Annotated in this window: 99 protein-coding genes and 1 pseudogene (2 of these 100 only partly in view); 40 read left to right on the forward strand and 60 right to left on the reverse strand. The window is 69.7% G+C overall.

The annotated features are described in order from the left end of the window. The 3 genes from J5226_RS13065 to J5226_RS13075 all read right to left on the reverse strand — a co-directional run. Positions 1-40, reverse strand: the 5' portion of a protein-coding gene (locus J5226_RS13065; RefSeq protein ID WP_215834945.1) for an energy transducer TonB. The gene continues 647 nt to the left of window position 1, outside the view; the window shows 40 of its 687 coding nt (coding positions 1-40); its start codon is at positions 38-40; its stop codon lies off the left edge, out of view. A 440-nt stretch (positions 41-480) separates the two neighbouring features. Continuing rightward, positions 481-654: a hypothetical protein gene (locus tag J5226_RS13070; protein ID WP_215834946.1), complete on the reverse strand. Its 174-nt coding sequence runs from the start codon at positions 652-654 to the stop codon at positions 481-483. 1 nt (position 655) lies between these two features. After that, complete coding sequence (locus J5226_RS13075; protein ID WP_215834947.1) at positions 656-1,444, reverse strand: SIMPL domain-containing protein; 789 nt, start codon at positions 1,442-1,444, stop codon at positions 656-658. A gap of 124 nt (positions 1,445-1,568) precedes the next feature. Here J5226_RS13075 and J5226_RS13080 point away from each other — a divergent pair, with 124 nt between their 5' ends. The 4 genes from J5226_RS13080 to tldD all read left to right on the forward strand — a co-directional run bounded on the left by J5226_RS13080 (position 1,569) and on the right by tldD (position 10,064). After that, positions 1,569-2,138, forward strand: a complete 570-nt coding sequence (locus J5226_RS13080; RefSeq protein ID WP_215834948.1) for a Maf family protein — start codon at positions 1,569-1,571, stop codon at positions 2,136-2,138. Positions 2,139-2,288: 150 nt separating this feature from the next. Beyond that, on the forward strand, positions 2,289-3,776 hold the full coding sequence (gene rng / locus J5226_RS13085; protein WP_215834949.1) for a ribonuclease G: 1,488 nt from the start codon (positions 2,289-2,291) through the stop codon (positions 3,774-3,776). Positions 3,777-3,923: 147 nt separating this feature from the next. Then, positions 3,924-8,183, forward strand: coding sequence for a YhdP family protein (locus J5226_RS13090; RefSeq protein WP_215834950.1), 4,260 nt, complete (start codon positions 3,924-3,926; stop codon positions 8,181-8,183). 438 nt (positions 8,184-8,621) lie between these two features. Then, positions 8,622-10,064: a metalloprotease TldD gene (tldD, locus tag J5226_RS13095; protein WP_215834951.1), complete on the forward strand. Its 1,443-nt coding sequence runs from the start codon at positions 8,622-8,624 to the stop codon at positions 10,062-10,064. Between the two features lie 83 nt (positions 10,065-10,147). Here tldD and yjgA read toward each other — a convergent pair whose 3' ends face one another. Continuing rightward, a complete protein-coding gene (gene yjgA, locus J5226_RS13100) occupies positions 10,148-10,717 on the reverse strand; it encodes a ribosome biogenesis factor YjgA (protein ID WP_215834952.1) in 570 nt (189 codons plus the stop codon). A gap of 71 nt (positions 10,718-10,788) precedes the next feature. Between yjgA and pmbA the strand changes: the two genes are divergently transcribed. From pmbA to J5226_RS13120, 4 genes are all read left to right on the forward strand, one after another. After that, positions 10,789-12,162, forward strand: coding sequence for a metalloprotease PmbA (gene pmbA, locus J5226_RS13105; protein ID WP_215834953.1), 1,374 nt, complete (start codon positions 10,789-10,791; stop codon positions 12,160-12,162). Positions 12,163-12,619: 457 nt separating this feature from the next. Next, on the forward strand, positions 12,620-14,164 hold the full coding sequence (locus tag J5226_RS13110; protein ID WP_215834954.1) for a DUF1800 domain-containing protein: 1,545 nt from the start codon (positions 12,620-12,622) through the stop codon (positions 14,162-14,164). A gap of 1 nt (position 14,165) precedes the next feature. After that, on the forward strand, positions 14,166-15,329 hold the full coding sequence (locus J5226_RS13115) for a DUF1501 domain-containing protein (protein ID WP_255322783.1): 1,164 nt from the start codon (positions 14,166-14,168) through the stop codon (positions 15,327-15,329). Positions 15,330-15,647: 318 nt separating this feature from the next. Continuing rightward, positions 15,648-15,995 (forward strand): DUF4870 domain-containing protein, encoded by a 348-nt coding sequence (locus J5226_RS13120; RefSeq protein WP_255322784.1) that lies wholly within the window; start codon positions 15,648-15,650, stop codon positions 15,993-15,995. 147 nt (positions 15,996-16,142) lie between these two features. Here J5226_RS13120 and J5226_RS13125 read toward each other — a convergent pair whose 3' ends face one another. From J5226_RS13125 to tilS, 4 genes are all read right to left on the reverse strand, one after another. Next, positions 16,143-16,568, reverse strand: a complete 426-nt coding sequence (locus J5226_RS13125; protein ID WP_215834955.1) for a hypothetical protein — start codon at positions 16,566-16,568, stop codon at positions 16,143-16,145. Between the two features lie 27 nt (positions 16,569-16,595). Beyond that, positions 16,596-17,534, reverse strand: coding sequence for a (2E,6E)-farnesyl diphosphate synthase (gene ispA, locus J5226_RS13130; RefSeq protein ID WP_215834956.1), 939 nt, complete (start codon positions 17,532-17,534; stop codon positions 16,596-16,598). Continuing rightward, positions 17,527-17,802: an exodeoxyribonuclease VII small subunit gene (locus J5226_RS13135; RefSeq protein ID WP_215834957.1), complete on the reverse strand. Its 276-nt coding sequence runs from the start codon at positions 17,800-17,802 to the stop codon at positions 17,527-17,529. The genes ispA and J5226_RS13135 overlap by 8 nt, the downstream gene beginning before the upstream one ends. Positions 17,803-18,040: 238 nt before the next feature. Beyond that, positions 18,041-19,342, reverse strand: coding sequence for a tRNA lysidine(34) synthetase TilS (gene tilS / locus J5226_RS13140; protein WP_215834958.1), 1,302 nt, complete (start codon positions 19,340-19,342; stop codon positions 18,041-18,043). Between the two features lie 107 nt (positions 19,343-19,449). On the opposite strand from tilS, the gene J5226_RS13145 reads away from it, so the two are divergent. Together J5226_RS13145 and J5226_RS13150 are read left to right on the forward strand one after the other, a co-directional pair. Then, positions 19,450-20,517 carry an NADH:flavin oxidoreductase/NADH oxidase gene (locus tag J5226_RS13145; protein WP_255322785.1) on the forward strand — a complete coding sequence of 356 codons (1,068 nt, stop codon included), beginning with the start codon at positions 19,450-19,452 and terminating at the stop codon, positions 20,515-20,517. A 543-nt stretch (positions 20,518-21,060) separates the two neighbouring features. Next, positions 21,061-22,569: a discoidin domain-containing protein gene (locus tag J5226_RS13150; RefSeq protein WP_215834959.1), complete on the forward strand. Its 1,509-nt coding sequence runs from the start codon at positions 21,061-21,063 to the stop codon at positions 22,567-22,569. 115 nt (positions 22,570-22,684) lie between these two features. Here J5226_RS13150 and J5226_RS13155 read toward each other — a convergent pair whose 3' ends face one another. The 19 genes from J5226_RS13155 to J5226_RS13245 all read right to left on the reverse strand — a co-directional run bounded on the left by J5226_RS13155 (position 22,685) and on the right by J5226_RS13245 (position 45,055). After that, a complete protein-coding gene (locus J5226_RS13155) occupies positions 22,685-23,380 on the reverse strand; it encodes a transglycosylase domain-containing protein (RefSeq protein ID WP_215834960.1) in 696 nt (231 codons plus the stop codon). Between the two features lie 62 nt (positions 23,381-23,442). Beyond that, positions 23,443-24,228 (reverse strand): transglycosylase domain-containing protein, encoded by a 786-nt coding sequence (locus J5226_RS13160; protein ID WP_215834961.1) that lies wholly within the window; start codon positions 24,226-24,228, stop codon positions 23,443-23,445. A gap of 29 nt (positions 24,229-24,257) precedes the next feature. After that, positions 24,258-25,217 (reverse strand): acetyl-CoA carboxylase carboxyltransferase subunit alpha, encoded by a 960-nt coding sequence (locus J5226_RS13165; protein WP_215834962.1) that lies wholly within the window; start codon positions 25,215-25,217, stop codon positions 24,258-24,260. A gap of 234 nt (positions 25,218-25,451) precedes the next feature. Beyond that, positions 25,452-28,985, reverse strand: a complete 3,534-nt coding sequence (dnaE, locus tag J5226_RS13170; protein WP_215834963.1) for a DNA polymerase III subunit alpha — start codon at positions 28,983-28,985, stop codon at positions 25,452-25,454. A gap of 634 nt (positions 28,986-29,619) precedes the next feature. Then, on the reverse strand, positions 29,620-30,246 hold the full coding sequence (locus tag J5226_RS13175; RefSeq protein ID WP_215834964.1) for a hypothetical protein: 627 nt from the start codon (positions 30,244-30,246) through the stop codon (positions 29,620-29,622). Positions 30,247-30,434: 188 nt separating this feature from the next. Further along, positions 30,435-31,001, reverse strand: coding sequence for a DUF4166 domain-containing protein (locus J5226_RS13180; RefSeq protein ID WP_215834965.1), 567 nt, complete (start codon positions 30,999-31,001; stop codon positions 30,435-30,437). A 2-nt stretch (positions 31,002-31,003) separates the two neighbouring features. Next, positions 31,004-31,618, reverse strand: a complete 615-nt coding sequence (gene rnhB, locus J5226_RS13185) for a ribonuclease HII (RefSeq protein WP_215834966.1) — start codon at positions 31,616-31,618, stop codon at positions 31,004-31,006. Positions 31,619-31,739: 121 nt separating this feature from the next. Next, entirely contained in the window at positions 31,740-32,990 is a 1,251-nt protein-coding gene (gene lpxB / locus J5226_RS13190; protein WP_215834967.1) for a lipid-A-disaccharide synthase, read from the reverse strand. Then, a complete protein-coding gene (locus J5226_RS13195; RefSeq protein WP_215834968.1) occupies positions 32,987-33,514 on the reverse strand; it encodes a hypothetical protein in 528 nt (175 codons plus the stop codon). Before J5226_RS13195 ends, lpxB begins: the two co-directional genes overlap by 4 nt. Before the next feature lie 7 nt (positions 33,515-33,521). Next, positions 33,522-34,304 carry an acyl-ACP--UDP-N-acetylglucosamine O-acyltransferase gene (gene lpxA / locus J5226_RS13200; protein WP_215834969.1) on the reverse strand — a complete coding sequence of 261 codons (783 nt, stop codon included), beginning with the start codon at positions 34,302-34,304 and terminating at the stop codon, positions 33,522-33,524. A gap of 4 nt (positions 34,305-34,308) precedes the next feature. Further along, entirely contained in the window at positions 34,309-34,764 is a 456-nt protein-coding gene (fabZ, locus tag J5226_RS13205; RefSeq protein WP_215834970.1) for a 3-hydroxyacyl-ACP dehydratase FabZ, read from the reverse strand. A gap of 149 nt (positions 34,765-34,913) precedes the next feature. Then, on the reverse strand, positions 34,914-35,939 hold the full coding sequence (gene lpxD, locus J5226_RS13210) for a UDP-3-O-(3-hydroxymyristoyl)glucosamine N-acyltransferase (RefSeq protein WP_215834971.1): 1,026 nt from the start codon (positions 35,937-35,939) through the stop codon (positions 34,914-34,916). Positions 35,940-35,965: 26 nt separating this feature from the next. After that, a complete protein-coding gene (gene bamA, locus J5226_RS13215) occupies positions 35,966-38,428 on the reverse strand; it encodes an outer membrane protein assembly factor BamA (protein ID WP_215834972.1) in 2,463 nt (820 codons plus the stop codon). A gap of 115 nt (positions 38,429-38,543) precedes the next feature. Further along, positions 38,544-39,902, reverse strand: coding sequence for an RIP metalloprotease RseP (rseP, locus tag J5226_RS13220; protein ID WP_215834973.1), 1,359 nt, complete (start codon positions 39,900-39,902; stop codon positions 38,544-38,546). A 12-nt stretch (positions 39,903-39,914) separates the two neighbouring features. Next, entirely contained in the window at positions 39,915-41,099 is a 1,185-nt protein-coding gene (gene dxr / locus J5226_RS13225) for a 1-deoxy-D-xylulose-5-phosphate reductoisomerase (RefSeq protein ID WP_215834974.1), read from the reverse strand. A gap of 4 nt (positions 41,100-41,103) precedes the next feature. Next, positions 41,104-41,958 (reverse strand): phosphatidate cytidylyltransferase, encoded by an 855-nt coding sequence (locus tag J5226_RS13230; RefSeq protein WP_215834975.1) that lies wholly within the window; start codon positions 41,956-41,958, stop codon positions 41,104-41,106. Beyond that, positions 41,955-42,722, reverse strand: coding sequence for a polyprenyl diphosphate synthase (gene uppS, locus J5226_RS13235; RefSeq protein ID WP_215834976.1), 768 nt, complete (start codon positions 42,720-42,722; stop codon positions 41,955-41,957). Before uppS ends, J5226_RS13230 begins: the two co-directional genes overlap by 4 nt. 149 nt (positions 42,723-42,871) lie before the next feature. Continuing rightward, entirely contained in the window at positions 42,872-43,429 is a 558-nt protein-coding gene (gene frr, locus J5226_RS13240) for a ribosome recycling factor (protein WP_215834977.1), read from the reverse strand. Between the two features lie 408 nt (positions 43,430-43,837). Then, positions 43,838-45,055: a cation diffusion facilitator family transporter gene (locus tag J5226_RS13245; protein WP_215834978.1), complete on the reverse strand. Its 1,218-nt coding sequence runs from the start codon at positions 45,053-45,055 to the stop codon at positions 43,838-43,840. Between the two features lie 204 nt (positions 45,056-45,259). Between J5226_RS13245 and J5226_RS13250 the strand changes: the two genes are divergently transcribed. Next, positions 45,260-45,646 carry a BlaI/MecI/CopY family transcriptional regulator gene (locus tag J5226_RS13250; RefSeq protein ID WP_215834979.1) on the forward strand — a complete coding sequence of 129 codons (387 nt, stop codon included), beginning with the start codon at positions 45,260-45,262 and terminating at the stop codon, positions 45,644-45,646. Position 45,647: 1 nt separating this feature from the next. Further along, on the forward strand, positions 45,648-47,882 hold the full coding sequence (locus J5226_RS13255) for a M56 family metallopeptidase (protein ID WP_215834980.1): 2,235 nt from the start codon (positions 45,648-45,650) through the stop codon (positions 47,880-47,882). 225 nt (positions 47,883-48,107) lie between these two features. On the opposite strand, the gene pyrH is transcribed toward J5226_RS13255, so the two are convergent. Further along, positions 48,108-48,833: a UMP kinase gene (gene pyrH / locus J5226_RS13260; protein WP_215834981.1), complete on the reverse strand. Its 726-nt coding sequence runs from the start codon at positions 48,831-48,833 to the stop codon at positions 48,108-48,110. A gap of 229 nt (positions 48,834-49,062) precedes the next feature. On the opposite strand from pyrH, the gene J5226_RS13265 reads away from it, so the two are divergent. Genes J5226_RS13265 through J5226_RS13275 form a run of 3 tightly spaced genes read left to right on the forward strand, consistent with a single transcriptional unit; the run spans position 49,063 to position 50,629 of the window. Continuing rightward, positions 49,063-49,755 (forward strand): AIM24 family protein, encoded by a 693-nt coding sequence (locus J5226_RS13265; RefSeq protein ID WP_215834982.1) that lies wholly within the window; start codon positions 49,063-49,065, stop codon positions 49,753-49,755. Between the two features lie 51 nt (positions 49,756-49,806). After that, positions 49,807-50,208, forward strand: coding sequence for a hypothetical protein (locus J5226_RS13270; RefSeq protein WP_215834983.1), 402 nt, complete (start codon positions 49,807-49,809; stop codon positions 50,206-50,208). 19 nt (positions 50,209-50,227) lie between these two features. Further along, on the forward strand, positions 50,228-50,629 hold the full coding sequence (locus J5226_RS13275; protein WP_215834984.1) for a hypothetical protein: 402 nt from the start codon (positions 50,228-50,230) through the stop codon (positions 50,627-50,629). A gap of 144 nt (positions 50,630-50,773) precedes the next feature. On the opposite strand, the gene tsf is transcribed toward J5226_RS13275, so the two are convergent. After that, entirely contained in the window at positions 50,774-51,655 is an 882-nt protein-coding gene (gene tsf, locus J5226_RS13280; protein ID WP_215834985.1) for a translation elongation factor Ts, read from the reverse strand. 278 nt (positions 51,656-51,933) lie between these two features. Continuing rightward, complete coding sequence (rpsB, locus tag J5226_RS13285) at positions 51,934-52,773, reverse strand: 30S ribosomal protein S2 (RefSeq protein ID WP_215834986.1); 840 nt, start codon at positions 52,771-52,773, stop codon at positions 51,934-51,936. 502 nt (positions 52,774-53,275) lie between these two features. On the opposite strand from rpsB, the gene map reads away from it, so the two are divergent. The 7 genes from map (at position 53,276) to dapE (ending at position 60,267) form a co-directional block, all read left to right on the forward strand. After that, positions 53,276-54,052 carry a type I methionyl aminopeptidase gene (gene map / locus J5226_RS13290; RefSeq protein WP_215840419.1) on the forward strand — a complete coding sequence of 259 codons (777 nt, stop codon included), beginning with the start codon at positions 53,276-53,278 and terminating at the stop codon, positions 54,050-54,052. Beyond that, on the forward strand, positions 54,049-56,721 hold the full coding sequence (glnD, locus tag J5226_RS13295) for a [protein-PII] uridylyltransferase (RefSeq protein WP_215834987.1): 2,673 nt from the start codon (positions 54,049-54,051) through the stop codon (positions 56,719-56,721). The genes map and glnD overlap by 4 nt, the downstream gene beginning before the upstream one ends. Then, on the forward strand, positions 56,718-57,644 hold the full coding sequence (gene dapD, locus J5226_RS13300) for a 2,3,4,5-tetrahydropyridine-2,6-dicarboxylate N-succinyltransferase (RefSeq protein WP_215834988.1): 927 nt from the start codon (positions 56,718-56,720) through the stop codon (positions 57,642-57,644). The genes glnD and dapD overlap by 4 nt, the downstream gene beginning before the upstream one ends. 5 nt (positions 57,645-57,649) lie before the next feature. Beyond that, positions 57,650-58,111, forward strand: a complete 462-nt coding sequence (locus J5226_RS13305) for a hypothetical protein (RefSeq protein WP_215834989.1) — start codon at positions 57,650-57,652, stop codon at positions 58,109-58,111. A gap of 172 nt (positions 58,112-58,283) precedes the next feature. Continuing rightward, positions 58,284-58,766: a hypothetical protein gene (locus J5226_RS13310; RefSeq protein WP_215834990.1), complete on the forward strand. Its 483-nt coding sequence runs from the start codon at positions 58,284-58,286 to the stop codon at positions 58,764-58,766. After that, entirely contained in the window at positions 58,763-59,122 is a 360-nt protein-coding gene (locus J5226_RS13315; protein ID WP_215834991.1) for an arsenate reductase, read from the forward strand. The genes J5226_RS13310 and J5226_RS13315 overlap by 4 nt, the downstream gene beginning before the upstream one ends. Next, a complete protein-coding gene (dapE, locus tag J5226_RS13320) occupies positions 59,119-60,267 on the forward strand; it encodes a succinyl-diaminopimelate desuccinylase (RefSeq protein WP_255322786.1) in 1,149 nt (382 codons plus the stop codon). Before J5226_RS13315 ends, dapE begins: the two co-directional genes overlap by 4 nt. A gap of 146 nt (positions 60,268-60,413) precedes the next feature. On the opposite strand, the gene J5226_RS13325 is transcribed toward dapE, so the two are convergent. Further along, positions 60,414-62,831, reverse strand: coding sequence for a penicillin acylase family protein (locus tag J5226_RS13325; protein WP_215834992.1), 2,418 nt, complete (start codon positions 62,829-62,831; stop codon positions 60,414-60,416). Positions 62,832-62,991: 160 nt separating this feature from the next. On the opposite strand from J5226_RS13325, the gene J5226_RS13330 reads away from it, so the two are divergent. Then, complete coding sequence (locus J5226_RS13330; RefSeq protein WP_215834993.1) at positions 62,992-63,147, forward strand: hypothetical protein; 156 nt, start codon at positions 62,992-62,994, stop codon at positions 63,145-63,147. Positions 63,148-63,263: 116 nt separating this feature from the next. Next, positions 63,264-64,949 (forward strand): asparagine synthase B, encoded by a 1,686-nt coding sequence (gene asnB, locus J5226_RS13335; RefSeq protein ID WP_215834994.1) that lies wholly within the window; start codon positions 63,264-63,266, stop codon positions 64,947-64,949. A gap of 51 nt (positions 64,950-65,000) precedes the next feature. Here the strand turns inward: asnB and J5226_RS13340 are convergent, their stop codons facing one another. The 3 genes from J5226_RS13340 to J5226_RS13350 form a co-directional block, all read right to left on the reverse strand. Then, positions 65,001-65,474, reverse strand: coding sequence for a hypothetical protein (locus J5226_RS13340; RefSeq protein ID WP_215834995.1), 474 nt, complete (start codon positions 65,472-65,474; stop codon positions 65,001-65,003). 147 nt (positions 65,475-65,621) lie between these two features. Continuing rightward, positions 65,622-66,854: a polysaccharide deacetylase family protein gene (locus J5226_RS13345; protein ID WP_215834996.1), complete on the reverse strand. Its 1,233-nt coding sequence runs from the start codon at positions 66,852-66,854 to the stop codon at positions 65,622-65,624. A 138-nt stretch (positions 66,855-66,992) separates the two neighbouring features. Next, complete coding sequence (locus J5226_RS13350; RefSeq protein WP_215834997.1) at positions 66,993-68,204, reverse strand: tetratricopeptide repeat protein; 1,212 nt, start codon at positions 68,202-68,204, stop codon at positions 66,993-66,995. A gap of 133 nt (positions 68,205-68,337) precedes the next feature. Between J5226_RS13350 and J5226_RS13355 the strand changes: the two genes are divergently transcribed. Next, positions 68,338-70,167, forward strand: coding sequence for a monovalent cation:proton antiporter-2 (CPA2) family protein (locus tag J5226_RS13355; protein WP_215834998.1), 1,830 nt, complete (start codon positions 68,338-68,340; stop codon positions 70,165-70,167). A 28-nt stretch (positions 70,168-70,195) separates the two neighbouring features. After that, positions 70,196-70,714, forward strand: a complete 519-nt coding sequence (locus J5226_RS13360) for a hypothetical protein (protein ID WP_215834999.1) — start codon at positions 70,196-70,198, stop codon at positions 70,712-70,714. Here the strand turns inward: J5226_RS13360 and J5226_RS13365 are convergent. From J5226_RS13365 to J5226_RS13375, 3 genes are all read right to left on the reverse strand, one after another. Beyond that, on the reverse strand, positions 70,707-71,654 hold the full coding sequence (locus J5226_RS13365; RefSeq protein ID WP_215835000.1) for a hypothetical protein: 948 nt from the start codon (positions 71,652-71,654) through the stop codon (positions 70,707-70,709). The genes J5226_RS13360 and J5226_RS13365 overlap by 8 nt on opposite strands. Positions 71,655-71,718: 64 nt before the next feature. Then, entirely contained in the window at positions 71,719-72,336 is a 618-nt protein-coding gene (locus J5226_RS13370) for a CGNR zinc finger domain-containing protein (protein ID WP_215835001.1), read from the reverse strand. A gap of 247 nt (positions 72,337-72,583) precedes the next feature. Next, complete coding sequence (locus J5226_RS13375; protein WP_215835002.1) at positions 72,584-73,960, reverse strand: serine protease; 1,377 nt, start codon at positions 73,958-73,960, stop codon at positions 72,584-72,586. Between the two features lie 491 nt (positions 73,961-74,451). Here J5226_RS13375 and rnr point away from each other — a divergent pair, with 491 nt between their 5' ends. The 4 genes from rnr to J5226_RS13395 all read left to right on the forward strand — a co-directional run bounded on the left by rnr (position 74,452) and on the right by J5226_RS13395 (position 79,147). Then, positions 74,452-76,941 (forward strand): ribonuclease R, encoded by a 2,490-nt coding sequence (gene rnr, locus J5226_RS13380; protein WP_215835003.1) that lies wholly within the window; start codon positions 74,452-74,454, stop codon positions 76,939-76,941. Between the two features lie 257 nt (positions 76,942-77,198). Further along, positions 77,199-77,954, forward strand: a complete 756-nt coding sequence (rlmB, locus tag J5226_RS13385) for a 23S rRNA (guanosine(2251)-2'-O)-methyltransferase RlmB (protein ID WP_215835004.1) — start codon at positions 77,199-77,201, stop codon at positions 77,952-77,954. Positions 77,955-78,290: 336 nt separating this feature from the next. Next, positions 78,291-78,602 carry a quaternary ammonium compound efflux SMR transporter SugE gene (gene sugE / locus J5226_RS13390; protein WP_215835005.1) on the forward strand — a complete coding sequence of 104 codons (312 nt, stop codon included), beginning with the start codon at positions 78,291-78,293 and terminating at the stop codon, positions 78,600-78,602. A 98-nt stretch (positions 78,603-78,700) separates the two neighbouring features. Continuing rightward, positions 78,701-79,147 (forward strand): acetyltransferase, encoded by a 447-nt coding sequence (locus J5226_RS13395; protein ID WP_215835006.1) that lies wholly within the window; start codon positions 78,701-78,703, stop codon positions 79,145-79,147. A gap of 28 nt (positions 79,148-79,175) precedes the next feature. Here J5226_RS13395 and J5226_RS13400 read toward each other — a convergent pair whose 3' ends face one another. From J5226_RS13400 to pstS (J5226_RS13455), 12 genes are all read right to left on the reverse strand, one after another. Beyond that, entirely contained in the window at positions 79,176-79,787 is a 612-nt protein-coding gene (locus J5226_RS13400; protein ID WP_215835007.1) for a glycoside hydrolase family 19 protein, read from the reverse strand. A 287-nt stretch (positions 79,788-80,074) separates the two neighbouring features. Beyond that, positions 80,075-80,725, reverse strand: coding sequence for a ribonuclease T (rnt, locus tag J5226_RS13405; protein WP_215835008.1), 651 nt, complete (start codon positions 80,723-80,725; stop codon positions 80,075-80,077). A gap of 183 nt (positions 80,726-80,908) precedes the next feature. Continuing rightward, positions 80,909-81,661 (reverse strand): putative DNA-binding domain-containing protein, encoded by a 753-nt coding sequence (locus J5226_RS13410; protein ID WP_215835009.1) that lies wholly within the window; start codon positions 81,659-81,661, stop codon positions 80,909-80,911. Positions 81,662-81,665: 4 nt separating this feature from the next. Then, positions 81,666-82,556: a DUF692 domain-containing protein gene (locus tag J5226_RS13415; RefSeq protein WP_215835010.1), complete on the reverse strand. Its 891-nt coding sequence runs from the start codon at positions 82,554-82,556 to the stop codon at positions 81,666-81,668. 27 nt (positions 82,557-82,583) lie between these two features. Continuing rightward, positions 82,584-83,012, reverse strand: coding sequence for a hypothetical protein (locus J5226_RS13420; protein ID WP_215835011.1), 429 nt, complete (start codon positions 83,010-83,012; stop codon positions 82,584-82,586). Between the two features lie 214 nt (positions 83,013-83,226). Continuing rightward, positions 83,227-83,742, reverse strand: a complete 516-nt coding sequence (locus tag J5226_RS13425; protein ID WP_215835012.1) for a sigma-70 family RNA polymerase sigma factor — start codon at positions 83,740-83,742, stop codon at positions 83,227-83,229. A gap of 373 nt (positions 83,743-84,115) precedes the next feature. Further along, positions 84,116-84,826, reverse strand: a complete 711-nt coding sequence (gene phoU, locus J5226_RS13430; protein ID WP_215835013.1) for a phosphate signaling complex protein PhoU — start codon at positions 84,824-84,826, stop codon at positions 84,116-84,118. Between the two features lie 158 nt (positions 84,827-84,984). After that, a complete protein-coding gene (gene pstB, locus J5226_RS13435) occupies positions 84,985-85,809 on the reverse strand; it encodes a phosphate ABC transporter ATP-binding protein PstB (protein ID WP_232518454.1) in 825 nt (274 codons plus the stop codon). A 37-nt stretch (positions 85,810-85,846) separates the two neighbouring features. Next, complete coding sequence (gene pstA, locus J5226_RS13440) at positions 85,847-86,752, reverse strand: phosphate ABC transporter permease PstA (protein ID WP_215835014.1); 906 nt, start codon at positions 86,750-86,752, stop codon at positions 85,847-85,849. Continuing rightward, positions 86,752-87,723 carry a phosphate ABC transporter permease subunit PstC gene (gene pstC / locus J5226_RS13445; protein WP_215835015.1) on the reverse strand — a complete coding sequence of 324 codons (972 nt, stop codon included), beginning with the start codon at positions 87,721-87,723 and terminating at the stop codon, positions 86,752-86,754. The genes pstA and pstC overlap by 1 nt, the downstream gene beginning before the upstream one ends. A 291-nt stretch (positions 87,724-88,014) precedes the next feature. Further along, positions 88,015-89,100, reverse strand: coding sequence for a phosphate ABC transporter substrate-binding protein PstS (gene pstS, locus J5226_RS13450; RefSeq protein ID WP_215835016.1), 1,086 nt, complete (start codon positions 89,098-89,100; stop codon positions 88,015-88,017). Between the two features lie 410 nt (positions 89,101-89,510). Further along, a complete protein-coding gene (gene pstS / locus J5226_RS13455) occupies positions 89,511-90,530 on the reverse strand; it encodes a phosphate ABC transporter substrate-binding protein PstS (protein ID WP_215835017.1) in 1,020 nt (339 codons plus the stop codon). A gap of 274 nt (positions 90,531-90,804) precedes the next feature. Here pstS (J5226_RS13455) and J5226_RS13460 point away from each other — a divergent pair, with 274 nt between their 5' ends. Beyond that, positions 90,805-91,416 (forward strand): LysM domain-containing protein, encoded by a 612-nt coding sequence (locus tag J5226_RS13460; RefSeq protein ID WP_215835018.1) that lies wholly within the window; start codon positions 90,805-90,807, stop codon positions 91,414-91,416. Positions 91,417-91,920: 504 nt separating this feature from the next. Here J5226_RS13460 and J5226_RS13465 read toward each other — a convergent pair. The 4 genes from J5226_RS13465 to J5226_RS13480 form a co-directional block, all read right to left on the reverse strand. Further along, a complete protein-coding gene (locus J5226_RS13465) occupies positions 91,921-93,213 on the reverse strand; it encodes an OprO/OprP family phosphate-selective porin (protein WP_215835019.1) in 1,293 nt (430 codons plus the stop codon). Between the two features lie 146 nt (positions 93,214-93,359). After that, positions 93,360-94,016 (reverse strand): endonuclease III, encoded by a 657-nt coding sequence (nth, locus tag J5226_RS13470; protein ID WP_215840421.1) that lies wholly within the window; start codon positions 94,014-94,016, stop codon positions 93,360-93,362. Positions 94,017-94,357: 341 nt separating this feature from the next. Continuing rightward, positions 94,358-94,801 carry a hypothetical protein gene (locus J5226_RS25585; protein ID WP_345778186.1) on the reverse strand — a complete coding sequence of 148 codons (444 nt, stop codon included), beginning with the start codon at positions 94,799-94,801 and terminating at the stop codon, positions 94,358-94,360. A gap of 4 nt (positions 94,802-94,805) precedes the next feature. Next, positions 94,806-95,588, reverse strand: coding sequence for an enoyl-CoA hydratase-related protein (locus tag J5226_RS13480; RefSeq protein WP_215835020.1), 783 nt, complete (start codon positions 95,586-95,588; stop codon positions 94,806-94,808). Between the two features lie 238 nt (positions 95,589-95,826). On the opposite strand from J5226_RS13480, the gene J5226_RS13485 reads away from it, so the two are divergent. From J5226_RS13485 to J5226_RS13505, 4 genes and pseudogenes are all read left to right on the forward strand, one after another. Continuing rightward, the gene (locus tag J5226_RS13485; RefSeq protein ID WP_215835021.1) at positions 95,827-96,513 is read left to right on the forward strand and encodes an FKBP-type peptidyl-prolyl cis-trans isomerase N-terminal domain-containing protein; all 687 of its coding nucleotides are present in this window, start codon (positions 95,827-95,829) and stop codon (positions 96,511-96,513) included. A gap of 174 nt (positions 96,514-96,687) precedes the next feature. Further along, positions 96,688-97,550 (forward strand): annotated as a pseudogene (locus tag J5226_RS13495) (DUF1289 domain-containing protein). Further along, positions 97,547-98,398, forward strand: coding sequence for a sulfurtransferase (locus J5226_RS13500; protein WP_215835023.1), 852 nt, complete (start codon positions 97,547-97,549; stop codon positions 98,396-98,398). Before J5226_RS13495 ends, J5226_RS13500 begins: the two are co-directional and overlap by 4 nt. A 313-nt stretch (positions 98,399-98,711) precedes the next feature. Continuing rightward, positions 98,712-100,052: a substrate-binding domain-containing protein gene (locus J5226_RS13505; protein WP_215835024.1), complete on the forward strand. Its 1,341-nt coding sequence runs from the start codon at positions 98,712-98,714 to the stop codon at positions 100,050-100,052. Positions 100,053-100,134: 82 nt separating this feature from the next. On the opposite strand, the gene J5226_RS13510 is transcribed toward J5226_RS13505, so the two are convergent. Together J5226_RS13510 and J5226_RS13515 are read right to left on the reverse strand one after the other, a co-directional pair. Then, positions 100,135-100,893, reverse strand: a complete 759-nt coding sequence (locus J5226_RS13510; protein ID WP_215835025.1) for an enoyl-CoA hydratase/isomerase family protein — start codon at positions 100,891-100,893, stop codon at positions 100,135-100,137. Then, positions 100,890-102,464: a DUF4139 domain-containing protein gene (locus J5226_RS13515; protein ID WP_215835026.1), complete on the reverse strand. Its 1,575-nt coding sequence runs from the start codon at positions 102,462-102,464 to the stop codon at positions 100,890-100,892. The genes J5226_RS13510 and J5226_RS13515 overlap by 4 nt, the downstream gene beginning before the upstream one ends. A 126-nt stretch (positions 102,465-102,590) precedes the next feature. On the opposite strand from J5226_RS13515, the gene J5226_RS13520 reads away from it, so the two are divergent. Then, positions 102,591-102,989, forward strand: coding sequence for a copper chaperone PCu(A)C (locus tag J5226_RS13520; RefSeq protein WP_255322788.1), 399 nt, complete (start codon positions 102,591-102,593; stop codon positions 102,987-102,989). A gap of 129 nt (positions 102,990-103,118) precedes the next feature. Here the strand turns inward: J5226_RS13520 and J5226_RS25425 are convergent, their stop codons facing one another. The 4 genes from J5226_RS25425 to J5226_RS13540 all read right to left on the reverse strand — a co-directional run bounded on the left by J5226_RS25425 (position 103,119) and on the right by J5226_RS13540 (position 110,550). Beyond that, positions 103,119-103,511 (reverse strand): thioesterase family protein, encoded by a 393-nt coding sequence (locus J5226_RS25425; RefSeq protein ID WP_255323113.1) that lies wholly within the window; start codon positions 103,509-103,511, stop codon positions 103,119-103,121. 338 nt (positions 103,512-103,849) lie between these two features. Next, positions 103,850-106,798: an excinuclease ABC subunit UvrA gene (gene uvrA / locus J5226_RS13530; protein ID WP_215835028.1), complete on the reverse strand. Its 2,949-nt coding sequence runs from the start codon at positions 106,796-106,798 to the stop codon at positions 103,850-103,852. A gap of 400 nt (positions 106,799-107,198) precedes the next feature. Then, positions 107,199-108,116 (reverse strand): OmpA family protein, encoded by a 918-nt coding sequence (locus J5226_RS13535; protein WP_215835029.1) that lies wholly within the window; start codon positions 108,114-108,116, stop codon positions 107,199-107,201. A 340-nt stretch (positions 108,117-108,456) separates the two neighbouring features. After that, complete coding sequence (locus J5226_RS13540; protein ID WP_215835030.1) at positions 108,457-110,550, reverse strand: S8 family peptidase; 2,094 nt, start codon at positions 110,548-110,550, stop codon at positions 108,457-108,459. A 621-nt stretch (positions 110,551-111,171) separates the two neighbouring features. On the opposite strand from J5226_RS13540, the gene J5226_RS13545 reads away from it, so the two are divergent. The 4 genes from J5226_RS13545 (at position 111,172) to cgtA (ending at position 113,695) form a co-directional block, all read left to right on the forward strand. After that, positions 111,172-111,603: a hypothetical protein gene (locus J5226_RS13545; RefSeq protein ID WP_215835031.1), complete on the forward strand. Its 432-nt coding sequence runs from the start codon at positions 111,172-111,174 to the stop codon at positions 111,601-111,603. 204 nt (positions 111,604-111,807) lie between these two features. Continuing rightward, positions 111,808-112,128 (forward strand): 50S ribosomal protein L21, encoded by a 321-nt coding sequence (gene rplU, locus J5226_RS13550; RefSeq protein WP_215835032.1) that lies wholly within the window; start codon positions 111,808-111,810, stop codon positions 112,126-112,128. 12 nt (positions 112,129-112,140) lie between these two features. Further along, positions 112,141-112,401 (forward strand): 50S ribosomal protein L27, encoded by a 261-nt coding sequence (rpmA, locus tag J5226_RS13555; RefSeq protein WP_096377447.1) that lies wholly within the window; start codon positions 112,141-112,143, stop codon positions 112,399-112,401. Between the two features lie 226 nt (positions 112,402-112,627). Next, entirely contained in the window at positions 112,628-113,695 is a 1,068-nt protein-coding gene (gene cgtA, locus J5226_RS13560) for an Obg family GTPase CgtA (RefSeq protein ID WP_215835033.1), read from the forward strand. Between the two features lie 18 nt (positions 113,696-113,713). Here the strand turns inward: cgtA and J5226_RS13565 are convergent, their stop codons facing one another. Then, positions 113,714-113,932, reverse strand: partial view of a hypothetical protein gene (locus J5226_RS13565; protein WP_215835034.1) — the 3' portion only. 15 nt of this gene lie beyond the right edge of the window; only the last 219 of its 234 coding nucleotides appear in the window; its start codon lies off the right edge, out of view; the stop codon is at positions 113,714-113,716.

Genomic DNA, 113,932 nt, shown 5'->3' on the forward strand with positions numbered 1-113,932 from the left:
GCTGGCGGGCGGGGTGGTGGGATGGGAGCGTGCGAACCATGGGCATCCTCCTTGAGTGTGTCGTACAGCTCTGACAACGGCCCGGAACCGCCAGCGGGGTTACTGCTGAAAACGGTGCCGCGTCTCAAAAATGCGCCGCCGGCCGGCGGGGATGCAAGCGGTTCTCGTTTGCGACTTTGGTGGGAAGAGGCTGCGCGCGGCGCGTTCGGTCGCCGATGAGGGCGGTTCTCATCGTCGGACTTCGTGCTCGCATTTCCGTCGATTCGGCGGCATCCGTGCTTGTTCCGACGCGACGGCCCGACGCTCTTTTTCGCTGAATGAACGGCAACGTACCACCGCGATTCGTGCGCTTGGCCACTTGCCCGAGCGCCGGACATCTGTCTCGCACGCATATGCGAACGCCGCCCGTCCGCACCGCCTATAAAAACGACGAGGCCCGCTCGCGCGGGCCTCGTCTTTCTGCTCGAACCGGATCGAAGCTCACTGGCCGTCGCCGTCCTCCGGCGCCCGCTCCAGCCCGCCCTCATCGGGATCGGGCTCGCGCCGCTTCGGCCGCTTGGCGTCCTCGCGGTCCTGCGGCTGCGGCTCGGGATACCCCGGCGCGCGGCCCGGACGCGGGTCGGCGGTGCCCGGCGTGCGCTTCTCCCGGCTCATCTCACTTGCCCAGCTCGAACACGACGTCGAGGTTCATCGACAGGCTGTTCTCGCCCGGCGACACCGAGGTGTCGGCGGCGGCGCCGGCCTTTTCCATGCGCATGGCCATCATCGGCATCGGCATCGGCGGGGCGAAGCGGCCGCCCTCGCTGACGCTGACGATGCGGCGCACCTTCATGCCCAGGGTCTTGGCGTACATCTCGGCGCGCGACTGGGCCTTCTCGATGGCGCCGCGGCGGGCTTCGTCGAAGGCGGCGTCCTTGTCCTTGTCGTCGAGGTCGAAGGTCGGGCCGTTGATCTGGTTGGCGCCGGTGGCGACCAGCGAATCGAGGATCTTGCCGACCTTGGAAATGTCGCGGATCACGATGTTGACGTTGTTGCTGGCCTGGTAGCCGGTGATCTGCGGCGGCTGGTTTTCCTGGTAGCGGTACTGCGGGTTGAGGTTGATGCCGCTGGTCTGGATGTCGCGCTCGGCGATGCCGGCGGCCTTGATCGCGGCGACCACCTTGGCCATCTGCTCGGCGTTGGCGCGCATCGCGGCGTTGGCGTCGGCGGCCTGGGTGACCACGCCGGTGGAGACGGTGGCGATGTTCGGCGTGCGCTTGGCGACGGATTCGGCCGAGACCGAGAGCAGGGTGCCGTCGGTGGCGACGTAAGGGGCGGTTTGCGCGGACGCGGTCATGGCGGTTGCGGCTCCGAAGGCGAGAACGGCGGCGAGCGCCAGCGGGCGCAACGACAGGCGGGACAGGGACGGCAGGCGGACGAGCGACGAGGACGACGACCGGGTCATGTGCAACTCCTTGAGGGACGAGGTAAGGGTCTTGCTGAATCGGTTAACGAACCGTGATTCGTTACGGGGTTTGCCGGGTTCGGCGTGGGCTGGCGCTCAGTCAGCGCGGGTTATGCTTTCGCGCATGCTCTATCTAGCCTCCCAGTCGCCGCGGCGACGCGAATTGCTCGGCCGCCTCGGCCTGGAATACGGCCTTATCGATCTGGATGTGCCCGAACAGCGCCAGCCCGGCGAACCGGCGGCCGAGTACGTGCGCCGGGTGGCGCGCGAAAAGGCCGGCGCGGGCTTGCTCAAGGTGGTCGCCAACCCCTCCGCGGTGGTGCTCGGCGCCGACACCGAGGTGGTGCTCGACGACGAGGTCTTCGGCAAGCCGCGCGACGCCGAGGATGCCCGCGCCATGTTGCGGCGGCTGTCCGGCCGCACCCATCAGGTGATCAGCGCGGTGTCGCTGGTCTCGCCGGCGCGCGAGGCGCAGGCGGTGTCGGTGTCGGAGGTCAGCTTCGCCGCGCTCGACGCGGGCGAGATCGAACGCTACGTCGCCACCGGCGAGCCGATGGGCAAGGCCGGCGCCTACGCCATCCAGGGCGGCGCCGAAGTATTCGTGACCCGGCTGGCGGGCAGCTACTCTGGGGTGATGGGGCTGCCGCTGCACGAAACCGCGCGGCTGCTGCGCGAGTTCGGCCTGAGCGCCTGAACCGCGCCGAACGCCGTCGCGCGCGCGGCCGAACTCGGCCGGCCGCGCGCGTTCCATAGCAACCCCATCGCCGTACCCGCCCGCACGCCTTTAGCCCCGCCGTTCCCCTCATTCCCCGCCTACGCAGCGCCAACGGACCCGCGCCCCCTCATGACTGAAGAGATCCTGGTCAACGTCACCCCGCGCGAAACCCGCGTCGCCGTGGTCGAAAACGGCATGCTGCAGGAGCTGCACATCGAGCGCGGCTGGCGCCGCGGCGTGGTCGGCAACATCTACAAGGGCAAGGTGCAGCGGGTGATGCCGGGGATGCAGGCGGCGTTCGTCGAGATCGGCCTGGAGCGCGCGGCGTTCCTGCACGCGGCCGACATCGTCCGCCCCAATCAGAGCAACGAAGGCGAGGGCGAGGAAGCGCCGCTGCCGCCGGCGCCGACCCGGCCGATCGCCGAATTGCTGCGCGAGGGCCAGGAAATCGTGGTCCAGGTGGTCAAGGACCCGATCGGCAGCAAGGGCGCGCGCCTGACCACGCAGCTGTCGATCCCCTCGCGCTATCTGGTGCTGCTGCCGCGCACCCGCGTGGTCGGGGTGTCGGCGCGGATCGAGGACGAGGGCGAGCGCGCCCGGTTGAAGGCGCTGGTGACCGCGCAGGCGCCGGCCGGCGAGCAGCACGGCTACATCGTGCGCACCAACGCCGAGGGCCAGCCGGAGGAAGCGCTGGCCGAGGACATCGCTTACCTGAGCCGGGCCTGGGCGCTGATCGCGGAGAAATCGCGCAGCAGCAAGGTCGGCGAGCGCGTCTACGAAGACCTGAGCCTGCCGCTGCGCGCGGTGCGCGACCTGATCCGGCGCGACGTGGAGAAGGTCAAGGTCGACTCGCGCGAGACCAGCGAGCGCCTGCGCAGCTTCGCCGCCCAGTACATGCCGGGGCTGGCGGAAAAGATCGAGCACTACACCGGCGCGCGGCCGATCTTCGACCTGTACGGGGTCGAGGACGAGATCCAGCGCGCGCTGGACAAGGAGGTGCCGCTGAAGTCCGGCGGCTACCTCGTCATCGACCAGACCGAGGCGATGACGACCATCGACGTGAACACCGGTTCCTTCCTCGGTCAACGCAACCTCGAGGAAACCGTTTACCGCACCAACCTGGAGGCGGCGCAGTCGGTCGCCCGGCAATTGCGGCTGCGCAACCTGGGCGGGATCATCATCATCGACTTCATCGACATGACCGACCAGGAGCACAAGCGCCAGGTGCTGCGGCAGTTGGAGAAGTCGCTGACCCGCGACCACGCCAAGACCACGGTGTACGACTTCTCGCCGCTGGGGCTGGTGGAGATGACCCGCAAGCGCACCACCGAGAGCCTGGAGCGCCAGCTCAGCGAGGCCTGCCACGAGTGCGGCGGGCGCGGCACGCTGAAGACGCCGGAGACGGTGACTTACGAAATTTTCCGCGACATCGTCCGTCAGGTGCGCCAGTTCGACGCGGCGCGGCTGCTGGTGATCGCCTCGCCCAAGGTGGTGGCGCGGATCACCGACGAGGAGTCGGCGGCGGTGGCGGAACTGGAAGAGTTTTTGAGCAAGTCGATCCGGTTCCAGGCCGACGACCAGTATGCGCAGGAGCAGTTCGATGTGGTTTTGCTTTAAGGCAGGGAACAGGGAACGGGGAACGGGGAATGGCGGGCGCCGTTCCGCGTTGCCGCGTTCGCAGGACGCGCGCGCGTCCTCTCCATTCCCCGTTGTTCCCTGTTCCCCTGATTCCCTGCGCTCCGCGGCACGCGGAGCGGGCCGCTGATGCCTACCCCCCTGCGCCGCCGCCTGCGCCTCGCGCGCCGTGCCGTGTTCTACGGCGCGGCGGTCGTGCTGGTGCTGGTGGCGTCGTTGCTGGCGGTGGCGAGCCAGTTGCTGCCGCTGGCCGAGCGGCATCCGGACAAGGTCGCGGCGTGGCTGAGCCAGCGCGCCGGGCGGCCGGTCGCGTTCGACCGGGTGGAGACCCAATGGACCCGGCGCGGGCCGCTGCTGCGCCTGGACGGGCTGCGCATCGGCGAGGGCGCGCAGGCGTTCAACATCGGCGACGCCGAGATGCTGGTGTCGCTGTATGCCGGCGTGTTGCCGGGGCAGGCGTTCTCCGAACTGCGCCTGCGCGGCCTGGATTTGACCTTGGAGCGCGCCGACGACGGCCGCTGGAAGGTGCGCGGCTTGCCGGGGCAGGAACAGACCGAGCAGGGCGATCCGCTGTCGGCGCTGGAAGGCCTGGGCGAGCTGCAGGTCATCGACGGCAAGCTGGCGGTGATCGCGCCGAGCCTGGGCGTGGATGCGCGCGTGCCGAAGATCGACCTGCGCCTGCGCGTCGACGGCGACCGCGTGCGCGCCGGCGCGCGCGCGTGGCCGAGCGTGGGCGTGGCCGGTTCGCCGTCGACGCCGCTGGACGTGGTGGCGGATTTCGACCGCAAGCGCGGCGACGGCCGCGCCTATGCCGGCGCCACCCGCGCCGACTTGTCGGGCTGGTCGCCGTTGCTGAAAGTCGCCGGCATCCGGGTCGAGTCGGGGCAGGGCCGGGCGGAAGCCTGGGCCGACCTGCGCGGGCATCGGATCGCGGGCGTGATGGTGTCGGCCGCGCTGGACCGGGTCGGCTTGCGCGCCGAGCGCAGCGCGGCGTCGGCTTCGGTGCCGGCCGCGCTCGCCGCCGCGGCCGCGCCGGTGGCGGCGGTGGCCAACAGCATGCCGGGGGCGGCGGGCGCCACGTCGGCGGGTGCGAATCAAACCGGCGCGAGTCAGGCCGGTGCGAATCAGGCCGGTCCGAATCAAACCGGTTCGAATCAGGCCGGTCCGAATCAGGCCGGCGCGAACGGGGTGATCGCGAACCGGAGCAGCACGAATCGGATCGTCGCCAATCCGGCCGACGCCGCTCAGAACGCCGCGAACCAGAACAGCGCGAGTCGGAGCAATACGACTCAGGCCGCCAGCGCCGCGCCGCCAAGCGCGCCCGCGAACGCCGCCGCGAGCCAATCCGCGCCGCCGGCGCGCATCGAATTCGAACACGTCGAAACGCTCGCCCATTACCGCCTCACCGACACCGGTTGGCGCCTGGACGCGTCCAAGCTGCGCATCGGCAGCGGCCAGAACGTGCAGAGCCTCGACGGCCTCGCCGTGGCCGGCGGCGAACGTTACGCGCTGCGCGCCGACCGCATCGACGCCGGCCCGCTGATCGCGGTGGCCGCGCTCAGCGACGCGCTGCCCGAGCGTCTGCGCCATTGGTTCGAAACCGCCAAGCCGCGGGCGTCGCTGAGCGCGATCGCGGTCAACGGCCATCGCGGCGGGCCGATGTTCGCCAGCGCCCGCGTCGACGCGCTGGGCTTCGATCCGGTCGGCCATTCGCCCGGCCTGCAAGGCTTGGCCGGCAGCTTCCAGGCCGATGCCGACGGTTTCGCCTTCGATCTCGACGAAAACGCGCCGATGCGCTTCGACTGGCCGTCGGGCTTCGGCGTGGTGCACACGTTTAAGCTGAGCGGCAGCGTCGGCGGTTGGCGCGAAGGCGGCGGCTGGCGCGTCGGCACCACCGCGCTGCGCATCGACGGCGACGTCGGCGTGCGCGCGCGCGGCGGCATGTGGTGGCAGGGCGACGGTTCGCGGCCGTGGATCGACATCGCCGCCGATCTGGATCCGATCAAGCTGCCGACCGCCAAGGGGTTCTGGATCCGCAGCCAGATGTCGCAGCGTCTGTTGAACTGGCTCGACACCGCGCTGGTCGCCGGCACCTTGGTCGACGCGCACGCGGTGGTGTCGGGCGATCTCGACGACTGGCCGTTCAACCACAACAACGGCCTGTTCCACGCCGGCGGCAAGCTGCGCGGCGCCACCGTCAAGTTCCAGCCCGATTGGCCGGCGGTGGAAGGGCTCGACGCCGACATCGCCTTCGTCGGCGACGGCTTCAGCGTCGACGGCAGCGGCAAGATCGCCGGCGTCGGCGTGCGCAAGGTGCAGGCCGGGATCGAGAGCTATCACGACGGCGTGCTGTACGTGAAAGCCGATACCGCGTCGGAAGCCTCGCAATTGCTAACGCTGCTGCGGCAGAGCCCGCTGCACAAGGAACACGCCGACACCCTCGACAACCTGCGCGCCAGCGGACCGGCCTCGGTCGCGTTCGACATGCAGTTGGCGCTGCGCGAGGGCGGGCGCACCACGCTCAACGGCGGGGTCGAGCTGAGCGAGGCCAAGCTCGCCGATCCGCGCTGGAAGGTCGCGTTCGAGCAAGTGCGCGGCCATGCCGACTTCAGCCGCGGCGGGTTCCGCGCCGAGGATCTGGACGTGGTCCACGAGGGCGCGCCGGGCAAGCTGTCGCTGCGCGCCGGCGAGGAGTTCGTGCGCGACAAGAGCAACGCGTTCGAGGCCGGGCTGGATGCGATGTCCGGCGCCGACGATTTGATTTCGCGCGGCCCCGACAGCCTGGCGTGGTTGAAGAATTATCTGGACGGGCGCTCGCTGTGGACGGTGGGCATCTCGATTCCGCGGAGTGCGCCGGCCGTCGCGGGCAAGCCCGCCGTGGCTGCGCCGACGATGCTGCGCCTGCAATCGAACTTGATCGGCACCGCGCTGACCCTGCCGCCGCCGTTGAACAAGGCCGCGGGCGCGGCGCTGGCGACCAGCGTCGAAACCCCGTTGCCGCTGGGCAGCGGCGACGTGCGCGTGGCGCTGGGCAACACCTTGGCGCTGCGCGCGCGCAACACCAACAACAAGACCGGCGTGCGCGTGGTGCTCGGCGCCAATCGCGTCGACGATCTGCCGCCGGCCAACGGCTTGGCGGTGAGCGGACGCACCGACACGCTGGAAGCGATCGACTGGATCGCGCTCGCGCACGGCGACGGGTCCGACGACAGCTTGCCGCTGCAGCGCATCGACGTCACCGCGCAACGCCTGCAATTGCTCGGCGGCGTGTTCCCCAACACCCGTCTGGTGGTGGTGCCGGCGGCGCGCGGCGCGACCGCGGTGCGCGCCGAGGGCGCGGCGCTGGAAGGCGCGGTGATGATTCCGGCCAACGAGACCGGCACCATCGCCGGCAAGTTCGCGCGCGTGCACTGGGGTTCGCAAGACGCGGGCAACGCCGGCGCGAGCGCGGCGGCGAACGGCAACGCCCACGCCGCGGCGGCGAATGCGGCGCCCGTCGCGCAGGCCGCGGCCAAGCCGGCGGACGCGTCGATGGACCCGGCCAAGATTCCCGCGCTCAACATCGACATCGCCGAACTGCGCTTCGGCAGCGCCGCGCTCGGCAGCGCCAGCGTGCGCACCCGGCCGACTCCGGCGGGCATGCGCATCGATCAGATCAGCACGCGCGGCAACAAGCAGTCGATCGACCTCAGCGGCGATTGGACCGGCCGCGGCGCCAACGCGCGCACCCATCTGAGCGCGACCGTGGACAGCGGCGACGTCGGCGCGTTGATGAGCGGTTTCGGTTTCGGCGGCCAGATCGGCGGCGGCCGCGGCAAGGCGCGGCTCGACGCGGGCTGGCCGGGCACGCCGGCGGGCATCGCGCTGGGCTCGCTGGAAGGCACGCTCAACTTGGACATGCGCGACGGCCGCCTGATCGAGATCGAACCCGGCGCCGGACGCATGCTCGGCCTGCTCAGCGTGGCGCAGTTGCCGCGCCGCCTGACCCTGGACTTCCGCGACCTGTTCGCCAAGGGCTTCGCCTTCGACCGCGTCGGCGGCACGGTGCGCTTCGGCAACGGCAGCGCGCGCAGCGACGACCTGAGCATCGACGGCCCGGCCGCGAGCATCGCCATCCGCGGCGCCGCCGACCTGCGCGCGCAGAGCTACGACCAAACCATCGAAGTGCGGCCCAAGGCGGCCAACGTGCTGACCGCGGTCGGCGCGCTCGCCGCCGGCCCGGTCGGCGCGGCGATCGGCGCGGCGGCCAACGCGGTGCTGCAAAAGCCGCTCGGCAGCCTGACTTCGCGCACCTACCGGGTGACCGGGCCGTGGAAGGAGCCGAAGGTCGAGGTGGTGACGCGCGAGCAGACCCGGGCCGAGGCCAGGCCGGCGCCGCCGGCGGGCTAGGGCGGGGTTCCGCCTTCGTTTCGGATCGGCGCGATCCGATGACGCGAAGGTCTTGGGTTGGACGCTCCTCCCGCGCGCGCCGCGCGCCGAGCCCGCGCAAGCCGGTTTGGGCTGCGGCCGGAGCCGCGCGTGCGGGCAGGGCGATTAAGCGAGCCTCCAGGCTCCGTGGTTCGCCGCGGGTTCTGGTGGGCATCCGGCTTCCAGCCCTCCACGAGCGCACCGCGGCTTTGACGGCTGCCATGGGTGCGCCGTCCGGCCCGCTGCTTCGCGGCGGCCCCGCCCCCCTGGAGCCGCGCCCACCGCGCACCGCCCGATCCGGCCTATTGATCCGCGCGCCCATCGCCACTATCTCGTTATTCGTCCCAATCCCGCGCCCGCGCCGCCACAGCCGCGCCGCGGCCGCCTAAGATGCCCTTTCCCCGCCTACACGGTTCGCCCATGACCCTGCCGATCCAGATCGCCGAATCCCGCCTCCTCCTGCCCGCCGGGCTCGACGCCAGCGGCCTGGAGCGCAGCTTCGGCGCCTTGCTCGGCCCGGGCATCGATTTCGGCGACCTCTACTTCCAGCATTCGCGCCGCGAGAGCTGGTCGGTCGAGGACGGCATCGTCAAGGACGGCGCGCATTCGATCGAACAAGGCGTCGGCGTGCGCGCGATCAGCGGCGAGAAGACCGGCTTCGCTTACTCCGACGAAATCAACAGCGAGGCGCTGCTCGGCGCGGCCAAGTCGGCGCGCGCGATCGCCCGCGACGGCGGCGCGCAGACGCCGCGCGCGCTGGTGCGCGGCGGCGGCCGCTCGCTGTACCGCAGCGACGATCCGATCGATTCGCTGTCCAACGAAGCCAAGGTCGACGCGCTGCGCAAGCTCGATCAACTGCTGCGCGCCGCCGATCCGCGCGTGCGCCAGGTGATGGTCAGCCTCAACGGCGTGCTCGACACCGTGCTGGTGGCGCGCAGCGACGGCGTGCTCGCCGCCGACGTGCGCCCGCTGGTGCGCTTGAACGTGCAGGTCATCGTCGAGCAGAACGGCCGCCGCGAAAGCGGCTACGCCGGCGGCGGCGGTCGTTACAGCTACGCCGAGCTGCTCGCCGACGGCAAGCCGGAACAGTTCGCGCGCGAAGCGCTGCGGCAGGCGCTGGTGAACCTCGACGCGGTCGACGCGCCGGCCGGGGTGATGCCGGTGGTGCTCGGCTCCGGCTGGCCCGGCGTGCTGTTGCACGAAGCGGTCGGCCACGGCCTGGAAGGCGACTTCAACCGCAAGGGCACCTCGACCTACGCCGGCCGCATGGGCCAGCGCGTCGCCGCCAAGGGCGTGACCATCGTCGACGACGGCACGCTCGAAGGCCGCCGCGGCTCGCTCAACGTCGACGACGAAGGCACGCCGACGAATTGCACCACGCTGATCGAAGACGGCGTGCTGGTCGGCTACATGCAGGACACGCTCAACGCCCGCCTGATGGGCATGGCGCCGACCGGCAACGGCCGCCGCGAATCCTTCGCCCATCTGCCGATGCCGCGCATGACCAACACCTACATGCTGGCCGGCACCCACGACCCCGAAGAGATGATCCGCTCGGTCAAGAAGGGCCTGTACGCGGTCAACTTCGGCGGCGGGCAGGTCGACATCACCAGCGGCAAGTACGTGTTCTCGGCGACCGAGGCGTATCTGATCGAAGACGGCAAGATCACCGCGCCGGTGAAGGGCGCGACCCTGATCGGCAACGGCCCGGAGACGATGCAGAAGGTCAGCATGATCGGCCACGACCTCGCCCTCGACGAAGGCGTGGGCGTGTGCGGCAAGGACGGGCAGAGCGTGCCGGTCGGCGTCGGCCAGCCGTCGCTGCTGATCGACGGCTTGACCGTGGGCGGCACCCAGTCGTGAGGCCTGCAGTGGCGATGCGCGACGCCGCGCATCGCGTCGCCGCGACGGCTCGTGCGCGCCTTGGCTGAGCCCGCGCGCCGCGCTTATTCGTCGTCGTGCGCGGTCTCGTCGCCGGCTTCGTCGGCGTCGGCATCGCCGCCGAGGATCGCCGCGCGCAGCTCGCGGTACAGCTCGCGGAAGGAATGCGGCGGCTTGTTGCGCTTGCGCTCTTCCAGGGTGTTGCGCACCAACTGGCGCAAGCGCTGGCGGTCGGCGTGCGGGTATTCGTCGAGCAGTCCGGCCAGCGCGGTGTCGCCGTCCTCGAGCAGGCGCTCGCGCCATTGCTCGACCCGGTGCATCGCCGCGACTTCGCGCCGCGCCGCTTCGCCGTTCTCGTCCATCGCGTCGCGCAGCGTTTCCAGCGCGTCCTCGTCCTCGCGCCGCATCTGCTTGGCGAGGAACGCCATTTGCCGCTTGTGGGCGACGTGGGCGGTGATGCGCTTGGTCTCGCGGATGTGCGGCAGCAGCGCCTCGGGCACCGGCAGCTTGGCCAGCTGGGCCTCGGTCAAGGCCACCAGTTTTTCCGCCAGCGCCAGCACCTCCAGCGCCTCGCGCCGGTTCTGGCTGCGGCTGGGGCTGAAAAATTCGCCGGTGTCTTCGTCTCTGCCGCGCATCGCACTTACCTCGATAAACTGAACATTACGACGGCGGCGCCCTGCGCGCCGCCACTGACTAGGATAAGCCATTGAACGCGCAAGCCCTCACTTCCGCCGCCGCCCACACCTTCGCCGACCCGCAGGCGCGCCTGGACGCGCTGGCCGAGCTGTCCCAGCGCCTGCTGGCCGCCTGCCGCGAGCGCGGGGCGAGCCAGGCCGAGGTCTCGTGCTCGGAGGACGCCGGCCTCAGCGTCAACGTGCGCATGGGCGAGGTCGAAACGGTCGAGTCCACCCGCGACCGCGGCATCGGCGTCACCGTCTATTTCGGCCAGCGCAAGGGCACCGCCAGCACCGCGGACCTGCGCGAGGAGAGCCTGGAGGCCACCGTCGCCCAGGCCTGCGCGATCGCCCGCTACACCGAGGACGACCCGGCCTCCGGCCTCGCCGACGCCGAGCTGATGGCTCCCGGCGCGCGCGAGTTCGACACCTGGCATCCCTGGCACATCGACGCCGACCGCGCGATCGAGCTGGCCCTGGCCAGCGAAGCGGCCGGGCGCGCGTTCGATGCGCGCATCGAGAATTCCGACGGCACCTCGGTCGGCACCGGCGCCAGCTTGGCGGTGTACGCCAACTCGCACGGCTTCCTCGGCCGCGAGCGCAGCACCCAGCACAGCCTCAGCGTCTCGCTGATCGCCGGCCGCGGCGACGCGATGCAGCGCGACGGCTGGTACACCCTCGGCGTGGACGCCGAAGACCTCGAGTCGGCCGTCTCGGTCGGACGCACCGCCGCCGAGCGCACCGTCGCGCGGCTGGCGCCGCGCCAGATCGCCACCGGCGACTACCCGATCCTGTTCGCCGCCGAGAGCGCGCGTTCGCTGATCGGCCATTTGATCGGCGCGGTCAGCGGCGGCGCGCTGTACCGCCGCGCCAGCTTCCTGCTCGACAGCGCCGGGCAGAAGCTGTTTCCCGAGTGGTTCTCGATCCGGGAAAACCCGTTCCTGCCGCGCGCGCTGCGTTCGACCGCTTACGACGGCGAGGGCGTGGCGACGCGCGAGTCGATGTTGGTGGACGGCGGCGTGCTGCAGCGTTACGTGCTCGGCAGCTATTCGGCGCGCAAGCTCGGCCTGACCACGACCGGCAACGCCGGCGGCGTGCACAACCTGCTGGTCGCCGCCAACGCCGGCGATTTCGCCTCGCTGGTGCGGCAGATGGGCCGCGGCCTGCTGGTCACCGAACTGATGGGGCAGGGCGTCAACGCCGTCACCGGCGATTACTCGCGCGGCGCCGCGGGGTTCTGGGTGGAGAACGGCGAAATCCAGTATCCGGTCGACGGCATCACCATCGCCGGCAACCTGCGCAAGATGTTCGAGAGCATCGAGGCGGTGGGCAACGACGTGGACCTGCGCTCGCATGTGCGCACCGGGTCGATCCTGGTCGGCAAGATGACGGTGGCGGGCGAGTGAGGGCGCGCCGCGTTTGAGGGGCGGCGGAATTCGTCGGTTGCGAATCCCGCCTGTCGCCATGCCCGCGAAGGCGGGCCTCCAGGGATTCATCGCGGCACGACGCTGAAGTCTTTGGATCCCCGCTTTCGCGGGGATGACGACTTGGAGAGGCGCGGCGACTCCCGCTAACGCCCTTGCGACGAAACGACCTGTCGTCATGCCCGCGAAGGCGGGTATCCAGGGATTCGTGGCGGCACGACGCTGAAGTCTTTGGATCCCCGCTTTCGCGGGGATGACGGCTTGAAGAGGCGCGGCCAATCCCGCGAGCGCCCTCGCGACGAGCACCGCCGCGCTTTCGTGCGCCGGTTAGCGAAACCCGCACCGATTCCCCACCGCGACCGCTGAACAGGCGCCGCGCCTGTCAACCCGGCGCGCGCACGGCCGTTTCCAACGGGTAGTCCACCCGCCGGGAACCCCGATGAGCGCCAGCAAGGCCACGGCCGCCAATCGTTTCGGACTGGGCGCGCGCCCGGGCGAGTTGGAGCGCGGCGGCGGCGACGGGCGCGAAGCGCTGCTCGCGCAGCTGCGCCGCCCGCCCGCGCTCGACGCGTTCGCCGGGCTGCCCGGCAGCGTCGAGACGATGCGTCTGGAGTTCCGCCAGCAACAGCTCAATCGCGCCGAGCGCGCGCAACGCGACGACGCCAAGCCCGCGCCGGCCGACAACGGCGCGGCGATGGCGGCCGGGGCGCCGGCGATGGCCGCGCCCGGCAACGATGCATCCGGCAACGACGCCGACGCGCCCGCGCGCCGCCGCGGCCGCGCCGCGCAGGCGCGCGACGGCCAAGCCGCCGCGCGCGGCGCGGCCGACCCGAGCGACAACCTGCGCCGCGAACTGCGCCGGCAACAGCTCGCCGAATTCGCCGCGCGCTACCGCCACGCCGCCGACACCGACGCGCCCTTCGTCGAGCGCCTGACCCAGTTCTGGTCGAACCACTTCGCCGTCTCCATCGACAAGGGCAACGCGCGCTTGTACGCCGGCTCGATGGAGCGCGAAGCGATCCGCCCGCACGTGCTCGGCCGTTTCGAAGACATGCTGCTGGCGGTGGAAAGCCACCCGGCGATGCTGCGCTACCTCGACAACGCCGCCTCGATCGGCGACGACTCGCGCGCGGCGATGCGCGCGCAGAAGCTCGGGCGCGAGAAGCGCGGGCTCAACGAGAATCTGGCGCGCGAAATCCTGGAACTGCACACGCTCGGCGTCGACGGCGGCTATCGCCAGGACGATGTGATCGAACTGGCGCGCGCGATCACCGGTTGGAGCACGCCCGGCCCGCGCGACGACGACGCCTCGCAGGCGTTCGTGTTCCGCGCCAACGCGCACGAGCCCGGCGCGCGCCGCGTGCTCGGCCGCGGCTACGCCGAGGGCGGGCAGGAGCAAGGCCGCGCGGTGCTGGCCGACTTGGCCCGGCATCCGGCCACGGCGCGCCATCTGAGCTTCAAGCTCGCCCGCCATTTCGTCGCCGACCAGCCGCCGCCGGCGCTGGTGGAGCGCATGGCCCAGGCCTATCTGCGCGAGAACGGCGACTTGCGCGCGCTCTACCGCGCCTTGATCGAGAGCGACCACGCCTGGTCGGCCGACGCGCGCAAGTTCAAGACGCCGAACGACTTCGTGATCTCCGCGCTGCGCGCCGGCGAACTGGCGGTGGACGATCAGGCGCGCGCGCTGGTCGGCCTGCTCGCCAGCCTCGGCCAACCGGTGTTCACGCCGCGCTCGCCGGCCGGCTTTCCCGACACCGCCGCCGATTGGAGCAGCCCCGACGGTTTGTTCAAGCGCATCCAGGCCGCGCAGCTGTTCGCCGCGCGCGTGGATTCGGGCGGCACTACGCCGTACCAGCGCGCGCTCGACGTGCTCGGCAGCCAGGCGGTGAGCGGCGATTTCGCCATCGGCCTGCGCCGCGCCGGTTCGGCCAGCGACGGCTACTCGCTGCTGTTCGCCAGCCCCGCGTTCCAATGGAGAGTGTGAGATGGAACGCGACAAGACCTTGAGCGAAATCGACGGGCAACGCCGCGGCCTGCTCGCCGCGTTCGGCGCCAGCGCGCTGCTGACCCTGTTCCCGCGCATCACCGCGGCGGCCGGCGGGCACGACACGCGCTTCTTGCTGGTGTTGCTGCGCGGCGGCCTCGACGGCCTGCACCTGCTGCCGCCGTACGCCGATCCCGCCTACGCGACGCTGCGCCGCGACGGCGCGGTCGCCGATCCGATCCGCATCGACGGCTTGTTCGGCCTGCATCCGGCGATGCGCGAATCCGCGGCGATGTACCGCGCCGGGCAGTTGCTGCCGCTGGTGGCGGTGGCGCCGCCGTACCGGCAGCGCTCGCACTTCGACGCGCAGGATTGCCTGGAGAACGGCACCGCCACGCCCAACGGCGCGCGCGACGGCTGGCTCGGCCGCTGCGTGCGGGCGATGCCGAGCGAGTCGGCGCTGGCGGTGGCGGCGGTGATGCCGCTGGCGATGCGCGGCAGCGACCGCGCCAGCAACTGGTGGCCGCCGTTGCCGCGGCCGGTCGATCCGCAGTTGTTGCAGCAATTGCAGCCGCTGTACGCCGCCGACCCGCGCCTGAGCGAGACCTTCGAGCGCTCCGCCAGCAGCGTCGGCATGCAGCGCGACGGCAAGGGCGCGTTCGCGCTGCCCGAGGCGATGCGGGTGGCGGCGCAGCGCATGGGCGCGGCCGACGGCCCGCGCATCGGCTTCGTCGAGGACAGCGGCTGGGACAGCCACCGCAATCAGGCGCCGCAGTTGCAGCGCAAGCTCGGCGAGCTCGATCAAGGGCTGGCCGCCGCGCGCGAGGGCTTCGGCGCGCTGTGGCCGCGCACCGTGGTGGCCGTGGTCACCGAGTTCGGCCGCACCGCCGCGCTCAACGGCACCGAGGGCACCGACCACGGCACCGGCGGCATGGCGTTGTTGTGCGGCGGCGCGGTGCGCGGCGGCCGCATCGGCGGCGATTGGCCGGGGCTGGGCCCGAACCAGCTCAACGAAGGCCGCGACCTGCGCGCCACCACCGACCTGCGCGCGGTGTTCAAGAGCGTGCTCGGCGAGCACCTCGGCTTGGCCGAGGCGGCGGTGGAGAGCAAGGTGTTTCCCGACAGCCGCGCGTTGCCGTCGCTGGCGAACTGGCGCCGGGCTTGAGCGTCGGGCCGGCCGGATAAAGCGTCCGGCCGCGCGCCACGCGCTTCACCCCGTGCGGGCCGCGCGCCACCGGCATTCGCCGCGCGGCGCGGCTTTCTTCGCACGCCAGTGCTTTTCCGATACCGAAACCGGCGCCGCCCGCGCGCCGGCCATGGCCGTTGCCGTCCCCGCCGCGCGTTGCGCCGGCGGCTGCGAACCTTGCGCTCCGGCGTGGTTAATCTGTGATGAATAAAGGTTTATGATGCCCGCCAAGGGGACCGGGGCAGGGCCGCGGGAACTTCGACCACCACCTCCATCCAAACACGTAGGGGAAGCGTAATGAACGATATCAGTCAGGACGAAAAGACTTGGGGCATGCTGGCTCATCTGAGCACGCTGGTCGGTTTGATCATCCCGCTCGGCACCATCCTCGGCCCGCTGGTCGTGTGGCTGATGAAGAAGGACACCATGCCCTTCGTCGCCGACCAGGGTAAGGAAGCGCTGAACTTCAACATCACCGTGCTGATCGCGATGATCGTCGGCGGCATCCTGACCCTGGTGCTGATCGGCCTGCTGGTGATGGCCGTCGTCGGCATCGCCTGGCTGGTGCTGACCATCATGGCCGCGCTGGCCGCCAACAAGGGCGAGGCCTACCGCTATCCCTTCACCCTGCGTCTGGTGAAGTAAGCGCGCGGCGACGTTCGCGTCGAGCATGCGGAAAGGCGGGCTTCGGCCCGCCTTTTTGTTTGCGTGCGATTGGGGAGCGGGCTTCGGCCCGTTTTTATTGCGTGCAATTCCGAGCGCGTTTCGCGCCCGCTCAGGAGCGCCGCGCGCTCACGCCGGCGGCCGATCGAAGCCCGGATGCCGCCAACGGCGGTCGCCCAACGTCAGCGTTTCGATGTCGGCGTAGTTCGCCCACGAATGTTCGTTCTCTTCCAGCGCGGTTTTCGCGGCGTCCGCCGCGGACGGATCGGCGAATGCGGTCAGGAAGCCGGCGACGATCTGCCCCATCGCTTCGCGGTATTCGACCAGGACGTGGATCGTGTCGTCGTCGCCTTCGCCGCGGTGTTCGATCGGCTGGACGCGGACGTCGCGCGCCGGGTCGACCGAGCGATAGGCCTGCTCGGCCCAAGGATCGCGCCCGGCGATCTCGCTCATATATTCTTCGCGCGCCTGTTCGGCGGCCGCCGCGGTCGCGAACGCGCCCAGCAGCAAATCCGGCCCGGTGTAGGGGGAGATGTCGCGGATCAGCAGGTGCATGTTCCCGTCCTGGAAACGCGCGGCGCCTCAGCGATCGCGTTCGATCGCCAACCGCCCCAGCGCGTGCAACGCCGCCGCGCGCGGGCCGAACGGCTGCAGCGCTTCGCCCATCGCCGCGCCGAGTTCGTCCAGGCGCGCGCGCGAGGCGTCCAGGCCGATCAGGGCGGGGAAGGTGGATTTGTCCTGGGCCAGGTCCTTGCCGGCGGTCTTGCCGAGGGTCTGGCTGTCGCCTTCGATGTCGAGGATGTCGTCGCGCACCTGGAACGCCAGCCCGAGCGCGCGCGCGTAGCGGTCCAGCGCGGCCAGCGCGGCCGCGTCGGCGCCGCCGCACAGCGCGCCCATGCGCACGCTGGCGCGGATCAGCGCGCCGGTCTTGAGCGAATGCAGCCGCTCCAGCGCCGGCAGGCTGAGCTGCACGCCGGCGCCGGTGGCGTCGATGTCCAGCGCCTGTCCGCCGCACATGCCGGCCACGCCCGCGGCCTGGGCCAGGGTGCGCAGCAGGTCGACGCGGATCGCATCGGCGGTGTCGGTGTCGGCGAGGGTGGCGAAGGCCAGCGACTGCAGCGCGTCGCCGGCGAGGATCGCGGTGGCCTCGTCGAAGGCCACGTGCACGGTCGGCTGGCCGCGGCGCAGGGCGTCGTCGTCCATCGCCGGCAGGTCGTCGTGGACCAGCGAATAGGCGTGGATGTATTCGACCGCCGCGGCCGGCGCGTCGAGCACGGCCGGGGCGACCTCGAACAGCGCGCCGCTGGCGTAGACCAGCAACGGGCGCATGCGCTTGCCGCCGAGCAGCACGGCGTGGCGCATGGCTTGGTGCAGGCGGCGCGGTTCGGCTTCCGAATCGGGCAGGGCGCGCGCCAGCGCGGCGTCGGCGCGTTCGCGCCAGGCGGCGAGGACGGCGTCGAGCGCGCGCGGGTCGGAGGCGGGATCGGGCCGGGCGTGCGCGGCGGCGCGAGGCTCAGGCATCGACGTCGCTGCCCGGCGGGCCGGCGTTGCCGAACGGCTCGGCGGCGGCCGGGTCCTGCGGATCGGTGAGCAGGCGCACGCGCAGTTCGGCCTGCTCCAGCGCGCTCTGGCAACGGCGGTAGAGGCCGACGCCGCGCTCGTAAGCGGCCAGCGACTCCTCCAGGCTCATTTCGCCGTGTTCCATCTTCTCGACCAGTTGCTCGAGCGCGTCCAGCGACTGCTCGAAATCGGCGACCGGCGAGGCTTCGGTGGTGGTTTTGCGGGGCATGGGGAAAGTGTGAGCCGGGGGGCGGGCGGGGTCAATGCGCGTGGGGTGAAGAGCGTGCGGCGATGCGTCGCGGGTGCGGTGCGGATGCGGCGATCGCGGCGGTTGCGCTGGATGTCGCGGATTCGCGGTCGCGGCTTGCGCCGCTCCTACAGGGAGATCGCGCCGTTTCGGACTTGCCCTGTAGGAGCGGCGCAAGCCGCGACCGCGAAACCGCGCCAACGACGCCAACCCCGATTCGCTACGCCACCCACTCCAACCGCGCCCCACGCTCGCGCAGCCACGCTTCCAACCGCGCCGAATACAGCAAATCGCCGGCCGCCCACACGTCGCCGTCGTCGTCGAGCAACAACGGCAACCGCTCGCGCTCCCACGGCGGCACGCCCAAGGCCTGCAGCGCGTGCTTGAGGCTGTGGCGATGCGCGCGCCCCGGCAAGGCGATGCGTTCGCCGCCGGCGCGCGCGCAAGCGATCAGCGGCGCATCGAACGCGGCCGCGCCGTCGAGCCGCAAGCGGCCGCCGCCGGGCAGCGCCAGCGGCGCGCGGCCGTCCCACTCGACGCGCCATTCGCGCGGCAACGGCGCGCGCTGCCATTGCGCGTACAGCAAATCGCGCCACGCGCGCACCGCTGCGCCGTTCCAGGCGAATTCGGCTTCGGCGTCGGCGCGCGCCGGCAGCAATTCGCGTTCGATTTGAGCCACGCCCTGCGCCGGCAGCGGCGGCAGCTCCAGCGCGGCGATCCAGCGCCGCAGCACCCGCGCGCGCCGCGCCGGCGCCAGCGCGCGCAAGCCCTCGCGCGCGAGTGCGTGCGGGTCGAGGCTGCGCACCTGCGCCAGCGCCGCGGCGTCGTCGGCCTCGAGCAAGGACGCGGCTTCGTCCTGCAAGCGCGCCGACTGCGCCAGCGTCGCGTCCGCCTGCGGCCAACGCTCGCGCAGCAGCGGCAGCGCGCGATGGCGCAGGAAATTGCGGTCGTAGCGTTCTTCTTCGTTGCTGGGATCGTCGATCCATTCCAGCCCGTGCCGCTGCGCGTACGCCTCCAGCGCCGCGCGCGGCAGCGCCAGCAGCGGCCGCCACAAGCGGCCGCGGCCGCAATCGCGCCATTCGCGCATCGCCGCCAAACCGTCCGGGCCGGAGCCGCGCAGCAGCCGCAGCAGCAGGGTTTCGGCCTGATCGTCGCGATGGTGGGCCAGCGCCAGCACCTCGCCTGCGCCCAAATCCGCGGCGAACGCGGCATGGCGCGCGGCGCGCGCCGCCGCCTCGGGGCCGTCGCCGCCGCCGCGCGCAACCGACACCCGCGAAACGCTCAGTTCCAGGCCGTATCCGGCGCAAATCCGCGCGCAGTGCGCGGCCCAGGCGTCGGCGTCGGCGTGCAGCCCGTGGTGGACGTGCCACGCGCGCAGCCCGCGCGCGCGCGCGGCCGGCGCGGCGGCCAGGGCGTGCAGCAACACGCTGGAATCCAACCCGCCGCTGTAGCCCACGCACAGCGGCGCCGCCGGCAAGGCGGCGAGTGCGGCGGGGATCGCATCGGCGTGAGATACGTGCATGCGCGCATGGTGCCACGGCGACGGGACGCAGCAACCCACGCGTGATGCTGCCGCGGCGGCGGGCCGCCTATACCTTGATTCGCACTCCCCATTACGAGAATCCCTTCGTGTCCCGGCTTTTCGCTCCGCTGTCGCAACGCTCGCTGACCTTGCGCAACCGCCTCGCGGTTTCGCCGATGTGCCAGTACTCGGCCAGCGACGGTTTGCCCAACAACTGGCATCTGGTCCACCTGGGCAGCCGCGCGGTCGGCGGCGCCGGGCTGGTGCTGACCGAGGCCTGCGCGGTGTCGCCGGAAGGCCGTATTTCCGCGGCCGACACCGGTCTGTGGAACGCCTCGCAAGCCGAGGCCTGGCACCGCATCACCTGCTTCCTGCGCTCGCGCGAGGCCGCGGTGGGCGTGCAGCTGGCCCACGCCGGGCGCAAGGCCAGCGTCGCCGCGCCGTGGCTCGGCGGCCAGCCGGTGCGGCCCGAGGACGGCGGCTGGACGCCGGTCGCGCCCTCGCCGCTGCCGTTCCGCGACGGCGCGCCGGAGCCGCGCGAACTGCAGCCGATCGAGATCCGCACCGTGGTCGACGATTTCGCCGCCGCCGCGCAGCGCGCGCTGGATTCGTGCTTCCAGTTGGTCGAGATCCACGCCGCGCACGGTTACCTGTTGCATCAGTTCCTATCGCCGCTGAGCAACCGGCGCGACGACCGCTACGGCGGCAGTTTCGAGAACCGCACCCGCCTGCTGCGCGAAGTGCTGGCGGCGGTGCGCGAGGTGTGGCCGGAGCGCTTGCCGCTGTGGCTGCGCATCTCCGCGACGGATTGGGCCGAGGGCGGCTGGGACATCGAGCAGAGCGTGGAACTGGCGCGCACGGTGAAAGAATTGGGCGTCGATCTGATCGACGTGTCCAGCGGCGGGCTGGTGCCGAACGCGCGCATCCCCGGCGACGAGCCGGGCTATCAGGTGCCGTTCTCCGCGCGCATCCGCCGCGAGGCCGGCATCGCCACCGGCGCGGTGGGGTTGATCACCCGCGCGGCCCAGGCCGAGCACATCGTCGCCCAAGGCGAAGCCGATGTGGTGCTGCTGGCGCGCGAGTTGTTGCGCGATCCGTACTTCCCGCACCGCGCCGCGCGCGAGTTGGGCGCGACGACGCACGTGCCGGAGCAGTACCAGCGCGCCTGGAACTGAGCGGCGCGCGACGGCGCTGCCCACGCGAACGCCGGCCCTCGGGTCGGCGTTTTTCGTTGTACGGCTTTTGTCCGCGGGCCGGAGGTAGGAGCGACGCAAGTCGCGACCGCGAAAACGCGGTTGCGCCGAAACCTGCGCAGCCGTCGTGTTTTCGCGGTCGCGACTCGCGTCGCTCCTACAGGGGATTCCACGGTTCTTTCGCGTGGGGCGCCGACGCGATCGGCGGCATTCATGCGCGCCAAGGTTTTCGAACGGCGCGCTTTTATCTTGATCTGTGCAAGACATCACACGGTGTCGGCGCTTTCGTTCCGGTGCAGGGAAAGCCGCGGCGCGCGCGTTTGCAATGATGCGCGAACGCGGATCGCATCGGGCGCGGTCCAGCGATTCCGCGAGCTCCGAATCACGCGCCACCCTGTGCGGAGTTTTGGATTTTTCCGCATTTTTTTGACAAGCAGACATTCTCTGCGCAACGGCAACGCGCTCGCGATCCGCGGTCTCCGCGCGCGACCGCGTCCTTCGGCACTCATGCTATCGGGAGTCATCATGCGATCGATCCTGTGTTTGAAGCACGCGCGACGCGCCGCCTGCACGGCGGGCCTGTTCGCGCTCGGCTTCGCCGGCGCCGCGTCGGCGGCCAATCTCGCCTTGAACAAACCCGCCACCGGCTCGGCCGCGTGCAACGCCAACGAGACGCCGGCCAAGGCGGTCAACGGCAGCGTGTCGGGCGGCAATTCCGACAAGTTCTGTTCGTCGGCGTCGAGCAAGTGGCTGCAAGTCGATCTGGGCGCGAGCAAGACCATCGCCAGCTTCGTGGTCAAGCACGCCGGCGCCGGCGGCGAGGCGGCGACGTACAACACCCGCAACTTCAACATCCAGACCTCGGCCGACGGCTCGGCGTGGACCACCGCGGTCACCGTCAGCAACAACACCGACAATGTCACCACCCACAGCGTCGGCGCGATTGCGGCGCGCTACGCTCGGCTCAACATCACCACGCCGACCCAGACCAGCGACTCGGCCGCGCGCATCTACGAATTCGAGGCGCACGACACCGCGGCGGCGCCGGAGAAGGTGGTGCTGGTGCTCGACCAAGTGCCGCAGTTCGGCATCTACCGCAGCACCGAGCCCACCACCTACACGCCGCCGGCCGGCGTGCTGATGTGGAAGCGCGGCACCGAGTTCGCGCGCAAGCTCAGCGACACCGAGAAAGCCAGCATCGGCGACGACGTGGCGCTGCGCATCACCTATCACGCCCAGTGCGATCCTTACGACCGCTTCGCCTCGGCGTTCTTCATCAGCCTGCCGAAGGGGCAGACGCCGACCGTGGACACGCCGCGGGCGACCTTCACCGACTTCATCTCGCCCTTCAGCGACATGTGGCAGGGCGCCAAGGCGACGCGCGTGTATCCCGACGCGCCGATGGATCCGTACGCGGCGGCGTTGGCCAATCCGGACCGCGACATCTGGGTCGGCATCAGCGGCGGTTCCAATCCGCAGTACGGCAGCGACGCCTGCCAGCAGCACGGCGTGACCGACCCGGCCATCGCCGAAGTCGGCTTCAAGTACTCGCTGGCGCTGGTCTCGCGCAAAACGCTGACCGCGGGCGCCGATCCGGACGTGATCAGCCTGCTGTCGCGCTCGCCGGAGACCGACGACACCATCGCCACGGGCACGGTGTCGCACAGCGCGAACCTGGGCATCGCCACGCTGGCGGTCAGCATCGCCGGCTACGGCGCGTCCTCGGGCGGGCAGGAATACACCAACACCAACGTCAGCGTGAAGTTCAACGGCACCCAGATCGCCACCTTCAGCACCAAGATCGACTGCGCGACCTACGAGCAATACAGCCCGCGCGGCAATCCGGGGATCTTCCGCAACAACAACACGACCAACCCGCGCAGCTGGTGCCCGGGCGCGTTGGTGCCGATGCGCTACTTCGATCTGGGCGACATCAGCGGCAAGACCTTGCAGTTCTCGCTCGGCGTCGGCAACCGCTCGCCGTGGACGGCCGATTCGGTCTACAACACCAGCATCAGCGTGTTGGAGCACTGAGGCCGCGGTGCGCGCGCCGGTCGGGCAGGGTGCCGACCGGTGCGGCGTCGGCGAGAGCGATTCGCTCCAGATGGGAAACGAAAAACGCCGCGCATTCGAGCGCGGCGTTTTTCGTTCAACGCGTCGCGATCGGGCGCTTGCACTCGCCCGGTCGCAAGCGTTCGGGCATCGCCTGTGCGGACGCCAGTCCGGTCTTGCCGAGCGCGTAGGCGTAGCGCTTGGCGAAGCGCTCGGGATGGCAGGCCGGGTCGTAGTAGGACGGGCCGCGATCCAGGATCAGCAGCGCCAGTTGTTCTTGCGGCGACAGCGCTTGCAAGGGCAGATCGAAATAGTGGCGGGCGGCCGCTTCGATGCCGACACCGGCGTCGGCCGCGAAGCGGGTTTGATCGAGCACGTAGTCGATCAACTGCGCGGCTTCGAGCTTGCGGCTCAAGTGGATGGTCAGCGCGGCATTGGTCAGATGCCAACGCGAGATCGTGCCGTGCGGCAGCAGCCGCGCCTGCATCGTGCTGGCGACGCGATAGAGCAGTTGGTGATCGGCCGGCACCCGCTCGACCCGTTCGCTCGCGCTCGCGGCGAACAGCTCCCAGGCGAAACCGGGCGGGCTCATGCGCCTCACTTGGATCGGGCCTTGGCCGTCGTGCAGCGTCCAGTAAAGTTTCCGCAGCGCGTCGGGATAGGCGCGTTGCGCTTGCGGCAGCGGTTCGGGCAGATCCTTCAGCGCGTGCCAGTACATGGCGTAGAGCAGCGTGAACGGTGCGGCGACAGCGATGAGCGCGGTCGCGGCCAGAAGCTGGATGGCGCGTTTCAAGCGGCGCCTTGGGACGACTGCGGCAGCCTCGCCGCGTGCACTCGGCCGGGGCGCGTGCGGGGTCATTGCGGCCGGGTGCAGTCGATGGGCTTCAGGCGCGGCAGCGACAGGGCGGTCGCGCTCGGGAGGCCGGACGCTGAGACGTACTTGATCCGCTCGGTATAGCGCTCGCGGAACTGTTCCGGTTGGCAATACGGGTCCATGGGCACGACTCGATAGCGCAGCGTCATCAGCGAAAGCAGTTCGTCGCGGGTCAACTCGCCGACATCGGCGCCGAAATAAGCGCGGGCGGCCTGTTCGAGGTTCTCGCTGCCGCGGCCGTAGCCGCCGTGGTCCAGCACGATGTCGGCCATGCGTTCCGCCGGCCATTCCCGACTGGTACGAATGAACAGCGCGCTCGATTCGAACACGAGGTCGCTGCTGATCTGTTGCAGCGCCTCCGCGTTGGAGCCGCCGGGTGTCGGTGGGGGCGAGGGGATCCGGGCGCGTCGCGCATCGTCGATCGCCCCGCGAGTCGCGCTGGAAGCTCGCTCCACCAGTTCCAGATCGGCGGGCATGGCGAGCGATTCGCCGCCTCGCGTCAGATACACGGGGACGAGCGACTCGAATATCAAGCTCGCGTAGCTGAAGGCATTGAGTCTTCGGGCCGAGATCGGGGCATCGCCGCCGCCCAGCGTCCGCCACAAGGTTTCGCGCGCCAACGCCGGATACTCGCGCCGCGGTTGCGGCAACTCCTTCGGCAGCAGCGATGCGCCGTACCAATACGCGCCTTGCAACAACAGGCACAACAACGCGATGACGGCGACCACGCCGCCGCCGGCCCACTTGAAGAAGGTGCTCAGCGCCATCCGTGGCTCTCCGTGTTGTGCCGCCGCGCTTACGCGGCTTCGTACGCGCCGTACCCGCGCAGCCGCTCGTAGCGGCGTTGCAGCAGTTCGTCCACCGGCACGCCTTCCAGCGCGTCGAGTTCGTTGAGCAGCACCGCTTTGAGGCGAGTCGCCATCTGCTTGGGATTGCGGTGCGCGCCGCCGATGGGTTCGCGCACGATCTTGTCGATCAGGCCCAACTCGGACAGGCGCTTGGCGGTCAGGCCGAGCTGTTCGGCCGCGTCCTTGGCCTTTTCCGCGGTCTTCCACAGGATCGAGGCGCAGCCTTCGGGGGTGATCACCGAGTAGGTGCTGTATTCCAGCATCAAGGTGCGGTCGCCCACGCCGATGGCGAGCGCGCCGCCGGAACCGCCTTCGCCGATCACGGTGCAGATCACCGGGATCTTGAGGCCGGCCATTTCCATCAGGTTGCGGGCGATGGCTTCGGACTGGCCGCGCTCTTCGGCGTCGATGCCCGGCCACGCGCCGGCGGTGTCGATGAAGGTCAGCAGCGGCAGGCCGAAGCGTTCGGCCAGCTTCATCAGGCGCAGCGCCTTGCGGTAGCCCTCGGGGCGCGGCATGCCGAAGTTGCGCTTGATCTTGCTCTTGGTGTCGCGGCCCTTCTGGTGGCCGATCACCACCACGCTGCGGCCGCCGATGCGGGCGAGGCCGCCGACGATGGCGTTGTCGTCGGCGAAGGCGCGGTCGCCGGCCAGTTCCTGGAACTCGTCGCACATCACCCGCACGTAATCCAGCGTGTACGGCCGGGCCGGGTGGCGGGCGAGCTGGGAGATCTGCCACGAGGACAAGTCGCGGAAGATCTGCGCGGTGCGCAAGCGCAGCTTGTCCTGCAACGCGTGGATTTCGGAGTCGATGTCGACCTGCGGGCCGCTGCTGGCGTGGCGCAGCTCCTGGATCTTGGCTTCCAGGTCGGCGATGGGCTGCTCGAAGTCGAGGTAGTTCGGGTTCATGCGTGGGCCATGGGCCGGGGAAGGGGACAGTCTAGCTCAGGCGGCGCGACCGTACCGATAGGCATGGGGTGGGTACGGAAACTGAGGAACGAGTGGAGAGGAACGAGCAACGAACGGCACGGGTGGGGGCGTACTCGTTGCTCGGTTTCTCCAAGGCGGGTGCGATGGCGTGGAGAGCCCGGCAACGAGCCGATCCGGCGACTCGTTCCTCGTTTCTCTCCGCTCGTTCCCGCCTCAATCGCCCCCGGACCGCGCCCACGGCTTCGACAGCGTCAGCTTCACCGCCTTCACCCCGGGCTGCGCGCGCAGCAGCCCGGTCAGCTCGGCGTCGATGCGCACCGACTGCGGGCCGTTGAGGTCGAGCATGCCGGCCGCGCCGTCGCGCAGCAGGTCCAGGCGGATCGGGGTCGGGCCGGGGCGTTGCTTGGCGAGCAGCGCGTCGACCCGCTGCCAGGTGCCGGGCACGCGCAGGTCCAGGCGCAGGGCCAGACGCTGGGCGTGCTTGGCGCAGACCGCGTTGTAGTCCCAGCAGCGCGCCGCGCGCAGGGCGAAGCCGCCGCTGAAAGCGTCCTCGCGCAGGCCGCCCTGGATCACCAGCAGGCGGTCGCGCGCGAGCATCGAGGCGAATTCGCTGTAGGTCTCGGAGAAGAACGCGCACTCCAGGCGGCCGCGGCCGTCCTCGATCTGCACGAACATCTGGCTGTCGCCCTTCTTGCGCAGGCCGACGACTTGGCCGGCGACGATCACTTCCAGTTCCGGACGCCAGCCGCTGCGCGCGCTTTCCGGGCGCTTTTCCCAGATGCCTTCGAGCTCGCCTAGGTCGGTGCCGACCAGCGAACGCAGCTCGTCGCGGTACGGATCGAAGGGATGGCCGCTGAGGTAGTGGCCGAGGGTTTCGCGTTCGCCGTGCAGGATCTGCGCCAGCGGCCACTCGTTGGTTTCCGGCAGGTCCAGGTGCAGCGCAGGCGCGGCGGCTTCGAAGCCGCCGAACAGCGAGACCTGGCCCGCCGCGCGTTCCTTCGCCAGTTGGTCGGTGGCCTTGATCGCTTCGGGCAGCTGCAGCATCAGGCTCGCGCGGTTCTTGCCCAGGCCGTCGAGCGCGCCGGCGTGGGTCAGCGCTTCCAGCGCGCGACGGTTGAGCTTGCCGCTGTCCACGCGCTTGCAGAAGTCGAGCAGGTCGACGAACGGGCCGGCGCGGCGCGCTTCCACGATCGCCTCGCACACGCCGCGGCCGACGCCCTTCACCGCGCCGATGCCGTAGCGGATGGTGTTGGCGTCGATCGCCTCGAACATGTACTCCGATTCGTTGACGTGCGGCGGCAGCACGGTGATGCCCATCACCCGCGCTTCGTCGAGGAAGTTCACCACCTTGTCGGTGTTGTCCATGTCCGACGAGCAGGTCGCGGCCATGAACTCGGCGCCGTAGTGGCGCTTGAGCCAGCCGGTCTGATACGCGACCAGCGCGTAGGCGGCCGAGTGCGACTTGTTGAAGCCGTACTCGGCGAACTTCTCCATCAAGTCGAAGATCGGGCTGGCCTGCTTGGCCGGGATGTTGCGCTCGGCGCAGCCGGCTTCGAACTTGGCGCGCTCCTTGGCCATCTCCTCCGGCTTCTTCTTGCCCATCGCGCGGCGCAGCATGTCGGCGCCGCCGAGGGTGTAGCCGGCCAGGACCTGGGCGATCTGCATCACCTGTTCCTGGTAGACGATGACGCCGTAGGTCGGCGCCAGCACCGGTTCCAGCGAGTCGTGCGGATAGGTGACTTCGGCGTTGCCGTGCTTACGGTCGACCCAGTCCTTGTCCATCCCCGAGCCCAGCGGGCCGGGACGGAACAGCGCGGCGAGCGCGATGATGTCTTCGAAGGTGTCGGGCTTGGCGCGCTTGAGCAGCTCGCGCATGCCGCGCGATTCGAACTGGAACACCGCGACCGTGTCGCCGCGCGCGAACAGTTCGTAAGTGGGCTTGTCGGTCAGCTCCAGCGCGTTGACGTCGAGCGGTTCGAGCCCTTCCTTGGCGCGGCGCTTGTTGATCGCGCGCACCGCCCAATCGATGATCGTCAGCGTGCGCAGGCCGAGGAAGTCGAACTTGACCAGGCCGACGGCTTCGACGTCGTCCTTGTCGAACTGGGTCACCGGGTTGCGGCCGCGGCCCTCGCCGTCGTGTTCGGCGAACAGCGGGCAGAAATCCGACAGCGGGCTCGGCGCGATCACCACGCCGCCGGCGTGCTTGCCGGCGTTGCGGGTCAGGTCTTCCAGGCTGCGCGCCAGGTCGAGCAGGTCGCGCACGTCGTCTTCGTTGCGGTAGCGCTGGATCAGGTCGGCCGAGGCCAGTTCCGGATTCTTCGCCGCCGCCTCGGATTCGCCCAGCGCGTCGTCGAGCGAGATGCCCAAGGTCATCGGGATCAGCTTGGCGATGCCGTCGACGAAGCCGTAGGGATGGCCGAGCACGCGCCCGGCGTCGCGCACCACCGCCTTCGCGGCCATGGTGCCGTAGGTGATGATCTGCGAGACGCGGTCGCGGCCGTACTTGCGTGCGACGTAGTCGATGACCTCGTCGCGGCGGTCCATGCAGAAGTCGATGTCGAAGTCGGGCATCGACACGCGTTCGGGATTGAGGAAGCGCTCGAACAGCAGGTCGTAGGGCAGCGGGTCCAGATCGGTGATGCCCAGCGCCCACGCCACCAGCGAACCGGCGCCCGAACCGCGGCCCGGGCCGACCGGGATCTCGTGGTCCTTGGCCCAGTTGATGAAGTCCGCGACGATCAGGAAGTAGCCGGGGAAGCCCATCTTGATGATGACGTCCAGCTCCACGTCCAGGCGCTGGTCGTATTCCTCGCGGGTCTTGCCGGGCGCGAGCGGGTTCTTCTCCAGGCGCTTGGCCAGGCCTTCGCGCGACTGCGTGCGCAACCACGATTCGATGGTGTGGTCGCTCGGCGTGGGGAACGCCGGCAGCGCGTATTCGCCGAGCTTGAGCTCGACGTTGCAGCGCGTGGCCAGGGCCAGGGCGTTGTCGATCGCGTCGGGCGCGTCGGCGAACAGCGCGGCCATTTCCTCGCTGGTCTTGAGGTATTGCTCTTCGGTGTAGTCGCGCGGGCGCTTGGGGTCGTCGAGCACGCGGCCGGAGGCGATGCACACGCGCGCTTCGTGCGCGTCGAAGCCGTCGCGGTCGAGGAAGCGCGCGTCGTTGCTGGCCACCACCGGCAGGCCGCGCTTGCTCGCGGCGTGCAGGGCGAAGGCGTTGAAGGCGTCTTCGCCGTCGCGCTGGGTGCGGGTGAGTTCCAGGTGCAGGCGGTCGCCGAACACGCCCTGCCAATCCACCAGCCAGGCGTGGGCGAGTTCTTCGCGGTTGGTCGCGGCCAAGCGTCCGCCAAGGCTGTTGCGGCCGGCCAGCGCGAACAGGCCGTCGTTGTCCTCGCGCAGCCATTCCGGACGCAGCACCACGCCTTCGGTGCGGTGGCCTTCCATCCAGGCGCGGCTGAGCAGGCGCGACAGGCTCAGGTAACCGCCGCGGTCGCGGCACAGCAGGGTCATGCGCGTGGCGGCTTCGTTGCCGTCGGCGAGGTGCACGTCGGCGCCGATGATCGGCTTGATGCCGGCGCCTTCGCAGGATTTGTAGAACTTGACCGCGGCGAAGATGTTGTCGACGTCGGTCAGGGCGACGGCCGGCTGGCCGAGGGCGACGCAACGCTTGACCAGATCGCCGATGCGGAGGGTCGAGTCGGCCAGCGAGTACTCGCTGTGCAAGTGGAGATGAACGAAGGGAGCGGACATGCGTACCGGGTCTGCGGCCGTGCCGGGGAAGATCGTGCCGTGAGCCTCGCGCCTTGGCGGCGAGAGCCCGGGACGGCCGTCGGCACGGCGGGGAAAGTGCCGGATTGCAGGGTATCAGTACGGTGGTTTGGGGCAAGGCTTGACAGCGGGGTGGGGCGGGGAACGAGCGGGGAGGAACGAGGAACGAGTGGCTGGCGGTGGGGCTGGCGGCGGCGTTGTGCGGTTTTGGGCGGTTGTGGTTTCGGTGCGGCGGAGGGGGTATGCGTTTGTCCGTGGAGCGTCGCGGCGGGTGGGGATACGAGGTCGGGCGGTGCGGCTCGGCTGCGGGTTTTCTCGGCCGACGATTGGCCGCGTCGCGGCTTGCGCCACTCCTGCAGGTAGCTTCGGATGGAACGGGTGCGAGCGTGGGGCGGGAATGTCGCGGCGAGCGGGAATGCGGGGTTGGGTGGCGCGTCGCGGCTTGCGCCGCTCCTACAGGGCGAGTCCGTTGCGGCCGAAGCCGCCTGTAGGAGCGGCGTGAGCCGCGACCGCGACAATCCGAACTACGGCGCGACCGCACTCGCCGGCGCAGCCACAGCCGCGAGGCGCCGCGCACGCGACGCCCCGATGACGGGCCGCTCGGCCGCCAACCCGCTCAAGTCACCCGAAACACCGGCTCCGGCGTGCGCCCGTTGGCGTAATGGCTGTCGCTGACCCGCGCGTGGTGCTGCAGCAAGGCCAACTCGGCCAGCCGGTCGCGGACCCAGGCCGCGCGCTGCTCGCCGGCGTCGCCGGCCGGGTGTTCGACCTGCAGATAGGCGCGGAAGTCGCGGTAGTCCTCGGCTTCGGCCGCGAACGCCGGCCAGGTCAGTTCGATCAGCAGCACGTCGTCGAGCAGGCCCAGCAGCGGCACCCGGTCGTCGATCAGGTCCTCGCCTTGGTCGACGTAGGCGAACAAACGCTGCAGGCGCCGGCGCGTCGCCGAATCGCAATCCCAGGCCGGGTCGGCGGCCATCGCGCGCAGGTCCTGCAGGCACCGCAGGCGGGTGTCGATGGCGTGGCGGGCCTGCGCGGGCGGCAGTTGCGCCAGCCAGCCGGCGAGGCGCTCCAGGCGGTCGGCGTCGACCCGCGCGGCGTCGGGGTGGATCTCGTGGACCAGCGCGTCGAAGGCGGCGATCGCGGCCGGGCGCAGGACCATCGCCGGCTCGTAGGGCTGGTGGTGGTGCGACGGCGGGGCGCGCTCGAACGGCAGCGGCTCGGCGGTCCGGGTGGGGTGAGGCATGCGCATGGGACACCTCGCGGCCGGCCCGTTTCGGGGGGCGGGGAGGTCCGCGTCGCGGGCCGGAAAACGACGCGGACCGGTGCGTTGGGAGCGTGGCCAACGATGCGCCTGGGCGGAGTCTGCGCGCGAGGGTCTGAAGTCGTTGTGACCTGTGGCACGCCTGAGCGTTCAGGCGGACGGCGCGGCGTTCAGTCGGCGGCGTCGACCCGGCGGACCCGGCCGTCGTAGTGAATGAGCCGCCCCAGCAGCGGGAAATCGGCCTGGGAGAAGAACCGCAGCGCGCCGTCCTCGTCCTGCGCCTCCCACGACACGATCCGCGGCCCGAGCGCGCGCGGCAGCGGCAGCGGGCCCAGCGCCCAGCCGGCGAAATCCCAATGCAGCGCGCCGGCGTCTTCGCGCAGGGCGAAGCGGAAGCGGAACGGGCCGAAGGTTTCGGCCAGCCGCCCATCGGCGCCGGGATGGAACGAGGAGGCGAAGCGGCGCGCGCCGAAGCGGCGGTGCCAGCGCTCGCGGCCGTCGCGGGTTTCGATGCGCAGACTCACCGGCGTGCGTTCGGCCGGCACCGGAAACCCGAACCACCAACGCAGCCAACGCGCCGGCGCGTGCGCGGCGCCGCGCACCAGCGCTTCGCCCGCGTAGACGCCGTCGCCGGCCTCGTGGAACTCGCGCACCGCCGGACGCAGGCGCGCGTGCGCGTCGCGGCCGAGCAACTGCGCGAACACCCGCGGCGCGGGCGCGTCGTCGGCCGCGGCCATGTTCAGAACAGCTCGGTCTGCACGAACGCGTCGCGCACCGGCGCGAAGCTGCGCCGGTGCTGCGGACACGGCCCGTGCGCCTGCAGCGCGGCCAGATGCGCGGCGGTGGAATAGCCCTTGTGGCGGTCGAAGCCGTAGTGCGGCCAGGTCTCGTGCAATTGCTGCATGAGCCGGTCGCGCGCGACCTTGGCCAGGATCGAGGCGGCCATGATCGCCGGCTCGATCGCGTCGCCGCCGATCAGCGCCTCGCCGCGGCAGGGCAGGCCCTTGGGCAGATGGTTGCCGTCCACGCGCGCCAGATCCGCTTGCGGGTTCAAGCCCGTCAGCGCGCGGCACATGCCGGCCATGGTCGCCTGGAAGATGTTGATGCGGTCGATCTCCTCGACCTCGACGAACTCGATCCGCCACGCCAGCGCGCGTTCCTGGATCAGCGGGAACAGCGCCTCGCGCTTGGCCTCGGTGAGCTTCTTGGAATCGTCCAGCCCGTCGATGCGCCGGCGCGGGTGCAGGATCACCGCGGCCACCGCGACCGGCCCGGCCAGCGGCCCGCGGCCGGCTTCGTCGACGCCGGCGATGAGGCGGGGCTTGCGGCGGGTGGGGGCGGTGGGAATGTCCAAGGGCTAGGAACGAGTGAAGAGGAACGAGTGAAGAGGAACGAGTGAAGAGGAACGAGTCGAAGCGGGCGGAGCGACGAGGCGGCCGGTCGCCGCGACTCGTCGCTCGTTCCTGGAGTTTAAATCACGGGCTCGCGGACGGTTTCGCGCCCGCGCCTTCGCCGATCAACTCGCCGATGGCGTCGGCGGCGCGCGCGGAGGCGTCGCGCTTGAGCTCCAGGTGGATGCGCTGGAACTTCGGCAGCAGCGCCGCGCTCGCGGCGGGGTCGCGCAGCCAGCGCAGGGTCGCGCCGGCGAGGTTTTCCGGGGTGCAGTCGTGCTGCATCAGCTCGGGCACCACGGCTTCGCCGGCGAGCACGTTCGGCAGCGCGTAGTGGTCGACCTTGAGCATGCCCAGGCGCTTGACCAGGGTGTAGGTCAGCGGCGAGACCTTGTAGGCCACCACCATCGGCCGCTTGGCCAGCATCGCTTCCAGCGTGGCGGTGCCCGAGGCCAGCAGCACCGCGTCGCTGGCGACCATCACCGTGCGCGCGCCGCGGTCGACGATGCGCAGCGCGCGGCGCACGCGTTCGCCGTCGGGATGCGCGGCGAGGATGCGCTCGAACGCGGCCCGCGCGCGCGCGCTGGCCATCGGCGCGACGATGCCCAGGCGCGGTTCGGCCGCCAGCAGCAGCGCGGCGCAGGCGATGAAATCGGCGGCCAGGGTTTCGATCTCGCCCACGCGCGAACCCGGCAGCATCGCCAGGATCGGCGCTTCGTCGTCGAGCCCGAGGGTCATGCGCGCGCCGTCGCGGTCGGGCTGCACCGGCATCTCGTCGGCGAGCGGATGGCCGACGAAGCGCGCGTCCACGCCGTATTCGGCGTAGATCGGCGGCTCCATCGGGAACAGGCACAGCACCCGGTCGGCGCTGAGCCCGATCTTCTGCGCGCGCTTGCGCCGCCACGCCCACACCGACGGGCTGACGTAGTGCGCGGTGCGCACGCCGCGCTGCTTGAGCCAGCGCTCGACCCCGAGATTGAAGTCGGGCGCGTCGATGCCGATGAAGGCGTCGGGCTTCCAATCCAGGATGCGTTGGCGCACGTCGCGGCGCAGGCGCAGCAGCCGCGGCAGGTGCTTGAGCACTTCGACCAAGCCCATCACCGCCAGTTCGCCGGCGTCGAACCAGGTGTCCATGCCGGCCGCGCGCATCTGCTCGCCGCCAATGCCGACGAACTCGGCGCCGGGATAGCGCCGGCGCAGTTCCTGGATCAGTCCCGCGCCGAGCAGGTCGCCGGAGGCTTCGCCGGCGATCAGGGCGAAGCGCGGCGGCGGAGGCGGCGCGGCGGGAAAGATTTCGTCGATGGGGGCGGTGGGAGCGGCGGTCGCGGCGTTCATCGGGGGATGGGGCGCTCTTGGAAGTGGCGTTCCAGTTCGAGTTCGTACTGGCTGCGTTCGAATACGAATCGCAGCGGACCGGGCGGGGCGGACGCGGAGGTCGCCGCGGTCTCGTCGCCGCCATTCTCGCCCGGATTCGGCCCGACCATGGGGCCGGTATCGTCCTCGCGCGTCACTTGCCGCCAAACGACGTGATCGCGGTCAAGCTCCAGAATGCAGGAGATCACGCCGCAGTAGTCGCAGCCGCAGTGGCAGCGATACAGCACCAGCCGGCCCGAGCCGAACTGGTTGTGCGCCGGCTGCAGGCCCAGGAACGCGGCGCGGCCGCGTTCGGCCAGCGCCGGCGGCAGGGCAAGGTCGAGATCGGTATCGCTGTTGCCCAGATCGCGCGTCAGGCCGAGCCAGTGCGCGAGCGGGCGTTCGTCGATGAACAGTTCGGCGGCTTCGGCGCGGTGCGGCGCGCCGTCGATGTCGTAGGCGACGACGGTCCGGCCGATGCGCAGGCGCTGGACCGTCGCGCTCATCGCCGCCTCAGCGCAGCAGCGGCCGCTCGCCGGTGCCGATGAAGTCGAGCAGCGCGCGCACGTCGACGCTGTCGGCGGCGAGCTCCTCGAGCTTGGCGCGCGCTTCCTCCAGCGAGGTGCCGGACATGAAGACGGCGCGGTAGGCGCGCTTGATCGCGGCGATGCGCTCGGGGCCGAAACCGCGGCGCTTGAGCCCTTCGGCGTTGATCCCGCGCGGGCGGCCGTAGCCGTCCTGGGCCACCATCAGGAACGGCGCGACGTCGCCGTTGACCAGCGCGCCCATGCCGATGAAGGCGTGCGCGCCGACCCGGCAGAACTGATGGATGCCGGAGAAGCCGCTCATGATGACGTGGTCTTCGACGGTGACGTGGCCGGCCAGCGTGGAGTTGTTGGAGAACACGCAGTCGTTGCCGATGCGGCAATCGTGGGCGACGTGGGTGTAGGCCAGCAGCCAGTTGCGGTCGCCGATGCGGGTGACGCCGCCGCCGCTGCCGGTGCCGCGGTTGACGGTGACGAACTCGCGGAAGCTGTTGCCGTCGCCGATTACCAGTTCGGTGCGCTCGCCGGCGAACTTCTTGTCCTGCGGGTCGCCGCCGATCGCGCACTGCGCGTGGAAGCGGTTGTCGCGGCCGATCCGGGTCGGCCCGTGGACCACGCAGTGCGGGCCGAACACGGTGCCGTCGCCGACCTCGACCTCGGCGCCGATGTAGCAGAACGCGCCGACCACGACGCCGTCGCCGAGCTTCGCGGCGGGATCGACGAAGGCGGTGGGGTGGATGGTGGCGCTCATCGGATCAGTCCTTGGCTTCGGCGCACATGATGTCGGCGCTGGCCACCTCGCAGCCGTCGACGCGGGCGACGCCGCGGAACAAGGCCATGTTGCGGATCATGCGCTTGAGATCGACTTCCAGCTCCAGGCGGTCGCCGGGCACGACCATGCGCGAGAAGCGGGCGTTGTCGACCTTGACCAGATAGAACGAGCGGCCCGCGGCGACGCCGCCGTGCGAGACCTGGGTCAGCAGGCCGCCGGCCTGGGCCAGCGCCTCGATCACCAGCACGCCGGGCATGACCGGGTTGCCGGGGAAATGGCCGTTGAAGAAAGGCTCGTTGCAGCTCACGCCCTTGATGGCGAGCACGCGCTTGTGCGGTTCCAGTTCCAGCACGCGGTCGATCAGCAGGAACGGGTAGCGGTGCGGGAGCAGTTGCTGGATCGCCGGCACGTCGAGCGGGAGTTGCAGGGTCTGGCTCATCTTGTCTTTCGTCCTTTATCGCACGTCCTGTGCTCGCAGCCGCCGTGCGTGGCGGCCCTTGTGGTGTGACACGGTACCGTCATTGTCCCGCAGTTTCCCCGGCGGGTGTGGCGGCACCGTATGGAGCCCGGCGCGACCGGGCGGGCGGCTCAGCCCTCGTCCGCGTCGGAACCGCCGCGGGTGCGCCGGGCGATCGCGTCGAGCTGCTTGAAGCGCGCGGCGTTCTTGCGCCAGCTGCGGTTGTCCATCAGCGGGGTGCCGGAGGAGTACTCGCCGGGCTCGCGGATCGAGCGGGTGACCAGGCTCATCGCGGTGATGGTGACCTTGTCGCAGACTTCCAGATGGCCCAGCACGCCGGCGCCGCCGCCGATCAGGCAGTAGCGGCCGATCTTGGCGCTGCCGGCCGCGGCCGAGCAGCCGGCCATGGCGCTGTGCGCGCCGATGTGGACGTTGTGGCCGATCTGGATCTGGTTGTCGAGGCGCACGTCCTCTTCGAGCACGGTGTCCTCGATGGCGCCGCGGTCGATCGTGGTGTTGGCGCCGATCTCGCAGTCGTCGCCGATCGATACGCCGCCGAGCTGCGGCACCTTGAGCCAGCGCCCGGCTTCCATCGCCAAACCGAAGCCGTCGGCGCCGAGCACCGCGCCGGGGTGGATCAGCACGCGCCGCCCCAGCCGCACCCGGGTCACCAGGGTCACCCGGGCGACCAGTTCGCAGCCTTCGCCGACGATGCAGTCGTCGCCGATCACGCAGCCCGGGCCGAGCATCGCGCCGGCTTCGATGCGGCTGCGCGCGCCGATGCTGACGAACGGGCCGACGTGGGCGAGCGGAGAGACTTCGGCGCTGGGATCGATGGCCGCGGAGGGATGGATGCCGGCCGGGCGTTCGGGCTTGGGCTCGAACAGGGCGGACATCTTGGCGAAGGCCGAGTAGGGATCGCGCGCGATCAGCGCGGTGCCGGGGTAACCCGCGGCCGCGTCCTCGCGCATCACCACCACGCCGGCGGCGCTGCCGTCGAGCTGCGAGCGGTATTTGGGATTGGCGAGGAACGCCAATTGCGCCGGCCCGGCCTTGGCCAGGGTGCCGACGCCGGCGACGCGGATGTCGCCGTCGCCGTGCAGGCCGAGCGCGAAGCGCTCGGCCAGTTCGGACGCGGTGTAGGAAACCGGATTCACGCCAGGATGCGGCCGCGAGGCCGCGCTCAGAACGTGCCGCCGAAGGTGAACTGCAGGCGCTCGAGTTCGTCGCCGCGGCCGGTCTTCTTGCCGTTGACGTCGAGCACGTCGTCCTGCTTCTTGAACGGGAACGCGTAGCTGATCGAGATCGGGCCCATCGGCGAGCGCCACATCAGCGCGATGCCGGCCGAGGCGCGCAGTTCGCCCGCGTCGAAGGCGTCGTAGTCCTTGTAGACGTTGCCGAAGTCGACGAACGCCGACACGCGCGCGGCCGGAGTGTCGAGCAGGGTCGGGAAGTACATTTCCAGCGAGCCGGTGGTCTTGAACGCGCCGCCCAGCGGCTGCGCGTAGGTGCCGTTGTTGGAGGCCTCGCGCGGACCCAGGGTGTTGTCGGTGAAGCCGCGCACCGAACGCACGCCGCCGGCGTAGAAGTTCTCGAAGAACGGCAGGCCGGTCGCGGTGATGGTTTCCGGCGGCAGCGGGCCGGGGCCGTCGCGGTCGATCACGCGGCTGGTGTCGCTGCCGTAGCTGTCGCCGTAGCCCAGTTCGGCGCGGGTGTTGAGCACCAGATGGCGCGACAGCGGCCAGAACTTGGAGAAGCTGTAGTTGATCTTGTAGTACTCGACCGTCGAGCCCGGCAGGGTCGCTTCCAGCCACAGGCGCTGCTGGGTGCCGGCGGTCGGGGTCAGCGCGTGGTTGAGGCTGTTGCGGCCCCAGCCGATCTGCGCGCGCCAGGCCTTGAAGGTGCGGTGGCCGAGCGCATCGAGGTAATCGACGATGCTCTGCGGGGTGTAGCTGCGGCCGATCAGGATCTCGTTGCTGTCGATGCCGACCAGGCCGGTGATGGCGTCGGTCTCGGTCAGCGGAATGCCCAGCACGACCTGCGCGGTGCCGTTGGTGGTGGAGTACTGCGCGGTGTTGAAGTCGGAGTAGTCCAACTTGCGCCACGACAGGTTGTAGCCCAGCGAGACGCCGTCGTCGGTGAAGTAGGGGTTGGTGTAGGAGAAGTCGAAGCGCTCTTGGTAGTAGCTGCGCTGCGCCTGCACCGACACGCGGTTGCCGCTGCCGAGGAAGTTGTTCTGCGACAGCTGGATCTGCGTGGTCAGCTTGCCGAGCTGCGAATAGCCCAGGCCGAACACGAAGCTGCCGGAGGTGGTTTCCTTGAGGTTGTAGACCACGTCGACCTGATCGTTGCTGCCGGGCACCGGCTTGCTCTCGACGTCGACGGTCTCGAAGTAGCCCAGGCCCTGCAGACGGATCTTGGAACGGTCGATCGCCGCCTGCGAATACCACGTGCCCTCGAACTGGCGCATTTCGCGGCGCAAGACCTCGTCGCCGGTGCGGGTGTTGCCCTTGAAGATGACCCGGCGCACGTTCACGCGCGGACCCGGCACCACCTGCATGTTGATGCCGACGGTCTTGTTCTCGCGGTTGATGTCCGGGATCGGATTGACCTGCGCGAACGCGTAGCCGACGTTGCCGAGGGTCGCGGTGATCGCGTCGGAGCTGATCTCCAGCAAGCGCCGCGAGAAGATCTGCTCGGGCTTGACGATGACCAGCTTCTCGATGTCTTCCTTCGGCAGGATGGTGTCGCCGGTGACCTGCACGCTGGCGATCTTGTACTGGTCGCCCTCGCTCAGGCCGGCGGTGAGGAACATGTCCTGACGGTCGGGGCTGATCGAGACCTGGGTCGAGTCGATGCTGAAATCGACGTAGCCGCGGTCGAGGTAGTAGGCGTTGAGCTTTTCCAGATCGCCGGACAGCTTCTCGCGCGAGTACTGATCGTCGCGGCGGTACCAGCTCAGCCAGTTGTGCTCGCGCGACTCCCAGCCGTTGAGGATGTCCTTCTGCTCGAACTTGTCGTTGCCGATCAGGTTGATGTGGCGGATCTTGGCCGCCTTGCCTTCCTTGACGTTGATCGTGATGTCGACGCGGTTGCGGTCCAGCCGCGCCACGGTCGGGGTGATCTCGACGTTGTACTTGCCGCGGTTGTTGTACTGGCGCGCCAAGTCCTGGGTGACCTTGTCCAGCGCCAGCCGGTCGAAGGTTTCGCCTTCGGCCAGGCCGATGTCCTTCAGGCCCTTGAGCAGGTCGTCGGACTTGATGTCCTTGTTGCCGCTGAGGGTGAGCTTGTTGATCGCCGGACGCTCGGTCACGGTCACCACCAGGATGGTGCCCTGGCGGTCGAGCTGCACGTCCTCGAAGAAGCCGGTCTTGTACAGCGCGCGGATCGCGTCGCCGGCCTTGGCGCTGTCCATGGTGTCGCCGCGCTCGACCGGCAGGTAGGTGAAGACCGTACCGGCGGAAATGCGCTGCAGGCCGTCGATGCGGATGTCGCTGACGGTGAACGAACCGGCGGCCGGCGTCTTGGCGCCGCCTCCCAGCGCGAACGGATCGGCGGACTGCGCCATCGCGGGAATCGCCGGGGCCGAGGTCATTGCCGTGGCAAGGGCGAGGGCGAGCAGGCGGCGATTAGGAATTCGCGTCATCATTACGTCCGTTGGGGGCTGTTTGCCGCGCTGAGGCGCTGGCAGGGGGCGAAGCGGGCAGGGAAGCGTGCTTGGAAAGCGGGGCGAAGCGAGGGAGCGAGCGTCAGGCCGGCATTCAGCGCACCAGGTTGTTCAAGATGTCGTTGTAGAACGCCAGCCCCATGAGGCTCGCGATCAACGCCAGACCGACGAAATGCCCGGCCGCCATGGCTCGCTCGCTGACTGGGCTGCCCTTAACAAGCTCGATAAGGTAATACAGCAGGTGTCCGCCGTCCAAGATCGGGATCGGCAGCAGGTTCAGGATGCCCAGGCTCAGCGACAGCATCGCCAGCAGCTGCAGGTACCACGCCGGGCCGTTGTTGGCGTAGGCGTTGGCGGCGCGGCCGATGGTGACCGGGCCGGCCACGGTGTTCTGCAGCGAGACCCGGCCGGTGAAGGCGCGGCCGATCATCGCGTACAGCTCGCTGGCCTGATGCCAGCTCTCGCGCAGCGCCGCCGGGAACGCCTGCAGCGGGCCGTAGCGCAGCACCGCGTCGCGCTGGGGCACCGGCGGATTGGCTGGTTCGACGCCGAAGCCCCAGAACGAGCGGCCGTCGCGCTCGATCCAGGCCGGCTGGATTTCCAGCGCCAGACGGTCGCCGTTGCGCTGGACTTCGATCATCGCCTTGCCGCCGCGCTCGCCCAGGCGCTTGACCGCGGCGGGCAGGTCGTTCCAGCTCGGGATCGGGTCGCCGTCCAGGGCGGTGATGCGGTCGCCCTCGGCCAGCACGCGCCAGCCGGGCATGTCCGGCAGCACTCGGCCGATCACCGCCGGAATCATCTCGTGGCGGCCGGCCAGACCGATCACCTGGACCGCGCGGCGCTGGTCGAATTCGGCCGGCAGATGGGACAGGCGCAGGGTGCGGACCAGCTCGCTGCCGTTCTCGGCGCGGACCTTGACCGGCACGTCGTCGCGGTCGAGCGCGTGCGGGATCAGCGCCATCTGCACCTCGCTCCAGGTCGGGGTGGCGCGCTCGCCGACGGATTCGATGGTGTCGCCGCGGCGCAGCCCGGATTCGGCGGCGATGGCCGACACGCTGCCGACCACCGGCGCGTAATCGGGCCGGCCGATCACGAACATGCCCCACAGGAAGGCCACGCACAGGATCAGGTTGGCGGCCGGACCGGCGGCGACGATGGCGATGCGTTGCCACACCGGCTTGCGGTTGAAGGCGTAGGGCTGCAGGGCTTCGCCGATCTCGTACTCGCGCTCGTCGAGCATCTTGACGTAGCCGCCGAGCGGGATGCGGCCGATGGCGTATTCGGTGCCGTCCTTGCCGACCCGCATCCACAGCGGCTTGCCGAAGCCGATGGAGAAGCGCAGCACCTTGACCCCGCAGCGGCGGGCGACCCAAAAGTGGCCGAATTCGTGGAAGGTCACCAGCAAACCGATGCTGATGATCAGCCACCACAGGGAGCCCAGGATTTCGCTCATGGCCGTGTCGGGTCAGGGTCGGGCGGCGTGGCCGATCGCCTGCTCGGCGTGGCGGCGGGCCTGGAGATCGGCCTCGCGCAGCGCCGCCAGCGAGCTGGCCGGGGTGGGCGGAAGCGCGGCGAGGGTGTCCTCGACCAGCGCGGGAATCGCTAGGAAGCCTACGCGCCGCTGAAGAAAGGCTGAAACGGCCACTTCGTTGGCGGCGTTGAGCGTGGCCGGCGCGGTGCCGCCGGCGGCCAGGGCCTGGAAGGCCAGGCGCAGGCAGGGGAAGGCGTCCAGGTCCGGGCGCTCGAATTCGAGCTTGCCGTGGGCGAGCAGGTCCAGCCCCGACACCCCCGACTCGATCCGCTGCGGCCAGCCGAAACCGACCGCCAGCGAGGTGCGCATGTCCGGCAGGCCGAGCTGGGCCAAGGTCGAGCCGTCGACGAATTCGACCAGCGAATGGACCAGGCTCTGCGGATGCACCAGCACCTCGATCGGCAGCCCGGGGCGGCCGAACAGGTGGTGGGCCTCGATCACTTCCAGCCCCTTGTTCATCAGCGTGGCCGAGTCGACCGAGATCTTCGGGCCCATCGACCACTTCGGGTGGGCGACGGCCTGCTCCGGGGTGACTTCGCCCAATTGCGAACGTGTACGCCCGCGGAACGGCCCGCCGGAGGCGGTCAGTAGGATCCGCTTGAGCCCGGCGTGGGCGTGGGCGTCGGGCAGGCACTGGAAGATCGCGTTGTGCTCGCTGTCGATCGGCACGATGCTCGCGCCGGCCTCGTGCGCGGCGCGCATCAGCAGCTCGCCGGCCAGCACCAGCGATTCCTTGTTGGCCAGCAACAGGCGCTTGCCGGCGCGCGCGGCGGCGAGCGTGGAATCCAGGCCGGCGGCGCCGACGATCGCCGCGACCACGGTGTCGCAGGCGTCGGAGCCGGCCAGTTCGACCAGCGCCTCGCCGCCGCAATGCGCCTGGGTCGGCAGGCCGCGCTCGCGCAGGCCGTCGCGCAGGGCGTCGTAGCAGGCCGGATCGGCGATGACCGCGTGCAGCGGACGATGCCGCTCGCACAGCGCCAGCAGCGCCTCGACCTTGCCGCCGGCGGCGAGCACGGTGGCCTGCAGCGCCTGCGGATGGCGGGCGATCACGTCCAGCGCCGAAGCGCCGATGGAACCGGTGGCGCCGAGCACGGCGACCTTGCGCATAGGCAGCGTCATCGGCTCAGAACCCGAAGATGGCCTTGCCCAGGGCGAACGCGGGCAGCGCCGCGAGCACGCCGTCGACGCGGTCGAGGATGCCGCCGTGGCCCGGAATCAGGTGCCCGGAGTCTTTGACCCCGGCATGGCGCTTGAGCAAGCTCTCGAACAGGTCGCCGACCACCGAGAACAGCACCGCGACCAGCGCCACCAGCGCCACCCACGGCAGTTGCGCGGTGGTCGCGCCGGCCAGCAGCGCGAAGCCGACGCCGGCGGCGATGCCGGCGACGGCGCCGCCGATCAGGCCTTCGACGGTCTTGTTCGGGCTGACCCGCGGGGCCAGCTTGAGCATGCCGAACTTGCGCCCGGCGAAATACGCGCCCGAATCGGCCGCCCAGACCACGGCCAGCGCGGTCAGCAGCCACCAATGGCCGTTGGGGCCGTCGGCGTGGATCCAGGTCAGCGCGCACCACGCCGGAATCACGCTCAGCGCGGCCGCGGCCAGCTTGAACATGCGCGCGTAGGTGCGGTGGTCGCTGGCGAAATTGAAGCGCTGCAGCCACAGCAGGGCCAGCAGCCACCAGATCACCCCGACCAGGGACGCGATCTTGAACAGCACCATCGACGGCGGCTGGGCCGGATCGCCGGCGCCGCCGCCGCGCGAGGCCCACACGATCGCCACCATCAGCGCCATGTGCACCACCAGCAGCACGGTGCGCGAGAGGGTGTCCTCGATCTCGGCCAGATCGAACCACTCCCACAGCCCGGCCAGGAACACGACCGCGGCCGCCGCGATCAACCACGGGGTCGGCAACAGCAAGATCGCGGCGATCGCCACGGGCGCCATGACCAGCGCGGCGAGCAGGCGGGTTTTGGTCATTCAACGGTCTCGTTGGTCTGGGCCGCGATCTGCGCCCCGGTCAGGCCGAAGCGGCGCTCGCGCCCGCCGAATTCGTCCAGCGCGCGCTGCAGCATGGCCGCGTCGAGCTCCGGCCACAGCGCTTCGGTGAACCACAGTTCGGTGTAGGCCAGCTGCCACAGCAGGAAGTTGCTGATGCGGGTGTCGCCGCCGGTGCGGATGAACAGGTCCGGCGGCGGCAGGTCGGCCAGGCACATGCGCGCGGCCAGCAGGTTCTCGTCGATGGCTTCGGCGGCCAGCCGGCCGGCGGCCACGTCCTGGGCCAGCGAACGCGCGGCCTGGGCGATGTCCCAGCGGCCGCCGTAGCTGGCGGCGATGGTCAGGTGCAGGACGGTGTTGGCCTGGGTCTGACGCTCGGCCGCGGCCATGCGTTGGCGGATCTTGTCGGAGAAGCGGTCGCGCTCGCCGATGAAGCGCACGCGCACGCCGCGCCGGTGCAGTTCCTCGACCTCGCGCTCCAGCGCGTTGAGGAACAGCTTCATCAAGCCACCGACCTCGTCCTCGGGCCGGCCCCAGTTTTCGCTGGAGAAGGCGAACAGGGTCAGCGCCTCGACGCCGCGCTCGATGCAGAAATCGATGCACACGTTGACCGCGCGCGCGCCGGCGCGGTGGCCGATGATGCGCGGCCGGCGCCGGCGCTCGGCCCAGCGGCCGTTGCCGTCCATGATGACGGCGAGGTGGCGCGGGATGCGTGCGGGCGCGGCGGTGGCGGGCTCGGAAGGCATGGCGCCGATGATGGGAACCTCAGGCGGGAAGGGCGGGGAACGGAGCGGACGCGCGCCGCGGCGCGGGCGTCGCGGCGGATCGGCGGCGGACCCGGGGACTGGACCCGCGCATCGCGCGGAAGTTCAGTCGCGGGCCGCCGCGCGCGGCGTCAGACCGCCATCAATTCCTGTTCCTTGGCCTTGACCACGCCGTCGACGTCCTTGATCGCGTTGTCGGTGATCTTCTGGATGTCGCCTTCGAAGCCGCGCAGCTCGTCCTCGGTGACCTTCTTGTCCTTGAGCAGTTCCTTGGCCTGATGGTTGGCGTCGCGGCGGATGTTGCGCACCGCCACCTTGGCGTTCTCGCTCTCGCTGTGCACGACCTTGGTCAGCTCCTTGCGGCGCTCTTCGGTCAGCGCGGGCAGGTTGATGCGGATGACCGTGCCGGCGGTGTTCGGGGTCAGGCCCAGGTCGGAGGCGAGGATCGCCTTCTCGACCGCGCCGACGATCTGCTTTTCCCACGGGGTGATGGTCAGGGTGCGCGCATCGCTGACCTGGACGCTGGCGACCTGATTCAACGGCATGTCCGAACCGTGGTAGTTGACCTTGAGATGGTCCACCAGCGCGGTGGAGGCGCGGCCGGTGCGGACCTTGGTCAGATCGTGGCGGAAGGCTTCCACGCTCTTGGCCATGCGGTTCTGTGCGTCTTTCTTGATGTCGTTGAGCATCGCCGGCTCCGGTCCTTTCGTAACGGTAACTGCAAGGGTAATCGCGGGATTATATGGGCTCGGGCGGGTTTTGCGGACCTCATCGGGCCGGAGCGGGGGCGCGCGGGCGCTCGTCGGGGCCGGTTCGCGGGCTCGCGCGGCGGGAGAAAACCGGCGTATCGGAGCGGTTTTCGAGGCGCGTTCGGACTGGGGTTTTGTGCGGTTTCCGCTCTCGGCGGCCGCGAACGGCGACGCCCGCGACGGCGCCGCAGGCGGATCGGGACGCGTCGGCGATCACGTTTTGGCGCGCGCGCCGGCGAGGCGGGCGTTCAGTCGCGGCCGGGCCGCGGTTCGCGCCGGGAGTTCGCGCTGCGTTGCAGCATCGATGCTCAGCGGCAGCGGCAGCGGCAGCGGCAGCCGCTCAGCCGCTCAGCCGCGCGGGTCGTGGCTGTGCTGGCGCGGGTGGTCGTGGCGTTCGCGCTCGCGTTCGCGCGCGTCGGCGGCGCGCGTGGCGTCGTCGTGGTCGTCGTCGTGGCCGTGGCCGGCATGAGCGTGACCGCCGCAGGCGTGGCCGTGGTCGTGCGCGGAGTGATCGTGCCCAGCATGATCGTGCGCATGGCCGGCATGCTCGCCGTGATCGTGGCCGGCGTGCCCGTGCCCCTCATGATCGCCGTGCCCATGCCCATGCCCATGCCCATGCCCGTGATGCGCATGCGCGCCGCGCCCGTGCGGCGCGCGGTCGTGGCGGTCGTGCTCGCACGCGCCGCCGTGCTCGACCTGCAAGGTCGGATGATTGATGCCGAAGCGTTGGTCGAGCTCGCGGTTGAGCCGGTCGATGAAGACGTCGTGGTCGCGGTCGTCCGGGCGCACGATGTGCGCGGTCATCGCGATCTCGCCCGCGCCCAGCGACCAGATGTGCACGTGATGCACGGTCAGTACGCCGGGCTGCGAGCGCAGCAGCGTTTCCACCTCGTTGCGGTCGATGTTCGAGGGCACCGCGTCCATCGCCGCGTTGAAGCTCTCGCGCAGCAGGCCGAACGCGCCGACCGCGACCACCGCGCCGATCAGCAGGGCGATCGCCGGATCCAGCCATTCCCAGCCGGTCAGCCACATGCCCGCGCCGGCCAGCACCGCCGCCAGCGACACCGCGGCGTCGGCCATCAGATGCAAGAACGCGCCGCGGCGGTTGAGGTCGTGCTCGTGCCCGTCGCGCACCAGCCACGCCGCGCCGAGATTGACCGCGATGCCGAGCGCGGCGACCACGATCACCGGCAGCGCCGGAATCGCCGGCGGCGCGTCGAAGCGGCGGATCGCCTCCCACGCCAGCGCGCCGGAGAAACCCACCAGCAGCAGCGCGTTGGCCAGCGGCGACAACAGCGTCGCGCGGCGCCAGCCGTAGGTGTGGCGTTCGGTCGGCAAGCGCCGCGCCAGCACCGCCGCGCCCCAGGCCAGGCCCAGGCCGACCACGTCGCCGAGGTTGTGCAGCGCGTCGGACAGCAGCGCCAGCGAGTTGGTCCAGAAACCGTAGCCGGCTTCCAGCGCGGTGTAGGCCAGATTGATCAGGGTCACCGCGGCGAACGCGCGGGTGCCGCTTTCGAGGCCGTGATGGTGGCCGTGGCCGCCGTGGGAATGGCTGTGCGAGTGCATGGACGAATGCTGTCACGGCCGCCGCCGCGAACACTATTACAGCCCGCGCGCGGCCGCGGTTAAACCATGGCGGGCTTCGGCGAATCCCACTCCTTACGGCCGCGGGCGGGGCCGGGCGGTCCGCCCGGCCCATGACTTCAGTCACGTTGACGACAGCTGTAGTCAACGGCACATTGACTACAACTGTAGCTACGAGGGATCGGGATGGCGCGCAAGTCGATCGGCGACCAGGAACTGGCGCTGCTGAACCACATCTCCGAACGCGGCGACGCTTCGGTCGGCGAGGTCGCGGCCGAGTTCGGCGAGGCGCGCGGGCTGGCCCGCTCGACCGTGCTGACGATGATGGAGCGGCTGCGCGCCAAGGCTTACCTGCGCCGGCGCAAGGTCGCCGGCGTGTACCGCTACGCCACCCAGACCCCGGCCGACGACGTGATGCGCAGCGCGGTCGGCAGCTTCGTCGCCAACACCCTGCAAGGCTCGCTGTCGCCGTTCGTGGCGTGGATGTCGCAACGCGCGCAGGTCAGCGATCAGGAACTGGCCGAACTCGAAAGCCTGGTCGCCGATCTGCAAGCGCGGCGCAAGGAGGACTGACATGAACCTGGATTGGATCGGCGAAACCGTGTTGCCGCGCTTGCTCGCGGCCGGCCTGCAGTCCGTGTTCCTGGTCGCGGCGATCTGGCTGCTGGTGCGCTGGCTGCGCCCTAGCGCGGCGGTGCGCTGTTGGCTGTGGTGGTGCGCCTCGATGCAGTTGCTGCTCGGCATGTTGTGGCCGGCGCCGCTGGAATTGCGGCTGCTGCCGGCGCAGTGGCTGGATGCGGCCGAAGCCGCGGCCGCGCCGGCGGCGCCGCAACTGTCGCCGTCGGCGCAGTTGCCGTTCCTGGTGACCCGCGATCTGGCCGCGCGCGCCGATCTGGCCGCCACGCCGTCCGCCGCGGCGCCGGGCCCCGAGTGGCTGTCGTGGCCGGCGCTGTTCGCCGCGCTGTGGCTGGCCGGCGTGATCGTGCTGGCGGCGATCGGCGCGCGCGCTTATCTGGGCATGCGCCGCCGCGTCGCCGCCGCGCGCGACTGCGAGCATGCGCCGGCGTTGGACGCTTACCGCAGCCTCGGCGCCAGCCTCGGCCTGCGCCGCCTGCCGCCGCTGCGCGTCTCGGCGCAGATCGATTCGCCGCAACTGGTCGGCCCGCCGGCGACCGTGCTGCTGCCGCAGCGGCAACTCGCCGAGCTGAGCGACGACGAACTGGCGATGGCTTTGCATCACGAACTCACCCACCTGCGTCGTCGCGACCTGTGGTGGGGCTGGGCGCCGGCGCTGGCCCGGCACCTGTTCTTCTTCCATCCGCTCGCTCATCTGATCGCGCGCGAGTATTCGATCGCCCGCGAACAAGCCTGCGACGCGGCCGTGCTCGACAGCCGCCGCTACGCCGCCCACGACTACGGCCGGCTGCTGCTGCGCCTGGGCGTGGCGCCGCGCGCGGCGGCCGCCCTGGCCGGCGCGTCGCCCACCTACACCGTGCTCAAACGGAGACTGACCATGCTGCAAAACTCGACTTCCCCCGCGCGCCTGGGCGGCGTCGCCCTGGCCGTCGCCGTGGCCGTGCTGGGACTGGTGCCGTACAAGGTCACCGCCGCGGCCGAAGAGGCGACGCTGGGCGTCGCCGTGGCCAGCGTCGCGGCCAGCGGCAGCGCCCGCACGCGGACGCACACGCAGTCCAACGTCACCATCCACCACCGCAAGACCGCCTCCGGCGAGCAACGCATCACCGAGATCAACGACGGCGGCGATCCCAAGGTGTGGGCGATCAAGGACGGCCAGTACTTCCGCGTGTACGACGACGGCCGCTACGAACCGGTGCGCGACGCGGCGACCCGCACGCATTTGGACGGTCTGCAGCGCGACGCGGCGCAGGCGGAGGTCGACGCCGGCAAGGCCGAAATCGAAGCCGCCAAGGCCATGCGCGAGGCCGACCGGGCGATGCGCGAAGCCGCCGACTCGTCCCGCGAGGCGCAAGAAGAAGCGCGCCAGGCCCGCATCGAGGCGGCGCGCGCGCGCGCCGAGGCCGAACGCGATCACGCCCAGGCGATGCGCGATGCCGAGCAAGCGCGCCGCGACGCCGACGAGGCCGTGCGCGAAGCCGGGCAGGCGCGCGCGCAGGCCCTGCGCGAAGGCGAACAGGCGCGGCGCAACGGCGAGCAGGCGCGCCGCGACGGCGAACAGGCCAAGCGCGAAGCCCAGCGGGCGCGCGAACAGGCTTTGCGCGACGGCGAACAGGCCAAGCGCAACGGCGAGCAAGCCAGGCGCAACGGCGAGCAAGTGCGCCGCGACGCGGAACTGGCGCGGCGCAACGGCGAGCAGGCCCGGCGCAATGCGCTCGAAGCCCAGCGCGGCGGCGAACAAGCGCGCCGCGATGCGGAACAGGCCCGCCGCAACGGCGAACAAGCCCGGCGCGACGCCGAGCAGGCGCAGCGCAACGCCGATCAGGCGAGCCGCGACGCGCGCGAACAAGCCGCGCGCGACGCCCAGCGCGCGCGCCACGCCATCGTCGTCGCTCAGGTTCAGCGCGACGTCCGCTCGAGCATGGCCGACAGCGCATCGCTGCGCGCCACCATGGACAGGGCGATGCGCGCGACGCGAGAGGTCGAGGTGAAGGTCAAGGTCGATCCGAATATCGACATCCACACGGCGGTGGCCATCGGCCGCGCCCAGGCCGATGCGCACGCCCACCAAGCGGCCGCGCGCGACAGCCAGCAGATCGCCCGGGAGGCGCTGCGCGCGACCCAGCAGGCGCAGCGCGAGGCGCAGCGCGAACTCGCCGACGCAGGCAGCTGAGCCGGGCCGGACGCGCGAAGCGGGCCGACCGGTCTGCGCCCGGCGCGTTCATCGATCGAACCTGTCGACGGCCGCCTGTCCGCCTAGGCCGGCGACCTCCACCCCAACCGATGCTGTGCAGCACCCCTGGCCGAACGCGCCCCCGCATAAGGCAACGGCCCCGGTCGCAGCGCGCCCGAGGCCGTCTCTTTATCCGAATGCCGCGGCGCTCGCGCCGCGCCGGCCTCAGTGGCTGCGGCCCTGCACCAAAGTGCCGATGTTCTCGCCGCGCAGGATGCTCAACAGCACGCCCGGCTGGCCCATGTCGAAGATGCGCAGCGGCAGTTCGCTATCGCGCGCCAGGGCGAAGGCGGCGGTGTCCATCACCTGCAGATCGCGGGTGATCACCTCGTCGTAGCTGAGCTTGTCGAAGCGCACCGCGTCGCTGTGCTTCTTCGGATCCTTGTCGTACACGCCGTCGACCTTGGTCGCCTTGAGCAGCAGGTCGGCGCCGATCTCGATCGCGCGCAGCGCGGCGCCCGAGTCGGTGGTGAAGAACGGGCTGCCGACGCCGGCGGCGAAGATCGCGATGCGGCCCTTTTCCAGATGGCGGATGGCGCGGCGGCGGATGTAGTCCTCGCACACGTCGTTGATCTTGATCGCGCTCATCACCCGCACCTTGGCGCCGAGCTTTTCCAGCGAATCCTGCATCGCCAGCGCGTTGATGACCGTGGCCAGCATGCCCATCTGGTCGCCGGTGACCCGGTCCATGCCGCCGGCCGCGAGGCCCGCGCCGCGGAAGATGTTGCCGCCGCCGATCACCAGCGCCACTTCGGCGCCGGCTTGTTGCACTTCGATGACCTCGCGCGCGAGCCGGCCGATGACCTTGGGGTCGATGCCGTAATCCTCGTCCCCCATCAACGCCTCGCCGGAAAGTTTCAACAGGACACGGCGATAGGCGAGCTGGGACATGAGCGATCTCGGGGGAGGCGGAAAACGGGCGGAATTGTAGCTCAAGCCCGGCGCCCGCGGCGTGCGGGAATGGGCCGCCGGCAGCGGTTCGCGGCCGCGGCGGCCGGCGCGTGCGGGCGTCGTTCAGCCCGTTGCCCAGCCTGTATGATCGCCGCCGCAGGTCCATCCAGGAACCGCCGCGGCCGGCGCCGCCCCCGGCGCGCCGCGCACTACCCAAGGAGTTGGCTACGTGACGATCAAGAACCTCAACGAATTCCTCGAAAGCTCCAAGCAGAAGGATCTGAGCCCGGAGACGTTCGAGTTGGAAAGCCCGTACATGCTCGAGGTCAAGCTCGACGGCCGGGTCTGGGCCAAGGCCGGTTCGATGGTCGCCTACCGCGGCGGCGTCAAGTTCGTGCGCCAGGGGCTGATGGAGCAGGGCCTGACCAGCCTGCTGAAGAAGGCGATCAGCGGCGAAGGCACCCAGCTGATGAAGATGGAAGGACAGGGCCGCGTCTACATCGCCGACGCCGGCAAGAAGATCACCCTGCTGCGCCTGAACGGCGAGTCGATCTTCGTCAACGGCAACGACGTGCTGGCCTTCCAGGACGGCATCCAGTCCGACATCAAGATGATGCGCAAAGTCGCCGGGATGATGTCGGGCGGCCTGTTCAACGTGAAGCTCAGCGGCGCCGGCGTGGTCGCGATCACTTCGCATTACGAGCCGCTGACCCTGGCGGTGACCCCGGACCAGCCGGTCTTCACCGATCCCAACGCCACCGTCGCCTGGTCGGGCGGCCTGAGCCCGGACATCGTCACCGACATCTCGCTGGGCACGCTGTTCGGCCGCGGCTCGGGCGAGAGCATCCAGCTCAAGTTCGCCGGCACCGGCTGGGTGGTGGTGCAGCCGTACGAAGAGGTCTATTTCCAGCACACCGCCTGATCGCGGGAAACCGCGGGCGAGGATGGATTCGACGCGAAAAGGAGTTCTGCGATGAAGTTCGTTGCGATGGTGGTGTGCGGCGCGTTGTTGCCGGCGGCGTTGGCGGGAGCCGCGCCGCCGCGCGCGGTGCCGGTGGAAGTCGGCGGCAGCGAGGAATGGGACGCCTGCGGCTCGATGGGGCAGGTGCGCGGGCTCAAGGCCGACGGCGACGGTTTCCTGGCCGTGCGCGCCGGGCCCGGCGCCGACTATCCGATGCTCGATAAGCTCGGCAACGGGCGCTCGGTCTATCTGTGCGGAAGCCGGGGGCGCTGGACGGCGGTGGTCTATGTGGACGCCGGCGCGGACGCCAGCGTGTGCGGCGTGAGCTCGGCCATCGCCAAGGCGCGCGTGTATCGCGGGCCGTGCAAATCCGGCTGGGTCAACACGGCCTGGATCGAAGTGGTCGCCGGCTGAGGCGTCGAAGGAGACTGCGATGAAATCGAGCAAGGCTGCGCTGCTTGCGCTGGCGTTGACGCTGTCGGTGAACTCGACGCTGGCCGCGCCGCCGCACGCGGTGCCGGTCGAGGTCGGCGGCGACGCGATCCTCGACGCCTGCGGCTCGCTGGGCCGCGTGCACGGCCTCAAGGTCGGCGGCGACGGCTTCCTGGCCGTGCGCGACGGCCCGGGTTCGGCGTATGCGATGACCGACAAGCTCAGCGAAAACCGCGAGGTGCTGATGTGCGACCAGCGCGGCGAGTGGATCGCGGTGGTCTACAGCGATTCGAGCCTGGGCCGCTGCGGCGCGACGTCGCCGATCGCCAAGCGGCAGCCGTATCGCGGCCCGTGCAAGTCGGGCTGGGTGCACGGGAAGTGGATCGAGCTGATGGCGGGCTAAGTCGGGCGCGTGCCGCCGGAAACGAGCGGAGAGCAACGAGCGGCGCTCCGGCTTTTTCCCGTTACTCGCGCCGCGCGTTTGCGCAAAGAAAAAGGCCGCGGAATCCGCGGCCTTTTTCGTCTAGCCCGAAGCGGGCAGGGCGGCTTACGCCAGACCCGCCTGCTTCATGACTTCGGCGGCGAAGTCGTCGGTCTGCTTCTCGATGCCTTCGCCCACGACCAGACGGGTCATGCTGACGACGTCGGCGCCGGCGGCCTTGACCGCCTGCTCGACGGTCTGGTCCGAGTTCAGCACGTACGGCTGGCCGTACAGGGTGACCTCGTTGACGATCTTGGCGATCTTGCCGCTGATGATCTTCTCCAGGATGTCGGCCGGCTTGGCCTTGTCCTTCTCCGACATCTTGGCCAGCTCGATTTCCTTTTCCTTGGCCACGAACTCGGCCGGAACGTCGGAGGCCTTGATGTGCGGCGGGTTCATCGCCGCGACGTGCATCGCGATGCCGCGCGCCAGTTCGGCGTCGCCGCCCTTGAGTTCGATCAGCACGCCGATCTTGCCGCCGTGCACGTAGGCCGCGACGTTGTTGGCGCTGTCCAGACGGACCAGGCGGCGCACCTGCAGGTTCTCGCCGACCTTGGCGATGACCGCGGCGCGGGTTTCCTCGACGGTTTCGCCGGTCGGCAGCTTGGCGGCCTTCAGGGCTTCCGCGTCGGCGGCGCCGGAGGTCAGGGCGACCTGGGCGACGGCGTCGGTGAAGGCCAGGAAGTTGCTGTCCTTGGCGACGAAGTCGGTTTCCGAGTTGATCTCGACCAGCACGGCCTTGCCGCCGTCCTGGGCGACCGCGATGCGGCCTTCGGCGGCGACGCGGTCGGCCTTCTTCTCGGCCTTGACGGCGCCGGACTTGCGCAGCCACTCGACGGCGGCTTCCAGGTCGCCGTTGGTTTCGGTCAGGGCCTTCTTGCACTCCATCATGCCGGCGCCGGTGCGCTCGCGGAGTTCCTTGACCAGGGAAGCGGTGATTTCAGCCATGAGATTACCTCGGGTATTCGTGTGGCTCGTCGTAGGAGCGGCGTAAGCCGCGAGGCAAGCGAAGAGGTGTGGTGCCACGAAATCGGCCGGAGCGATGATGTCCGGCCAGCCTTTCGCCTCGGGTCGCGCGCGGCCGGGGCCCGATACGGGCCGATCAGCGTCGAATGCGCGCGGAGCTTCGTTTGTCGCGGCTTACGCCGCTCCTACGGGAGCGGATGCGGGTGTCGCAGCCGCGCAGTGTCGCGCGGCTGCATGACGGTGCGGCGACTGCGGGCCGATTACTCGGCCGCAGCGGCGTCCGGCTTGGCGGCGGCCGGAGCGGCCGGCTTCTTGTTGGCCGGAGCGCGGCCGCGCGGAGCCTTGCGGTCGTCCTTGCCGGCTTCGTCGCCGGCGTCGGCGGCGGCGAACTCTTCCTCGCGCACGCCGGCGCTCGGCGCGGCGGCCTTGCCTTCCAGCACGGCGTCGGCGGCGGCGCGGGCGTACAGCTGCACGGCGCGGATGGCGTCGTCGTTGCCCGGGATGGCGTAGTCGACCAGTTCCGGGTTGTAGTTGGTGTCGACCACGGCGATGACCGGGATGCCGAGCTTCTTGGCTTCCTTGATCGCGATGTCTTCATGACCGATGTCGATCACGAACAGCGCGTCGGGCAGACGGTTCATGTCCTTGATGCCGCCCAGCGAGGCTTCCAGCTTGTCGCGCTCGCGGCGCAGGCCCAGCACTTCGTGCTTGACCATCTTCTGGAAGGTGCCGTCGGTTTCGCCGGCTTCCAGTTCCTTCAAGCGCGAGACCGACTGCTTGACGGTGCGGAAGTTGGTCAGGGTGCCGCCCAGCCAGCGCTGGGTCATGAACGGCATGCCGCAACGCTCGGCCTCTTCCTTGATCGACTCGCGCGCCGAGCGCTTGGTGCCGATGAACAGGATGGTGCCGCGCTTCTGGGCGATGCCCGAGATGAAGTTCATCGCGTCGTTGAACAGCGGAACGGTCTTCTCGAGGTTGATGATGTGGATCTTGCCGCGCGCGCCGAAGATGTACGGACCCATCTTGGGGTTCCAGTAACGGGTCTGGTGGCCGAAGTGGACGCCGGCTTCCAGCATCTGACGCATGGTGATCTGGGGCATTGCAAAACTCCGAAGGCAGTGGAACCGGCGCCCGGATAGGTGAGGGCGCTGCGCCGCGGCGAGCCGCGGTCGCGAGGTTCCGGGGTTGGGCCTCCCTGTCGCTTCCGTGTCCGAACCGCTGCGGGGCGGAGCTTGCGGCTCCGAACCTTGGGCGGCACCCCGGCACGGGGGATGGCGGCAGGTGTGAATTCGCCGGTGACGTCCGGCGTGGACGGCTGAGATCGGGGCTCGGGAATGAGCGGTCCGGTCGCAGAGCCGCGGAATTGTAGCCGCGGTGGGGGCTTAGGGCAACTTTGCCGCTGGGCGGGCTCGCTTGGAGCGCCTAGGAGGGCTTGCGGGTCGATGATTTCGGCCCAATCGCGGCGATATCTGGGGCGAAACGGCAGCCGACGCGCCCTCATGGTCTCCGGCAAGCCTGAGATCGCTTCAATCCCCCGTCCCGGCACGCTGTGGACCGTACGGTGCGGTGATCCCGATCGCCTGAATGAGCGATAATGCCGCCATGGCCATTTCCATCAAGACCCCCGAAGAGATCGAGAAGATGCGCGTCGCCGGCCGCTTGGCCGCCGAAGTGCTCCAGGTCGTCGCCCCTTACGTCAAGCCGGGCGTCAGCACCGGCGAGCTGGACCGCATCTGCTACGACCATATCGTCAACGTGCAGAAAGCGATCCCGGCCAACGTCGGCTACAAGGGATTCCCCAAGACCGTGTGCACCTCGGTCAACAACGTCATCTGCCACGGCATTCCCAGCGACGGCAAGATCCTCAAGGACGGCGACATCGTCAATATCGACGTCACCGTCATCAAGGACGGCTGGCACGGCGACACCAGCCGCATGTATTACGCCGGCACGCCCTCGGTGATGGCCAAGCGTCTGGTCGAGGTGACCCGCGAGGCGATGTTCCGCGCGATCCGCTTCGTCAAGCCCGGCGCGACGCTCGGCGACATCGGCCACATCATCCAGACCTACGCCGAAGCCGAGCGCTTCAGCGTGGTGCGCGATTACTGCGGCCACGGCATCGGCCGCGTCTACCACGAAGAACCGCAGGTGCTGCACGTGGGCCGGGCGGGCGAGGGCATCAAGCTGGTGCCCGGCATGACCTTCACCATCGAACCGATGATCAACGAAGGCACCTACCGGCATAAGACCCTGCCGGACGGTTGGACCGTGGTGACCAAGGACCGCAAGCTGTCGGCGCAGTGGGAGCACACCGTCGCGGTGACCGAGGACGGCGTCGAAATCCTGACCCGCGTGCCCGGCGACGACAACGACCTATGACCGGCCCCGTCGCCGACGAACGCTCGGCGACGCCCGTGGCGGCGGCCGACGCCGCCGCTGCCGCGCCCGGCAGTCCCGCCGCGATCCGCGCCGCGCTGGCGACGGTCGACGCGGCCTTGGCCGATCGCTTCGACAACGGCGGCGACGCCGACATCGACAAACTGCTGCGCGCGCGCGCCGACGCGGTCGACGCGCAAGTGCGCGCGGCGTGGCGGGCCTGCATCGCCGCCGATGCGCTGCTGTCGCTGTTCGCGGTCGGCGGTTACGGCCGCGGCGAACTGTTCCCGCAATCGGACATCGATCTGCTGGTGCTGGCCGAGCCCGAGGCACAGGCCGCGCAGGCCGAACAGCTCGGCCGTTTCTTCGCCACCTTGTGGGACGCCGGCTTGCCGGTCGGCCACGCGGTGCGTTCGGCCGCGCAATGCACCGAAGCCGGCAGCGACCTGACCGTGCTCACCGCGATGCTGGAAGCGCGCCCGATCGCCGCCGACGCGGTCGCGCGCATGGCCCTGCAAGCGGCGATCGCGCCGGCGCAGGTGTGGCCGGCGCGCGACTTCTTCGTCGCCAAGCGCGACGAACTGCGCCAGCGCCATTCGCGTTACGGCGACACCGCCGACAACCTCGAGCCCAACCTCAAGGAAGGCCCGGGCGGCATGCGCGACGTGCAGAGCCTGCACTGGATGGCGCTGCGCATCATCGGCACGTCCGATCTGGAATCGCTGGTATCCATCGGCCAACTTGGCGCCGACGAATGGGCCACGCTGGAACGCGAGCGCCGTGCGCTGTCGCGGCTGCGCTTCGGCCTGCATCTGGTCGCGCGCAAGCGCGAGGAACGGCTGCGCTTCGATTACCAGAAAGTGCTGGCCGAGCGCCTGGGCCACGTCGACAGCGCCGATAATCTCGCCGTCGAACAGATGATGCAGGGCTTCTATCGCAGCGCCGCGCTGGTGCAGCGCATCGGCGAGCGCCTGCTGCAGCGGTTCGAGGAGCAGATCGAAGGCGAGGCCGCGCCGGTGCCGCTGGGCGCGCCGTATGAAGCCTTCGAACTGCGCCGCGACTACATCGCCGCGCGCGACGCGCACTGGCCGAACGACGCGTCCGAGGTGTTCGCGCTGTTCGCGGCCTGGGCCGCGCACGACGAAATCCGCGGCCTGCATTCGCGCACCGCGCGCGCGCTGGCCGAAGCGCTGACCCAGGTGCCGAGCTTCGAGCAGGCCGAGCCGGCGTTGCGCGAACGGTTCCTGAAAATCCTGCGCGGCCCGCATCCGGTGCACGCGCTCGAACGCATGGCCCGCCTGGGCGTGCTGGGGCGCTGGATTCCGGCGTTCTCGAAAGTCTCCGGGCGCATGCAGTTCGACCTGTTCCACGTTTACACCGTGGACCAGCACACCCTGGCGGTGCTGCGCAATCTGGCGCGCTTCGCCTCCGGCGTGGCGGACGAGCGCTTCAGCATCGCGCACGAAGTCTGGCCGCGTTTGCGCAAGCCCGAATTGCTGCTGCTGGCCGGCCTGTTCCACGACATCGCCAAGGGCCGCGGCGGCGATCATTCCGAACTCGGCGGCGACGATGCGCGCGCGTTCGGCGTCGCCATCGGGCTGAGCGAATCCGACACCGCGCTGGTCGAGTGGCTGGTGCGCCAACATCTGTTGATGTCGGTGACCGCGCAGAAGCAGGACATCGCCGATCCCGAGGTGATCCACCGCTTCGCCAGCAAGGTCGCCGACCGCGAACACCTGGATCATCTGTACCTGCTGACCTGCGCCGATATTTCCGGCACCTCGCCCAAGCTGTGGAACGCGTGGAAGGACCGGCTGCTGGCCGATCTCTACACCGCCACCCGGTTGGCGCTGCGCCGCGGGCTGGAGCATCCGGTCGCGGGCGCCGAGCGCGCGGCCGAGACGCGCGAGGCCGCGCACGCGATGCTGGCCGCGTTCGGCGCGCGCGACGAGGACATCGCCGCGCTGTTCGCGCGCATGCCCGACATCGCGTTCCAGCGCGGACGGCCCGATCAGATCGCGTGGCAGGCGGCGTCCTTGCGCGGCGTCGCGCTCGGCGACACTCGGGTGCGCGCGCGGCCGGTCAGCGCGCACGGCGGCGCCCATGCCGGCGCGCTGGAAGTGTTCGTGCATTCGCCCGACCGCGACGGCTTGTTCGCGGCGATCGTCGCCACGCTCGACCGGCTCGGTCTGGCGATCCAGCAAGCGCGCGTGCTCGACGGCCCGCACAACGCGATCTTCGACACCTTCGAAGTGGTGCCGACCGATCCGCGCCAGCCGCCCAGCGCCGAGGACGTCGAGCGCCGGCTCGCGGCGGCGCTGGCCGGGCCGCTGGAGAAGATCCGTCCGGCGCGGCGCGCGCAGCCGCGCCATCTGCGCCACTTCCGCATCGCGCCGCAGATCGAATTTTCCGTCTACGACAAGCACGACCAGGCCAAGCCGCGCACCATGCTGAGCTTGGTCTGCACCGACCGTCCGGGCTTGCTCGCCGATGTGGCGCAGACGCTGCGCCGGCAGAAGCTGCGCGTGTACGACGCGCGCATCGCCACCTTCGGCGAGCGCGCCGAGGACGTGTTCCAGATCACCGACGAGCGCGATCTCGCGCTCGATGCAACGCAACAGCAGGCCCTGCGCGACGCGCTGCTGGCCTGCCTCGAAGGAGAAAGCCGATGAGTTCGTCCCCCAAGAAGCCCGCCGCGAAGAAGACGGTCAAGAAGACAACCAAGAAGGCCGTCAAGGCGGTGAAGAAGCCCGAGGCGCCGGGCGCCGACGAACTCAAGTTCATGATCGACAGCGCCTTCGAGCGCCGCACCATGCTGACCCCGGACGAAGTCGAAGGCTCGACCCGTCCGACCGTGGAGCGGGTGATCTCGGGCCTGGAGCAGGGCGAATTCCGCGTCGCCGAGCCGGACGGCAAGGGCGGCTGGAAGGTCAACGAGTGGCTCAAGAAGGCGGTGCTGCTGTACTTCCGGGTCAACGACATGCAGGTGGTCGAGGCCGATCCGGCGCCGTTCTGGGACAAGGTCCCGGCGCGCTTCGAAGGTTTTGGGGAATCCGATTTCCGCAAGCTCGGCGCGCGCGTCGTGCCCGGCGCGATCGCCCGCCGCGGCGCGTACATCGGCAAGGACGTGGTGCTGATGCCCTCGTTCGTCAACATCGGCGCGCACGTCGGCGAAGGCACCATGGTCGACACCTGGGCCACGGTCGGTTCCTGCGCGCAGGTCGGCAAGCACTGCCATCTTTCCGGCGGCGCCGGCATCGGCGGCGTGCTCGAGCCGCTGCAAGCCTCGCCGACCATCATCGAAGACCATTGCTTCATCGGCGCGCGCTCGGAAGTGGTCGAAGGCTTCGTCGTCGGCCACCACAGCGTGATCGGCATGGGCGTGTTCCTGGGTCAGAGCACCCGCGTCTACAACCGCGCCACCGGCGAGATCAGCTACGGCTACGTGCCGCCGTACAGCGTGGTGGTGTCGGGGCAGCTGCCGGCCAAGGACGGATCGCATTCGCTGTATTGCGCGGTGATCGTCAAGCAGGTGGATGCGAAGACGATGTCGAAGACCAGCATCAATGAGTTGTTGCGCGGGTTGGCGGACTGACGGCTATGGCGCTGGCGCGTGGCGTCATTTCTTCGCGGTGGACGCCTGTGTGGAAGTGGGGCGGCGTGCCGCCGCTGATCGTCTTCGTGGGAAGTCTGAGCGCATACGGTTGGCCGCCGGGAGTGGACTCGGTCGAAACTCGCGCGCTGATGGTCTGCGCTTGCGCGCTGCTTCTGGTGTTGGTGTTCATGAGTACCTGGAACGCCGCCGACGAAGTAGTGGACGCCGGCGATCGCTTGAAGGTGCGCTTGCGCGGAGTCGAGGCCATTGTGCTGTTGGCGGACATCGAGCAGGTATCCATCCGGAACTGGAGCAATCCGGACCGGATCGTGCTGAAGCTGCGCAAGCCGGGCTGGCTGGGCGATCGGATCATGTTCATCCCGCGCGGCAATTTCTGGCTGAGCCGCTTCGGCGGCAACGGCGTCTATCTCGATTTGCGCGAGCGCATCGGGCGAGGGCGCTCATGAGTTGCGCCAGCGTGCGGGGCGGCGAGAGCGCCTCGCGCGCACGGTGAGCCGATCTGCGGGATTATGTTCGGCGTTTACGCGGGCGCTCTCCTTTCGGCCGATCTGGGCGCGCGGATCGCCCGCCGGGTGCGTTCGCGCTGATGCGCGTTTTCCCCAACTATCCGAGTCGATCATGACCACGGGCATGCGCCGAATTTCTTCGTCGATGACTTACTTCTCCAAGACGATCTTCCCGATCTTCTGGTTCGGCATCGTCGGGGTGATGTTGTTTTCCTCCTTGGCGCAACGGCCGTTCGTGTGGCAGCCGTTGATCGCGGCCGCGGCGATGATCTTGTTCGGATTGGTCATCCTCCGCTTATACGTTTGGGACTTGGCCGACGAAGTGTTCGACGGCGGCGACAAACTCGTCGTCCACAAGGGCGGACTTCAGCAGACGGTGATGTTGCGCGATGTCGTGAAGGTCCGCGTCACCCGCAACTCGAATCCGACCCGCCTGACCTTGGTCTTGCGCGCTCCGGGGAAACTCGGCGACAAGATCGTTTTTTCTCCCCCGATATCCGATTCGAGCTGGATTCCCTTCGCCCGCCACCCGCTGGCCAAGGAGCTCGAAGACCGGATCGCTCTGCTCAAGCAAGAATCGACGAGGCCGTCATGACCACGCTGTACGGATTGAACAACTGCGACACCTGCAAGAAAGCCCGCAAGTGGCTCGACCGCTTCGGCGTCGCCCATGCGTTCGTGGACTACCGCGACCACCGCCAATCGCCGGAAACGCTGATCGAGTGGAAGGACCAGCTCGGCGGCTGGGAGGCCTTGATCAACAAGTCCTCGACCACCTGGCGCACGCTGCCGCCGAACCGCAAGGAGCCGGCCTCGGACGCGGAGTGGAAGCTGTTGCTGAAGGAATATCCGCAACTGATCCGCCGGCCGGTGGTGGTCACCGACGACGGCAAGGTGACGCAAGGCTTCAGCGACAACGGCTTCAAGCAGCGCTTCGGGATCGGCTCGTGAGCGCGCCCGGCGCGCCGAGCGCGGTGCTGGCACTGGCCTGCGAGCTGATCGCGCGGCCGTCGGTGACGCCGGCCGATCTGGGCTGCCAGGAACTGATCGCGCAGCGGTTGGAACAAGCGGGTTTCGCCTGCGAGCGCTTGCGCTACGGCGAGGTCGACAATCTGTGGGCGACGCACGGCGACGGCGACGGGCCGACCCTGGTGCTGCTCGGCCATACCGACGTGGTGCCGTCCGGCCCGGTGGAGAGCTGGGCCAGCGATCCGTTCGCGCCGCAGATCCGCGACGGCGTGCTGTACGGCCGCGGCGCGGCCGACATGAAAGGCAGCGTGGCCGCGTTCGTGGTCGCGCTGGAGCGCTTCGCGGCGGCGCATCCGCGCCATCGCGGCCGGGTCGCGCTGCTGCTGACCTCGGACGAGGAGGGCGACGCCATCGACGGCGTGCGCCGCGTCGCCGACACCTTCCGCGCGCGCGGCGAACGCATCGATTGGTGCGTGACCGGCGAGCCCTCGTCCACGCGCACGCTCGGCGATCTGCTGCGCGTGGGGCGGCGCGGCACCTTGTCGGCGACGCTCAAGGTGATCGGCGTGCAAGGCCACGTGGCGTATCCGGAAAAAGCGCGCAACCCGATCCATCAGGCGATGCCGGCGCTGTCGGAGTTGGCGGCGCGGCGCTGGGACGACGGTTACGAGACTTTCCCGCCGACTTCGCTGCAGATCAGCAACATCCACGCCGGCACCGGCGCCAACAACGTGATTCCGGGCGAGCTGCAGGTGCTGTTCAACCTGCGCTACAACCCGAGCTGGAACGCCGAGCGGCTGGAGCGCGAATGCGAAGCGGTGCTGCGCGCGCATGGCCTGCAGTACGAGCTGACCTGGTTCCGCGGCGGCGAGCCGTTCTACACGCCGGAAGGTCCGCTGCGCGCGGCCGCGCGCGAGGTGCTGGCGGGTTTCGCCGGCGCGGCGCCGGAAGAGAGCACCGGCGGCGGCACTTCGGACGCGCGCTTCATCGCGCCGCTGGGGGCGCAGTGCATCGAGATCGGGCCGGTGAACGCGAGCATCCACAAGGTGGACGAGAACGTGTCGGTGGCGGAGTTGGAGGCGCTGCCGGATCTGTATCTGGCGTTGATCGAGCGCCTCATGGCCTGAGCGCAGCAGCGGCCGCCCCTTGTAGGAGCGGCGCGAGCCGCGACCGCGACATCGCAGCTACGTCGCAACTGTCGTCGTCGTTGCGTTCCCGCAGTCGCGGCTTGCGCCGCTCCTACAGGTAGCCGGCGAAACGTCGCCGGCGGTCGTTACTTCGCCGGCTCCAAAGTCATCGTGTATTTCGCCGCGCCCGGCAAGAACGGCGTCGGCCGGCCGTGCACCCAATCGTCGTGCCCCGCGCCCCAGAACGGCGACAGCGGGTGGCCGCTCTGGCCGCCGGGCATGTGCACGATGCCGTCGGCTTCGTGGCCGGGCGACACCACCATGCGTTCGGAGGCGCCGAAATTCGGGCGCTGCACGCGCGGCATCGCCGCGTCGCCGGGCAGCTGGTCCGGCGGCATGCACAGCGCGCGGCGGGCGAAGCCGGGTAGGGCGGACGCGAGCGGGTGGCAGATCGAAGCGGTGTTGTGTTCGCCCCAGGTGCGCTGAGCCAGTTGCGCGGCGGCGTCGGCGCCGGGCTTTACGTTGAGACCGGCCAGCGTGTCTTGCGCCGCGTGTTCGAGCAGGCCGTCCCACGACTCCTCGTTGCGCGGCAACAGATGCGCGGGACGCTGGGTCAGCAGCGGCCAGATCACCCCTTCCATCTGCTTGAGATCGGGCATCTCGAACTGCGCGCCGAGCGCGGACTGCGCCGGCGCGGTCAGGCCGTTGGCGATGCGGGTGAACACCGCGCGGCGCCAGTCGCGGACGAGGCGGTAACTCACCGAACCGGGTTCGGCGCGGCCTTCCCAGCGCGCGGAGGCTTGCGCGAGCGCGGCCAGCGCCGGGCGGTCCTTGCGCTGGGCGGCGCGTTCGCCTTCCTGCCGCAGCAGCTCCCACCAATGCTTGAGGAACAGCGCGCGGTCGTCGAGCTGGATCGCCAGCAGATCGCGCTCGGTGAAGCGTTGCTTGGCGAACAAACCGTCGCGGATTTGCCCCGCGCGCGCGCCGAGCACGTAATCGCCCTGGCCGATGCGTTCCAGCTCCAGGCCTTCGAGCGTGCGCGTGTTCGCGGTCCACAAGCGGCCCGACGGCGGCGCGATCAGGTTCGGCGCGTCGGCGGTCTGGATCGCCCACGGCGGGCAGGTCGGCGCCGGCAGCGGGCGGCCGGCGGCGTCGGCGTTCTCGATCAGCGTCGCGGCCGAGCAACTGCCTTCGCGTTCGGGAATCGGGCCGAGCAAGCGCCAGGCGATCTTGCCGTCGCGGTCGCCGACGACGAGGTTCTGCACCGGCAGCGCGACGGTGCGCGCGACTTGCAGCGCGTCGTCGACGGAGCTGGCGTGGAGCAGATCGGTCAGCCCCATGTTGAGCGCGCCCGGCAAATGCGCGCTCCAGCGCAGCGCCAGCGCGCTGCCGTCGGGGTTGTCGTGCAGCAGCGGGCCCCACGGCGTCTCGCGCACGGTGAACTTCTCCGGCGCGCGGCCGGCGATGGCGATGGATTCCTCGTACGTCTTCAACCCCGCGCAAGCGCCGGGCCGGGCGTTGGCGGCGCAGCCGGGCTGCAGCGACCAGTCGGCCCAATCGCCGTAGCTGTTGGTGAAGGCCCAGGCGACATGGCCGTTGCTGCCGACCACCAGTGCCGGCAGGCCCGGCAGGGTGAAGCCAGCGGCGTCGGTCCGGCCGCCGGGCGCGCGCGGATCGGGATAGCGCAGGCGCGCGCGGAACCAGATGTTGGGCGCGCGCAGGCCCAGGTGCATGTCGTCGGCGACGATGGCGCGGCGGTCCTGGGTCAGGCTGCCGGCGACGGCGAAGTTGTTGCTGCCGATCTCGTCGAGGAACGGCAGCGGCACCAGCGCGCCCGGCGGCGGCGCGGGCAGCTTGCGCAGGTCGAGCTGATCGGGGCCGGGCAGGGCCGCGTCGCCGAACGGCGCGCCGTACAGCGGCGCGTCCCAGCTGCTGCCGGGATTGGTCAGCAGCGCGAACAGCGCCGGCGGCACGTGCGGCTGGATCCGCGACAGCGCCAACTCGCGCGCGTTGTCGCCGCCTTGCAGATCGAAGTACATGGCGTAGCCGACCAAGGCCGAGTCGGCGACCGTCCACGGTTCGGGTTCCGCGCGCAGCAGCAGATACGGCCACGGCTTGCGCGACAGCCCGTGCAGGCCGGCGTTGACGCCGTCGGTGTAGGCCTGCAGCAGCGCGGCCTTGTCGCCGGTGAACGCGCCGAGCTGCGCCTGCACCCGCGCGCGCAGGCGATGCACGCGGTGGCTGCGGTCGTAGTCGAGCGCGCGTTCGCCGAACAGCGCCGACAACTCGCCGGCGGCGGTGCGGCGCAACAGGTCCATCTCGAAATAACGCTCTTGGCCGTGGACGTAACCGAGCGCGCGCATCGCGTCGGCTTCGCTGGCGGCATCGACGGTGACCACGCCGAGCGCGTCGCGCTCGACCTTGGCCGGGGCCGACAGGCCGGTCAGGGCCGGGGTTCCGTCCAATTGCGGCAGGCTGCCGCGCAGCAGCCACCAGGCGCCGCCGGCGACGAGCAGGAACAGGCAAAACAGCGCGAGCACGGCGCGCTTGATCCATTTGGCCATGAGGGTCCTCCGTGCCGGCGAGCTTAGCCGAATCGAACCCGGCGCAGCGGCGCGGCGGCGGGGTAGGGCGTCCGGCCAGATCGGGGCGGCCTGAGAATCGCGCGCCGGCGTCGCGAAACCGGACGCGGCGCGCGCGAATCGACCGGCGGCGCTTGCATCCATGCCGATCCTCAAGCAGGATCGACCCGTGACCTTCCTCGCCGCCACCGCCGAACTCAGCAGCGCCGCCGTCCGCGGCCGCTCGCGCGCGGCCGCGGCGAATGCGCGCAACAACAATAATCGCAATAACGCCAGCCTCCCGCGGGCCGGCGATTAGCGCGCGCAACACACGCTAAATCGCACAGGAAGCCCGCGCCGACCAGCGCGGGCTTCGTCGTTTCCGGCCTTCCGAAAACCCACTCCCACCGCTTCAAACCCTCTGGAGATTCCCCGATGTGCTCGATCCTCGGACTGTTCGACTTCCGCGCCGGCGCCGACGTGCGGCCGCTGCGTCAATTGGCCGTGGCGCTGTCGGCCAAGCAGCGTCACCGCGGCCCGGACTGGTCCGGCGTCCACGCCGAACCGCGCGCGATCCTGGTGCACGAGCGCCTGGCCATCGTCGATCCCACCGGCGGCTCGCAGCCGCTGCGCTCGGCCGACGGCGAACTGGTGCTGGCGGTCAACGGCGAGATCTACAACCACCGCGAACTCGAACAGCAACTGCGCACGCCCTACGAATTCCAGACCAAGTCCGACTGCGAAGTGGTCAACGCGCTGTACCGCGAAGGCCTGGAGCCGGCCGAACTGCTGAACCGCCTCAACGGCATCTTCGCCTTCGCGCTGTGGGACGGCGCGCGCGGCCGCTGCCTGATCGCGCGCGATCCGATCGGCGTGTGCCCGTTGTACTGGGGCCACGACGCCGACGGCCGCTTGTGGGTGGCCTCGGAAATGAAGGCCATCGCGCGCCTGTGCGACGACGTCGCGCCGTTCCCGCCCGGCCACTACTACGACAGCGAAGCCGGCGTGGCGGTGAAGTACTACCAAAAGCCGTGGCGCGATTACGACGCCGTGCAGGGCGTGGAAGCCGACAAGCGCGAACTGCGCGAAGCCTTCGAGCGCGCTGTGCACCGGCAGATGATGAGCGACGTGCCTTACGGCGTGCTGCTGTCCGGCGGCCTGGATTCCTCGCTGGTGGCCGCGTGCGCCGCGCGCTTCGCCCGCCGCCGGATCGAGGAGAACGATCAGTCCGAGGCGTGGTGGCCGCGCCTGCACTCCTTCGCCATCGGCCTGGAGGGCTCGCCGGATCTGGCCGCGGCCGAAATCGCCGCGCAGGCGCTGGGCACCGTGCACCACGGCTTCACCTACACCTTCGAGGAAGGCCTGGACGTGTTGCCGGACGTGATCGCCCACATCGAAACCTACGACGTCACCACCATCCGCGCGTCCACGCCGATGTTCCTGCTGGCGCGGCGGATCAAGGCGATGGGGGTGAAGATGGTGCTGTCGGGCGAAGGCAGCGACGAGATCTTCGGCGGCTATCTGTACTTCCACAAGGCGCCGAACGCGCGCGAGTTCCACGAAGAGCTGGTGCGCAAGCTCGATGCGCTGCACAGCTACGACTGCCTGCGCGCGAACAAGTCGATGATGGCCTGGGGCGTGGAGCCGCGCGTGCCGTTCCTGGACGTGGAGTTCCTCGACGTGGCCATGCGCATCGATGCTCAGGCCAAGATGGTCGACAAGGCCGCCGGCAAGATCGAGAAATCGATTCTGCGCGAAGCCTTCGAAGGCTATCTGCCCGATTCGATCCTGTGGCGGCAGAAGGAGCAGTTCAGCGACGGCGTCGGCTACGGCTGGATCGACGGGCTCAAGGCCCACGCCGAGGCCCACGTCAGCGAGCGCGATCTGGCCGCGGCGGCGGTGCGCTTCCCGGTCAACACGCCGCAGACCAAGGAAGCGTATTACTACCGCAGCATCTTCGACCGCCACTTCCCCGGCGAGGCCTGCGCGCAGACCGTGCCGGGCGGCAAGTCCATCGCGTGCTCCTCGCCGGCGGCGATCGCCTGGGACGCGGCGTTCGCCAACGCGGCCGATCCTTCGGGCCGCGCGGTGGCCGGCGTGCATCAGGCCGCGTTGGCCTGAGCCGGTTTGCGGGCGCCGCCGAGTCGCTGGCGGCGCCCGCGCGAGCCCGGCTTACAGGCCGCAACCGTCCCAGGTACGGGTGAAGGTCTTGGTTTCGATGGCGGCGCTGCCCGGGCACTGCACGCTGACCCGGGCGGTGCCGACCAGCTTGCAGCCGGCGTTCTTGAACACGACCGTGCCGACTTGCGCCGGTTCGCTCGAATAGCTGTCGTAACCGTCGCGCGACTGCGCGTCGGTGACCCAGTCCGGATGCGCGTCGCTGCGGCTGGAGACTTCGGCTTCGGCGAGGTAATAGCTCGGCGCCGGGAACGAGCCTTGCGCGAACGGATTGCGGGCGACGCCGGCTTCGGTACGCACGCCGGCCGTGGTCGCGGTTTGGTAGAAGGTGTGCTTCATCTGCGCGCTGTACTTGCCGTTGCACACGGGCGCGTTCTGCCAATCGCTCGGCGGCGGCGAGGCGAGCGCCGACAGCGGCAGGGCGGCCAAGGTCGCGGCGAGCAAGAGTTCGGTGCGGGTGATGCGCATGGGATTTCCCTGTCAGGTAGTGAGGATCGCTGCCGCGTCCGCCGGCCGCGGGCGCGGCGGTCGAACGCGGAGCCGGCGCCGCATGGGTTGCGGCGCCGCTACCTCACTCGCGAAATCCGCGAAAACCGGCTCACCCCGCGCGAATCGCTACGGCGACGGGTAACGGCGGCAATCGACCCACTGCACGCCGGCGCCGCGGGTCTGGCGCAGCAGCCACGGCACCGCGACGCGGGCCTTGTCGTGGATGTCGTGGAACAGGATCGTGCCGTGCCGCCACAGCAGCATCAGGCTCAGCAGGCGGCCTTGCACTTGGCCGGCGTCGACCTTGGCGTTCCAGTCCTGCGAATCGATGGTCCACAGCGCCACGCGCAGGCCTTGCTCGCGGAAGAACTCGCCGCTGTCGGCGCGGCGCTGGCCGTAGGGCGGACGGAACAGCGGGCGGTACAGCGCGCCGGTTTCCTGACGGATCAGCGCGCTGCTGCGGATCACCGAATCCTGCCACTGCGGCCAGCGCGAATGCGATTGGTGTTCCCAACCGTGCGAGGCCACGCACATGCCGGCGTAGGTCTTGGCCGGGGCTTCGGACTTCATCCGCGGCTGCAATTGCTGGCCGAGCACGAAGAAGGTCGCGTTGAGCCTGTTCTCGCGCAGCATGCGCAGCAAGGCGTCGGTGTTGCCGCCGACGGCGGTGGGGCCGTCGTCGAAGGTCAGCAGGAACTGGCGGTCGGGCAGTTCGCTGCCGTCGAGTTCCTGCGCCGAGTAGGTGTCGATCTCGCTGCTGGTGCGCGGGAACAGCGCGGCCAGCCGCAGCTGTTCGTCGAGATAGATGCGGTGGAAGCGCGCCGCGTCGGCGCGCCAGGCGGCGAACGCCGGCGCGGGCGCGGCGTCGAAGTCCGCGGCGAGCTTGCGCAGCGCGTCGGCGTCGGCGGCCGGCGCGCAGAACGGCTCGCGCGGCGCGCAGGCGCGCGAGGCCAAACGGTAGTTGTCGGCGAGCCGCTGCCAATAGCGCGCGCGGATCTTGTCGAGGCTGGCGCGGTCGATCTGCTTGAGCCGCAGGCGCTGGGCCAGGGCCGCGTCGTCGAGCGGTTCCGACAGGCTCAGTTCGTGGGCGAAGGCGAGGATCTCGGCGCGCGAGGCGCGGTCGAACGCGGCCGGCGAGTCGATGGGGCGCGGCCACGCGGCGCGGTCGGCGCTGGCGATTTCGGCGGGACCGGCGGCGCGCAGCGGCGTCGCCGCGAGCAGCGCGCACAGCGCGCCGAGGCCGGCGCATGCGCGCAGGCGGACGGCGAGCGCTCGGGCGCGCGCGGCGAAGCGGCGCGGCGATGCGTTCGGTTGCGAAGAACAGGGGCGGGCGGGCGCGAAGTCTTGCGTCGCGGACACCGATTCCTTCGGCGCCCGACGCGGCGGCGATGTTGGGTTTTGCATCGAATCCATGATTTCCTCGATCTGCTTGTCCGACCCGGCCCCACGCGATCCGCCGCGCGGCCGGCCGCTGAGTTTTCGCGCCCGCCCGCGGCCTCAATACCCGCTGACGCGCTGCAACGCCTCGTCGTAACTCTTGTCCGGCTTCTCGCGTCGCGCCGCCAGATAGTTCGACATCGCCCGCTCGTACTGCCCGTCGAGTTCGTAGAGCTTGCCGATGTTGTAGTACGCGCCGGCGCGGATGGTCGCCGCGCCCGCGCCCTTGGCCAGGGCGATGGCGCGGCGCGAGGCCCAGATCGCCTCGGCGGCGCGGCCCTTGCGCACATAGGCCAGACCGAGATTGCTGAAAGCCAGCGCATAGCCGGGATCGAGTTCGATCGCTTGCTGGTACGCGGCGATCGCGCCGATCAGATCGCCGCCGCGGTACGCCGCTTCGCCGCGCTGATTGGCGGCCGCGGCGTCCTCGCCTTCGACCGCGGCGAGCGGCGCCGGCTGTCCCGGCGCGAGCGCGAGCTCCGCGCCGAGCGCGTCGGCGCCGGCGCGGCTGGCGCTGATGCGGTCGATCTCCTCGAAGCGGCCTTCGCCGTCGATGCGGAACACCGTCCACACGTTGCCGGGCTGGGCCGGCGCGGCGTAGGTGCGCATCAGCGATTGGCCGACGTAGACGTAGACCTTCGCGCCGCTGCGCGCGAGCGCGTCGCTGTCGGGGCGCTGACGGTGGCCGAAGTCGTGCACGGCGTAGGTGTAGGTTTCGCCGGGACGGCGGCGGGCGATGGTGACGGTTTCCGGGCGGCGACGGTCGGCCGCGTCCAGGTCCAGGCGCGCCTCGGCGCCGCGCGGGCGCTGGAAATAGACGTGGTTGCCGGGGAAGCTCAGATGCGCGTCCAGATCGACGCCGGGCGCGTCCCAGCTCAGCACTACGCGCAGGCCGTCGAGGCTGGCCAGCGCCGGGCTCAGCGCGTAACGGTCGCCGCCGCAGGGGCATTGCGCCAGCAGTTCGGCGTAACCGGGCTTGCGGATGCTCAGGCGCGCGGCGGGATCGCGCAGCGCGGCCGGGTCGAACGCGGCGCGGCCGTCGGCGTCGCTGTTCGCGCTCAGCGCGGGCTGGCCGTCGCGGCGCAGTTCCACGCTCGCGCCTTCGATGCGTTGGTCGGCGACGGTGGCGCTGAGCACGGTCACCGTGCCGTCGCCCTGGCTTTGCGTCGGGTCGGCCGCGTTCGCGCCGGCGGCGAGACCGGCCAGCGCGGCGGCCGCGACGGCGTTGCGGAACCAGGGCGGGAGGCGGGACGGAGCGGGGCGCGGGCGCATCGCGCGGATCATACGCGCAATGCCGCGCGCGCCCGCGTGCGCATCGCCGTGCGCCCGCGCCTGCTAGGCTGTGGCCCCGGCCCTGCGGCCGGTTTCCCGAACGACGCGCCGGCGGCGCGGTAAGGAGCGTGCGATGGCGGCCGAAGCGCAAGGCGGCAGCGAACTGGTCAAGGTGGTGGTGCTGTTGGCGGCCGGCGTGATCGCGGTGCCGATCTTCAAGCGCATCGGCCTGGGCTCGGTGCTCGGCTATCTGGCCGCGGGCCTGTTGATCGGCCCGTTCGGGCTGGGCTTCTTCGCCGACCCGCAGGCGATCCTGCACGTGGCCGAACTCGGCGTGGTGATGTTCTTGTTCATCATCGGCCTGGAGATGCGGCCCTCGCACCTGTGGAGCCTGCGCCGCGAAATCTTCGGCTTGGGCACCGCGCAGATCCTGCTGTGCTCCACGGCGATGACCGGCGTCGGACTGGCGTTCGGCTTCCCGCCGGTGGTCGCCTTCATCGGCGCGATGGGCTTCGTGCTGACCTCCACCGCCATCGTCATGCAGATCCTCGGCGAGCGCGGCGATCTGGCCCTGCCGCGCGGCCAGCGCATCGTCTCGATCCTGCTGTTCGAGGACTTGTTGATCGTGCCGCTGCTGGCGCTGGTCGCGCTGATGGCGCCGCCGGATCCCAACGCCGCGGCCGCCGTCGCGCATTCGCGCTGGGCCGACATCGGCATCGCCCTGGCCTCGCTGGCGGCGCTGATCGGCGCGGGCGTGTGGCTGCTCAATCCGATGTTCCGCATCCTCGCCGCGGCCAAGGCGCGCGAGGTGATGACCGCGGCGGCGCTGTTGGTGGTGCTGGGCGCGGCGCTGCTGATGCAGGTCGGCGGCCTGTCGATGGCGATGGGCGCGTTCCTGGCCGGCGTGCTGCTGTCGGAATCCAGCTTCCGCCATCAGCTCGAAGCCGACGTCGAACCGTTCCGCGGCATCCTGCTCGGCCTGTTCTTCCTCAGCGTGGGCATGTCGCTGGATTTGAAAGTGGTCGCCGCCAACTGGCCGCTGATCGTCGGCGGCGTGCTCGCGCTGATGCTGGTCAAGGCGGTGTGCATCTACATCGTCGCGCGGCTGCTGAAGTCCTGCCACACCGAAGCCCTGGACCGCGCGGTGCTGATGGCGCAAGGCGGCGAATTCGCGTTCGTGCTGTTCTCCGCGGCGGTCAACGCGCGTCTGATCCAGGCCGAGATCGGCGCCAACCTCACCGCCATCGTGGTGCTGTCGATGGTGCTCACGCCGGTGGCGATCATCGCCCTGCGCAAGCTCTCGCCCAAGACCGCGCTGTCGCTGGAAGGCGTGGACGAACCCAACGGCCTCAGCGGCAGCGTGCTGCTGATCGGCTTCGGCCGCTTCGGCCAGGTGGTGTCGCAGTCGCTGCTGGCGCGCGGGGTGGAGGTGGCGATCATCGACACCGACGTGGAGATGATCGAAAGCGCGCAGACCTTCGGCTTCAAGGTCTACTACGGCGACGGCACCCGCCTGGACGTGCTGCGCGCCTCCGGCGCGGCGAGCGCGCAGCTGATCGCGATCTGCATCGACAACCGTGTCGCGGCCACCACCACCGCGCAGCTGATCCGCCACGAGTTCCCGCAGGCGCGGGTGCTGGCGCGCAGTTTCGACCGCGAGCATGCGCTGGAACTGGTGCACGCCGGGGTCGATCTGCAGATCCGCGAGACCTTCGAGTCGGCGATGCGCTTCGGCGAGGCGGCGCTGGTGGAGCTGGGCGTATCGGCGGACGAGGCGGCCGAAGTGGTCGCCGACATCCGCCGCCGCGATGCCGAGCGTTTCGAACTGGAACTGGTCGACGGCGTGCGCGCGGGCCTGTCGCTGCTGTACGGCAACATGCAGCAGACGCCGTTGATAGCGCCGAAGCCGCGCCGGGCCGCGCCGAAGGACGAGGAAGAACACGTGCCCGGCATTTCGGCGTGAGCGGGCGCGAGGCGGCGGGAGACCGGCGATGAGCTTCAACGTATGGGGCGTGTTGTTCCCGCTGCTGTTCGCGGCGGGGCTGGCCGCCTTGGTGCGGACGATCGGTTCGTTGCTGCGGCTGACCGACGGCGCGGTCGTCGCCCGCGCGCCCGCGCGCAGCGGCGAGCGCCTGCGCGTGCCCGAGGCCGGCGTTTACGACCTGTGCCTGGAAGGGCGCACCTTCAGCGCCGACTTCCTCGGCGTGCGCTACAGCCTGCGCGACGCCGGCGGCGAGCTGGTGCCGATCCGGCGCAAACTCAGCCGCACCAAGGTCAGCGGCCTGGGCAGCACGCGGATCAGCGTGGGTGGGTTCGAGCTGGCGCGCGGCGCCGAGTTGAGCCTGAGCGTGGAGGGCATGTCCGCGCAGGCGCAGCAGCGTTGCTCGTTCGTGGTCCAGCGGCCGATCGGCGCGGGCATCGCGGTGCGGGTGGTGGGGTTGGTGTTGGCCGGCGCAGCGACGATCGGCGGCATGGTCGGCAGCGTCGCGGCGTGGCTGCCGGCTACTTGATCGCGGCGTTGGCGGCGGATTTCGCCACGCACTCCGGCGGCCAGTGGCGATCCGCGCCGGGTCGCAGATCGAGCACGAAGAACTCGCCGGAGCGTTCGCCGTCGGCCTGCGCGAACAACAACCGGTCGCCGCGCGGCGACAGCAGCGGGCCGACCTGGAACACGTCCTGGCGCGCCGGCAGTTTGCCCAGTTCGCGCCAGCGTCCGCGCTCCAGCCGATAGCGATACAGATGCGAACGGTCGCCGCGGTCGGTCACCGCGACCAGCTCGCGTCCGTCGTGCGAGAGGTCCGCTTCGTACTCGTTGGCCGCGCTGCTGACCGGCGCGCCGAGGTTGCGCACCCGCCACGCGCCGTCCGCGCCCGGCGTCGCCATGTACAGATCGCCTTGCCCGAGCCCGCCCTCGCGCGAGGAGCCGAACAGCAAGCGGCCGTCGGCGAGCGCGCGCGGCAGCAGTTCCGAGGCGGGCGAGTTCACCGGCGCCGGCAAGCGCACCGGCGCTCCCCAATCGCCGCCGGGTTCGCGCTGGACGTAGTAGATGTCGAGGTCTTCGCCGTTCGGGTCGTGGCGCGCGGAGACGAAGTACAGCCGACGGCCGTCGTCGGCGAGGAACGGGTCGGCATCGAGGCCGGCGCGCCCGGCGGCGAACGAGGGCGATTCGGGCGGCGACCAGCCGGCGTCGGTGCAGCGCGAGCGCAGAATGCGCCACTGGGCGAAGTTGCGGTCGCTGCGCATGAAGTAGAGCTCGCGGCCGTCGGGCGAAAAGGTCGGCGAGGATTCGTATTGATCGCTGGCGATGTTGGCCGGCGCCCAGCGCTGCGGCGTCGCGGCGGGCGCGCGCGGGTAAGCGAGCACGCTGGCGCAGGCGGCGGCGAGGATCGCCATCGGCAGCCAGCGCGCGGGCGATTCGGTCGGAACGGCGAAGCGGGACGGGCGGGACATCGGCGGCTCCGTGGGGTGGCGCGCGGATCCGAGCCGCCGCGTTATCGCGCGCGGCCGCGCCGTTTCATTCTTTGTGGCGCTGGTGAAAGCGCTTGGCCTTGGCGACGTTGCCGCAGGTCGCCATGTCGCACCAACGCCGCCGTCCGCTTTTGGAGGTATCGACGAACACCCAGCCGCAATCGTGGCCGTCGCAGACGCGCAGCCGGTCCAGGCGCGCGTCCTTGAGCAGTTCGATGGCGTAGGCGGTGACCACGTGCGCGATCAGGTCCAGCCCCGAGCGTTCGGCCGACCACTGCGTTTGCAGGCGTCCGCCGCGCGAGATCAGCCGCGCGGCGCGCGAGGCGGCCAGCCGCGCCTGATCCAGCGTTTCGAGTTCCGCCTCGGCCGGCTCGGCGCCGGAGGACAGCGCGTACAGCGCGGTGCATAAGGCTTCGCGCAATTGCTTGGCGCGGGCCAGCGCGGCGGCGGCCTTGGACGGCGCCGCGTCGGCCTGAGCCGCGAGCGCTTCGGCGTCCGCATCGAGGATCAGCGCGGCTTTGCGCGCCCAGCGCAGCAGCGCCGCGTATTCGTCGAGCCAATCGCGCGGCAGGGTATCGCGCGCGGTCACGGTGTTGACCAGATCCAGGGCGGGGTCGCCGCCGACCAGATCCATGTCGCGGAATTCGTGGTGTTCCAGACGCATGCGGGGCCGTTGCCGTTCGGGTGCGTCTCGCAGGCTAGGTCAATTCCGCATAACCTGCAATATGTAGATAAAGGGTTTATGACGAGCGGCCCCGAAGCCCCTGTAGGAGCGGCGCGAGCCGCGACCGCGCTCCTCCCGGCTCGCGTCGTATGCGCGATGTCGCGGTCGCGGCTCACGCCGCTCCTACACAAAGCAAAACCGGCCGTCGCGCGGGGCGACGGCCGGTGTGCGGGCTAAAAACCAGCGCTTACGGATTGAAATACTGCGAAACGCTCGAATAGATATCGGCGAAGCGCGAGTAGTAATCCGGATCGCGCGGCGCGCTGCAGTACGAGGTGCCGCCGTACAGACCGCCGCGCAGCTGATAGCCGCCGCTGCTGGTGACGGTGAACAGACCCGAACCCGACGAGCCGCCCTCGGTGACGCCGGTGTTCCAGACCACGCGGTACAGCGGCGACTTGCCGTCGATGGAAGTCGACAGTCCGGTCACCGAACCCAGCGAGTACTTCTTCACGTCGCCGGCCGGGTGGTGGATGCCTTCGATGGCGGTGCCGGTGGACGCGATCGCCGCGCTCGACCAACCGGCGTAGACGGCGCCCGACGGCGGCGCGGTCTTGAGTTCGAGCAGCGAGGTGTCGCGCGTGGTGTTGGCGTGGCGCAGGTAAGCGCCGCCGCTCAGCGTGGTGTAGGCCGGGTTGACCACGCTGCCGTTGCAGGTGGTGGCGTCGTAGAACCAATACGTCTGCAAGGTGTTGGCGACGGTCTGGGTGCTGATGCAATGCGCCGCGGTCCAGAACAAACGCTTCTTCGGCGAGAAGTTGTTGTTGAGCAGCGTGCCGGTGCACAGGTAGGTGCCGCTGCTGGTGGTGAAGGTCATGCGCGCCACCGACTTGGCGGTGGAGACGAAGCCCGACGGCGGGCTGGCGCGGCAGACGATGTCCTTCTCGCACGAATCGCTCTCGCCGATCTTGGCCTGGATCTGGCGCTCGGTCGCGGCCGGGCTGATGTCCAGGTGCGAGAGCTGCGGCAGCTTGAGTTTGAGCGCGCGGGCGTTCACGCCCTTGGGCAGCACCAGTTCGACGGTCATCGTGTCGCCTTCCACCACCGGCGACCAACCCAGCTCGTTGCCGGCGAAGTCGGCGCCGCGCTGGGCGAACACGCGGCCGTCGCTGCCGGCGAAGTGCAGCGTCGCGGCGTTCGCGCCGGCGCCGCGCAGCGACAGGCCCGCGCGCAGCGCGACCGCGCCGGCCGAGGACACTTCGAAGCGCGCGGCGCGGCCGCCGTCGGCGAGCGGCTGCCACGCCAGCGTGTTCAGATCCACCGCGCTGCGTGCGATGTTGCGCGAAAAACCGATCTCCAGCGGATCGCCGTTCTTGTCCTGGGCGACGCGGCGGTTCTTCAGCGCGGACGCGTCCAGGCTGGTCGGCTGGCCGAGACTGACCACGCGCGGCGCGCTGGCCTTGGCCGAGGAGGCGAATTCGGCGGCGCCCATCGCGCCGGCGGCGGGCGATTCGACGACCGGCGCCGAATCCATTTCGGCCACCGGGGATTTCGCGGCGGCGACGGAGCAAACCGCGGACAACCCGGCGACGAGCGCCAGGGTCAGAGCATTCTTGCGGATCATCGTGCGTTTCCTTGTCGGAAGTGGCGGAGAGAAGAGGGCGGCGTCGCGCCGCGGCGTCCACGAGGAGAGCGGACGGCCTCAACCTAGCGCCGCCGTCGCGCGCGCTTTTGTGCGCTCCGGCGGGCTTCGCGCAAGCCGGGGAAGTACAAGCGCTCGCATGCGAAACCGTTTCGGCCAAGCGCGGATGCGATCACAGTTGCACGCTTCGTCACGCGCGTTCGCTCGCGCGCGAACGCGCGCGGCGTCGCAGACGGAAACCGACGCGTTGCGCGGATGCGATGGCGCGGTGCAGCGAGGCGCGCGGCGGACGCGTCGATTCGTCGCGCGCCGAACGCCGCGCGCGGGCTTCGCCGAAAGGCCGGTTCGCACGCGCCGTCGCGACGTCCGACGAGCGGTCGCGGCCGACCGTTCGCGCCATGTCGATGCGCCGTTCGCCCGCGCCCCGGGCCGCCCAGACGCCGCGTTCATGGCGATGTGAGACCATAGCGGCCATGACCAAAAAGACGACTAAGAACAAAAAGACCGGAAAGACCGGCCAATCCGCCTCCGCCAGCGCCGCCCCGGGCGGCAAGAAGGGCGGCCGCAAGACCCCGGCACCGCGCCCCGCGTGGCTGCCCGAGAATCTCCAGCACGGCCCGAGCAAGGGCGCTCGCGGCAAGCCCAAGCCCGCCGCGCCGGCGCCCGCCGGCAAACCCGCCGGCGGCAAGCGCGTCCCGGCCGCGCCGCCGGTCGCCCAGGGCGGCCCGCATCACGATCCGCACGCCGAACGCGAAGCCGCGCGCTACGCCCAGCCCATCGCCAGCCGCGAGCTGATCCTGCAGACGCTCAGCGGCGCCGACGGCCCGATGCGCGCCGACGAGCTCGGCCAGCGCCTGGGCCTGACCGAACCCGAGCGCGCCGACGCGCTGGGCAAGCGTCTGGCGGCGATGCTGCGCGACGGCCAGTTGCTGCTCAACCGCAAGGGCGAGTTCGCCCCCGCCGCGCAGATGGACCTGATTCCCGGCGTGGTGATCGCCAATCCCGACGGCTTCGGCTTCCTGCGCCCGGAATCCGGCGGCGGCGACGATCTGTTCCTGCCGCCGTTCGAGATGCGCAAGGCCATGCACGGCGACCGCGTGCTCGCCAGCGTCACCGGCGTGGACCGCCGCGGCCGCCGCGAAGGCGCGATCGTGGAAGTGCTCGAACGCCGGCTCAATCGTTTGATCGGCCGTTTCACCCTCGAACAAGGCATCAGCTACGTCGTGCCCGACGACCGCCGCATCCAGCGCAACGTGCAGATTCCGCCGGACGCGCGCATGGACGCGAAGAACGGCCAGTTGGTGGTGTGCGAGCTGGTGCAGGCGCCCGATCACCATCGTCCGCCGATCGGCCGCGTGCTCGCGGTGCTCGGCGAGAAGCTCACCGCTTCGCTGGCGGTGCAGGCCGCGATCCACGGCCACGAAATTCCCGACGTGTTCCCGCAGGCGGTGCTCGACGAAGCCTCGGCGGTGCCGCTGACGGTGCCGGAAGAAGTCGCGCAGCAACGCGTCGATCTGCGCGCGGTGCCGCTGGTCACCATCGACGGCGAGGACGCCAAGGACTTCGACGACGCGGTCTATTGCGAGACCAACCGCAAGGGCTTCCGCCTGATCGTCGCCATCGCCGACGTCTCGCATTACGTCCGTCCCGGCACGCCGCTGGACGACGAGGCGCAAAAGCGCGCGACCTCGGTGTACTTCCCCGGCTTTGTCGTGCCGATGCTGCCGGAGACGCTGTCGAACGGCATTTGTTCGTTGAACCCGAAGGTCGACCGCTTGTGTTTCGTCTGCGATATGCAGATCGGCCACGACGGCGAAGTGACCGAATCGAAGTTCTACGAAGCGGTGATGAACTCGCACGCGCGGCTGACCTACACCACGGTGTGGAACGCGGTCGGCGACGTGCCCGAAGAAGCCAAGGCCGAGGCTCAAGCGCAGATCGGTTCGCTGCTGCCGAACATCGAACGCCTGCATCAGCTGTTCCATGTATTGGTCAAGGCGCGCCAGCAGCGCGGCGCGATCGAGTTCGAGTCGAGCGAAGTGCGCTTCGTGATCGGCAAGGACGGCGAGGTGGTGCAGGCCGGCATGCTTCAGCGCAACGACGCGCACAAGCTGATCGAAGAATGCATGATCGCGGCCAACGTGGAGGCCGCGAAGTACCTCATGGCCAAGCAGGTTCCCGCGCCGTTCCGCGTGCACGAGCGGCCGCCGGAGCAGAAGTACGCCGATCTGCAGGAGTTCCTCAAGGAATTCAAGCTGCGCATGCCGGCCTGGAGCCAGGTCGAGCCGCGCGACTTCACCCATTTGCTGAAGAAGATCCGCGACCGTCCCGACGCCGCGCTGCTGGAATCGGTGCTGCTGCGCAGCCAGAGCCTGGCGGTGTACGCGCCGGAGAACACCGGCCACTTCGGTCTGGCGCTGCACGCCTACGCCCACTTCACCTCGCCGATCCGGCGTTACCCGGATTTGCTCGTGCACCGTGCGATCAAGCACGCGCTGCGCGGCGCCAAGCCCTCGTCGTATCTGTACTCGCCGCCGCAGATGGCCGCGCTGGCGCTGCAATGCTCCGAACGCGAGCGCCGCGCCGACGAGGCCGAGCGCGAGGTCGACGAGCGTTACCGCGCGGCGTGGATGGAGCAGCACGTCGGCGGCCAGTTCGACGGCGTCATCAGCGGCGTGACCAGCTTCGGGCTGTTCATCGAACTGGACGATTCCAAGGTCAACGGCTTGGTCCACGTGACCCAGTTGCCGCACGACTATTACCACTTCGACCCGATCCGCAAGACCCTGGCCGGCGAGCGCACCGGCCGCGAGTACCGGCTCGGCGACCGGGTCCGCATCGTCGTGCTCAAGGCCAGCGTCGAGGACCGCAAGATCGACTTCAAGCTGGTCGACGAGGAGCGCGGCGCGAAGCCGCTGCCGCCGCGCGGCCAGCCGGCGAAGCGGGTCAAGCAGAAGTACTGAGGTGGCCGAAGCCCCTGTGTAGGAGCGGCGTGAGCCGCGACCCACCGCAGCGGTGTACGTCAGCGCCGGTTTCCGAAGCGGCCGGCGATCGGAAAGGCCCATGGTGGCGTGCTCACGGGGGCTAGGCTTCGGATCGAACGCTTTCGTAAACCGCTGCGGTTAGTCGCGGTTCGCGCCGCTCCTACAGGGGCTCCGGCCCCATGCCGTAGAATTCCCGCCCCAAGCCTTACCGGGCCCCGCGCCCACACGGATTCCCCATGAGCCAGAAACAATGGATCGCCGGCATCAACGCCGTCTCCGCCGCGATCGAGCACGACGCGGCCAACGTGCGCGAGGTGCTGATCGAGGCCGGCGCCAAGAACCCGCGTCTGGCCGAGATCGAGACCGCCGCGCGCCGTGCCGACATCGACGTGCGCCGGGTCGCGACCCAGGCGCTGGACGGCGTGGTCGGCGGGCTGCGCCATCAGGGCGTGGTCGCGCGTTACGCCGCGGCCAAGACCTGGAGCGAGAACGAGCTCGAAGGCCTGATCGAGGCCGCCGAGGGCCGCGCCCTGGTGCTGATCCTCGACGGCGTGCAGGACCCGCACAACCTCGGCGCCTGCCTGCGCAGCGCGGCCGCGGCCAACGCGACCGCGGTGATCATCCCCAAGGACAAGTCGGTGCAGGTCAACGCCACCGTGCGCAAGACTTCGGCCGGCGCCGCCGACAGCGTGCCGGTGATTCCGGTGACCAACCTCGCGCGCACCCTGCGCGAGCTGCAGAAGCTCGGCGTGTGGATCTACGGCCTGGCCGGCGAGGCCGAGGCCTCGCTGTATTCGCTGGACCTGCGCGGCAACGTCGCGCTGGCGCTCGGCGGCGAAGCCGACGGCCTGCGCCGACTGACCCGCGAAACCTGCGATCAGCTGGTGCGCATCCCGATGCCCGGCGGCGACGCGGCCAGCGGCGTCGAAAGCCTGAACGTGTCGGTCGCGGCCGGCGTGACCTTGTTCGAGGCGGTGCGGCAGCGCGGCTAAGACGGCGGGTTGCGGCTGGTTGGGGCGTCCGATCCGAAGACAGCGGGGCCGAAGATCCCTGCTACGACGCGCTGAGCGCTTTGTCGCCCAGCCTCGTGGCAGGGATCTTCGGCCCCGGTTATTTTCGCCCCGAAGCCGCGATCGCGCCCTCGTGAACGCCGCGCCTACCTAGGTAACCCCCCGCTGACCCCGAGGCCGCACGCGCGGCCCCCGCCACGACCGCGCCGATATAATGCGCCCCGACCGACCCGGGACGGCCCGGGTCCGCGCAGCCAGTTCCACCCCTGCGGCGCGCGTTACATCCGGGGACGGCCCCATCGTCATGGGAGCTGCATCATGCCTTGGGTTCTTCTCGTCTTTGCCGGCCTGTTCGAAATCGGCTGGGCCATCGGCCTCAAATACACTGAAGGCTTCACCCGCCTGTGGCCGTCGGTCGGCACCGTCGCGTCGATGGCGATCAGCGTCGGCCTGCTCGGTCTGGCGATGAAGTCGTTGCCGGTCGGCACCGCCTACGCCATCTGGGTCGGCATCGGCGCGGTCGGCACGGTCATCCTCGGCATCGTGCTGTTCAACGAGCCGGCCAACGCCTTGCGCGTGGCCAGCATCGTGTTGATCGTCGCCGGTCTGGTCGGCCTGAAACTGGCTTAAAAACCGCTCGCGCGCTGGCATCGACGCCCGCGCGCCGGCATCATCGCCCGCATGCGGCGCCGCTCTCACGGCGCCGCGTTCGTTTCCCAGGACGATCCATGACCATCCGCGAACGCCGCCGCGACGACCATCCCGCGCTGCTCGATCTTTGGGAGCGCTCGGTGCGCGCCACCCACGATTTCCTCAGCGAAACCGACATCGCCGAACTGCGCCCGCAAGTGCGCGACATCTACTTCGACGCGGTCGAACTGTGGGTGTACGAAGACGCCGACGGCCTGGCCGGCTTCATCGGTCTGGCGGATGCGCAAGTGGAAATGCTGTTCCTCGAGCCCGCGCGGCGCGGGCAGGGCATCGGCACGCGCCTGCTCGATCACGCGCGCCACCTGCGCGGCGCGCTGACGGTCGACGTGAACGAACACAACCCGCAGGCGCACGGGTTCTATCGCCGCTACGGCTTCGTCGAAACCGGCCGTTCGCCGCTGGACGGGCAGGGCAAGCCGTTTCCGCTGATCCACATGGCGCTGCCGCGCGACGCGGCCGGCTGAGCGCCGGCGCACGTCGTTCGCTCGCGCATCACTCCAGCGCGTTGACCAACAACTCGTCGAAACGCCGCGCGATGTCGGCGATGGTCTGCGCCTTGTCCTGGCCGTTGATGATCCGCCGCGCCTCTTCGTAGTTCGGCAACTGCCCCGGCTTGAAGTAGTTGTCGAGCTTCTTGCCGGTGAACCAGCCCTGCTTCATGCCCTGCATGGCGATGGCGTAGGCGATCTCCGGCTTCTTCGCGTCCTCGGGCTTGGCGACCAGATCCACGCCGAGGAACTTGCCGGCGCGGTCGTAGTTGGTGCGTCCGGTGAGCTGCACATAGCCGCGGCCGTGGAAGCGCGCGCCGTCGCCGCGCTTGGTGTTGCCCAGCGCCTTGCCGATGCGCGTGTCGGGGCCGTAGAGCTTCTCGAACCGCTCGTCGCTGCCGAACTCGTCGATCGGCCGCAGCGTGTGCGCGGTTTCCCACTTGAACGTCGCCAAGCAATACGCGATCTGGTAACGGTGCACCGGATTGACGCTGAAGCTGGCGTCCTGCTCGATCCGGCCGATCAGAAAGCGCAGCGCCTGCGCGAGATCGTCGCGCAGCGGGCCGAAGCGCCGGCGGTAGCCGTCGAGAAACTGCTCGTCGTCGAAAGCGAACATCCTGTCCTCCCCATCCGTGGATCGCGGCGTTCGCCGCGCGCGGCGGGGGCCGCGCATTCCATCGAACGGGGGCGCCGGGGGCGGGCGGCCAAGGTGGGGATGTTGCGTTTTCGCAACGTGGCCGCGGAGCGAGGTCAGTCGTGCCGGTGGCGCTCCACGCTGCCGCGCGCTGCAGCGTGGCGATGCCGGTGCGCGAAATCGTGTCGTGCGGGTGAGCGTGGGTGAGGGCGGATCATCGGGTTACGCACCGAGCGACCGCGCGAGCCGCGCAGCGCCGCCGCGGCGACTCAGCCGCCGCGCGCCGGCCAGGCGTTGACGATCTTGCAGAACAACTCGGCGGTGCGCTGGGTGTCGTACACCGCCGAATGCGCTTCCTGGCCGTTCCATTCGAAGCCGGCGGCCTGCACCGCGCGGGCCAGCACGGTCTGGCCGTAGGCGACGCCGGCCAGGGTCACGGTGTCGAACACGCTGAAGGGGTGGAACGGGTTGCGTTTGTGGCCGCTGCGGGCGACCGCGGCGTTGAGGAAGTTGAGGTCGAAGTGGGCGTTGTGGCCGACCAGGATGGCGCGCTGGCAGCCGTGGCGCTTGACCGCTTCGCGCACCGGTGCGAACACCGCTTCCAGCGCTTGCCGCTCGGGCTTGGCGCCGCGGAAGGGGTGGTCGATGTCGATGCCGGTGACTTCCAGCGACTTGGGGTCGATCAAGGTGCCGGCGGCGGGCACGACGTGCGAGCTGGCGATCTCGCCGGGCACGAGGCGGCCGTCGGCGTCGAGCTCGATGGGCTGCACGGCGATCTCGAGCAGGGCGTGCTTGTTCCAGTCGAAGCCGCCGGTTTCCACGTCCACGACCACCGGCAGGTAGCCGCGGAAGCGGGTGGCGAGGGTGGCGGGGACGGGCGCGGCGGGGGCGGCGCTGGGGGCGGGGCCGGGGTCGATCATGGCGGGAAGCCTAGCAAATCGGGGCTCGGCGGTCGCCGGAGGGCGGGGTGGGGCCGTCGCGCGCGGCGAGTGCGGCGGCGCGCGAAGCCGCGTCGCATGGAGGTTTCGCGGGCATTGGCCGGTCGCGTCGAGGTTGTGGTGGCGCGGTCGCGGCTTGCGCGGCTCCTACAGAGGGGGCTTGGGTCAGAAATAGACCACGGCGTTGGCGCGCATCTGGCGCAGCAGGGCGGCGCCCATGTCCAGGAACGCGGCCGCGTCGTCGCTGCCGGCTTCGGCCGCCAGCGCGCGCAGTTGCTCGCGCGCGCTCAGTTCCGGCGATTCTTCCAACCGTTGCAGCAGGCGGAATGCGAGCGGGCTCAGTTCGGAGAAACGCACTTCGCCGTCGGCTTCGCGCCGCAGCAGCAGCAAGGTCGGCGCCGGCGGCGGCTGCGCGGGCTGGAAGTCCGGGCCGAGCCGGTGCACCGGCCAAGCGTAGGCCAGCGGCCACGCCAGCGGCGACAGGCGCGGCGCGCGCTCGAGCAGGTCGGCGTCGGCGAGGCCGGTGTCGTCGCGCGGCGCGCTCGCTTCGCTAAGCTGCAAGGCCAGCTCGACCCATTCGTAATGCGCCAGTTCCAGCAGGAACGGCGGATCGATCTCGTCGAGTTCCTGCAGATAGCGCTGGAACTCGCGCGCGATCTCGGCGAACAGCGGCGTGTGGCAGCGGTGGTCGCGATAGAAATCGCGCACCAGGCGTTCCCAGCGCTGCTCGCCCAAGGTGCGCTCGATCACCGGGAAGTTGCCCGACAGCAGCCCCAGGATGTTGTTGAACAGCAGGTCGCGATAAATGCCCAGGCGCCGGTCTTCGATGCCGCCGGGCGCGGGGCTCGTGGCGGGATCGCGCAGATGCCGGGTCAGTTCGAACTGTTGCGCGCGCAGGCGCGAGGGGGCGTCGCTCATGGGCTCAGGCGCGGGCGCGGCGGGCGGACGCGGATTCGCGCGCGGCCGGCGCGGTCTCGCGCAGGATCCGGCGCACGATGCCGAGTTCGTCGACCAGCTCTTCGTACGGCGGGAAGTTGAAGTCGCGTTCCAGCAGGGTCGGGCGCGGCCCGAACAGGCGGTAGGCGTCGGCCAGCAAGTCCCAGACTTCGTGCTTGACCGGCGCGCCGTGGGTGTCGACTTTCAGATCGTCGGCTTCGTCGTAATGGCCGGCGACGTGCAGATAGGCGATGCGCTCGTGCGGCATGGCCGCGATGAACGCGCGCGCGTCGTAGCGGTGGTTGATCGAGTTGACGTAGACGTTGTTGACGTCGAGCAGCAGATCGCAATCGGCCTCGGCCAGGACCGCGCGGGTGAACTCGATTTCGCTCATTTCCTGATGCGGCGCGGCGTAGTAGGAGGCGTTCTCCACCGCGATGCGGCGGCCGACGATGTCCTGGGTGCGGCGGATGCGCGCGGCGACGTGATGCACGGCTTCCTCGGTGAAGGGAATCGGCAGCAGGTCGTAGAGATGGCCGTCGTCGCTGCAGTAACTCAGATGTTCGCTGTAGCAGGCGACCGAATGCTCGTCGAGGAAACGGCGCACGCGGGCGAGGAAAGTCTCGTCCAGCGGCGCGGTGCCGCCCAGCGACAGCGACAGGCCGTGGCAGACCAGCGGATACCGCGAGGACAGCTCGCGCAGTTGCTCGCCGTAGCGGCCGCCGACGCCGATCCAGTTCTCCGGCGCCACTTCGAGGAAATCGAAATCGCGCGCGGCGCCCGGCGCATGCGGCGCGGACTGCAGCGGGCCCAGCAGGGCCCGCCGCAGGCCGAGACCGACGGCATCGGGAGTCAACGAAGTCGTTGCGTCGGGCATGCCGATCCAGGCCTCATCGTGCCGCGATCAGATCGAACCGCCGCACTTGCCTTCGCCGCACTTGCCTTCCGCGGCCTTCTTCGCGGCCGGGGCGGCGGCCTTCTTGTCGGCGCCGCACTTGCCTTCGCCGCACTTGCCCTCGGCGCCCTTCTTCTTGTCGGCGCCGCACTTGCCCTCGGCCTTCTTCTTATCGGCGCCGCACTTGCCTTCGGCCTTCTTGGCGCCGCAGCTGCCTTCGGCCTTCTTCTTGTCGGCGCCGCAGCTGCCTTCGGCCTTCTTGGCCGCGTCGGTGGCCTTGGCGTCGGCGGCCTTCTCGGCGGTCTGCGCCTGCTGGGCGCCGAGCAGGTAGCCCTGCGACAGGTCGCTCATCGCGAACGCGGAAGCCGACAGGCTCAGGCCGCCGAGCAGGGTGGCGCCGAGAGCGAGGGCGACGGGCTTGTTGATTTTCTTGGACATGCGTTCTCTCCTGGTGGCGACGGGCGGATGCTCCGCCGGTGTTGTGTAGGCGGGCAGTACCCGCGGTAAGCGAAAACAGCGTAGTGCCTGAAACGGTACGGAGCTTAGTGCGATTGCGGGGTACTGCGGGGTGACAGCGTTGGCGCCCTGGCCGGTCGGCGGCGCGGGCTGGGTTCTGGGCAGGGATACGGCGCGGGCCGCGGCGCGGATGCAGTCACGGCGAGAGATACTCGCGCGCCAGCACCCGGGCCCGGTGCAGGCGCGATTTGACCGCCTCGCGGCTGATCCCGAGTTCCTCGCCGATCTCGGCCACGGTCAGGCCTTCCAGGTCGCGCAGCAGGATGATTTGGCGGTAGTGCGCGGGCAGCGATTCCAGCGCGGCGGCGACGTCGTGGCGCCATTCGGCCGGCTCGGGAGTGACGACGGGCGCGATTTCCTCGGTGATCGGCTGGCCGCTGAGCAGGCGGCGGCCGCGCTTGAGCCGGTTGCACTCGCGTTTGACGATGCGGAAGGTCCAGGAGACGAAGCATTCGAGCACGCGCAGGTCGCGCAGCTTGCGCGAGACCGCGATCAGGCTCTCCTGCACCGCGTCCTCCACGTCGTTGATGACGCAGTGGAATTCGGCGTAGCGGCGCAGGTCCTGGCGCGAGTGCTTGAGCACCCGCTCCAGTGCGGCCGTGTCGCCCGCGCGGGCGGCGGCCAGATCTCCATTGGCCAGTGACAGCGTCATGTGGCGGCGGTTCCTCCGTGGAAGGTGGAATATACCCGGCAAGGGCTTGCCGGCTATGGATCAAGAGTGGGGTGCAGTGCGCAAGGATTCGCGGCCGTGTTGCGCGATTGCAGCGCGATTCACAACGCATTCAGCGCGGCGGCGCTTGAAAACGGTTGCAGCGGGGGCGGGGCGGATCGCCGCGATTCGGCGAGAGTCGCGCAGCCGACGGGCGGCGCGAGCGCGGCGCGGCTCGCTCCCGCCGCATGTTGCACCGCAGCGCGGCATCAGCGCGCGAGGGCGGCCCGCAAACGGAACGGCCCGCCGCGCGGTGCGCGGCGGGCCGTCGTCGGCCGCACGTCGGATCGAAGCGGGCGCGCGCGGCGCCCGGATCTCAGACCGACGCGGTGGTGTTGGTGGTGTCGCGCTTGTCGCGCGGCGGCAGCGGCTCGTCGCCCTTGACCAGGAACCACACGTTCTCGGCGATGTTGGTGGCGTGGTCGCCGACGCGCTCGATGTTCTTGGCCATGAACAACAGATGGGTGCAGGCGGTGATGCTGCGCGCGTCTTCCATCATGTAGGTCAGCAGCTCGCGGAACAGGCCGGTGTAGGCGGTGTCGACCTCGGCGTCGCGGTCGCGCACCTTCTGCGCCAGCTCGACGTCGTTGTCGCGATACGCCACCAGCACGTCGCGCAGCTGCTTGACCGCCAGCGTGCCCAGCGCGTGCAGGCCGGCCACGTGCGGCAGCGGCGGCGACAGGTTCAGCGCGGTCGAACGCTTGGCGACGTTGGCGGCGTAGTCGCCGACGCGCTCGATGTCCGAGGCGATGCGGATCGCCGCCAGAATCTCGCGCAGATCGCGCGCCATCGGCCCGCGCAGCGCCAGCTTCATCACGTCGTGGCTGATTTCCTGCTCCAGGGCGTCGATGGCTTCGTCGTTGGCGATGATCCGCTCGGCGGCCTTGTCGTCGCGGCGCTGGACCACGTCGAGCGCGGATTCCAGTTGCGCCGCGGCGATCTCGCCCATGCGCAGGGTTTCGTCGAGCAGTCGGCGCTGCTCGTCGTCGTAGCTCTTGACGATGTGGTCGTGCATCTGGTTGCTCATGGCGCTTTTACCGCCGGGAATGAAGGGAATGAGGGGGACGGGGAAGCAGGATCATCGGAATCGCAGCGGCGCCGAAGCGAGGAGGGACGAGAACGAGAACGCGACAGACCCCGCCATTCCCTGTTCCCTTGGTTCCCTTCATTCCCCGCTCCGCGCCCTCAGCCGAACCGACCCGTGATGTAGTCTTCGGTCTGCTGCTTGGTCGGCTTGGAGAAGATCTGCTCGGTCGGGCCGTGTTCGATCAGATCGCCGAGGTACATGAAGGCGGTGAAGTCGGACACGCGCGCGGCCTGCTGCATGTTGTGGGTCACGATGGCGATCGTGTAGTCCTTCTTCAACTCTTCGACCAACTGCTCGATGCGGCTGGTGGAGATCGGATCCAGCGCCGAGGTCGGTTCGTCGAGCAGCAGCACCGACGGCTTCAGCGCCACCGCGCGGGCGATGCACAAACGCTGCTGCTGGCCGCCGGACAGGCCCAGCGCGCTCTGGCCGAGCTTGTCCTTGACCTCGTCCCACAGCGCGCCCTGGCGCAGCGCGTGCTCGACGCGGTCGTTCATTTCCGACTTCGACAGCTTCTCGTGGTGGCGGATGCCGTAGGCCACGTTCTCGAAGATCGTCATCGGGAACGGCACCGGCTTCTGGAACACCATGCCGACCTTGCTGCGCAGGCGGTTCATCGGGTACTTCGGGTCGAGGATGTTCTCGCCGTCCAGCAGCACCTGGCCGCGCGCTTCCAGCTTCGGGTACAGCGCGTAGATGCGGTTGAAGATGCGCAGCAGGGTCGATTTGCCGCAGCCCGACGGGCCGATCAGCGCGGTGACCTGCTTTTCCGGGATTTCCAGGTTGATCGACTTGAGCGCGTGGAACTTGTCGTAATAGAAGTTCAGGTCGCGCGCGGCCAGCTTGACCGGGTTGGCGCCGACGGCCTCGCGGCCGGGCGTGGCGACGGACAGGCGGGCGTCGGACGAGCGAGCGTCATTCATAACCGGGTTCCGGGCTTCAGCGGGAGTGTTCGAGAGGTCAGTCATTGGAAATCCGTTTGCGCAGCACCAGCGCGCGGGCGAGCAGGCTGACGATCAGGACGAAGAAGGTGAGGACCAGGGCGCCGGCCCAGGCCAGGGTCTGCCAGGTCTCGTAGGGGCTGCCGGCGAACTGGTTCATCACCACCGGCACGCTCGCCATCGGCTGCAGCACGTTGTGGCTCCAGTACTGGTTGCCGAAGGCGGTGAACAGCAGCGGCGCGGTTTCGCCGCTGATGCGCGCCAGCGCCAGCAGCACGCCGGTGACGATGCCGGCCGAGGCGCTGCGATAGAGCACCTGCACGATCACCTTCCACTGCGGAACGCCGAGCGACAGCGCCGCTTCGCGCATCTGCGGCGGCACCAGCCGCAGCATTTCGTCGGTGGTGCGCACCACCACCGGCAGCACGATGAAGGCCAGGGCGATGGCGCCGGCGAGCGCGGAGAAGTTGCCGCCGGTCTGCATCACTACAAGGGTGTAGACGAACAGGCCGAGCACGATCGACGGCGCCGACAGCAGGATGTCGTTGACGAAGCGCACCACGGTGCCGATCTTGCGCCCGGCGCCGTACTCGGCGAGCCAGGTGCCGGCGGCGATGCCGAGCGGGGTGCCGATGACGATGGCGATCAGGCACATCACCGCGCTGCCGAAGAAGGCGTTGAGCAGGCCGCCTTCCTGCATCGGCGGCGGCGTGTTCTGGGTGAACAGCGCCCAGTTGATGCCGCCGATGCCCTTGGAGATCAGGGTGTAGAGGATCCAGCCGAGGAAGAACAGGCCGAACAGCGCTGCGGCGCAGGCCAGCAGCACCGACAGCGCGTTGATCACCCGGCGGCGCGCGTACAGCGAATCGGCGACGCGGTGGCGGCGTTGCAGGTCGGCGTCGGTCTTGGAAGCGGCGGCGCTCATCAGTTGCCCTCCTTGCGCGAGAGTTGCAGCAGCATCAGCCGCGCCGCGGCCAGCACCACGAAGGTCACGATGAACAGCACGAAGCCGAGCAGCAGCAGGGCCGAGCGGTAGGTCTCGGTGGCTTCGCCGAAGTCGTTGGCGATCAGCGCGGCGATGGTGGTGCCCGGCTCCAGCAGCGAGGCGGAGAAGTTGACCGAGTTGCCGATCACGAAGGCCACCGCCATGGTCTCGCCGAGCGCGCGGCCCAGGCCCAGGAAGATGCCGCCGATGACCGCCGAGCGGGTGTAGGGCAGGACGATGTCCCAGCTCACTTCCCACTTGGTCGAGCCCAGCGCGTAGGCCGATTCCTTCAGCCGCGTCGGCACGGTCAGGAACACTTCGCGCATCACCGAGGAGATGAAGGGAATGACCATGATCGCCAGCACGATGCCGGCGGTGAGCATGCCGATGCCCAGCGGCGGGCCTTGGAACAACGGGCCGATCAGCGGCCAAGTGCCGACGTGGTCGTTGAGCCAGGGCGTGACGTATTCGGTCATCACCGGCACCAGCACGAACAGGCCCCACATGCCGTAGATGATCGAGGGAATGCCCGCGAGCAGTTCGATCGCGGTGCCGATCGGGCCGCGCGCCCAGCGCGGCGCGACCTCGGTCAGGAAGAAGGCGATGCCGAAGCTCACCGGCACGGCGATGACCATCGCGATCAGCGCGGTGACGATGGTGCCGTAGATCGGCACCAACGCGCCGTAGTGGTTCTCCACCGGGTTCCACTGCGCGGTGATGAAGAAGTCGAGGCCTTCTTCTTCCAGCACGTGGCGGCCGCCCCACAGCATCGACAGCGCGGCGCTGGCGAGGGCGAACAGGACGAAGACGACGGTGGCGGTGAGGACGTAGCGGAACAGGCGGTCCTGGCGCGCGTCTTTGACGTCGCGGGCGGAGTGGCCGGTCTGGGCGGGTAGGGCGGTCGCGTTCATTTGCGAGAAGAGTCCGGCGGGGCCACGCGTGGGAAGGGGGCTGGCTGTCGGGTGGTGCGTTGGGTGCGGCGCGGTCGGTTTCGGCGTGGGGCGTTGGATGTCGAAGCCGGTGAACTGTCAGGCGCTGCGTTTGTTACCTGCTGTCATCCCCGCGAAAGCGGGGATCCAGGGCTCTATCGCGACGTGGCGCTCCGGGTAGGAGGCAGGGCGCTGAAGTCTCTGGATTCCCGCTTTCGCGGGAATGACGCATCGGCAAAGCCGCGCCCGCTTGCGCGGGCGCGGGCCGATGCGTCACTTGAACTCCGCCCCCCAATACGCCTCGATCTGCTTCACCAGCTCCGGCGGCAGCGGCACGTAGTCGAGCGCCTGCGCCTGCGACTGGCCGTTCTCGAAGGCCCACTTGAAGAACGCGCGGGTGTCGCTGCTGCGCTTGGCGTCCTTCGGCGTCTTGTACATGAGGATGAAATTGGTCGCGGTGATCGGCCAGGACTTCTCGCCGGAGGCGTTGGTGATCACCAGATTGAAGTCCTTGGCGCTCGCCCAGTCGGCGGTCGAGGCCGCGGCCTGGAAGGATTCGGCGCTGGGCTGGACGAACTGGCCGGCCGCGTTCTGCAACTGGGTGTGGGCCATCTTGTTCTGCAGCGCGTAGGCCAGCTCGACGTAGCCGATCGAGCCCTTGATCTGCTTCACGTACGAGGCCACGCCCTCGTTGCCCTTGCCGCCGACGCCGCCCGGCCACTGCACCGAGGTGCCTTCGCCGACCTTGGTCTTCCAATCCGGGCTGACCTTGGACAGGTAGTTGGAGAAGTTGAAGGTGGTGCCCGAACCGTCGGAGCGGTGCACGACGTTGATCTTGAGGTCCGGCAGGGCGGTGCCCGGGTTGGCCGCGGCGATGGCCGCGTCGTTCCACTTGGCGACCTTGCCCATGAAGATGTCGGCCAGCAGCGGGCCGGTCAGGCGCAGCTTGCCGGCGTCGATGCCGTCGACGTTGACCACCGGCACCACGCCGCCGATCGCCGAGGGGAACTGGCCCAAGCCCGCGGCGGCGAGCTCTTCGCTCGGCAGCGGCTTGTCGGAGGAGCCGAAATCGACCGTCGCGGCCTTGATCTGGGCGATGCCGCCGCCGGAGCCGATCGACTGGTAGTTGACCTTGGCGCCGGTGGCCTTGTTGTAGTCGTCCGACCACTTCGACAGCAGCGGATAGATGAAGGTGGCGCCGGCGCCGGTGATCTGCGCGGCGACCTTATCGCCGGCGGGCGCGGCGGCGTCGGTCTTGGCGTCGCCGGCCGGGGCCGGGTTCTGCTGGTTGCCGCCGCAGGCGGCGAGGCCCAGCGCGACGGCGAGGGAGAGGACGGCGATGCGGGCCGACGATTTCATGCGGTGCTCCATGAAAGGGAGGCCGGCTGGGCGCCGGCTGGGTGGCGCCATTTGATGATCTTTTTGTTACACCGCTATGACATCGATTCGTCACGAATCTGTAGTGAAAGCCGCGCAGGGGTGTCCAAGTTGGCGTTTTTGCGGGGTTTTGGCCCGGTTTGGCGGTAACAAAGCGTCCGCGGTCCGGGCCGGCGGCGGTCCGGGGTCGCATTCGCGGCGGCCGTGGGAAGCGTTTCATGCTTGCGGCCGGCGGTTGGATCGACCCGAGCCGAACCGGCGGGTGCGGACTCGGATGCCGCCGCCGGCCACACCGCTTCGGCGCCGCCAAAAAACAACGGGCCCGAAGGCCCGTTGCGCGATCCGTCCGTCCGGCGACCGAGAACCCCCCGGTCCGACCGCCGTGGGGCCGATCAGTAGTTCATGTTGCTCTGCCAGTAGGTCTCGATCTGCTTGACCAGCGCGTCGGGCAGCGGCACGTAGTCGAGCGTCTTGGCCTGCGCATCGCCGTTGGCGTAGACCCACTTGAAGAATTCCTTGGCGTTCTTGGCGCCGTCGGCGTTCTTGGGCTGCTTGTACATCAGGATGAAGTTGGTCGCGGTGATCGGCCAGGAGTTCTCGCCCGGCGCGTTGGTCATGACCAGGTAGAAGTCCTTCGCGTTGGCCCAGTCGGCGCTGGCGGCGGCGGCCGAGAAGGTCTCGTCGGTCGGCAGCACGAACTTGCCGTCGGCGTTCTTCAGGCGCGAGTACGACATCTTGTTCTGCAGCGCGTAGGACAGTTCGACGTAGCCGACGCCGCCCTGGATCTGCTTGACGTACGCGGCGACGCCTTCGTTGCCCTTGCCGCCGATGCCGGTCGGCCACTTGACCGCGGTGCCTTCGCCGACCGAGGACTTCCACTCCGGGCTCACCTTCGACAGGTAGTTGACGAAGTTGAAGGTGGTGCCCGAACCGTCGGAGCGGTGCACGACGGTGATCTTCTTCTCCGGCAGCTTCAGGCCGCCGTTGAGGGCGACGATGGCCGGATCGTTCCACATGGTGATCTTGCCGAGGAAGATGTTGGCCAGGGTCGCGCCGTCGAGCTTCATCGCGCCGGAAGCCACGCCCGGCACGTTGATCACCGGCACCACGCCGCCGATCACCGACGGGAACTGGGCCAGGCCGAACTTAGCGAGCTCCTCGGGCTTGAGCGGGGCGTCGGAGGAACCGAAGTCCACCGTCGCGGCCTTGATCTGCGCGATGCCGCCGCCCGAGCCGATCGACTGGTAGTTGACCTTCTTGTTGGTCGCCTTGGCGTAATCGGCCGACCACTTCGACATCACCGGGTAGACGAACGACGCGCCGGCGCCGGTCACGTCGGCCGCCTGAGCGTTGAGCGCGAAAGCGGTGGTCAGCGCGAGCGCGGCGAAACGGAGCTTGAGGAGCTTGTGCATGGGTTTCCCTGGAGTGTGAGTGCGGACACGTTCCGCCCTGCGCGCTATTTCATAACGGTTTGGTGACATTTCCGTGTCAGCGGAGCAGGAAGCGGCACGGACGGCGCCGGCCGCGACTGAACGGGGCTGGGGCGCGCTGGCGGGCAAGGGCCAATCGGTTCGCCACGGAGCCGAACGGCCCGAAGCTAGGGAAACTCCTAGCTGACGAGGTGACACCGCGCGGTCAAGGTGAGCGCGGGCAACGGAGCCCCCCACCCAACGCACGGAGACGAACATGGCATTGAACGGTCCCGACTACGCCGGACCCTCGTCCGCGCAGTTCAACGCGCTGGTCAACACCAAGGCCGAGGTCGAAGCGGGGCAGGTCAAGGCCCCCGACGGCACTCGCCCGCTGGTGGTCGAGCCCGGCGACAACCTCAGCGCGATCGCCGCGCGCAACGGCACCTCGGTCGAACAACTGCTCAAGGACAACCCGCAGTGGTCGCTCGATCCGGCCTCGCACCCGGGCACGCGCGACGCCGACCTGATCTATCCCGGCGAAGTGGTGTTCGTGCGCCCCTTCAGCGACACCGGCCCGATGCAGACCAGCGCCGTCGGCGCCGACGGCAAGGCGACGTTCCAGAACCAGCGCGACGGCGCGCCGGTCGGCGCGCCGTACCAGGCCAAGGTCGCGCCCAACGGCTACCCGGCCGACAGCGAGATCGTCACCGCCGACGGCCTGGCGATCCGCACCGACGCCAAGGGCGAACCGCTGACCGGCACCTACCACGGCGCCGAACAGCAAGGCACGGTGAGCGGCGAACCCGCGTACCGCGGCTACAGCCAGGAGTACGTCGACGGCGTGCCGAGCGGCTCCAAGCACTACTCGCCCGGCAAAATGCTCTGATCGCGCGTTTGGCGCGATGTCGAACGGGCGGCGGCGTGGGGCCGCCGCCCGTTTTTTTCATCGCCGCGCGGTGTCGTTCCCGACCGTAGGAGCGGCGTAAGCCGCGACCGCGACACCGCGCCTGCGTCGCACGCGAGCGTCCGCACCGGCGCAAGATCGCCGCGCTGTCACGCTCCCGACTGTAGGAGCGACGCAAGTCGCGACCGCGATACCGCGCTTACGACGCAAGCAAGCTCTTCGCGTCCGCGCAAGATCGCCGGACCGTCGCGTTCCCGACCGTAGGAGCGGCGTAAGCCGCGACCGAGACATCGCGCCTGCGTCGCAAGCGAGGTGCCTCGGTCGCGGCTTACGCCGCTCCTACAGGGAACACCCGTTTTTCGCGGCGATCCGATCGCGCGAAAAAAGAAAGGCGCGGCCTGAGCCGCGCCTTACGATCAACTCGATCGAGGGGGAGAGAGAGTCGCCGCCCGCGGCATGCAAGCGCGGGCGGCGTTGGAGCGTGGATTACCAGTAGAACTGCAGACGCGCGCTGACCACGTTCGGGCTGTCGTCGACGACGCGGTTGAAGGTGCGGTTGTTGTACTGCGGGCTCTGCGAGTAGGTCGCGCTGGTCTTGCCGATGTAGCGCGAGCTGTCGACGATCGAGTAGTCCAGCATGAACTTGAAGTTCGAGCGCCAGTACCAGTTCACGCCCACGGTCCAGGCGCTCATCTCGCCGCCGAGCACGCCGTCGACGATCGGAGCGGCGGTCGGGGTGGCGCCCGGACGCAGGCTGCCGTCGTTGAGGTCGATCTTGTCGTAGCGGATGCCCACCTGCCACATGCCGCTGGCCGGTTCGTTGGGCAGCGGGGTGGTCGGGGTGCCCGACTTGTAGCCCCAGGTTTCGCCGGTGATGTTCCACACGCCGCTGACGTACCAGCTGTCGGCGGTGAAGTCCTTGCCGGTCAGGGTCGTGGTCTTGTAGCGGTCGAGCGTGCTGCGCATGTACTCGGCCTGGACCTTGAACGGACCGTGCACGTACATCGCTTCGGCGCCGATGATGGCCTGGGTGTCGACGTTGGTCAGGGTGCCGGTATCGACCAGACGGCCGGCGGCCAGATCGGCCTGCGGACGGGTGCGGATACGCGAGCTGTTGTCGAGCACGCCGGTGTTGCCTTCCAGCTCCGCGTCCAGGTTCACGTACGACAGACCCAGGTGCAGGATGTTGCCCTTCTCGTTGATCGGGGCGAAGGTGCCGCGCAGGCCGTAGCCCTTGCCGTGCTTCTGGTTGCGGGTCAGCTCGTCGCCGAAGTAGCTGGCGGTGACGCTCCAGTCGTTGGTGCCGTAGCTGTAGGCGACGCCGAGACGACGGGCGATGCCGAAGGTGTTGGTCACCATCGCCTTGGAGATGAAATCGTTGTTCTTGGTCGAGGACAGCTCTTCCATGCTGTTGGGCTGCTTGAACTGGCCGAACTGCACGAAGTGGTTGCCGTCGCCGCCGATCTTGTACTTCAGGTTGACGTCGAGGAACTTGTCGGCCTTGGCGTCGTAGCCGGCGACCCACTCGAAGTTGCCCGGGCCCTTGCCCTTGAGCACGAGTTCGGCGCGACGCAGTTCCTGGTCGGTGTCCTTGCCGTCCGGCACGTCGCCGTTGAGGTTCAGCACGTCGCTGTTGAAGTCGTTGTAATCCGCCTGGACCAGACCTTCGAAGGTGACTTCCGAGTCGCCGATGACGTCCAGAGCGATTTCGGCGTGCGCGGCGGGCGCGGCCAGCGCGGCGAGCAACGCAACAGCGAGGGTGGTGCGCGAGAGTTTCATTGGTCTAGCCCTGAGGCGTGGAAAGATGGCGCGCAGGCTAGAGTGTGAAAGTTGCGTAAATGTGACAGGACTGACTTATTTCTTGGGCGTGACTGCGGGATGACGCCATTACAACTGTCAGGTTGCTGCCGAAATATCCTTTGCGATCAAACGGCTACGGGCTCCGGCTCGCCGGGCGTCTGGTCCGGGAAGCGACAAAGATCACGAATCGCACAATGCGGGCAATCCGGTTTTCGTGCCTTGCAAACGTAACGTCCGTGCAGGATCAGCCAGTGGTGAGCGTCTTGCAGATAGTGCTCCGGCACGACTTCGAGCAGCTTGTGCTCGACCGCGAGCACGTCCTTGCCCGGCGCCAGACCGGTGCGGTTGGAGACGCGGAAGATGTGCGTGTCGACCGCCATGGTCGGCTCGCCGAAGGCGGTGTTGAGCACGACGTTGGCGGTCTTGCGGCCGACCCCGGGCAGCGCTTCGAGCGCGGCGCGGTCGCGCGGGACTTCGCCGCCGTGCCGCTCCAGCAATTGCTGAGACAGCGCGACCACGTTCTGCGCCTTGGTGTTGAACAAGCCGATGGTGGCGATGTACGGCTTGAGCCGGTCCACGCCCAGATCGGCGATGGCTTGCGGCGTGTTGGCGACCGGAAACAATTTGCGCGTCGCCTTGTTGACGCCGACGTCGGTGGCCTGCGCCGACAGCGCGACCGCGACCAGCAACTCGAACGGCGTGGCGTATTCGAGTTCGGTGACCGGGTGCGGGTTGAGCGCTTGCAGGCGCGCGAACATTTCTTCGATCTGCGCCGGTTTCATCTGTGCGCCGGGGCGCTCTTTGACCGGAGCGTCGACGCGCGCGCTGGGGCGCGCGGCGGCGGTTTTCTTCGCGGCGGCTTTCTTGGCGGCGGTTTGGGCCGCGACGGTTTTAGCCGTGGCGGCTTTCTTCGCCACGGCCTTCTTGCCGGCGGCTCGCCGGTCGTCGGCGCGCGCGACGGTTTGTTTCGCTGCGGTCTTCTTCGTCGCGCGCTTGCCGGCGACGGAGCGGGAGGACGTGGCGGGCCGGGCGGCGGGCGCGGTCTTCTTGGGCATGCGGGTCGGGTCTTAAGAAAACGTGCGGTGCGGACCGGCGCCGCGGCGCGGTTCGCGCGGGGAAAGCATCAGTCGGTCCCGCGTTGCGCGGCTTTGGCCTTGGCCCGCGCCAACGCGGCGGCGGCGCCGCCGGGCAGCGCGGGGCGCGGCGGCGATGCCGGCGCGGCGGCGGCCGGCTCGGTCGATTGCGACTGTGTCGCGGGCGCGGACGGCGCCGCGCGCTGCGCCGCGCGTTCCTCGGCGCGGCGTTGCAGGCGGCGGTCGCGGGCGCGGTAGCGCTCGCGCGCGGCGAGCGCGCGCAGCCGCGCGTCGCGCGCCTCGCGGCTGCGTTGCGCGCACTCGGGCGCGCACGCGGCGCAAACGCCGTCCGCATCGAAACCCGGGTCGAGCAAGCCGAGCGCGATCGCGCCGTCGAGATCGTCGCCGGCGAGCGCGCGCGCGATCGCATGCGCGCGCGCGCCGGCCGCCTCGAGGCAGCCGCACACGCACACCGGCGAGGCGTCCGCGCTCATCCGCTCAGCGGCCGACGAACGCCGGCTTGCGCCGTTCCAGGAACGCGCCGGTGCCTTCGCGCATGTCGTCGGTCGAGAACATCAGGCCGAACTGCGCGGTTTCGTATTCCAGGCCTTCCTCGATCCCGCATTCGCCGCCGACGGCGACGCAGTCGAGCACGCCGCGCAGCGCCAGCGGCGCGGACGCGGCCAGTTGCTCGGCGATCTTGAAGGTCTCGGTTTCCAGTTCGGCCGCCGGCACCACGCGGTTGACGATGCCGAGCTGCTGCGCGCGCGCCGCGTCGATCGGCGCGCCGAGCAGGCACAGTTCCAGGGTCGCCGCGCGCCCGGCCAGGCGCAGCAGGCGCTGGGTGCCGCCGAAGCCCGGAATCAGGCCGAGATTGACCTCCGGCTGGCCGACCTTGGCGCTGTCGGCGGCGATGCGCAGATGGCAGCCCATCGCCAGTTCCAGGCCGCCGCCGAGGGCGAAGCCGTTGACCATCGCCACCACCGGCTTGGGCATTTTTTCGATCCGGCGCATGAGCTTTTGCCCGCGCAAGGAGAAATCGCGGCCCTGGACCGGGGTCAGGCCGTTCATTTCGGCGATGTCGGCGCCGGCGACGAAGGCCTTGGGGCCGGCGCCGGTGAGGACCACGGCGCGCACCGTCGGATCGGCCGCGGCGGCCTCGAAGGCGGCCAGCAGGGCGTCCAGGGTGGCTGCGTTGAGCGCATTCAGCTTGTCCGGGCGGTTGACGGTGATCTGGCGCACGGCGCCGCGATCGGCGATCAGCAGGGGCGATTCGGTCATGTGATGGCCGTAGAATTCAGGGGCTTGGGGGGAATGCGACGGGCGTTGAACTCCGCGCCCGCGGCGCGGTCAGAGCGGGCTGGCGTCAGTAGCGGTTAAGCGCTGCCGCCGGTATCCTAACCCGTCCACTCGGGGGCTTACGACCCGAGCGACACTACATACGGGGCATTGGAAGGTGTCCCTAAAGCTGATCGGGGCGGCGCAGGTCGCCCCGTGCCATTACCGGAGATTTCATCGAATGAAGTTGCGTTTGATTGCTGCCGCCGTCGCGGCCCTGGCTCTGACCGCCGGCAACGCCGTCGCGCAGGACACTTCTTCCGAGAAGGGCAAGCTTAGCTATGCGCTCGGTTACGACCTCGGCCGCAACGCCACCGAAAGCGGCGAGCAGGTCGACGTGAACACCATCATCAAGGGTCTGCAAGACGGCTACGCCAAGAAGCAGCCCTCGGTGCCGGTCGACCAGCTGCGCACCGCCGTGCAGAACATGCAGAAGCGTCAGGCCGAGCGGGCCAAGGCCGAGTGGGACAAGGCCGCTGCCGAGAACAAGACCAAGAGCGACGCCTTCGTCAACGCCAACAAGGGCAAGGCCGGCGTGAAGGCGCTGCCGAACGGCGCCCAGTACCGCGTGATCGAAACCGGCACCGGCGCCAAGCCGACCCAGGCCAGCACCGTGGCCCTGGAAGTCGCCGGTCCGTTCCCGTGGGGCGAGCGTCCGGCGCAGGCGCGTCCGGCCAACAACATCCCGTCGATCAAGGTCAGCGAGATCGAAATGGCCGCGATGCGCGACGTGCTGCTGCAGATGCCGGCCGGCTCGAAATGGGAAGTGACCCTGCCGGCCGCCCAGGCCTACGGCGCCGACCCGCGCACTCCGTTCCCGCCGAACGTGGCCGTGCAGTTCGAGATCAAGCTGGTCAGCGTCAAGTAAGACCGGCGTTTTGGTTTTCCGCTGCAACGCACTTGCGCCGGCTCGTCCGGCGCAAGTCGTTTGTGGGGCGGGGGATGCGGCCGCGCGCGATCGCCGCGTCCGCGCTTTTTCGCAGGCCGCGCCCGTCTTCGCGGCGAGGCTTTACCCGGCCGCGCCGCGATGCAAAATGGCGGCATGGCCCCGGTGGACGATATGACGACTTTCCGCGCAGTGCTGAGCCCGTGCATCGGCATCTGCCAACTCGGCGACGACGGCCTGTGCCTGGGTTGCCACCGCACCACCGCCGAAATCGCGCGCTGGTCGCAAATGAACGACGACGAGCGCCTGCGCCTGATGGAACACGTGCTGCCGCAGCGCGAATCGGGCCGCGCGTGAGCGACGCCGCGACTCCGGCGAACGACTTCGGTTCCGACTTCCTCGCCGGCGATTCGCGCGCGCGCACCCGCCTGCTGGCGGCGCTGCATCCGCTCGACGCCGCGCCCGAGGACGACGGCTGGAATCTCGACGATCTGCACGGCCTGCTGCCCGACAACGCGCTGCGCGCGCAGGCGGCGGTGCTGGTCGGATTGGTGCCGCGCCCGCACGGCGTGCAGGTGTTGCTGACCCGGCGCACCGACGGCCTGCGCCAGCACGGCGGTCAGGTCAGCTTTCCCGGCGGGCGGATCGAGCCCGACGACGAAGACGCGGTCGCCGCGGCGCTGCGCGAAACCTTCGAGGAAATCGGCGTGCCGCCGGCCCTGATCGCGCCGCTGGGGTTTCTCGATCCGCTGGTGACCATCACCGGCTTCCGCGTGTTGCCGCTGGTGGCCACGCTCGATCCCGCCTACGTCGCCAAGCCCGATCCGGCCGAAGTGGCCGAAGTGTTCGAGGTGCCGCTGGCGTTCCTGCTGGAGCCGGACAACCTCACCACCCGCACTCTGGAATACAAGGGCCGCGCGCGCCACGTGCTGGAATACCGCTGGCCCGACCAGCGCATCTGGGGCGCGACCGCGTCGATGCTGCTCAACCTGCGACAACGCCTGGAGGCCGTGCGATGAGCGACTGGACCACCCTGGTTTCGGCCGAAGACTTGGCCGCGGCGCTGGGGCGCGAGGATCTGATCGTGATCGACACGCGCACCTCGCTGAGCGACCGCGCGGCGAGCGAGCAGGCCTATCGCGACGCGCACATTCCCGGCGCGCGCTACGCCGATCTCGATCGCGACCTGTCCGATCACCGCAAGCCCGGCGGCGGCCGCCACCCGTGGCCGGACGCGGCCGATTTCGTCGCCACGCTCGGCCGCTGGGGCGTGACGCCGCGGCATCAGGTCGTGGTCTACGACGCCGCCGACGGCGCGCTGGCTGCTTCGCGCTTGTGGTTCCTGCTGCGCGTGCTCGGCCATCGCCGCGTCGCCGTGCTCGACGGCGGCTGGCAGCGCTGGAGCAAGCTCGGCTTGCCGACCGACGCGGCGGTGCCGGCGCCGCAACCGACGCAGTACGCGGCCAGTTATGAGGCGCAGCGCTTGCTCGACGCGCAACAAGTGCGTTCGCTGCTGGATTCCGGCGGCTTGCTGATCGACGCGCGCGCGGCCGAGCGTTTCCGCGGCGACGTAGAACCTTTGGACAAAGTCGCCGGCCACGTGCCCGGCGCGCGCAACCGCGCGTTCTCGCTCAATCTCGAAGACGGCCGCTTCAAGTCGCCGCAGGCGCTGGCGCAGGAGTTCGCACCGTTGCTGCAGGGGCGCGAGCCTGCGCAGGTCGCGGCGATGTGCGGCTCCGGCGTGACCGCCTGCCACCACTTGCTGGCGATGGCGCATGCGGGATTCGACGGCGCCGGGTTGTACACCGGGTCGTGGAGCGGGTGGATCGAGGATCCGCGCAGGCCGGTGGCGACCGGGGACGAGTGAATTCCGCTTACCCGCGTCGTCGTTGCCGAAAAGGTCGAGAACTTCAGCGCCGTGCCGCGATGAATCCCCGGCTGTATCCGCCTCAGTGAGCGTGGCGACGGCGGAGTTCGCCGAGTTTCCGCGGCAACGCAGACTCCCAAACAGGCCTCGCCACGATTCCCGAGTCGCACCGGAATCATGAGAAAACCGTCGCCATTCCATGCGGAATCGGTGCATTACATAACGCTATATAAGTGATGCGCGTCGCGTAACCGACCCGTCACATCCCGTTCCCATCCTTGCGCGCAATTCGCTCGTCAGGGGAGAGCGCGCCATGTTGCGTGCCGCGGTGTCGTCGCTGTTGTGGGTCTGTACGCTCGTCTTCGCCGCCGCGGCGCCCGCGCAGGAGGCCGAGCGGGTGCGCGTCGCAGGCTCCAACACCCTGGCGCAGGCGCTGGTGCCGGGCGTGGCGCAGGCGTGGCTGCGCGATATCGGTTATCGCGACATCCAGGTGCGCAAGCCGCGGCCGGCGCTGACCGAGATCCATGCCAGCCGCGACGGCCAGCCGCTGATCGTGGAGATCGCCGCCAGCGACTCGGCGCACGGCTTCGCCGATCTGGTCGAAGGCAACGCGCAGATCGCGATGATGTCGCGGCGGCCGAGCGCGGCCGAACTCGACGCGGGCTGGCAGCTCGGCGATCTGGCCTCGCAGGATCAGGAATTCGTGGTCGCGCTCGACGGCGTGGCGGTGGTGGTCAATCGCGCCAATCCGATCGCGCGCTTGGACATGGAGCAATTGCGCGCGCTGTTTTCCGGGCGTTCGCGCGATTGGCGCGAACTCGGCGGCCGCGGCGGCGAGGTGCATCTGCATCTGGACGCCAGCGCCGGCGCGGTGCGCGATCTGATGAACGACAAGGTCATGCGCGGCAGCGCGTTCGGCGAGGCGCAGGTGCATCCCGACGCGCGCGCGCTGGTCGCCGCGGTCGCCGCCGATCCGTTCGCGGTCGGGCTGATTCCGATCGGCGAGAGCTACGGCGCCGGCACGCGCCCGGTGGCGGTGTCCGACGGCGGCCGCGCGGTCGCGCCGACCCGCACCGACGTGCTCAGCGAGGACTATCCGCTGAGCCGGCGCTTGTATCTTTACGGCGGCCAGATGATGGGCGCGCTGAGCCGCAGCTTCGCGCTGTACGCGATGGGCCGCGGCGGCCAGCGCGCGGTCGCGCAGGCCGGCCACGTCGCGGTGACCCTGGTGCCGGGCCGCGCCCGGCCGGTGACGCTGGGGCCGGTGGAATACCGGCAGATGGTCGAGAACGCGGTGCGCCTGCCGTTGAGCCTGCGCTTCAACTTCGCCGGCTCCGGCGAGAGCGCGGTCGCCGCCAGCGTCTACGACAGCCGCGCGGTGCGCGACCTCGACCGCCTGCGCAGCTTCATGCGCCTGCCGCCGAACCGCGGCCGCAGCGTGCTGGTGATCGGTTTCGCCGACGCCAGCGCGGGCTCGCCGATGGCCTCGATGATGATGAGCAACGACCGCGCCGACCTGGTCGCGCAGGAATTGGTGTCGCGCGGGATCAAGGTGCGGGTGGCGCGCGGCATGGGCAGCGCGCTGGCGGTGGCGGGCGCGCGCGATCGGCTGGCGCGGTATCGCAATGAGCGGGTGGAGGTTTGGCTGCTTTGAAGCGGGAGATAGCGAGTAGGAGATAGGAGATAGCGAAAGCCTGCTCCCGCTAACTTCTAACTCCTATCCGCTAACTCCTGTTTCACTTGCCTAACTTCGCCACCAACGCCTTCAACGCCGTCTGCGTATCCTGCGAATACCAGGAATCGACGAAGCGATCGAGTTCGATGTGCTCGGGGCGCAGCGCCTCGATCAGGTCGGCGCGGGCCAGCGCGCGGGTTTGCAGCATCGCGCTGCGCGGCAGGCTCAGCAGTTGCTGCAGCCACTCGCGCGCGTGCGCGGCGACTTGGTCGATCTCCACCAACTCGTCGACCAGGCCGATGCGCAGCGCAGTGTCGGCGTCGACCATCGCGCCGGCCACCAGCAGGCGCTCGGCGCGGTAGGTGCCGACCACGCGCCGCATCAGCCGCTGGATGCCTTCCGGCGCGACCAGTCCGACCTGGGTTTCGTTGAGGCCGATGCGGTAATCGCCGGCGGCCATCACCCGGTAATCGCAGCACAGCGTCAGCACGCAGCCGCCGGCCGGGGCGTGGCCGGCGATCGCCGCGACCACCGGCACCTGCGCCGAAGCCAGCGTGCGCGCCAGACCGAAGAACGACTGCCACGCGAGCAGCAGATGATCGCGCTGATCGCCCAGCGACAGCAGGTACGGCACGTCCAGGCCCGCGGAAAACACCTTCGGCCCGCCGCTGAGCACGATGCCCTGGGCGCCGTGGCCGATGGCGTGCTCGACCGCCTCGCGCGCGGCGTTGCACAGCGCCGGGTTGAGCGCGTTGACCGGCGCGCGCGCCAGCTTGATTTCGACGATGTCGCCGTGGGTCTGGGTTTCTACGCAATTCATGGTTTGACGTCCTGGGGCCAGCGGTAGCGCACGGTGTAGGTCAGCTTGGTCTCGCCTTGCGCCGGCACGTCCACCTCGAACTGCGCGTGTCGCGCGTCCTTCTTCTTCGCCGGCAGGCTGGACGACACGATCTCCCAATCGCTCCAGCGCGGCAAGGGTTCGGTGACGCGGACCGTGGCCGCGGTCTTCTTCGCGTTCTTGATCTCGATCGAGAACGATTCGGTCATCGTCCGTCCGGTACGGTCGAGGCGGAAATCGGTGGCCTCGCGCTTGGCGGTCAGGTCGAACACCTTGCCCAGGGCGAGCTTGATGTCGGCGCCGGCGGGCGTGTGGTCGAGCGTGGATTCGCCGAGGAAATCGCCGCCGTCGAACGCGCGCAGGCGACCGGCCGGCAACGGCAGGCCGAGTCCCGAAGCCTGATCGTTGACGAATTCGACCTTGTTCATGACCGGCAGCTCGCCGGTCTGTCCGGAGTAGCTGCGCTCGATCAGCGGCTGCGGCGGCTCCCAGCCCACGCCGCTGGCGTCGAGCGCGTAGATGCGCTCGCACTTGACCTGGTCGTTGCGCGGGAACAGCGCGATGCGTTCGGTGCTGCCGTTGCGTAGGGTCACCGGCTGCGGCAAGTCGTAGGCGTGGTGTTCGCCGGCGGCGCGTTCCAGCGGCATCGGCGGCGCGGGAGCGGGCGCTGCTTCGGCGTAGGCCACTCGGCTGCCGGTGACCTGGACGACGTCGAGCCCCGCCAGATTGCGCTGACGGTTGGGTTCGCCCGCGACCAGACTCAAGCGCGCGCCCTCGAAGCCGCGGCCGGAACGGTTGGCGACCAGGGCCGCGCCGTCGAGCGCGAGCGAGCAGCCCGCGCCCGGCGCGAGCGTGGCCTGGTATTCGGCGCGCCAGGCCATGCCGCCCATCGGATAGCTGAGCTCGAATTCGGCGTCGCCGGCTTGGGTGGCTTCGACCGTCCATTGCAGCGCCGACTGGCGCGGCAATGCGTCGTCGTTGTCGACCAGACTGAAACTGTCGTAGCTGCGGACGACCTTGATCCGGCCGTCGTCGAGCGCAAGGGTGAGGCCGTCGCCGGCCGCGAGCAGCACGCCGCTGTCGGTCTGCTTGGCGCCGCCGGCGGTGTGTTCGACCGACACCTTGCGGCCGATCGCGCCGCTCATGATGTTCTGCGCGCCCGACACCGCGGCCACGTAGCGCTGGGCGACGATGCCGACGCCGGGCGTGCGCGGGGTCAGGGTCGCGGCTTCGACGTCGATCGACGGCGGCAGCGGGGTTTCTTCCAGCGCGTTGGCGCCGCGCTTGAGCGCGACCCGCAGCGGCCGCGCGACCAGGGCGTAGCCCGGCATGCCGGCGCTGGCGGCGCGGACGTTGGCGAGGGCTTCGTAGTCGCCGCTGTAGACGCTCAGGCGCAGCGCGCCGTCGCGCGTGGCGGCGGGCTTGGCGCCCTGGGCGTTCGGCTTGGCGCCGTCGGCGGGCGCGGCGGCGCGGTCGCCGGACGGGGCGCCGCCGCAGGCGGCCAGGAGGCCCGCGGCGAGCGCGGGAGCGAGCAGGCGCAACGGCTGGTTCATCGTCATGTCCTTGATGGCCGGGGCTTGATAGCCGGGGGGTATGATAGGCCGATGAACGTATCTCGCATCCGAACGGGGTTGACGCTGGCGGCGTGCTTGGCCGCGGCGTCGGCGATGAATGGCGCGATGGCGAAATCGCCCGCGCCGAACAAGGGCTGTGTGGCGCAGGTGCGCGAGGGCTGGGTGCGCTTGCCGCCGATGCAGATGCCGATGATGGCCGGCTTCGGCCGGATCGAAAACCGCTGCGCGCAGCCGGTGGTCATCGTCGGCGCGAAGAGCGCGGCGTTCGGCGACGTGTCGCTGCACGAGACCCGCATCGTCGACGGCATCAGCAAGATGCGCGCACTGCCGGAACTGCGCATCGCGCCCGACGGCGCGGCCGTGCTCAAGCCCGGCGGCATGCATCTGATGTTGATGCAGCCGCATGCGCCGCTCAAGGAAGGCAGTCGGGTGGCGGTGGAATTCGTATTGAAGGACGGCGGCTCGCTGCTCGGCGAGTTCGAGGTGCGTAAGGCCGCGCCATGAGGCGTTGTCTGGATTCTCCCTGTAGGAGCGGCGCGAGCCGCGACCGCGACAACTCAACTACGATGAAAGTTTCGGCGTAGTTGAGTTGTCGCGGTCGCGGCTCGCGCCGCTCCTACAGGGGGCTACCGATCAGCGCGGCGAGCAGGCGGCGCGCACCGGTTCCGGCAACGCCGCCGGTTGGCCGGTTTCGCGGTGGATCCACACCATCACCACGTTGCCCTCGCAATACAGCGCGCTGGGGTCGTGGGCGCCGACGATGCGGTGGCCGATGCTCAGGCTGGTGTTGCCCAGGCGTTCGACGAACAGCTCGATGTCGATCTCGTTCGGCCACTCGATCGGGCGGCGGTAGTTCAGATGCGCGGCCGCGACCACGGGCGCGACGTGCTCGTCCATGCCGTGGCCCGGCAGGGTCACCATCCAGCGCAGGCGCGCTTCCTCGAGGTAGCTGAGGAACTTGGAATTGTTGACGTGGTTGAACGCGTCCAGATCGCGCCAGCGCACCGACAACGGCACGCGGATCAGCGCGGCGGGGGCGACGGCGACGGATTCGACCAACTGGGCGACGACCGGCGGCTGAGGCTGCGCCGGCGCCGCGTCGTCGGCACGCGTGGGTTCCGGCTGCGCGCGAGCGGGCTGCTGCGCCGCGCGCGGGGGCTTGGCGGCCTTTTCCGTGCGGGCCGCGGCCGCTACCGGCGCCGCGGCGGCGGTAGCGTCGCCCGAGGCTTGAACCTTGTGTTCGGCGGCGTTCTGCGCGGGCGCGGCCGCTTCGGTCTTGCGCTTGCGCGGCGCACGCTTGCGCGGCGCCGTTTTCTTGCCGGCCGCCTTGGCGGCCTTGGGCTGGCTTTCGTTGTCGCTGTCGCTCATGCGGCGGATTTCTTCTTGGCGCGCGCGGCGGGCGCGTCGGTCTTGGTTTTGGTCTTGGCGGGCGCCTTCGCGGCCTTGCCGGCGCGCTTGTCGCTGCCGACTTCGCCCGGCACCGGCATGCCCAACAGCGGCGCCAGGAAGCGTCCGGTGTGCGAGTGCGCCAGGGACGCGATGTGCTCGGGCGTGCCGGTGGCGAGGATGGTGCCGCCGCGGTGGCCGCCTTCCGGCCCCAGGTCGATGACCCAGTCGGCGGTCTTGATGACGTCGAGGTTGTGCTCGATCACCACCACGGTGTTGCCGTCGTCGCGCAGGCGGTGCAGCACCGCGAGCAGATGCTCGATGTCGTGGAAGTGCAGGCCGGTGGTGGGCTCGTCGAGGATGTAGAGCGTGCGCCCGGTGTCGCGGCGCGACAGTTCCTTCGACAGCTTGACGCGCTGCGCCTCGCCGCCGGACAGGGTGGTCGCGCTCTGGCCCAGCTTGATGTAGCTCAGGCCCACGTCCATCAGCGTTTCCAGCTTGCGGCCGATGCTGGGCACGTTCTCGAACAGCGCCAGCGCCGCCTCGACCGTCATCTCCAACACGTCGTTGATGTTGTAGCCCTTGTACAGGACTTCCAGCGTCTCGCGGTTGTAGCGCTTGCCGTGGCAGACGTCGCAGGGCACGTACACGTCCGGCAGGAAGTGCATTTCGACCTTGATCAGGCCGTCGCCCTGGCAGGCCTCGCAGCGGCCGCCGCGCACGTTGAAGCTGAAACGGCCCGGCGAGTAGCCGCGCGCGCGCGCTTCGGGGACCTGCGCGAACAGCTCGCGCAGCGGCGTGAACAAGCCGGTGTAGGTGGCCGGGTTGGAACGCGGGGTGCGGCCGATCGGCGACTGGTCGATGTCCACGACCTTGTCGAACAGCTCGATGTTCTCCACCGACTTGTGCGGCGCCGGCGTCTGCGCCGCGCCGTTGAGCTCGTTGGCGGCGATGACGTAGAGCGTGTCGTTGATGAGGGTGGACTTGCCCGAGCCCGACACGCCGGTGACGCAGGTCAGCAAGCCCGCCGGAATCGCCAGATCGACGTCCTTGAGGTTGTTGCCGGTGGCGCCGCGCAGGTGCAGCGTGGTCTTCGGGTTGGGCTTGTGGCGGTTCTTCGGGATGTCGATCTTGCGCTTGCCGCTGAGGTACTGGCCGGTCAGCGAACGCGGCGCCTTGAGCACGTCGTGCAGCGTGCCTTGCGCGATCACTTCGCCGCCGTGCACGCCGGCGCCGGGGCCGATGTCGACGACGTGGTCGGCCAGACGGATCGCGTCCTCGTCGTGTTCGACCACGATCACCGTGTTGCCGAGGTCGCGCAGGCGGGTCAGGGTGCCGAGCAGGCGCTCGTTGTCGCGCTGGTGCAGGCCGATCGACGGCTCGTCGAGCACGTACATGACGCCGACCAGGCCGGCGCCGATCTGGCTGGCCAGACGGATGCGCTGGGCTTCGCCGCCCGAGAGCGAGTCGGCCTTGCGTTCCAGGGTCAGGTAATCCAGGCCGACGTCGACCAGGAAGCGCAGGCGATCGACGATCTCCTTGACGATCTTGATCGCGATCTCGCCGCGCCAGCCCGGCAGCTGCAGGGTCTTGAAGAAGTTCAGCGCTTCGTCGACCGGCAGCACCACCAGATCCGGCAGCGGCCGCTCGGCCACGAACACGTTGCGCGCGGCGCGGTTGAGGCGCGCGCCGGCGCAGTCGGGGCAGGGGCGCTGGCTGATGAACTTGGCCAGTTCCTCGCGCACCGCCGCCGATTCGGTCTCGCGGTAGCGGCGTTCGAGATTCGGCACGATGCCTTCGAAGCGGTGCTTGCGCTGGCTGCGGCCGCCGTTCTCGGTGATGTAGTTGAAGCTGATCAGCTCGTCGCCGCTGCCGTACAGCACCGCCTTCTGCTGCGCGGCGCTGAGCGACTGCCACGGCGTGTCGACGTTGAACTTGTAGTGCTTGGCCAGCGACTGGATCAGCTGGAAGTAGTACGCGTTGCGGCGGTCCCAGCCGCGCACCGCGCCGGCGGCGAGCGAGAGCTCGGGATGCACGACCACGCGCGCCGGGTCGAAGAATTCGGCCACGCCCAGGCCGTCGCAGGTCGGGCAGGCGCCGATCGGCGAGTTGAACGAGAACAGGCGCGGTTCGAGTTCGGGCAGCGAGTAATCGCAGACCGGGCAGCTGTACTTGGACGAGAACAGCAGCGGCGCGGCCTCGGCGTTGTCCAGCGACATCACCTGGGCCATGCCGTCGCCGAGCTTGAGCGCGGTCTCGAAGGATTCGGCCAGACGCTGCTTGATGTCCTCGCGCGGCTTGAAGCGGTCGATCACCGCTTCGATGGTGTGCTTGACCCGCAGCGCCAGCGGCGGCACCGCGTCGATTTCGTACAAGGTGCCGTCCACGCGCACGCGCACGAAGCCCTGCGCGCGCAGTTGCTCGAACACCTGGGCGTGCTCGCCCTTGCGCTCGCGGATCACCGGCGCCAGCAGCATGTAGCGCTGTTCGGGATCGAGCGCGATCACCTGATCGACCATCTGGCTGACGGTCTGCGCCTCCAGCGGGTAGTGGTGATCCGGGCAGCGCGGACTGCCGACGCGCGCGTACAGCAAGCGCAGGTAGTCGTAGACCTCGGTGATGGTGCCGACGGTCGAACGCGGGTTGTGCGAGGTGGATTTCTGCTCGATCGAAATCGCCGGCGACAGGCCTTCGATGTGGTCGACATCGGGCTTTTCCATCACCGACAGGAACTGGCGGGCGTAGGCCGACAGCGATTCGACGTAGCGGCGCTGGCCTTCGGCGTAGATCGTGTCGAAGGCCAGCGAGGACTTGCCCGAACCGGACAGTCCGGTGATCACGATCAGCTTGTCGCGCGGCAGATCGAGATCGATGTTCTTGAGGTTGTGCGTCCGCGCGCCGCGGATGCGGATGTAGTCCAGCGCCATCGGGTGCCTGCAAGGGGGAGGGTCGCCGGCGCGGAAGGCGACGGCGAACAGGGGAGCGTATCGAGTGGGGAAGATGGGGGCAAATCCGCGCAACGGAAGATGCGGCGGGCGTCGCGGGCGATGTCATCGCAGGCCCGTGGGGCTTGGCTCGGGCGTTGCGGCGGGCGGCGGGACGGGCGCGCGGCGGCGCGGCGCGGGACGCGGAAATGCGCGGCCCGCAAGGGCGCGGGCGCGGTTCGGGTTCGAGGTTCCACGCCGGGATCGCGATGATCCGGACCGACTGCCGCCGGCCCGACGGCGCCGCGGCGACCACGCGGCCTTGGCCGCGTTTGTCGCTTTCGTTCAGTTTCGGCCGTTCCGGGCCGGCCGGGGCGGCGAACGCCCCGTTCGATTCAGGGCGCTATTTGACCTGATTGAAACGCACCGGCGTCGCCGTCGCCCCGGTTTCGCCGCGGGTATCGAGCGCGCCGGGGTTGGCGCCGGCGACGATCAGCTGGACCTTGACCGCCTCGGCGCGCTGGCGCGACAGCGCCTCGTTGTCGGTCGGCTGGCCGGCGCCGCCGCCCGGGCCGACGATTTCGTAGCGCGCGTCCTTCGGCCCGGCGGCCATGGCTTTGGCGGCGCGGCTGAGGATGTCGAGGCTGGCCGGGGCGATGCGCGCGCCGCCTTCCTCGAAGCGCACCTCGATCTTGTTCAAGGCCTGGACGATGTCGCCGGCGCCGGATTTGCCCGGCACCAGCGCCGCCAGCGCCTGCGCCGCGGCGTCGCTGGACGCGGCCTCGCCGCCGACGCCCTCGAACAGGCCGCCGTAGCGGAAACCGGGGAACAGCGTCTTGGCCTTCTCGAGCAGCAGCGCGCGGTCGGCGTCGTTGACCTGGCCGCTGAGCTCGACGCTCTGGCCTTCGAAGGTGACCGCGACGCCGGGCATGGTCAGCGCGGCGACGAACTGCGGCAGCTTGTCTTGCCACGGCGCCGGCTTGACCGCCTTGCCGACTTCCAGGTCGCCGGCGATCTGGCCGGCGTAGGCCTGAGTCAGCGCGATGCTCAGCGCCTTGTGCGTGGCTTCGCTGTCGACGCGGCCGTCGTAGCGGATCGCGCCGTTGTTGTTGGCCAGGCCGAGCTTGGCTTCGACCGGCGGAATCGGCGTGGGCGCCGGCGCGGCGGCGCTGTCGGCGGCGGGCGCGGCGTCGGTGGCCGGCGCGGGGTCGCGGTTGCAGGCGCTCAGGCCGGCGAGGGCGGCGAGCAGGGCGGCGCCGGCGAGGAGGCCGGAGCGGGCGGTTCGGATGTTGTGGGTTCGATCGGTGCGGGCGATGCGCATGGAGTCTCCGCTGGACGGGGCTGCGAGAAAACGGGGTGGCGCGGGCGGTTCGATGCGGGGGAACGATGCGAGCGGCGCGGCGCGTGCGGCGAGTCGCCGTGCGGTGCGGCCGGTTTGCGAGGGGCGACTTGCGATGGGGCTGCGTGCGTTGGAGCGAGATGCGATAGAGCGAAGTGCGAGGCGACGGAACGCGATGGATCGGCAGTCGACGAGTTCAATGGAGTGCGCGGCTACGCGCAAGTTCCCGGCGCCCTGGATTCGCGGCGACTTCCACCGCCTGCGTCGCCGCAAACACGAAGGGCCCGGCGCACCGGGCCCTTCGCGGATTACCGCGCTGCGATCAGCGGCTCGAGTTGTAGGTGATCTCGACCGGATCGGCGCATTCCTGCGTACCGTTGTTGCACACCTTGTAGCTCATGGTGCCGCTGCCGATGATGCGGAAGGTATCGGTATTGGCGCCGGTGTTGCGAACCGTCTTGAGGATCGCACCGTTGCGCCAGATGTCGATGTTCTTCTTGCCCTTCTCCCACGACAGGTTCACCGAGGTGCGGTGGTTGGCCTGCGCGCTGGCCTTGGCGTCGAGACGGCGCGGATAGTTCGCGTCGACGAAGCTCGGGTACAGGGACATGCCGGCCGAAGCGCGGTAGCCCTTGACCTGCACGTACCACACGCCGCCCTTCGGGGTCGGGAAGAAGCAGGTCTCGTTGTTGGACGAGGTGAACGGACGGCAGTCGTAGGAGGTGCTGGTCGGTTCGGCGCCGTACTTGACGTAGATGTCCGAATCGCCGGTGCCGCCGTACAGCGCGAACAGCAGGTTCGACGCGCCGTTGGGCACCAGCAGCTGATAGCGCAGGATGCCGTTGGCGCCGACCTCGATGTTGGTCACGGTGACGCCGTTCTCCAGCTCGATCGCCGGTTCCGGTTCCGGCGCCTGCGGATCCGGCGGCAGCGCCTCGGTGCCCTTGGCGACGGCGACGGCGTAACGCGCGTCGACGATGCCCGAGCCGCACCAGTTGCTCCAGCTGCAACCGCCCGGCTGGCCGCCGACGTGCGCGGTGTTGACCAGGATCTTCTCGATTTCCGCCGGAGTCTTCGGCGTGGAAGCCGCCGACTGCATCAGCGCGACCACGCCGGCCACGTGCGGCGACGCCATCGAGGTGCCGGCCATCCACGCATAGCCTTCGCCTTCCTGGCCCTGCAGGCCCAGGTTCAAGGTCGACAGGATGTTGTCCGCCGCCGGCTGCGCGCCCGAGCCGCCGGGCGCGGCGACGTCGATCTTGTTGCCGAAGTTGGAGTAGCTCGCCAGCGCGCCGGTCGGGCCGACCGCGGAAATCGCGATCACGTTGTCGCAGTTGGCCGGCGAGAAGTTGGCCACGTCGCCGCCGGAATTGCCGGCCGCGATGACCACCGTGGTGCCGCGCGCGCGGGCCGCGGCGAACGCGGTCTGCTCGGCCGCCGAGCACGCGCCCGAACCGCCGAGGCTGAGGTTGATGACTTCGGCCGGAGTGGCGTTGTCGGGCACGCCGGCGACGCTGCCGCCCGAGGCCCAGGTCACCGCGTCGATGATGTCGGAGGTGTAGCCGCCGCAGCGGCCGAGCACGCGCACCGGCTGCACCTTGGCGTTCGGCGCGACGCCGGCCACGCCGACGCCGTTGTTGCTCACCGCGGCGATGGTGCCGGCCACGTGGGTGCCGTGCCAGCTGCTGTCCTCGGGAATGCCGAAGATGTTGCACGAGCCGTCGTGCCAATCGCCCGGATCGTTCGGATCCGCGTCGCGGCCGTCGCCGTCGACGCTGACTTCGGTGTCTTCGATGAAGTCGTAGCCCGGCAGGATGTTGGCGTTGAGATCGCTGTGCGGGGTGATGCCGGTGTCGAGCACCGCGACCACGATGCCGTCGCCCTTGGCGAGGTCCCAGGCCGGTTCCAGATTCAGGCCGCCCGGGCCGTTCTTGTAATGCCACTGCTGGGCGTAGCCCGGATCGTTGGGCACCATGGTCGGGAACTTGAGTTCGTCGCGGACGACTTCGACGATGCTCGGATCGTTCTTCATCAGCTCGATCGCCAGTTCCTTGGTGGCGGCGACATCGAGCGGCGTGTCGGTCTTGATCAGTTGCGCGCCGGTGGCGAGCGTGCGCAGCGGCTTGATGCCGACGCCGAGCGCGGACACGGCCTTGGCGTACTGCTGATTCAACGCGGCCGCGCTGAGCTTGGCCGACGCGCCGGGCGCGCGGGTGATGATGAAGCGGCTGGACGTGGCCGCGGGGGTTTGCTTGGCGGTGGCGAGCTTGGCCGCCTTCGGCGAGGCCGCGGCCTTGGCCGACGGCACCTTGTTGAACGCCGGCAGCTTGCCGCCGGAATAGGCGACCGGGGCGATCACCACGGCAGTCGCCAGCGCCAGAGCGGTCCATTTCATCGAACGTGCTTTGCGAGTCATGACAAACTTCCTTGATCCTTCGTTGCGCATGATCCCCTTCGCATCCCCTGTCGAGCGTCGGGCCTTGGTCCGCGGGCGTCGTGCGGGACGCCGCCGCGGGACTTCCTGAGCGCGGACCGCGCGGCGCTAGGCCGGCGTTGCCGCGATGTGCGTCGCGCGCGCTCGTCCGCTTCCATGCGCCGCGGGCGGCGTGGAAAACGCGGGACGTGCGTGGCGTGCGTGGGCGCAGGGTCGGGGCGCTGCGCCGACTACCGGTCTGACGACGAGAAAACAAGCTGAAGACTGCAAGCCCATGCAGGACGTCCCCGATGACGCGACTGCACCATGCTGGCGCGCGTGCGTCGCACGCGCTGCGCAAGGACGGTGCCGATCCATGTCGCGCGACCCCCTGCAAGTCGCTCGCGTCCGAAGCTAATTGAGCGCGCGGCCGACGTGCAAGTGTCATCGAAGCTGTGCTAGCGGGATGAATGCGACTGCGCGCACATACGCGCGACGCATGGATTTCGCGCGCCTTCGCCGCGGCATGCGCGCAGGCCTGGATTTTCCGGCGTTTTCGCCGGTCCGCCGTTCGGCGCGACGGCGCGCGCGGATTTTTCCCGCGAAAAATTTTCTTTCGGAAGTGTGAACTTCGTCGCCGCGCTTTCTGATGCGCTGCGGGCGATTTTCTTGAGCGACGCCACTTTTCTTGCGCTGCGTTGCGACGACGTGCGAGCGAGTGCGGCGTTGGCGCGCGAATTTATTTTCGATTGCGGAATCGTGGCGGTGAGGCGTCGCGCGTTGTTCGGATGCGGCGTCGATGCGCGCGGGCGATGTTCGCCGCAGGTTCGCATCGATGCGGTGGATTCGGCCGATCGGTCGGTCGGAATCGATGCGGTCGGAGGATTGAAGAACGGCGGCGCTGAGGTCGGCGGCGATGTGCCAGGAGACTCGATCGCAGCAAACTCGGAACCGCATCGAAGCGGTGCCGGCCGCGAAACGGCGGGACGGGGGCAGGGGCGGTCGCGCGAGGCCAGGATCGCCGCTCAGGCGCATTCAGGCGGGCGCGGCGGCTGAGTCGGGGTGGGCGGTTGCGCCCCGGGGTGAACCGGTCTTTGCGTAAGTAATTGATTTTAATGGATTGAACGCCCGCAGTAGGCGCCCGCCCGAGTTCCCCGAACCCGTGCGGTTGCCGTAACTCGCTGAAGCGCCTAGAATTCCGCTTCTGTCCGTCCATCCCTGGGCGGCGCAGGACCAAAATAACTACAGAGGAATCTGGTCATGTACGCAGTTCTGGTCACCGGCGGTAAGCAATACCGCGTGATGCAAGGCGAGACGCTCCGCGTCGAGCTGCTGGACGTCGAAGCCGGCAGCGAAATCAAGTTCGACACCGTCCTGATGCTGGGCGACGGCGAAGGCATCAAGGTCGGCGACGCGCTCAAGGGCGCCACCGTCACCGCTACGGTCGTCGGCCACGGCCGCGCCGACAAGGTGCGCATCGTCAAGTTCCGCCGCCGCAAGCACCATCGCAAGCAGATGGGCCACCGTCAGCACTACACCGAAATCCAGATCACCGGCATCGCCGGTGGCGACAACAAGTAAGGAGCAGCTGCCATGGCACACAAAAAGGGCGTAGGTTCCACCCGCAACGGCCGCGACTCCAACCCGAAGTACCTGGGCGTGAAGATCTACGGCGGTCAGGCCATCGAAGCCGGCAACATCATCGTGCGTCAGCGCGGCACCCAGTTCCACCCGGGCGCCAACGTCGGCCTCGGCCGCGACCACACGCTGTTCGCGCTGATCGACGGCAAGGTCGAGTTCTCGACCAAGGGCCCGAAGAGCCGCCGCACCGTCAGCGTCGTCGCCGCCGAGTAATCGCGCCGCGACGTTGCCGCGAGGAGCCCCGCTTCGGCGGGGTTTTTCGTTTGGGAGCGGGGAAGGAAAAGCGAGTTCGAGTGCGGGGTCGGGGAACTGCGGTCGCGCGCAGCCTTTCCCTACGCCGCATTCTTCTGGCGCCAGTTCCCCTGCGGTTAAACTCCCATCCGCAACGAATCCTCAGTTCCCCAATCCCTATTCCCCATTCCCGCTCTTAGCCCTTGCCATGAAACTCGTAGACGAAGCTGAAATCCAAGTCATCGCCGGCAACGGCGGCAACGGCTGCGTCGGTTTCCGCCGCGAGAAGTTCATTCCGCTGGGCGGGCCGGACGGCGGCGACGGCGGCGCCGGCGGCAGCGTGTGGCTGGTCGCCGACGAGAACGTCAACACCCTGGTCGATTTCCGCCACCAGAAGCAGTTCCGCGCCCAGCGCGGCGAGAACGGCATGGGCCGCCAGGCCTACGGCAAGGGCGGCGACGATCTGATCATCGTGGTGCCCGTCGGCACCGTGGTCACCAACGTCGAGACCGACGAAGTCATCGGCGACCTGACCGCGCACGGCGACCGCCTGCTGGTCGCGCGCGGCGGCAAGGGCGGCCTGGGCAACATGCATTTCAAGAGCTCGATCAACCGCACGCCGCGCAAGGCGCTGCCGGGGCTGCCGGGCGAGGAGCGCATGCTCAAGATGGAGTTGAAGCTGCTGGCCGACGTCGGCCTGCTCGGCTTCCCCAACGCGGGCAAGAGCACGCTGATCCGCGCGGTGTCGGCGGCGACGCCGAAGGTCGCGGATTATCCGTTCACCACGCTGTATCCGAATCTGGGCGTGGTCGCGGTCGAGGCGCACCGCAGCTTCGTCATCGCCGACATTCCGGGTCTGATCGAAGGCGCGGCCGACGGCGCCGGCCTCGGCGCGCAGTTCCTGCGCCATCTGCAGCGCACGCGTTTGTTGTTGCACCTCGTCGACATCGCGCCGATGGAGGGCGGGGTGGAAGGCCTGAGCCCGGCCGAGCAAGTGCGCGCGATCGAGAACGAACTGCGCAAGCACGATCCCGAATTGCTGGATAAGCCGCGCTGGCTGGTGTTCAACAAGTCCGACCTGCTGCTGGACGAGGAGCGCGAGGAGATCCTGCGCGCGACGCTCGAAGAGCTGGGCTGGAAGGATCGCTGGTACGTGGTCTCGGCGATCAGCCGCGAAGGCACCTGGCCGATCATGCTCGACGTGATGGCCTTCTTCGACCGTCAGCGCGAAGAGGCGCTGGAAGCCGCCAACGCCGCCGCCGGCCATGCGCCCTGAGCCTCGGGCTCAGCATCGTCAAAACGTGAACTCGTCGCGGCGCCGTTGGCGTCGCGGCGTCGCCGTGCGCGCGCGCCGCGCGGCCGGCTTCAATCTCGCTTCACTCGCCGCGCCGAAGATGCGCGGCATGTCCGCGTTGGTGGCCGCCCCGGCTTGCGCATCGCTGCGCTTGCGCGCGGGCGGGCAGGGTGCGGCCGCGGCGAAAAAATTGCAGGCAAACAAAAACCCGGCCGAGGC

It is taken from the genome of Lysobacter sp. K5869, from assembly GCF_018847975.1.
GTDB lineage: Bacteria > Pseudomonadota > Gammaproteobacteria > Xanthomonadales > Xanthomonadaceae > Lysobacter.

Coding starts and splice junctions, on each gene's coding strand:
- rng (WP_215834949.1), top strand. CDS start 2,289: ATGACTGAAGAGATCCTGGTCAACGTCACCCCGCGCGAAACCCGCGTC.
- J5226_RS13330 (WP_215834993.1), top strand. CDS start 62,992: ATGCCGATCCTCAAGCAGGATCGACCCGTGACCTTCCTCGCCGCCACC.
- J5226_RS13505 (WP_215835024.1), top strand. CDS start 98,712: ATGTTGCGTGCCGCGGTGTCGTCGCTGTTGTGGGTCTGTACGCTCGTC.
- J5226_RS13305 (WP_215834989.1), top strand. CDS start 57,650: ATGGCGCTGGCGCGTGGCGTCATTTCTTCGCGGTGGACGCCTGTGTGG.
- J5226_RS13420 (WP_215835011.1), bottom strand. CDS start 83,012: ATGTCCAAGAAAATCAACAAGCCCGTCGCCCTCGCTCTCGGCGCCACC.
- J5226_RS13480 (WP_215835020.1), bottom strand. CDS start 95,588: ATGACCGAATCGCCCCTGCTGATCGCCGATCGCGGCGCCGTGCGCCAG.
- J5226_RS13230 (WP_215834975.1), bottom strand. CDS start 41,958: ATGACCAAAACCCGCCTGCTCGCCGCGCTGGTCATGGCGCCCGTGGCG.
- J5226_RS13365 (WP_215835000.1), bottom strand. CDS start 71,654: ATGTCCCGCCCGTCCCGCTTCGCCGTTCCGACCGAATCGCCCGCGCGC.
- rnr (WP_215835003.1), top strand. CDS start 74,452: ATGACCAAAAAGACGACTAAGAACAAAAAGACCGGAAAGACCGGCCAA.
- J5226_RS13270 (WP_215834983.1), top strand. CDS start 49,807: ATGAAGTTCGTTGCGATGGTGGTGTGCGGCGCGTTGTTGCCGGCGGCG.
- J5226_RS13195 (WP_215834968.1), bottom strand. CDS start 33,514: ATGAGCGCGACGGTCCAGCGCCTGCGCATCGGCCGGACCGTCGTCGCC.
- J5226_RS13115 (WP_255322783.1), top strand. CDS start 14,166: ATGGAACGCGACAAGACCTTGAGCGAAATCGACGGGCAACGCCGCGGC.
- pstC (WP_215835015.1), bottom strand. CDS start 87,723: ATGAACGCGACCGCCCTACCCGCCCAGACCGGCCACTCCGCCCGCGAC.
- J5226_RS13165 (WP_215834962.1), bottom strand. CDS start 25,217: ATGAACCCGAACTACCTCGACTTCGAGCAGCCCATCGCCGACCTGGAA.
- J5226_RS13400 (WP_215835007.1), bottom strand. CDS start 79,787: ATGTTCGCTTTCGACGACGAGCAGTTTCTCGACGGCTACCGCCGGCGC.
- J5226_RS13465 (WP_215835019.1), bottom strand. CDS start 93,213: ATGAAACTCTCGCGCACCACCCTCGCTGTTGCGTTGCTCGCCGCGCTG.
- lpxA (WP_215834969.1), bottom strand. CDS start 34,304: ATGAGCGCCACCATCCACCCCACCGCCTTCGTCGATCCCGCCGCGAAG.
- sugE (WP_215835005.1), top strand. CDS start 78,291: ATGCCTTGGGTTCTTCTCGTCTTTGCCGGCCTGTTCGAAATCGGCTGG.
- J5226_RS13250 (WP_215834979.1), top strand. CDS start 45,260: ATGGCGCGCAAGTCGATCGGCGACCAGGAACTGGCGCTGCTGAACCAC.
- J5226_RS13340 (WP_215834995.1), bottom strand. CDS start 65,474: ATGCGCATCACCCGCACCGAACTCTTGCTCGCCGCGACCTTGGCCGCC.
- J5226_RS13090 (WP_215834950.1), top strand. CDS start 3,924: ATGCCTACCCCCCTGCGCCGCCGCCTGCGCCTCGCGCGCCGTGCCGTG.
- J5226_RS13485 (WP_215835021.1), top strand. CDS start 95,827: ATGAAGTTGCGTTTGATTGCTGCCGCCGTCGCGGCCCTGGCTCTGACC.
- rplU (WP_215835032.1), top strand. CDS start 111,808: ATGTACGCAGTTCTGGTCACCGGCGGTAAGCAATACCGCGTGATGCAA.
- J5226_RS13125 (WP_215834955.1), bottom strand. CDS start 16,568: ATGCACCTGCTGATCCGCGACATCTCCCCCTACACCGGGCCGGATTTG.
- J5226_RS13180 (WP_215834965.1), bottom strand. CDS start 31,001: ATGGCCGCGGCCGACGACGCGCCCGCGCCGCGGGTGTTCGCGCAGTTG.
- glnD (WP_215834987.1), top strand. CDS start 54,049: ATGACCGGCCCCGTCGCCGACGAACGCTCGGCGACGCCCGTGGCGGCG.
- pstB (WP_232518454.1), bottom strand. CDS start 85,809: ATGAATGACGCTCGCTCGTCCGACGCCCGCCTGTCCGTCGCCACGCCC.
- J5226_RS13415 (WP_215835010.1), bottom strand. CDS start 82,556: ATGCCCGACGCAACGACTTCGTTGACTCCCGATGCCGTCGGTCTCGGC.
- J5226_RS13120 (WP_255322784.1), top strand. CDS start 15,648: ATGAACGATATCAGTCAGGACGAAAAGACTTGGGGCATGCTGGCTCAT.
- J5226_RS13075 (WP_215834947.1), bottom strand. CDS start 1,444: ATGACCCGGTCGTCGTCCTCGTCGCTCGTCCGCCTGCCGTCCCTGTCC.
- J5226_RS13520 (WP_255322788.1), top strand. CDS start 102,591: ATGGCGAAATCGCCCGCGCCGAACAAGGGCTGTGTGGCGCAGGTGCGC.
- J5226_RS13135 (WP_215834957.1), bottom strand. CDS start 17,802: ATGCCCCGCAAAACCACCACCGAAGCCTCGCCGGTCGCCGATTTCGAG.
- J5226_RS13175 (WP_215834964.1), bottom strand. CDS start 30,246: ATGCCTCACCCCACCCGGACCGCCGAGCCGCTGCCGTTCGAGCGCGCC.
- dapD (WP_215834988.1), top strand. CDS start 56,718: ATGAGTTCGTCCCCCAAGAAGCCCGCCGCGAAGAAGACGGTCAAGAAG.
- cgtA (WP_215835033.1), top strand. CDS start 112,628: ATGAAACTCGTAGACGAAGCTGAAATCCAAGTCATCGCCGGCAACGGC.
- rlmB (WP_215835004.1), top strand. CDS start 77,199: ATGAGCCAGAAACAATGGATCGCCGGCATCAACGCCGTCTCCGCCGCG.
- fabZ (WP_215834970.1), bottom strand. CDS start 34,764: ATGAGCCAGACCCTGCAACTCCCGCTCGACGTGCCGGCGATCCAGCAA.
- J5226_RS13425 (WP_215835012.1), bottom strand. CDS start 83,742: ATGACGCTGTCACTGGCCAATGGAGATCTGGCCGCCGCCCGCGCGGGC.
- J5226_RS13375 (WP_215835002.1), bottom strand. CDS start 73,960: ATGATCCGCAAGAATGCTCTGACCCTGGCGCTCGTCGCCGGGTTGTCC.
- J5226_RS13540 (WP_215835030.1), bottom strand. CDS start 110,550: ATGACTCGCAAAGCACGTTCGATGAAATGGACCGCTCTGGCGCTGGCG.
- rpmA (WP_096377447.1), top strand. CDS start 112,141: ATGGCACACAAAAAGGGCGTAGGTTCCACCCGCAACGGCCGCGACTCC.
- J5226_RS13370 (WP_215835001.1), bottom strand. CDS start 72,336: ATGCGTCTGGAACACCACGAATTCCGCGACATGGATCTGGTCGGCGGC.
- J5226_RS13410 (WP_215835009.1), bottom strand. CDS start 81,661: ATGAGCGACGCCCCCTCGCGCCTGCGCGCGCAACAGTTCGAACTGACC.
- asnB (WP_215834994.1), top strand. CDS start 63,264: ATGTGCTCGATCCTCGGACTGTTCGACTTCCGCGCCGGCGCCGACGTG.
- pstS (WP_215835017.1), bottom strand. CDS start 90,530: ATGCACAAGCTCCTCAAGCTCCGTTTCGCCGCGCTCGCGCTGACCACC.
- J5226_RS13160 (WP_215834961.1), bottom strand. CDS start 24,228: ATGGCGCTGAGCACCTTCTTCAAGTGGGCCGGCGGCGGCGTGGTCGCC.
- pyrH (WP_215834981.1), bottom strand. CDS start 48,833: ATGTCCCAGCTCGCCTATCGCCGTGTCCTGTTGAAACTTTCCGGCGAG.
- dnaE (WP_215834963.1), bottom strand. CDS start 28,985: ATGTCCGCTCCCTTCGTTCATCTCCACTTGCACAGCGAGTACTCGCTG.
- lpxB (WP_215834967.1), bottom strand. CDS start 32,990: ATGAACGCCGCGACCGCCGCTCCCACCGCCCCCATCGACGAAATCTTT.
- J5226_RS13515 (WP_215835026.1), bottom strand. CDS start 102,464: ATGAACCAGCCGTTGCGCCTGCTCGCTCCCGCGCTCGCCGCGGGCCTC.
- J5226_RS13325 (WP_215834992.1), bottom strand. CDS start 62,831: ATGGCCAAATGGATCAAGCGCGCCGTGCTCGCGCTGTTTTGCCTGTTC.
- tilS (WP_215834958.1), bottom strand. CDS start 19,342: ATGCACGTATCTCACGCCGATGCGATCCCCGCCGCACTCGCCGCCTTG.
- map (WP_215840419.1), top strand. CDS start 53,276: ATGGCCATTTCCATCAAGACCCCCGAAGAGATCGAGAAGATGCGCGTC.
- J5226_RS13310 (WP_215834990.1), top strand. CDS start 58,284: ATGACCACGGGCATGCGCCGAATTTCTTCGTCGATGACTTACTTCTCC.
- uvrA (WP_215835028.1), bottom strand. CDS start 106,798: ATGGCGCTGGACTACATCCGCATCCGCGGCGCGCGGACGCACAACCTC.
- frr (WP_215834977.1), bottom strand. CDS start 43,429: ATGCTCAACGACATCAAGAAAGACGCACAGAACCGCATGGCCAAGAGC.
- rnt (WP_215835008.1), bottom strand. CDS start 80,725: ATGATCGACCCCGGCCCCGCCCCCAGCGCCGCCCCCGCCGCGCCCGTC.
- J5226_RS13395 (WP_215835006.1), top strand. CDS start 78,701: ATGACCATCCGCGAACGCCGCCGCGACGACCATCCCGCGCTGCTCGAT.
- J5226_RS13535 (WP_215835029.1), bottom strand. CDS start 108,116: ATGCGCATCGCCCGCACCGATCGAACCCACAACATCCGAACCGCCCGC.
- tsf (WP_215834985.1), bottom strand. CDS start 51,655: ATGGCTGAAATCACCGCTTCCCTGGTCAAGGAACTCCGCGAGCGCACC.
- bamA (WP_215834972.1), bottom strand. CDS start 38,428: ATGACGCGAATTCCTAATCGCCGCCTGCTCGCCCTCGCCCTTGCCACG.
- J5226_RS13080 (WP_215834948.1), top strand. CDS start 1,569: ATGCTCTATCTAGCCTCCCAGTCGCCGCGGCGACGCGAATTGCTCGGC.
- yjgA (WP_215834952.1), bottom strand. CDS start 10,717: ATGCGCGGCAGAGACGAAGACACCGGCGAATTTTTCAGCCCCAGCCGC.
- J5226_RS13510 (WP_215835025.1), bottom strand. CDS start 100,893: ATGAATTGCGTAGAAACCCAGACCCACGGCGACATCGTCGAAATCAAG.
- phoU (WP_215835013.1), bottom strand. CDS start 84,826: ATGAGCAACCAGATGCACGACCACATCGTCAAGAGCTACGACGACGAG.
- J5226_RS13360 (WP_215834999.1), top strand. CDS start 70,196: ATGAGCTTCAACGTATGGGGCGTGTTGTTCCCGCTGCTGTTCGCGGCG.
- ispA (WP_215834956.1), bottom strand. CDS start 17,534: ATGCCTGAGCCTCGCGCCGCCGCGCACGCCCGGCCCGATCCCGCCTCC.
- nth (WP_215840421.1), bottom strand. CDS start 94,016: ATGAAACCGGCGCAGATCGAAGAAATGTTCGCGCGCCTGCAAGCGCTC.
- J5226_RS13500 (WP_215835023.1), top strand. CDS start 97,547: ATGAGCGACTGGACCACCCTGGTTTCGGCCGAAGACTTGGCCGCGGCG.
- J5226_RS13255 (WP_215834980.1), top strand. CDS start 45,648: ATGAACCTGGATTGGATCGGCGAAACCGTGTTGCCGCGCTTGCTCGCG.
- J5226_RS13350 (WP_215834997.1), bottom strand. CDS start 68,204: ATGCGCCCGCGCCCCGCTCCGTCCCGCCTCCCGCCCTGGTTCCGCAAC.
- tldD (WP_215834951.1), top strand. CDS start 8,622: ATGACCCTGCCGATCCAGATCGCCGAATCCCGCCTCCTCCTGCCCGCC.
- uppS (WP_215834976.1), bottom strand. CDS start 42,722: ATGCCTTCCGAGCCCGCCACCGCCGCGCCCGCACGCATCCCGCGCCAC.
- J5226_RS25585 (WP_345778186.1), bottom strand. CDS start 94,801: ATGAGCGCGGACGCCTCGCCGGTGTGCGTGTGCGGCTGCCTCGAGGCG.
- pstS (WP_215835016.1), bottom strand. CDS start 89,100: ATGAAATCGTCGGCCCGCATCGCCGTCCTCTCCCTCGCCGTCGCGCTG.
- J5226_RS13070 (WP_215834946.1), bottom strand. CDS start 654: ATGAGCCGGGAGAAGCGCACGCCGGGCACCGCCGACCCGCGTCCGGGC.
- rpsB (WP_215834986.1), bottom strand. CDS start 52,773: ATGCCCCAGATCACCATGCGTCAGATGCTGGAAGCCGGCGTCCACTTC.
- J5226_RS13245 (WP_215834978.1), bottom strand. CDS start 45,055: ATGCACTCGCACAGCCATTCCCACGGCGGCCACGGCCACCATCACGGC.
- J5226_RS13275 (WP_215834984.1), top strand. CDS start 50,228: ATGAAATCGAGCAAGGCTGCGCTGCTTGCGCTGGCGTTGACGCTGTCG.
- dxr (WP_215834974.1), bottom strand. CDS start 41,099: ATGACGCTGCCTATGCGCAAGGTCGCCGTGCTCGGCGCCACCGGTTCC.
- J5226_RS13460 (WP_215835018.1), top strand. CDS start 90,805: ATGGCATTGAACGGTCCCGACTACGCCGGACCCTCGTCCGCGCAGTTC.
- rseP (WP_215834973.1), bottom strand. CDS start 39,902: ATGAGCGAAATCCTGGGCTCCCTGTGGTGGCTGATCATCAGCATCGGT.
- J5226_RS13315 (WP_215834991.1), top strand. CDS start 58,763: ATGACCACGCTGTACGGATTGAACAACTGCGACACCTGCAAGAAAGCC.
- J5226_RS13355 (WP_215834998.1), top strand. CDS start 68,338: ATGGCGGCCGAAGCGCAAGGCGGCAGCGAACTGGTCAAGGTGGTGGTG.
- J5226_RS13110 (WP_215834954.1), top strand. CDS start 12,620: ATGAGCGCCAGCAAGGCCACGGCCGCCAATCGTTTCGGACTGGGCGCG.
- pstA (WP_215835014.1), bottom strand. CDS start 86,752: ATGAGCGCCGCCGCTTCCAAGACCGACGCCGACCTGCAACGCCGCCAC.
- J5226_RS13150 (WP_215834959.1), top strand. CDS start 21,061: ATGCGATCGATCCTGTGTTTGAAGCACGCGCGACGCGCCGCCTGCACG.